This is a genomic window from Novosphingobium sp. 550D, from assembly GCF_057401885.1.
The window spans coordinates 1,404,033-1,519,375 of sequence record NZ_CM171613.1; the positions used below are offsets into that span (position 1 = coordinate 1,404,033).

Annotated in this window: 93 protein-coding genes (2 of these 93 cut by a window edge); 37 read left to right on the forward strand and 56 right to left on the reverse strand. The window is 61.9% G+C overall.

What is annotated here, in order from left to right:
* A protein-coding gene (locus tag AC2S2E_RS06660) for a helix-turn-helix domain-containing protein (RefSeq protein WP_486524203.1) crosses the window boundary here: on the forward strand, window positions 1-321 show its final stretch. 1,077 nt of this gene lie to the left of the window's left edge; only the last 321 of its 1,398 coding nucleotides appear in the window; its start codon lies off the left edge, out of view; its stop codon occupies window positions 319-321.
* Window positions 322-553: 232 nt separating this feature from the next.
* Here the strand turns inward: AC2S2E_RS06660 and AC2S2E_RS06665 are convergent, their stop codons facing one another.
* Window positions 554-1,465, reverse strand: a complete 912-nt coding sequence (locus tag AC2S2E_RS06665) for a LysR family transcriptional regulator (protein ID WP_486524564.1) — start codon at window positions 1,463-1,465, stop codon at window positions 554-556.
* A gap of 114 nt (window positions 1,466-1,579) precedes the next feature.
* On the opposite strand from AC2S2E_RS06665, the gene AC2S2E_RS06670 reads away from it, so the two are divergent.
* From AC2S2E_RS06670 to AC2S2E_RS06685, 4 genes are all read left to right on the forward strand, one after another.
* A complete protein-coding gene (locus AC2S2E_RS06670) occupies window positions 1,580-2,278 on the forward strand; it encodes a pirin family protein (RefSeq protein WP_486524204.1) in 699 nt (232 codons plus the stop codon).
* 23 nt (window positions 2,279-2,301) lie between these two features.
* Window positions 2,302-3,234, forward strand: a complete 933-nt coding sequence (locus AC2S2E_RS06675) for a pirin family protein (RefSeq protein ID WP_486524206.1) — start codon at window positions 2,302-2,304, stop codon at window positions 3,232-3,234.
* A 122-nt stretch (window positions 3,235-3,356) separates the two neighbouring features.
* Window positions 3,357-3,809: a c-type cytochrome gene (locus AC2S2E_RS06680; protein WP_476101243.1), complete on the forward strand. Its 453-nt coding sequence runs from the start codon at window positions 3,357-3,359 to the stop codon at window positions 3,807-3,809.
* 70 nt (window positions 3,810-3,879) lie between these two features.
* A complete protein-coding gene (locus AC2S2E_RS06685; RefSeq protein WP_486524207.1) occupies window positions 3,880-4,590 on the forward strand; it encodes a cytochrome b/b6 domain-containing protein in 711 nt (236 codons plus the stop codon).
* A gap of 3 nt (window positions 4,591-4,593) precedes the next feature.
* Here AC2S2E_RS06685 and AC2S2E_RS06690 read toward each other — a convergent pair whose 3' ends face one another.
* Window positions 4,594-5,634: an aldo/keto reductase gene (locus tag AC2S2E_RS06690; protein WP_476101247.1), complete on the reverse strand. Its 1,041-nt coding sequence runs from the start codon at window positions 5,632-5,634 to the stop codon at window positions 4,594-4,596.
* Between the two features lie 236 nt (window positions 5,635-5,870).
* Here AC2S2E_RS06690 and cysK point away from each other — a divergent pair, with 236 nt between their 5' ends.
* The 3 genes from cysK (at window position 5,871) to AC2S2E_RS06705 (ending at window position 8,653) form a co-directional block, all read left to right on the forward strand.
* Window positions 5,871-6,791 carry a cysteine synthase A gene (gene cysK / locus AC2S2E_RS06695; protein WP_486524209.1) on the forward strand — a complete coding sequence of 307 codons (921 nt, stop codon included), beginning with the start codon at window positions 5,871-5,873 and terminating at the stop codon, window positions 6,789-6,791.
* 7 nt (window positions 6,792-6,798) lie between these two features.
* Window positions 6,799-7,491: a glutamine amidotransferase gene (locus AC2S2E_RS06700; protein WP_486524210.1), complete on the forward strand. Its 693-nt coding sequence runs from the start codon at window positions 6,799-6,801 to the stop codon at window positions 7,489-7,491.
* A 325-nt stretch (window positions 7,492-7,816) separates the two neighbouring features.
* A complete protein-coding gene (locus tag AC2S2E_RS06705; RefSeq protein WP_486524211.1) occupies window positions 7,817-8,653 on the forward strand; it encodes a transcriptional regulator in 837 nt (278 codons plus the stop codon).
* Here the strand turns inward: AC2S2E_RS06705 and AC2S2E_RS06710 are convergent.
* From AC2S2E_RS06710 to AC2S2E_RS06725, 4 genes are all read right to left on the reverse strand, one after another.
* Window positions 8,631-10,028 carry a hypothetical protein gene (locus AC2S2E_RS06710; RefSeq protein WP_486524213.1) on the reverse strand — a complete coding sequence of 466 codons (1,398 nt, stop codon included), beginning with the start codon at window positions 10,026-10,028 and terminating at the stop codon, window positions 8,631-8,633. The two genes, AC2S2E_RS06705 and AC2S2E_RS06710, sit on opposite strands and share 23 nt — an antisense overlap.
* An 82-nt stretch (window positions 10,029-10,110) precedes the next feature.
* Window positions 10,111-10,818, reverse strand: coding sequence for an ABC transporter ATP-binding protein (locus AC2S2E_RS06715; protein ID WP_486524214.1), 708 nt, complete (start codon window positions 10,816-10,818; stop codon window positions 10,111-10,113).
* A gap of 16 nt (window positions 10,819-10,834) precedes the next feature.
* Window positions 10,835-12,085: an ABC transporter permease gene (locus AC2S2E_RS06720; RefSeq protein ID WP_486524565.1), complete on the reverse strand. Its 1,251-nt coding sequence runs from the start codon at window positions 12,083-12,085 to the stop codon at window positions 10,835-10,837.
* Entirely contained in the window at window positions 12,085-13,095 is a 1,011-nt protein-coding gene (locus AC2S2E_RS06725; protein ID WP_486524216.1) for an efflux RND transporter periplasmic adaptor subunit, read from the reverse strand. Before AC2S2E_RS06725 ends, AC2S2E_RS06720 begins: the two co-directional genes overlap by 1 nt.
* A gap of 234 nt (window positions 13,096-13,329) precedes the next feature.
* Here AC2S2E_RS06725 and AC2S2E_RS06730 point away from each other — a divergent pair, with 234 nt between their 5' ends.
* Complete coding sequence (locus tag AC2S2E_RS06730) at window positions 13,330-14,466, forward strand: FIST N-terminal domain-containing protein (RefSeq protein WP_476101770.1); 1,137 nt, start codon at window positions 13,330-13,332, stop codon at window positions 14,464-14,466.
* Window positions 14,459-16,696, forward strand: coding sequence for a hybrid sensor histidine kinase/response regulator (locus tag AC2S2E_RS06735; protein ID WP_486524217.1), 2,238 nt, complete (start codon window positions 14,459-14,461; stop codon window positions 16,694-16,696). Before AC2S2E_RS06730 ends, AC2S2E_RS06735 begins: the two co-directional genes overlap by 8 nt.
* Before the next feature lie 36 nt (window positions 16,697-16,732).
* Here the strand turns inward: AC2S2E_RS06735 and AC2S2E_RS06740 are convergent, their stop codons facing one another.
* From AC2S2E_RS06740 to pedF, 4 genes are all read right to left on the reverse strand, one after another.
* A complete protein-coding gene (locus tag AC2S2E_RS06740; RefSeq protein WP_486524219.1) occupies window positions 16,733-17,389 on the reverse strand; it encodes a response regulator in 657 nt (218 codons plus the stop codon).
* A 75-nt stretch (window positions 17,390-17,464) separates the two neighbouring features.
* On the reverse strand, window positions 17,465-19,222 hold the full coding sequence (locus AC2S2E_RS06745) for a methanol/ethanol family PQQ-dependent dehydrogenase (protein WP_476101268.1): 1,758 nt from the start codon (window positions 19,220-19,222) through the stop codon (window positions 17,465-17,467).
* A 172-nt stretch (window positions 19,223-19,394) separates the two neighbouring features.
* A complete protein-coding gene (locus tag AC2S2E_RS06750) occupies window positions 19,395-20,270 on the reverse strand; it encodes a substrate-binding periplasmic protein (protein ID WP_486524221.1) in 876 nt (291 codons plus the stop codon).
* 45 nt (window positions 20,271-20,315) lie between these two features.
* A complete protein-coding gene (gene pedF / locus AC2S2E_RS06755) occupies window positions 20,316-20,726 on the reverse strand; it encodes a cytochrome c-550 PedF (protein WP_476101772.1) in 411 nt (136 codons plus the stop codon).
* A 293-nt stretch (window positions 20,727-21,019) separates the two neighbouring features.
* On the opposite strand from pedF, the gene AC2S2E_RS06760 reads away from it, so the two are divergent.
* Window positions 21,020-21,928 (forward strand): PQQ-dependent catabolism-associated beta-propeller protein, encoded by a 909-nt coding sequence (locus tag AC2S2E_RS06760; RefSeq protein ID WP_486524567.1) that lies wholly within the window; start codon window positions 21,020-21,022, stop codon window positions 21,926-21,928.
* A 140-nt stretch (window positions 21,929-22,068) separates the two neighbouring features.
* Entirely contained in the window at window positions 22,069-23,445 is a 1,377-nt protein-coding gene (locus AC2S2E_RS06765) for a porin family protein (RefSeq protein ID WP_476101272.1), read from the forward strand.
* 144 nt (window positions 23,446-23,589) lie between these two features.
* Here AC2S2E_RS06765 and AC2S2E_RS06770 read toward each other — a convergent pair whose 3' ends face one another.
* The 3 genes from AC2S2E_RS06770 to AC2S2E_RS06780 form a co-directional block, all read right to left on the reverse strand.
* Window positions 23,590-23,958 carry a c-type cytochrome gene (locus AC2S2E_RS06770; protein WP_486524223.1) on the reverse strand — a complete coding sequence of 123 codons (369 nt, stop codon included), beginning with the start codon at window positions 23,956-23,958 and terminating at the stop codon, window positions 23,590-23,592.
* 86 nt (window positions 23,959-24,044) lie between these two features.
* Window positions 24,045-25,175 carry a pyridoxal phosphate-dependent aminotransferase gene (locus AC2S2E_RS06775; protein WP_486524224.1) on the reverse strand — a complete coding sequence of 377 codons (1,131 nt, stop codon included), beginning with the start codon at window positions 25,173-25,175 and terminating at the stop codon, window positions 24,045-24,047.
* A 36-nt stretch (window positions 25,176-25,211) separates the two neighbouring features.
* Window positions 25,212-26,528, reverse strand: coding sequence for an MFS transporter (locus AC2S2E_RS06780; RefSeq protein ID WP_476101777.1), 1,317 nt, complete (start codon window positions 26,526-26,528; stop codon window positions 25,212-25,214).
* 207 nt (window positions 26,529-26,735) lie between these two features.
* Between AC2S2E_RS06780 and AC2S2E_RS06785 the strand changes: the two genes are divergently transcribed.
* Window positions 26,736-27,695, forward strand: a complete 960-nt coding sequence (locus AC2S2E_RS06785; RefSeq protein ID WP_486524225.1) for a bile acid:sodium symporter family protein — start codon at window positions 26,736-26,738, stop codon at window positions 27,693-27,695.
* Window positions 27,696-27,728: 33 nt separating this feature from the next.
* Here the strand turns inward: AC2S2E_RS06785 and AC2S2E_RS06790 are convergent, their stop codons facing one another.
* The gene (locus AC2S2E_RS06790; protein ID WP_476101280.1) at window positions 27,729-28,682 is read right to left on the reverse strand and encodes an SDR family oxidoreductase; all 954 of its coding nucleotides are present in this window, start codon (window positions 28,680-28,682) and stop codon (window positions 27,729-27,731) included.
* 26 nt (window positions 28,683-28,708) lie between these two features.
* Window positions 28,709-29,587, reverse strand: coding sequence for a beta-keto acid cleavage family enzyme (locus AC2S2E_RS06795; RefSeq protein ID WP_476101282.1), 879 nt, complete (start codon window positions 29,585-29,587; stop codon window positions 28,709-28,711).
* A gap of 184 nt (window positions 29,588-29,771) precedes the next feature.
* Between AC2S2E_RS06795 and AC2S2E_RS06800 the strand changes: the two genes are divergently transcribed.
* Window positions 29,772-30,593, forward strand: coding sequence for a helix-turn-helix transcriptional regulator (locus AC2S2E_RS06800; protein ID WP_476101284.1), 822 nt, complete (start codon window positions 29,772-29,774; stop codon window positions 30,591-30,593).
* A 39-nt stretch (window positions 30,594-30,632) separates the two neighbouring features.
* On the opposite strand, the gene AC2S2E_RS06805 is transcribed toward AC2S2E_RS06800, so the two are convergent.
* The 3 genes from AC2S2E_RS06805 to AC2S2E_RS06815 are packed head-to-tail and all read right to left on the reverse strand — an operon-like array spanning window position 30,633 to window position 33,758.
* Entirely contained in the window at window positions 30,633-32,060 is a 1,428-nt protein-coding gene (locus tag AC2S2E_RS06805) for an aldehyde dehydrogenase family protein (RefSeq protein WP_476101287.1), read from the reverse strand.
* 16 nt (window positions 32,061-32,076) lie between these two features.
* Window positions 32,077-32,907 (reverse strand): glutathione S-transferase family protein, encoded by an 831-nt coding sequence (locus AC2S2E_RS06810; RefSeq protein ID WP_486524226.1) that lies wholly within the window; start codon window positions 32,905-32,907, stop codon window positions 32,077-32,079.
* A complete protein-coding gene (locus tag AC2S2E_RS06815; RefSeq protein WP_476101294.1) occupies window positions 32,904-33,758 on the reverse strand; it encodes a beta-etherase in 855 nt (284 codons plus the stop codon). The genes AC2S2E_RS06810 and AC2S2E_RS06815 overlap by 4 nt, the downstream gene beginning before the upstream one ends.
* Window positions 33,759-33,992: 234 nt before the next feature.
* On the opposite strand from AC2S2E_RS06815, the gene AC2S2E_RS06820 reads away from it, so the two are divergent.
* Window positions 33,993-34,652 carry a glutathione S-transferase family protein gene (locus AC2S2E_RS06820; protein WP_486524227.1) on the forward strand — a complete coding sequence of 220 codons (660 nt, stop codon included), beginning with the start codon at window positions 33,993-33,995 and terminating at the stop codon, window positions 34,650-34,652.
* Here the strand turns inward: AC2S2E_RS06820 and AC2S2E_RS06825 are convergent.
* From AC2S2E_RS06825 to AC2S2E_RS06850, 6 genes are all read right to left on the reverse strand, one after another.
* On the reverse strand, window positions 34,649-34,855 hold the full coding sequence (locus AC2S2E_RS06825; RefSeq protein ID WP_476101300.1) for a hypothetical protein: 207 nt from the start codon (window positions 34,853-34,855) through the stop codon (window positions 34,649-34,651). The two genes, AC2S2E_RS06820 and AC2S2E_RS06825, sit on opposite strands and share 4 nt — an antisense overlap.
* A complete protein-coding gene (locus tag AC2S2E_RS06830) occupies window positions 34,855-35,631 on the reverse strand; it encodes an SDR family NAD(P)-dependent oxidoreductase (protein ID WP_486524228.1) in 777 nt (258 codons plus the stop codon). The genes AC2S2E_RS06825 and AC2S2E_RS06830 overlap by 1 nt, the downstream gene beginning before the upstream one ends.
* Window positions 35,632-35,712: 81 nt before the next feature.
* Complete coding sequence (locus tag AC2S2E_RS06835; RefSeq protein WP_476101307.1) at window positions 35,713-36,150, reverse strand: MerR family transcriptional regulator; 438 nt, start codon at window positions 36,148-36,150, stop codon at window positions 35,713-35,715.
* A gap of 66 nt (window positions 36,151-36,216) precedes the next feature.
* Window positions 36,217-37,881: a long-chain-fatty-acid--CoA ligase gene (locus AC2S2E_RS06840; protein WP_486524229.1), complete on the reverse strand. Its 1,665-nt coding sequence runs from the start codon at window positions 37,879-37,881 to the stop codon at window positions 36,217-36,219.
* Window positions 37,882-37,920: 39 nt separating this feature from the next.
* Window positions 37,921-39,177, reverse strand: a complete 1,257-nt coding sequence (locus AC2S2E_RS06845) for an OmpP1/FadL family transporter (protein ID WP_486524232.1) — start codon at window positions 39,175-39,177, stop codon at window positions 37,921-37,923.
* A 92-nt stretch (window positions 39,178-39,269) separates the two neighbouring features.
* Window positions 39,270-39,674 (reverse strand): DUF2147 domain-containing protein, encoded by a 405-nt coding sequence (locus AC2S2E_RS06850; RefSeq protein WP_486524233.1) that lies wholly within the window; start codon window positions 39,672-39,674, stop codon window positions 39,270-39,272.
* Window positions 39,675-39,881: 207 nt separating this feature from the next.
* Between AC2S2E_RS06850 and AC2S2E_RS06855 the strand changes: the two genes are divergently transcribed.
* Genes AC2S2E_RS06855 through AC2S2E_RS06870 form a run of 4 tightly spaced genes read left to right on the forward strand, consistent with a single transcriptional unit; the run spans window position 39,882 to window position 45,425 of the window.
* Window positions 39,882-41,003 (forward strand): thiolase family protein, encoded by a 1,122-nt coding sequence (locus AC2S2E_RS06855; protein WP_486524234.1) that lies wholly within the window; start codon window positions 39,882-39,884, stop codon window positions 41,001-41,003.
* Window positions 41,003-43,309 (forward strand): 3-hydroxyacyl-CoA dehydrogenase/enoyl-CoA hydratase family protein, encoded by a 2,307-nt coding sequence (locus tag AC2S2E_RS06860; protein ID WP_486524235.1) that lies wholly within the window; start codon window positions 41,003-41,005, stop codon window positions 43,307-43,309. Before AC2S2E_RS06855 ends, AC2S2E_RS06860 begins: the two co-directional genes overlap by 1 nt.
* A 24-nt stretch (window positions 43,310-43,333) precedes the next feature.
* Window positions 43,334-45,124 carry an acyl-CoA dehydrogenase C-terminal domain-containing protein gene (locus AC2S2E_RS06865; protein ID WP_476101324.1) on the forward strand — a complete coding sequence of 597 codons (1,791 nt, stop codon included), beginning with the start codon at window positions 43,334-43,336 and terminating at the stop codon, window positions 45,122-45,124.
* A gap of 1 nt (window position 45,125) precedes the next feature.
* Complete coding sequence (locus tag AC2S2E_RS06870) at window positions 45,126-45,425, forward strand: polyhydroxyalkanoic acid system family protein (RefSeq protein WP_486524236.1); 300 nt, start codon at window positions 45,126-45,128, stop codon at window positions 45,423-45,425.
* Between the two features lie 52 nt (window positions 45,426-45,477).
* On the opposite strand, the gene AC2S2E_RS06875 is transcribed toward AC2S2E_RS06870, so the two are convergent.
* Genes AC2S2E_RS06875 through AC2S2E_RS06895 form a run of 5 tightly spaced genes read right to left on the reverse strand, consistent with a single transcriptional unit; the run spans window position 45,478 to window position 55,471 of the window.
* Window positions 45,478-46,464 (reverse strand): polysaccharide deacetylase family protein, encoded by a 987-nt coding sequence (locus AC2S2E_RS06875; protein WP_486524237.1) that lies wholly within the window; start codon window positions 46,462-46,464, stop codon window positions 45,478-45,480.
* 20 nt (window positions 46,465-46,484) lie between these two features.
* Window positions 46,485-47,984: an efflux transporter outer membrane subunit gene (locus AC2S2E_RS06880; protein WP_486524239.1), complete on the reverse strand. Its 1,500-nt coding sequence runs from the start codon at window positions 47,982-47,984 to the stop codon at window positions 46,485-46,487.
* A complete protein-coding gene (locus AC2S2E_RS06885; RefSeq protein ID WP_486524240.1) occupies window positions 47,935-51,138 on the reverse strand; it encodes an efflux RND transporter permease subunit in 3,204 nt (1,067 codons plus the stop codon). The genes AC2S2E_RS06880 and AC2S2E_RS06885 overlap by 50 nt, the downstream gene beginning before the upstream one ends.
* Entirely contained in the window at window positions 51,135-54,269 is a 3,135-nt protein-coding gene (locus AC2S2E_RS06890; RefSeq protein WP_486524241.1) for an efflux RND transporter permease subunit, read from the reverse strand. The genes AC2S2E_RS06885 and AC2S2E_RS06890 overlap by 4 nt, the downstream gene beginning before the upstream one ends.
* Window positions 54,266-55,471: an efflux RND transporter periplasmic adaptor subunit gene (locus AC2S2E_RS06895; protein WP_486524242.1), complete on the reverse strand. Its 1,206-nt coding sequence runs from the start codon at window positions 55,469-55,471 to the stop codon at window positions 54,266-54,268. The genes AC2S2E_RS06890 and AC2S2E_RS06895 overlap by 4 nt, the downstream gene beginning before the upstream one ends.
* 129 nt (window positions 55,472-55,600) lie before the next feature.
* Here AC2S2E_RS06895 and AC2S2E_RS06900 point away from each other — a divergent pair, with 129 nt between their 5' ends.
* Window positions 55,601-56,128, forward strand: a complete 528-nt coding sequence (locus AC2S2E_RS06900) for a DNA-deoxyinosine glycosylase (protein WP_486524243.1) — start codon at window positions 55,601-55,603, stop codon at window positions 56,126-56,128.
* An 86-nt stretch (window positions 56,129-56,214) separates the two neighbouring features.
* Here the strand turns inward: AC2S2E_RS06900 and AC2S2E_RS06905 are convergent, their stop codons facing one another.
* The 5 genes from AC2S2E_RS06905 to AC2S2E_RS06925 form a co-directional block, all read right to left on the reverse strand.
* Window positions 56,215-56,655 (reverse strand): hypothetical protein, encoded by a 441-nt coding sequence (locus AC2S2E_RS06905; protein WP_486524244.1) that lies wholly within the window; start codon window positions 56,653-56,655, stop codon window positions 56,215-56,217.
* 165 nt (window positions 56,656-56,820) lie between these two features.
* A complete protein-coding gene (locus tag AC2S2E_RS06910; protein ID WP_486524245.1) occupies window positions 56,821-58,200 on the reverse strand; it encodes an efflux transporter outer membrane subunit in 1,380 nt (459 codons plus the stop codon).
* Window positions 58,197-59,168 (reverse strand): HlyD family secretion protein, encoded by a 972-nt coding sequence (locus AC2S2E_RS06915; protein WP_476101348.1) that lies wholly within the window; start codon window positions 59,166-59,168, stop codon window positions 58,197-58,199. The genes AC2S2E_RS06910 and AC2S2E_RS06915 overlap by 4 nt, the downstream gene beginning before the upstream one ends.
* Window positions 59,165-59,398, reverse strand: a complete 234-nt coding sequence (locus AC2S2E_RS06920; RefSeq protein WP_486524246.1) for a DUF1656 domain-containing protein — start codon at window positions 59,396-59,398, stop codon at window positions 59,165-59,167. The genes AC2S2E_RS06915 and AC2S2E_RS06920 overlap by 4 nt, the downstream gene beginning before the upstream one ends.
* On the reverse strand, window positions 59,395-61,290 hold the full coding sequence (locus tag AC2S2E_RS06925; protein ID WP_486524247.1) for an FUSC family protein: 1,896 nt from the start codon (window positions 61,288-61,290) through the stop codon (window positions 59,395-59,397). Before AC2S2E_RS06925 ends, AC2S2E_RS06920 begins: the two co-directional genes overlap by 4 nt.
* 145 nt (window positions 61,291-61,435) lie before the next feature.
* On the opposite strand from AC2S2E_RS06925, the gene AC2S2E_RS06930 reads away from it, so the two are divergent.
* Both AC2S2E_RS06930 and AC2S2E_RS06935 read left to right on the forward strand, forming a co-directional pair.
* Window positions 61,436-62,320, forward strand: a complete 885-nt coding sequence (locus AC2S2E_RS06930; protein ID WP_476101355.1) for a LysR family transcriptional regulator — start codon at window positions 61,436-61,438, stop codon at window positions 62,318-62,320.
* A gap of 209 nt (window positions 62,321-62,529) precedes the next feature.
* Window positions 62,530-63,441, forward strand: a complete 912-nt coding sequence (locus tag AC2S2E_RS06935; protein ID WP_476101357.1) for an MlaA family lipoprotein — start codon at window positions 62,530-62,532, stop codon at window positions 63,439-63,441.
* Between the two features lie 52 nt (window positions 63,442-63,493).
* Here AC2S2E_RS06935 and AC2S2E_RS06940 read toward each other — a convergent pair whose 3' ends face one another.
* From AC2S2E_RS06940 to AC2S2E_RS06955, 4 genes are read right to left on the reverse strand one after another with little or no spacing between them, the layout of a single operon-like run.
* The gene (locus AC2S2E_RS06940) at window positions 63,494-63,832 is read right to left on the reverse strand and encodes a P-II family nitrogen regulator (protein WP_486524248.1); all 339 of its coding nucleotides are present in this window, start codon (window positions 63,830-63,832) and stop codon (window positions 63,494-63,496) included.
* A 13-nt stretch (window positions 63,833-63,845) separates the two neighbouring features.
* Window positions 63,846-66,980, reverse strand: coding sequence for an efflux RND transporter permease subunit (locus tag AC2S2E_RS06945; RefSeq protein ID WP_486524249.1), 3,135 nt, complete (start codon window positions 66,978-66,980; stop codon window positions 63,846-63,848).
* Entirely contained in the window at window positions 66,977-68,125 is a 1,149-nt protein-coding gene (locus AC2S2E_RS06950; protein WP_486524250.1) for an efflux RND transporter periplasmic adaptor subunit, read from the reverse strand. The genes AC2S2E_RS06945 and AC2S2E_RS06950 overlap by 4 nt, the downstream gene beginning before the upstream one ends.
* A 4-nt stretch (window positions 68,126-68,129) precedes the next feature.
* The gene (locus tag AC2S2E_RS06955) at window positions 68,130-69,308 is read right to left on the reverse strand and encodes a TolC family protein (RefSeq protein ID WP_476101365.1); all 1,179 of its coding nucleotides are present in this window, start codon (window positions 69,306-69,308) and stop codon (window positions 68,130-68,132) included.
* Window positions 69,309-69,622: 314 nt separating this feature from the next.
* Between AC2S2E_RS06955 and AC2S2E_RS06960 the strand changes: the two genes are divergently transcribed.
* Entirely contained in the window at window positions 69,623-70,966 is a 1,344-nt protein-coding gene (locus AC2S2E_RS06960) for an aminotransferase class V-fold PLP-dependent enzyme (protein ID WP_486524251.1), read from the forward strand.
* Here AC2S2E_RS06960 and AC2S2E_RS06965 read toward each other — a convergent pair.
* The 3 genes from AC2S2E_RS06965 to AC2S2E_RS06975 all read right to left on the reverse strand — a co-directional run bounded on the left by AC2S2E_RS06965 (window position 70,963) and on the right by AC2S2E_RS06975 (window position 75,016).
* The gene (locus AC2S2E_RS06965; protein ID WP_486524252.1) at window positions 70,963-72,345 is read right to left on the reverse strand and encodes an alkaline phosphatase family protein; all 1,383 of its coding nucleotides are present in this window, start codon (window positions 72,343-72,345) and stop codon (window positions 70,963-70,965) included. The two genes, AC2S2E_RS06960 and AC2S2E_RS06965, sit on opposite strands and share 4 nt — an antisense overlap.
* Window positions 72,345-74,612, reverse strand: coding sequence for a TonB-dependent receptor (locus tag AC2S2E_RS06970; RefSeq protein WP_486524253.1), 2,268 nt, complete (start codon window positions 74,610-74,612; stop codon window positions 72,345-72,347). Before AC2S2E_RS06970 ends, AC2S2E_RS06965 begins: the two co-directional genes overlap by 1 nt.
* A gap of 155 nt (window positions 74,613-74,767) precedes the next feature.
* Complete coding sequence (locus AC2S2E_RS06975; RefSeq protein ID WP_476101374.1) at window positions 74,768-75,016, reverse strand: GlsB/YeaQ/YmgE family stress response membrane protein; 249 nt, start codon at window positions 75,014-75,016, stop codon at window positions 74,768-74,770.
* 419 nt (window positions 75,017-75,435) lie between these two features.
* On the opposite strand from AC2S2E_RS06975, the gene AC2S2E_RS06980 reads away from it, so the two are divergent.
* From AC2S2E_RS06980 to AC2S2E_RS06990, 3 genes are all read left to right on the forward strand, one after another.
* Window positions 75,436-77,433 (forward strand): ribonucleoside-diphosphate reductase subunit alpha, encoded by a 1,998-nt coding sequence (locus AC2S2E_RS06980; RefSeq protein ID WP_476101779.1) that lies wholly within the window; start codon window positions 75,436-75,438, stop codon window positions 77,431-77,433.
* A gap of 371 nt (window positions 77,434-77,804) precedes the next feature.
* Window positions 77,805-78,194 (forward strand): PepSY domain-containing protein, encoded by a 390-nt coding sequence (locus tag AC2S2E_RS06985; protein ID WP_476101376.1) that lies wholly within the window; start codon window positions 77,805-77,807, stop codon window positions 78,192-78,194.
* Window positions 78,195-78,655: 461 nt separating this feature from the next.
* Complete coding sequence (locus AC2S2E_RS06990; RefSeq protein WP_476101378.1) at window positions 78,656-79,720, forward strand: ribonucleotide-diphosphate reductase subunit beta; 1,065 nt, start codon at window positions 78,656-78,658, stop codon at window positions 79,718-79,720.
* Between the two features lie 254 nt (window positions 79,721-79,974).
* Here AC2S2E_RS06990 and AC2S2E_RS06995 read toward each other — a convergent pair whose 3' ends face one another.
* Window positions 79,975-81,927, reverse strand: coding sequence for a tetratricopeptide repeat-containing sulfotransferase family protein (locus tag AC2S2E_RS06995; RefSeq protein WP_486524254.1), 1,953 nt, complete (start codon window positions 81,925-81,927; stop codon window positions 79,975-79,977).
* Between the two features lie 115 nt (window positions 81,928-82,042).
* Entirely contained in the window at window positions 82,043-84,583 is a 2,541-nt protein-coding gene (locus AC2S2E_RS07000) for a TonB-dependent receptor plug domain-containing protein (protein WP_486524255.1), read from the reverse strand.
* A gap of 508 nt (window positions 84,584-85,091) precedes the next feature.
* Between AC2S2E_RS07000 and AC2S2E_RS07005 the strand changes: the two genes are divergently transcribed.
* The 3 genes from AC2S2E_RS07005 (at window position 85,092) to AC2S2E_RS07015 (ending at window position 87,857) form a co-directional block, all read left to right on the forward strand.
* The gene (locus AC2S2E_RS07005) at window positions 85,092-86,669 is read left to right on the forward strand and encodes a flavin monoamine oxidase family protein (RefSeq protein WP_476101385.1); all 1,578 of its coding nucleotides are present in this window, start codon (window positions 85,092-85,094) and stop codon (window positions 86,667-86,669) included.
* Window positions 86,670-86,674: 5 nt separating this feature from the next.
* The gene (locus AC2S2E_RS07010; protein WP_476101387.1) at window positions 86,675-87,124 is read left to right on the forward strand and encodes a c-type cytochrome; all 450 of its coding nucleotides are present in this window, start codon (window positions 86,675-86,677) and stop codon (window positions 87,122-87,124) included.
* Between the two features lie 241 nt (window positions 87,125-87,365).
* A complete protein-coding gene (locus AC2S2E_RS07015) occupies window positions 87,366-87,857 on the forward strand; it encodes a hypothetical protein (protein WP_486524256.1) in 492 nt (163 codons plus the stop codon).
* A 181-nt stretch (window positions 87,858-88,038) separates the two neighbouring features.
* Here AC2S2E_RS07015 and AC2S2E_RS07020 read toward each other — a convergent pair whose 3' ends face one another.
* Window positions 88,039-89,907, reverse strand: coding sequence for an ABC-F family ATP-binding cassette domain-containing protein (locus tag AC2S2E_RS07020; protein ID WP_486524257.1), 1,869 nt, complete (start codon window positions 89,905-89,907; stop codon window positions 88,039-88,041).
* 80 nt (window positions 89,908-89,987) lie between these two features.
* Between AC2S2E_RS07020 and trhO the strand changes: the two genes are divergently transcribed.
* On the forward strand, window positions 89,988-90,815 hold the full coding sequence (gene trhO / locus AC2S2E_RS07025; RefSeq protein ID WP_486524258.1) for an oxygen-dependent tRNA uridine(34) hydroxylase TrhO: 828 nt from the start codon (window positions 89,988-89,990) through the stop codon (window positions 90,813-90,815).
* Here trhO and AC2S2E_RS07030 read toward each other — a convergent pair.
* Genes AC2S2E_RS07030 through AC2S2E_RS07040 form a run of 3 tightly spaced genes read right to left on the reverse strand, consistent with a single transcriptional unit; the run spans window position 90,773 to window position 95,872 of the window.
* Window positions 90,773-92,077: an ankyrin repeat domain-containing protein gene (locus tag AC2S2E_RS07030; RefSeq protein ID WP_486524259.1), complete on the reverse strand. Its 1,305-nt coding sequence runs from the start codon at window positions 92,075-92,077 to the stop codon at window positions 90,773-90,775. The two genes, trhO and AC2S2E_RS07030, sit on opposite strands and share 43 nt — an antisense overlap.
* Window positions 92,070-93,383, reverse strand: coding sequence for a DUF1552 domain-containing protein (locus AC2S2E_RS07035; protein WP_486524260.1), 1,314 nt, complete (start codon window positions 93,381-93,383; stop codon window positions 92,070-92,072). The genes AC2S2E_RS07030 and AC2S2E_RS07035 overlap by 8 nt, the downstream gene beginning before the upstream one ends.
* Window positions 93,384-93,400: 17 nt before the next feature.
* Entirely contained in the window at window positions 93,401-95,872 is a 2,472-nt protein-coding gene (locus AC2S2E_RS07040) for a DUF1592 domain-containing protein (protein WP_486524262.1), read from the reverse strand.
* A 160-nt stretch (window positions 95,873-96,032) separates the two neighbouring features.
* On the opposite strand from AC2S2E_RS07040, the gene AC2S2E_RS07045 reads away from it, so the two are divergent.
* A complete protein-coding gene (locus tag AC2S2E_RS07045) occupies window positions 96,033-97,037 on the forward strand; it encodes an LLM class flavin-dependent oxidoreductase (protein ID WP_486524263.1) in 1,005 nt (334 codons plus the stop codon).
* Here the strand turns inward: AC2S2E_RS07045 and AC2S2E_RS07050 are convergent.
* On the reverse strand, window positions 96,991-97,545 hold the full coding sequence (locus AC2S2E_RS07050; RefSeq protein ID WP_486524264.1) for a DUF2478 domain-containing protein: 555 nt from the start codon (window positions 97,543-97,545) through the stop codon (window positions 96,991-96,993). The genes AC2S2E_RS07045 and AC2S2E_RS07050 overlap by 47 nt on opposite strands.
* Before the next feature lie 93 nt (window positions 97,546-97,638).
* On the opposite strand from AC2S2E_RS07050, the gene AC2S2E_RS07055 reads away from it, so the two are divergent.
* A complete protein-coding gene (locus AC2S2E_RS07055) occupies window positions 97,639-98,958 on the forward strand; it encodes an aminopeptidase P N-terminal domain-containing protein (RefSeq protein WP_486524265.1) in 1,320 nt (439 codons plus the stop codon).
* A 243-nt stretch (window positions 98,959-99,201) separates the two neighbouring features.
* Here the strand turns inward: AC2S2E_RS07055 and AC2S2E_RS07060 are convergent, their stop codons facing one another.
* The 3 genes from AC2S2E_RS07060 to AC2S2E_RS07070 form a co-directional block, all read right to left on the reverse strand.
* Entirely contained in the window at window positions 99,202-100,194 is a 993-nt protein-coding gene (locus tag AC2S2E_RS07060; protein ID WP_486524266.1) for a LacI family DNA-binding transcriptional regulator, read from the reverse strand.
* A gap of 165 nt (window positions 100,195-100,359) precedes the next feature.
* Window positions 100,360-101,106 (reverse strand): anti-sigma factor family protein, encoded by a 747-nt coding sequence (locus AC2S2E_RS07065; RefSeq protein ID WP_486524268.1) that lies wholly within the window; start codon window positions 101,104-101,106, stop codon window positions 100,360-100,362.
* The gene (locus AC2S2E_RS07070; protein WP_476101413.1) at window positions 101,103-101,552 is read right to left on the reverse strand and encodes an RNA polymerase sigma factor; all 450 of its coding nucleotides are present in this window, start codon (window positions 101,550-101,552) and stop codon (window positions 101,103-101,105) included. The genes AC2S2E_RS07065 and AC2S2E_RS07070 overlap by 4 nt, the downstream gene beginning before the upstream one ends.
* Window positions 101,553-101,686: 134 nt before the next feature.
* Between AC2S2E_RS07070 and AC2S2E_RS07075 the strand changes: the two genes are divergently transcribed.
* The 3 genes from AC2S2E_RS07075 to AC2S2E_RS07085 all read left to right on the forward strand — a co-directional run bounded on the left by AC2S2E_RS07075 (window position 101,687) and on the right by AC2S2E_RS07085 (window position 105,018).
* On the forward strand, window positions 101,687-102,907 hold the full coding sequence (locus AC2S2E_RS07075) for a S8 family serine peptidase (RefSeq protein ID WP_486524269.1): 1,221 nt from the start codon (window positions 101,687-101,689) through the stop codon (window positions 102,905-102,907).
* A gap of 111 nt (window positions 102,908-103,018) precedes the next feature.
* Entirely contained in the window at window positions 103,019-103,771 is a 753-nt protein-coding gene (locus tag AC2S2E_RS07080) for a YiaD family glycine zipper/OmpA-like lipoprotein (protein WP_486524270.1), read from the forward strand.
* A 182-nt stretch (window positions 103,772-103,953) separates the two neighbouring features.
* A complete protein-coding gene (locus AC2S2E_RS07085) occupies window positions 103,954-105,018 on the forward strand; it encodes a hypothetical protein (protein WP_476101419.1) in 1,065 nt (354 codons plus the stop codon).
* Between the two features lie 230 nt (window positions 105,019-105,248).
* Here the strand turns inward: AC2S2E_RS07085 and AC2S2E_RS07090 are convergent, their stop codons facing one another.
* Window positions 105,249-106,331, reverse strand: a complete 1,083-nt coding sequence (locus AC2S2E_RS07090; protein WP_486523476.1) for an IS5 family transposase — start codon at window positions 106,329-106,331, stop codon at window positions 105,249-105,251.
* 272 nt (window positions 106,332-106,603) lie between these two features.
* Here AC2S2E_RS07090 and AC2S2E_RS07095 point away from each other — a divergent pair, with 272 nt between their 5' ends.
* A complete protein-coding gene (locus AC2S2E_RS07095; RefSeq protein WP_486524271.1) occupies window positions 106,604-108,535 on the forward strand; it encodes a methyl-accepting chemotaxis protein in 1,932 nt (643 codons plus the stop codon).
* A 323-nt stretch (window positions 108,536-108,858) separates the two neighbouring features.
* Window positions 108,859-109,722, forward strand: coding sequence for an OmpA family protein (locus tag AC2S2E_RS07100; RefSeq protein ID WP_476101424.1), 864 nt, complete (start codon window positions 108,859-108,861; stop codon window positions 109,720-109,722).
* A 458-nt stretch (window positions 109,723-110,180) separates the two neighbouring features.
* Here the strand turns inward: AC2S2E_RS07100 and AC2S2E_RS07105 are convergent, their stop codons facing one another.
* From AC2S2E_RS07105 to AC2S2E_RS07120, 4 genes are all read right to left on the reverse strand, one after another.
* Window positions 110,181-111,314, reverse strand: coding sequence for a DNA cytosine methyltransferase (locus tag AC2S2E_RS07105; RefSeq protein WP_486524272.1), 1,134 nt, complete (start codon window positions 111,312-111,314; stop codon window positions 110,181-110,183).
* An 82-nt stretch (window positions 111,315-111,396) separates the two neighbouring features.
* Window positions 111,397-112,419, reverse strand: a complete 1,023-nt coding sequence (locus AC2S2E_RS07110) for a NotI family restriction endonuclease (protein ID WP_486524273.1) — start codon at window positions 112,417-112,419, stop codon at window positions 111,397-111,399.
* Between the two features lie 173 nt (window positions 112,420-112,592).
* Window positions 112,593-114,713 carry a DEAD/DEAH box helicase gene (locus tag AC2S2E_RS07115; RefSeq protein ID WP_486524274.1) on the reverse strand — a complete coding sequence of 707 codons (2,121 nt, stop codon included), beginning with the start codon at window positions 114,711-114,713 and terminating at the stop codon, window positions 112,593-112,595.
* Window positions 114,710-115,343: the 3' portion of a HamA C-terminal domain-containing protein gene (locus AC2S2E_RS07120; RefSeq protein WP_486524275.1), read on the reverse strand. It continues 218 nt past the right edge of the window; 634 of the gene's 852 nt are visible here — the last part of the coding sequence; its start codon lies off the right edge, out of view — the gene reads right to left on this strand; the stop codon is at window positions 114,710-114,712. The genes AC2S2E_RS07115 and AC2S2E_RS07120 overlap by 4 nt, the downstream gene beginning before the upstream one ends.

Below are 115,343 nucleotides of genomic sequence, written 5' to 3' on the forward strand. Positions count from 1 at the left end.
GTCCACACCCAATGGCTTGAACTCCCCGATGGCCAGCGGTTTTTCTCGATCGCGCGCACGGTCGAATCAGGCGGCGGTTCCTATCGTCAGCCCCGCATCCTGCGCGCCGTCGCCCTTGCCTGCGCCGCCGAACACGCCCCGCGCCTGATCTATGCGGAGGGGGCCGACCCGCGCCGCGCCGAGGCCGCGCCCATCGGGGTGTCCTGCCGCCTGTGTCATCGCCCCGATTGTGCCGCGCGGGCCTTGCCCCCCATCGGGCGCGAGGTGATGGCGGAGGATTATCGGCGGGGGGCGGCGCCGTTTGGGTTGGCGGAGAGTTAGAGATTTATGCCTCCGGCGGGCAAAGGGACTCGTCCCTTTGCAATCCCATTTTTGGGGTGGTGGCAAGATCGCCGGGGTGGCCCAAATTATTAAAGCCTGCGGCGCGGAGAGGGCGGCCCTAAAGGCGCCGCAGGCTTTAAAGACCCAGCGCCCAACATCCAACGCCGAACCCTTTGCGCAACGAAGACAGTAACGGGAGCGCGAGGGTCTAGACCCTCGCATCTAAACCCCTTCAATCCCTAGCCCACTCCGCCCCCGCCAATCGCTTGGCCAGAAAATCAATCAACGCGACCACCCGCGCCGGCCGCAACGTCCCCGGCGGCGTCACCAGATGCAGCGCGATATCGGGGATACGCCATTCGGGCAGAACCTCGACCAGCGCCCCGGTGGAAAGATGTTCCCAGACCATGAAGTCGGGCTGGAGCGCCATGCCCTTGCCCGCCAGCAGCGCGGGGGTGAGCGCATCGGCATTGTTGGCGCAGAGGCACCCTTCGACGGTGACGATATAGTCACCCTGACTGGCATGCGAAAACCGCCAGACCCCCGGCGTGGCAAGGTTGGAGTAGAGCAGCGCGGGCAGGGCGGCCAGATCGCGCGGATGTTGCGGCGCGCCATGGGCCTGCAAAAAACCGGGACTGGCCACCAGCGGTCGGCGGACCTTGCACAGGCGGCGGGCGCGCAGCGAGGAATCCTCCAACCCCGCGATGCGCAGCACCGCGTCATGTCCGCCCCCCACCACATCGACCAGCGCATCGGACAGGTCGAGATCGACATGAACCTGCGGGAATGCCGCCATGAATTCCGGCAGGATGGGCGCGACATGGCGCAGGCCAAAGCTCATCGGCACCGCAAGGCGCACAGTGCCGCGCGGGGTGAGCCCTTGCGCGCTGGCCTCGGCCTCGGCGGCCTCGCCATCGGACAGGATGCGGCGGGCGCGGTCCAGCACGCCCTTGCCGCTCTCGGTCAGCGCAAGGCGGCGCGAGGTGCGATGCAGCAGCGGCACGCCCAATCGCATTTCCAGCCGGGTCATCGCCTTGGACACGGTGGGCTTGGACAGGCCCAGGGCCTGCGCCGCCCCGGCAAACGATCCATGCTCGACCACCTTGGCAAAGATTGCCCATGCTTCAAGATCTGGCAGGCTGATGGGTAAAATCCTTTCATCGATGCTTTTCCATCATTGCCATTTCTTTGCATGGCGCAATCCCTATCTTGGCCCCAACAGCCGCGTATCCATACAGCGGCGCACTGGAGAAAGCCGATGATCGAACTTCGCCCCTTTGCTGGTCTGGGTCATGCCAATCATGGCTGGCTGGACGCCAATCACCACTTTTCCTTTGCCGATTATTACAACCCGGCGCGGATGGACTGGGGGGCCTTGCGCGTGTGGAACGATGACACGATCGCGCCCAAGTCGGGCTTTCCGCCGCACCCGCATCGCGACATGGAAATCATCACCTATGTCCGCACCGGGGCGATCACGCATAAGGACAGTTTGGGCAACACCGGCCGCACGGCGGCGGGCGACGTTCAGGTGATGAGCGCGGGATCGGGTATTACGCACGCCGAATATAACCTTGAGGATGAAGTCACCACCCTGTTCCAGATCTGGATCCAGCCCACCACCCGCGGCGGCCAGCCCAGCTGGGGCGCCAAGCAATTCCCGCGCGGCGAACGCGCCGGGCAAATGGTCGTGCTGGCCAGCGGTTACAAGGATGATGACGATGCCTTGCCGATCCGCACCGAAGGGCGCGTTCTGGGCGCGACGATCCGGGCGGGTGAAACGCTCGATTATCCGTTGGGCGCACAGCGAAAGGGCTATCTGGTTTCGGCCAGCGGGCGTATCGAGGTGAACGGCATTGCCGCCCAGCCCCGCGACGGCATCGCCATCGCCGACGAGGAATCCTTGCGCATCACCGCCTTGGACGATGCCGAAATCGTTCTGGTCGAAACCGCCTGACACCGCCCAAAAGGAGAGGCCCCATGACGACTTATCCCGAAGCCAGCCCCGTCGATATGCTGCCCGTTGAGATGGTGATCGTGCCCCCCCTGCGCGATCTGGGCGATGGGTTCAATGTCCGCCGCGCCTTGCCCAATGCGGGGCGGCGGATGGTGGGGCCTTTCATCTTCCTCGATCAGATGGGGCCGGCGGTGTTTACCCCGGATCAGGCGCTGGACGTGCGGCCCCACCCGCATATCGGCCTGGCGACGCTCACCTATCTTCTCGACGGGGCGATCATGCACAAGGACTCGCTGGGCAGCGAGCAGGTGATCGAACCGGGCGCGGTCAATTGGATGACGGCGGGGCAGGGCATCGTCCATTCCGAGCGGACCCCCGACGGCCTGCGCGGAAAGGAGGGCGGGCTTTTCGGGCTTCAGACGTGGCTGGCCTTGCCCACGGAGCATGAAGAAACCGCGCCCGAATTTCTGCATTACGAGGCGGGCAAATTGCCAGGCGATGGCGATACAGGCTTTGTCCTGTCGGTGATCGCGGGACAGATCGACGGGCTGACATCGCCGGTAAAGACGTTTTCCGATGTGCTGTGCGGCGATCTGGTGCTTTCGCCCGGAGGCCGATACCGTCTGGCGGCCGACCATATCGAACGCGCCGCCTATGTGGTGAACGGCGATGTCGTGGTCGAGGGGCAGGAAGGCAGCTTTGCCACCAGCCAGCTGATCATCTTCAAACCCGGCGCCGAAGTGGTGATCACCAGCGCGAACGGCGCCCGCATCTTCCTGATCGGCGGCGAACCTTTTGCCGAAAAGCGCTATGTTTACTGGAACTTCGTGTCCAGCCGCGCCGAGCGTATCGAACAGGCCAAACAGGATTGGCGCGAGGGCCGCTTTGGTCCGGTGCCGGGCGATGATGAATTCATCCCCCTGCCCGAGGACGTGCCCGGCGTGAAGCTGAAGTAGGAAGCATTTTTCAATACATTTGACGACATTCCGACACTTGACTTTGTGGTGGGCAAAAGCGACCCCTAAGGCTGGTCGGGGGCGGCTGGTTGCGCTGTGCCCGAATGAGATCGGGAGAATTTATGCGCAAGATTTCGATGATGATTGGCGCGCTGGCGCTGGGTGTGGCTGTTGCGGCGCAGGCGGCAACGCCTGCCCAGACGGTTGAAGCTCGTCAGAAGTCGCTCAAGGAAATTGGCAAGGCGATGAAGGGCGCGGGCGATTCGTTCAAGTCCGGCAATCCCGACGCCGCCGTCATCAAGGCCAGCGCCACCACCATTGCCGGTTATGCCGACAAGCTGGGCACCTGGTTTCCCAAGGGCACGGGCGCCGAAGCCGGTGTAAAGACCAGCGCCAAGGCTGAAATCTGGGGCGACCCGGCCGGCTTCAAGAAGGCCGCGATGGACTTCTCGGCTGCTGCCAAGGGTTTCAAGGCTGCTGCTGACACCGGCGATCTGGCCGCAGCGGGCAAGGCGATGGGCGCGCTGGGCGGCACCTGCAAGGGTTGCCATGAAAAGTTCAAGGCCAAGGACTGATCCTGAACCTTTGATGTGACATTCTGGGGCGCCCGGCCAAGGTCGGGCGCCTTTTTGATGGGGGTCCGACATGGATCAGAACAAGTCGCTGACTATCCGGCTGTGGGACTTGCCGGTGCGTCTGTTTCACTGGAGCGTGGTGCTGTTGGTGCCGGCGATGTGGGTCACGTATAAAGCGGGCAAGATGGACCTGCATATCAAGTTGGGGCTTGCGCTGGTGTTCATCGTGGGCTTTCGCATCTTGTGGGGCTTTCTGGGCGGCCAGACGGCGCGTTTCACCAGCTTCGTAAAGGGACCCGGCGCCATCCTTGCCTATCTGCGTAGCGGGCGCGGGTCTGATGGCGCTCCGGTGGTGGGCCATAATCCGCTGGGCGCGCTTTCGGTGCTGGGGCTGATCGGGCTGATGGCGGCACAGGTCACGCTGGGTCTGTTCGCCAGCGATACGGACGCTACCTATTCCGGCCCGCTCAATTATTGGGTGGATTCCGATCTGGCCGAAAAGCTGACCGATCTGCACGAGGTCGGGTTTAACCTGATCGTGCTGATGGTCATCATCCATCTGGGCGCGATCATCTTTTACTCCGTCGTCAAAAAGGAGCGGCTGGTGCCCCCGATGGTGACGGGCAAGAAGACCTATGACGAACCCGTGGCCCAACCGCGTCAGGCGCCCTTGTGGCGTTTGCTGATTGCTCTGGTCTTGGCCGGGGGCTTGGCGTGGTGGGTGTATAATGGCGGCCATTTTGTGCCACCCCCGCCCCCGGCTTACGACATTTCCTATTGATCCTTACGGACAGGGATCGGGATAGAGGTTATAGACCTCGTTGATCGCCGTCAGCGCTTCCTCCGGTAGGGGGGTGAGGCTGGCGGCGATGTCGGTTTTGAGCTGCTCGACGCTGGTCGCGCCGATGATCGAACTGGTGACGAAGGGGCGGCTGTAGACGAAGGCCAGCGCCAGTTGTTCGGGGCTAAGCCCAAAGGATTGCGCCACGGCGACATAGCGTGCGGCGGCCTGCTGCTGGTTAACGGTGAAATAGCGGGTGAACTGTTTGGCCACATCGACCCGCGATCCGGCCGGCACCACGCCGCCCAGATATTTGCCCGACAGATGCCCCGCGGCCAGCGGCGAATAGGCCAGCAAGCCCACGCCTTCACGCAGGGCAAATTCGGACAGGCCGACCTCGAACACGCGGTTCAAAAGGTTATAGGCATTCTGGATCGAGGCAACACGCGGCAGGCCCTTTTCACGGTGCAGGCGCAAGGCTTCGGACACGCCCCATGGCGTTTCGTTCGACACGCCAAAAGCGCGGATCTTGCCCGCCTTGACCAGATCCTCCAGCACGCTGATGCTTTCCTCCAGCGGCACGGCTTCGGGCGCGTCGGTGATCGCCTGCATCCCGCGTCCGCCGAACATCGGCACGCCCCGGTCGGGCCAGTGGAGTTGATAGAGGTCGAGGTAATCGGTCTGCAGCCGCTTCAGGCTGTCGTTGATCGCTTCCTCGATATTGCGCCGGTCGAGCCGGTTGCCCCCGCGCAAGGGGAAGAAACGCGAGGGGCCGGACACTTTGCTGGCCAGAATGATCTTGTCGCGATTGCCGGATTGGCCGATCCACGTGCCCAGATATTCTTCCGTGCGGCCAAAGGTTTCCGCGCGCGTCGGGGTGACGGGGTACATTTCGGCGGTGTCGATGAAATTGATGCCGTGGTCGAGCGCGACCGCGATCTGTTCATGGGCCTGCGCCTCGGTATTTTGTGAACCAAAGGTCATGGTGCCAAGGCAAACGGCGCTGACCGAGAGGCCAGTGGTGCCAAGCGGGCGATAATCCATGCAAAATTTTCCTGATCGGGGGGGATGGAGAGGAAAGCGCAGCCAGAGCGGCCACGCGACCCATAGGTAGGGTGTGTAAAGCGGTTCATCCAGAGGGACAAAGCACGAATTGTGCGCCCAGAAGAAAACTCTACTGGATTACTTGTCATTGAGGATTAATCTGAACGGGTTCATGGCTGAGAGGCCAGATGATCAGGCGCGCACGACTGCGCCGGAATAGAGGAAAGGCAAGACCGATGAAGGCCGATTCGATTCTCGCAACCATTGGCGGCACGCCGCATGTGCGCCTGTCGCGCCTGTTCCCCGACCACGAGGTTTGGGTCAAGAGCGAGCGCGGCAATCCCGGCGGTTCGATCAAGGACCGCATCGCTCTGGCCATGATCGAGGCGGCAGAGGCCGATGGCACGTTGCAGCCCGGCGGCACGATCATCGAGCCGACCAGCGGCAACACCGGCATCGGCCTTGCGCTGGTCGCGGCGGTCAAAGGCTACAAGCTGATCCTAGTTATGCCCGAAAGCATGAGCATCGAGCGCCGCCGCCTGATGCTGGCCTATGGCGCGTCGTTTGACCTGACCCCGCGTGAAAAGGGCATGAAGGGCGCGATCGAGCGCGCCAAGGAACTGGCCGCCGAAACGCCGGGCGCGTGGATCCCGCAGCAGTTTGAAAATGGCGCCAACCCCGCCGTCCACGCCCGCACCACCGCGCAGGAAATCCTGAGCGATTTTGCCGATACGCCGATTGACGTAGTGATCACCGGCGTTGGCACCGGCGGCCACCTGACGGGCGTTGCCGAGGCGCTCAAGCCTGTGTGGCCGGGGCTGAAGGCCTATGCGGTCGAACCCACGCTCTCGCCCGTCATCAGCGGCGGCCAGCCCGCGCCCCACCCGATTCAGGGCATTGGCGCAGGTTTCATCCCGGCCAACCTGCACACCGCATCCATCGACGGCGTGATCCAGGTCGATCCGGCCGACGCCAAGGAATGGGCGCGCCGCTCGGCCCGCGAGGAAGGCCTGCTGGTCGGCATTTCCAGCGGGGCAACGCTGGCCGCCATCGCGCAAAAGCTCAAGGAACTGCCCGCGGGCAGCCGCGTCCTTGGCTTCAACTATGACACCGGAGAGCGCTATCTCTCGGTGCCGGACTTCCTGCCCGAACCGTAAGAGTGCGATGAAGAAAGCCCTGATCATCCGCCACGTCCCTTATGAGGGCGTGGCGGGATACCGAGCCCCGATCGAGGCGGCGGGATATGAAGTGGACCGCATCGATGTGGCCGATCCCGCCTTCGCCTCGCTGGACCTGCGCGAACCCGATCTGTTGATCATGATGGGCGGCCCGATGGGCGTCTATGAACAGGATCAGCACCCATGGATCCGGTGCCAGATGCGCCGCCTTGCCATGCGGCTGGAGGCGGATCGGCCCACATTGGGCGTCTGTTTCGGGGCGCAGATGATGGCGGCGGCCCTTGGCGCAGAGGTCTATCCCGGCCCGCGCAAGGAGGTGGGCTTTCACCCCGTCCACGTCCACGCCAAGGACAGCCCGCTGCGCCATATCGAGGGCGTCCCCGTCCTCCACTGGCACGGTGACACGTTCACTCGCCCCGAAGGCGTCGAAATGTTGGCCGCCAGCCATGTCTATGATCATCAGGCGTTCCGGCGCGGGCGCAACATCCTGGCGCTGCAATTCCACGCCGAAATGGGCATGGACCCGCGTTTTGACGCATGGATCGAACAATGGCCCGAAAGCGTCATCGAGGCGGGCGGGACCGAGGCCGATCTGCGCGCCGCCCATGCCCAGCTGGGGCCCAAGGCGGTCGCGGCGGGGCAGGCGATGATTGCGGAATGGCTGGAGGGGGTTAGTTAGCGCTGGGTTTCAGGTTGCCTCCGGCGGGCAAAGGGCGGGGGCCCTTTGCAATCCCGTTATGGGGTGGTGCTTCGTCGGCGGAGGGGCGTTTTGAACTATGGTTTGGAAAGCCTGCGGCGCGGATACCGTGCGTAAAAAGCGCCGCAGGCTTTAAAACCTCAACCTCGCGTCCGATATAAAACGCTGAACTCCTTGCGCAACGCAGACAGTAACGGGAGCGCGAGGGTCTAGACCCTCGCATCCCAACCCCTTCATCCCCCCTTGTTAGCCATTCCTTGGCATTCTGCGCCTACATAGGCGGGAAATCCCAAGGGAATCATGGCTGATGTCTTATTTGCCGCCGCGTGCGTTCGAAACTTTTGCCGCCAATTATCCCGAAGTGCCCCATGTGATGGAGCACAATCTGTGCGGTCATCCATTGATGGAGCTGGAATCGCTGGCGCAATTGATCGAGCGTTTGCCGGTCAAGAATGTCGAATATGCCTATGGCAAGCAGCCGATAGGCATTACGGGCAAGCCGCCGGTTCCCACCATCAGCGCGGCCGATGCGGTGCGCCAGATCGACAGCGCGGGCTGCTGGGTCGCGATCAAGCATCTGGAGGAGGACGAGACCTATCGGGCCTTGCTGCTGGACGTGATTGCCGAATTGGAAGGGGCGATTACCAGCAAGACCGGCAAGGTCTATCATCCGCAGGGTTTTGTGTTTGTGTCATCGCCCGATGCGGTGACGCCCTATCACTTTGACCCGGAACACAATATCCTGATGCAGATCCGGGGCAACAAGGTGATGACCCAGTTCCCCGCCGCCGAGGAAGCCTATTCACCCGCCCGCGTGCATGAAATCTATCACACCGGCGGCGGGCGTGAATTGAAATGGAGCGATGACCTGCTGGCGGGCGGTCTTGAATTTCCGCTTTCGCCCGGACAGGGTTTGATGGTGCCGGTGATGGCGCCGCATTTCGTGAAAAACGGGCCGGAGGTGTCGGTCTCGCTCTCGATCACATGGCGCTCGGAATGGTCCTATGACGAGGCCGCCGCCCATGCCTTTAACGGCGTGCTGCGCGGCATGGGCCTCAATCCCAGGCGCCCCGGCCGCTGGCCCGAACAGAACAAGGCCAAGGCGCTGGGGTGGCGGGCGATCAAGCGGCTTGGGCTGAAGTAAGCCCGCGCCCGCCCAGCACCTCGCGGGCCAGCGGAGCCAGCACATAGAGCGCGCCAGCCAGCATCAGCACGCTGTCGAGCAGGCCATTGGAATAGGTTCCCGCCAAGGGCGACATCACCAGCACGGTGACAATCAGCAGCGGCATGCGTGTATCGCCCTGCTGCGGCGCCTCGCGTTCCATATCAACGACCAAAAGCGCCACTACCGCGACAAAGGCCACAATGTGGTAATAGGAATAGACCGGCACAAACATCGCGGGCAGAGCGGTCAGCAGAAACACCAGCGCCGGAACGCCGATCCTGCGGCTCCACGCCCCCCAAACCGCCAGTGACAGCGCCGCCGCCCCGCACAGTTCCAGCGCCTGTGCCACGCCATCGCTATAGCGTGGACGCACGTCCAACAGCATCAAAGCTGCCTTGGCCCACATGAAGATCGAGGCATTCCATTCATCGCCCATGTCCGAAACGATATAGCGATAATGATAGATCCGCAGGCCGCGCTGAACATTGTCCAGCGTATAGAGCGGATAGAGCGCATGGACGATGGGAAAGGCAATGGCGGCGATGGCCACGCTGATGGCGCCGGGAATGGCCATGCGCGAAAAGCGTGTCCAGAACGATCCGGCCCCCAGCAATTCGATCATCACCAGCAGCGCCGGTTCGGGCCGCAGATTGACCGAGAGCGCCAGCATCACCCAACCCGCCCAGCGATTGCGCCCCGAAATGGCCGTGGCCAGCCAGCCCAGCGTCAGCAGCCCCGAATAACCCCCCGCCAGATTACCGCGAGAGAGCATCCAGAGCACCGGATAGCAACCCAGCGCGGCAAAGGTGATAAACCATCCACATGCGCGTGACGCCCCGAAATGCGCCCGTGCCATGCGGGCCACACCCCAGCCGCCCAGCCCATAGGCGCCCCAGAACACGGCCATCGCCACCAGCGGATTGGTCGCCGCGATCAGATGGGCACAGGACAGGTAGAGCAGGCTGGCAAAGGGCGGCAGATGGAGGTTGGTGACCTCTGCCTCGGTTTCGGGCATCGCCATGTTATGGGCCGAAAGGTCATAGGGATTGTCCAGCAGATAGAGCCGGAAAATATGAGGCCAGTGGTCGAGATAGGCCTTGCTGGCCAGAGTTTCGGTGAAAACATGGCTATAGCTGAGCGCGACCTTGATGAAATCGGCATAGCGATCATTGGCCGGAAAGAACATTGAGGTCGTATCGCCGCTGAAGGCCGCCCACATATCGTCGAACAATCCGCGCAGGGCCAGAATCCCGACCATCACCATCAGCAATCGCCATGGGCGATAGAGCTTGTGGGCAAGGACCAGATTTTCGATCCGCTCGTAAATGGAGGATCGGGCGGGGCCATGCGGCATGATGTTTCTCCAAAGGAAAACCACTTTCGCGGTTTCACTATGGCGTAATACCTGCCCATTTCTGAAGAATTTCAGAAAAATTTCACACGCTGGGCGTGATTTTCTGCTCGCGCACCTCAATAACCCGTCCATCCAGCATGGACACGCGAATATCGGCCAGATCGGCAATACCCATGTCATGCGTCACGCAAACCACCGCGCGCCCCTGTTCATGAGCCAAGCGGCGGAACAGGTCGACCACGCGTGCGGAATTGACGCTGTCCAGATTGCCGGTGGGTTCATCGCCCAGAACAAGGCGCGGATTGTTGGCCAGAGCGCGGGCGATGGCCACGCGCTGTCTTTCCCCGCCCGACAGTTTCTCGGGCAATTTCCACCCCTTTTCCTCCAGCCCGACATCGGCCAGCAGGCTGCGCGCCCGCGCCTCTATTTCGCGCCCCGACAGGCGGCCCAACCGGCGCAGCGGCAGCATGACATTTTCCAGAGCCGTGAATTCGGGCAGCAGAAAGTGGAATTGAAAGACAAAGCCGAAATGTTCGAGCCGGATCGCGGCGCGTTCATCCCCCGACATTTTCGCCAGATCGCGCCCATCGAACAGCAATTGCCCGTCACTGGGCCGGTCGATCAGGCCCAGGAGATAGAGCAGCGAGGATTTGCCGCAGCCCGACGGCCCGACAATCGCGGTAAACCGCCCCGGCATCACCGCCAGATCCGCATCCGCCACCAGCACCGCGGGAGGATCGCCGGGCAATTCGCGCCGCAAATGCCGCGCCACCAGAACGGGTTCGCCCATCACACCGCCCCCCTCATCACACCGCACCGCGCAGAATATCGACCGGATCAACCCGCGACGCTTTGCGCGCCGGCAACCACGCCGCCAACACCCCCGCCGCCAAAGACGCCGCCGCCGCAATCGCATATTGCCGCGCCGAGCGGTCGAGCGGGATATGCTGGACCTCGCCGCCGATGGAGAAATCCAGACTGCCCAATATGTTCATCAATCCCCAGCCCAGCGCCCAGCCCAGCACAATGCCGATCACCGCCAGCGCCATGCCCTCAATCACAAAGACCATTTGCAGATCGCCCTGCGAAAAACCCATCGAGCGCAGGATGGCAATGTCGCGGCGTTTGTCGGCCACGCTGTTCGAGACGGCCGTGTAAATGCCGAAAGAGGCCACCAGCAGGATCGCCGAGACCACCGTATACATGATCATATTGCGCGTCAGCAGCAGCGAGAGAAAGTCCGCGCTGCGCTCCTGCCAGCTTTGCGCCTTGTAGCGATAGCGCGCCTCCAGATCCGCCGCGACCGCTTCGGCGGCATAGGGATCGGCCAGTTTCACCCCGATACGGTTGATGATGAAAGGCCGCCCCAACAGGCTCTGCGCCTCGCGCAGCAGCATATAGCCGTTTGACCCGCCCAACTGGCTGTTGCCCTTTTTGATCAGGCCGACGATGCGCAAGGACCGCGTTGTGCCATTGGCGGCGGTGGCGGGCACGATGTCGCCCAACCCGCGCCCCAGCCTTTGCGCCAGTTCCTCGCCAATGATCACGCCGCCCTGTATGCGTTCCAGATCCTCCAGATGGCCGCTGCGCAACTTGTCGGCGATGGAACTGACCTTGGATTCCACCCCCGGTTCGACGCCCACCACGGCCAGCGGTTCATCCCGCCCGCCCAGCCGCAACGTTACCGCGCCCGACAGGCTGGGCGATCCCACTGCGCCGGGGATGGCATTGACGCTGGAAAGGATCTTTTGCCAGTCCTTCAGGCCGCGCACCTCATTGCGGATACGATAACCGTGCAATTCGACCGCCCCGCCCGGATAGGCCGCGATGCCGGGTTGGGGCGGGGGGCTGCGCAATTCGTCAGAGATGATGATATGAGGCGCGACATCGATCAATTGGCGTACAAAGTCATTCTGGCTGCCCACCATCAGCGCGGATACGGCCAGGAAAAAGCCCACGCCCACCGCCACCCCGCTGGTGGCCACCAGCGTTTGCCGCCGCCGCACCAGCAAATGGCGCGAGGCAATGTGGATAAGCAGACCCGCCCGCGCAAACATCACGGATTGGCCGGGCGCAGGCGCTGGCCCGCTTTCAGATCAGCGGGCGGGTTGAGGATGACCGTTTCCCCCACGCGCAGCCCTTGGGCGATTTCGACCGTGTCGGTGCCGCTGGCGCCCTTGGCGATGGGGCGCATGACGGCGCGGCCCTGCGCCACGGCCCACACATGCTTGCCGTCGCCCGACAGGGCGTTGGCTGGAATCAGCACCGCCCCTTTGCGCTCACGGGTGATGATATTGACCTCCAGCGTCAGCCCCATGGGCAAAGGCGTCGGATCATCGGGCAACAATCGCACGCGAAAGGCGCGGGTGGTCGGGTCGCCGCCGGGCGTCACCTCGGCCACATGGGCGCGCACCGCCCGCCCCGGCAAAGCGTCAGAGGACATCAGCGCCTTTTGCCCCACCAGAACCCGCGTGATGTCGCGTTCATCGACCGTCGCGGTGATGCGGATGCGCGCCGGATCGCCCAATTGCATCAATACTTTGGTCGGCGTGGCCAGATCGCCGGGATAGACATCGCGCTTGGTCACGATGCCGTCCGAATTGGCCCGCACGACCAATTGGTCCAACCGCGCGCGGGCGGTCGCGCTGGCCGCGCGGGCGGCGTCGGCGGCGGTGGTGGCGTTGTCGCGGGCCGCCGCCGTCACCCAACCGTCGCGGAACAGGGCAAGGTTGCGTTTCTCCACCACCTCGGCGCTGCGCTGTTGGGCACGGGCCTGTTCCAGCAGCCCTTGCTGTTCATCGGAGGAGAGCAGGATCAGCGCTTGGCCGCGTTTTACCGCATCGCCTTCCTCGACCAGAATGCGGGCGACCGGCGCGGTGATGCGCGATGACACCGAAACCGGTTGCTGCGCCTCGACATAGCCGGTGGCATAGACCTGTTCAGAGGCCGGGCCAGAGCGCGCCTGCGCCACCTGCACCGCCATGGGCCGATCGTGCCAATAGACATAACCGCCGGCCCCACCGGCCAGCACCAGAACCAAGCCTGCGACGTAACGCGCCTTTGCCACCCGTCTCGCCTCCTGTCAGGTCCGTTGCGGGGCCTTTGCCGCAACAGGGGTGCCTGCGTCTTTGCCAAGTGTCAATTTGCGCCGAAAGAAACGCGAAATCCCTTCGCCTCTTATCCTTAAGTCTTATAGCAACTGTGCCTACGGCGCTTGGCCATAACGCCAAGTGGGGTTAAGGTAACATATCCGAGACGTCGGCTACAGGCGCCCGGTGGGTTGGAGAGGATAATGGCGCAAATGGCGCGTTCGGCTTTGGCTGTGGTCTCATCTCATGCAAGCGATCCGGTGGCCGCCGTGGACGAAGTCGTGCGCGAAATCGGCGCACAGGCATTGGCGGGAGGGCTGCTCTTTTGCTCGCACCGTTATGACCGCGATGACCTGGCCAAAGAGTTAACCCGCAGGTTGGGGAAATTCCCCTTAATCGGCTGCACCAGCGCGGGCGAATTGACCCAGCGCGGCTATGACGAGGACAGTCTGGTCTTTATCGGTTTCCCTGCCGATGGCTTTGCGATGAGCGTGTTGCATTTCGACGATCTGGATGATTTCGATGTGGCCGAAGGGCGGCGCGCGGTGCGTGAATTGGCGGCGCAGGCGGCGGCTTCGGCGCGGCGACTGGGCGAACAATTGCACCATGCCGCGATCTTCCTTGTCGATGGCCTGTCCCACCGCGAGGAATTGGTGACCATGACCGTTCAGGACGCGCTGGGCGATACGGTGATGGTGGGCGGATCATCGGGCGATGGCATGGTCTTTCGCGAAACGGGCGTTCTGGTCGATGGGCGTTTCGTCAAGGATGCCGCCGTGGTGGCCATGTTGTCCAGCACGCGCCCGCTCCACGCCTTTTGTTCGCACCACTATCGCCCGCGTGAGGAACGGATGGTCGTCACATCCGCCGATGCGCAGGCGCGAATCGTCTATGAAATCAACGCAAGGCCCGCAGCGCAGGAATATGCGCGTATCGCAGGGCTGGTCGGGGGCGATATTGACGCCGCCTTTTTTGCCGCCAACCCGCCGATGGTGCGCGCGGGCGGAGAATATCACATCCGGGCGGTCCAAAGTGCTAATGCAGACGGCAGCCTGACGTTCTATTGCGCGATCGACAATGGCATCGTGTTGCGCGTGGGCGAAAGGGTGGATCGGTTGGCACATCTGGAACGTTTGTTTACCGAGGTGGAAACCCGTGTGGGCGCCATCGACCATGTGATCGGTTTCGATTGCGTTCTTAACCGCGTGGACGCCGACAATCGCCAGATCACGCGCGAAGTGTCCCAGCTTTATGCCGCGCGCCATGTCGTCGGTTTCAACACCTATGGCGAACAATTCCGCGCCGCGCATAACAATCAGACGCTGAGCGGTCTGGCGATCGGTGCGTAACTTGGCAGAGGCGGATCGACCCACACAGGCCGACATTGAGGCGCTATCCGAGCGCGTGAAGCAATTGGAAAAGATCAACGAGGCGTTGATCGACCGGGTGGAACGGTCCAGCGATGTTCAGGGCGGCGCGTTCTCGATGTTCGAGGCGGCCATTGCGCTGGAATCCATGGTGCGCGACCGGACGGCGGCGCTGGAAAATGCGCTCTCCAGTTTGAACGAGGCCAATGCCGATATGGCCGCCGCCCATCGCGATGCCGATGCGGCGCGGGTGCGTTTGCGCGATGCGATTGAATCCCTGCCCGATGGATTTGCATTGTTTGACGCCGATGACCGGCTGCTGCTGCATAATGAAGCCTATCTGGAATTCTGGCCGGCGTTGCGGGGGCGGGATCTTTCCTCGCGCACGTTTGGCGAAATTGCGGAAATGGCGGCGCAGAGCGGGTTGCCGATCGGTTCACTGGGGTCACAGGAGCGATGGCTGGCCGACCGCCTGTCGCAACATGCCAAGGCCGACCGCGTGCATATTCAGGCGCTGGCCGATGGGCGCTGGGTCCAGATCAATGAATTGAAAACGTCCGAGGGCGGTCGCCTTGGCATCTATACCGATGTGACCGAGGTGAAGGCCGAGGATGCGCGCGAACGCGCCCGCGAACTGGCCGAACGCAACCTTGCGCTGCAAACCACGCTGGATACCCTGTCCGAGGGGGTTTGCCACTATGGCCTCGACCGGCGCTTGCTGGTGCGTAATCAGGGCATGGTCCGCCTGCTGGGTTTGGACGCGCGGGGCAGCAAGCGGTTGGAAAGCCATGATGGTCTGTTGTCCTATTGCCGCGATCGGTTGGGGATGGATCAGACATCCGTGCTGGAATGGCGCGAAACGGGCGAGCAGATGGAGGGGCCATGCATTTTGGGCGGGCGGCATTTCATCATCCGTTCGACCCCGTTGGCGCCCGGCGGCATGGCGTTCAGCTTCGACGACATTACCGAGCGGGTTCAGGACCGCGACGCGTTACGCGAGGCGGCCGAAATGCTGGAGCGGCGCGTGGCGGAACGCACCACTGCGCTTCAGGCCGAGATTGCCGAAAGGCGCGAGGTCGAGGCTTTGCTGCGCGCGGCCAAGACCGCGGCCGAACATGCCAATCGTGACAAGACGCGCTTTTTGGCCGCGGCCAGCCACGACCTGCTGCAACCGTTGAACGCGGCGCGCCTGTTTGTTTCGGCGCTGGCCGAGCGCCGCCTTGCCGCGCCCAGTCGGGCGTTGGTGCGGCAAACCGGCGTGGCGCTCGATTCGGTCGAGGATCTGCTCGAAGCCTTGTTCGAGATTTCGCGGCTGGACGCCGGGGCGATTACGCCGGTGTGGAGCGCGATTGAACTGGAACAGATGCTGGCCGCGCTGCGCATCGAATTTGCCGCCGTGGCGCGGGCCGAAGGGCTCTCGCTCGATATTCCGGTCACCGATGTCTGGGTGCGTTCGGACATTCGCCTGCTGCGTCGGATCCTGCAAAATTTCCTGTCCAACGCGATCCGTTATACCGCGCAGGGTCAGGTGAGCATCATCGTCACCATCGAAAATGGCGCCGCGCGGATCACTGTGCGCGACACCGGGCCGGGCATTGCCCATGAAGATCAGGAAGCGATCTTCGAGGAATTCCGCCGTCTGGAATCGACCCAGCGCATTCCCGGCAAGGGGTTGGGCCTGGCCATTGTCCGCCGCGCCAGCACGATGCTGGGCCACCGGCTGGATGTCGAATCGACGCCGGGTCAGGGCAGCGCCTTTTCCGTGCTTGTGCCGCTGGCCGAAGCGCGCAGCGAAAAGGGCGGCGATACTTCACGCCCCGCCATGCGTGGCACCACGGGTACGCAAAGCTTGTTGGTCATCGACAATGATCCGGCCATTCTGGCGGGCATGGCGGCTTTGCTGCGCAATTGGGGGCACAAGGTCGCCACCGCCATCGGCCCCGATGATAAAGAGGCCGGCGAGGCGATTGCCGCGGGCATCGACATGATCATTGCCGATTATCATCTGGACGGTGATCTGCGCGGTGATGATGCGATTGCCATGATCCGCAAGGCCGCAGGCCAGGATATTCCCGCGCTGGTCATCACCGCCGACCGCAGCGACGAGGTCAAGGCATCGCTGGCGCAGGCGCGGGTGCCGATGTTGAACAAGCCGGTAAAGCCTGCGCAGTTGCGCGCCCTGATGCGCAATATGTTGGGGAATGGCGCGTAAAGGGCTGGGCCATTGCGGCCCAGCAGCGTCGCCCAATCAGCCGGGGAAATTGACCCGATTGGCCATGATCACCGCCTGCGTGCGGCTGAACACGTTCAGCTTTTGCAGGATGGCCGAGACATGCGCCTTTACCGTCGTCATCGATACGTCAAGTTCATAGGCGATCTGTTTGTTCAAACGGCCCGATACCAAGAGGCCCAGCACGACCTTTTGCTGCGGCGTCAGGGTTGCGATCCGCTGGCGAATGGCGGCTTCCTCGCCGCTGCTGGCTTCTTCGACAAAATCGAAATCGGGGACATAGATTTCACCGGCCAGAACCTGACGCAGCGCTTCGACAATCTGGTCACGCTTCAGGCTCTTGGGTATGAATCCGGCGGCCCCCGCCGAGAGCGCTTCGCGCACGGCCGAACCGTCCAGCGTGCCCGACACCATCACCACCGGCACGGCGGGATGTTCTTCCCGCAACCCCTGCAGCGCGGAAAACCGTTTCGCGTCGGGAATGTTGAGATCCAGCAGCACCAGATCAACCTCGGCATTCTGGGCCAAAGCCTCGCGCGCCTCGGCGTAATTGCCCGCCTCCAGAATGTTGCACTGGGCAAAGCATCCTTGCAGGAGGGTCCGCATGCCATCGCGCACCAGCGCGTGGTCATCAACGATCAGGATGCTGTCGGGTGTTGCCATGGCAATCAGCATATCTCTCTGGTGGTACATGGGCGTCAATTCCAAAGATGAGCGGCGCGGAAAATTATCCCCGCGCCGCACGTCTCCTCAGTCCTTGGGGAGCTTGAACACCCAGAGCGAACCGCCCTGGCTGATTTCCTTGAAGGTCTTGGCGACCTCGCCGCCCCACAGCGGCACCGCGCCGCCCCAGCCCGACATCACGGCCACATATTGTTCGCCATCCTGTTCCCAGGTGATGGGCGAACCGACCACGCCCGAACCGGTGTTGAACTTCCACAGTTCCTCACCCGTCTTGGCGTTGAAGGCCTTAAGATAGCCTTCGGGCGTGCCGGTGAACACCAGATTGCCCGCCGTGGTCAGAACGCCGCCCCACAGCGGGGCCTTGTTCTTGTATTCCCACACGATCTTGCCGGTGGCCGGGTCCATCGCGCGCAACGCGCCGATGTGGTCTTCGGCAATCGGCTTGATGGTGAAACCGGCGCCCAGATAGGCCGAGCCCTTCTTATAGGCGATGGGTTCGTTCCAGATGTCCATGCCCCAGTCGTTGGAGGGCACATAGAACAGGCCGGTGTCCTTCGAATAGGCCATCGGCATCCAGTTCTTGCCGCCAAGGAAGGACGGCGAGGAGAACACGACCTTGCCCTTTTCGGTGCCGCTGGGGGCGCCGGGGCGGCCATCGGCGGTGTAGTTCGGGCGGCCGGTCTTCAGGTTGATGCCATCGGCCCAGGTGGTCTGCATCACGAACTTGTGCGCGCCCAGCAATTTGCCATTGGTGCGGTCAAGGACGTAGAAATAGCCGTTGCGGTCGGCTTTGGCGCCCAGCTTCATCGGCTTGCCGTTGATGGTGGCGTCAAACGGGATGAATTCGTTCACACCGTCAAAGTCCCAACCGTCATGCGGCGTGGTCTGATAATGCCACTTGATCACGCCCGTATCGGGATCGATCGCCAGCGTCGAGGACGTGTAGAGGTTGTCGCCGGGGCGCAGGTGGCTGTTCCACGGGCCGGGGTTGCCGGTGCCAAAGAACAACAGGTTGGTTTCCGGGTCATATGTGCCGCCCAGCCAGGTCGCGCCGCCGCCGGTCTTGTACATGTCACCCTGCCACGTGGCGTTCAGCTTGCCGGTCATGCCATTGGGCTGACCCTTGAGCGTACCGATGTGGCCTTCGATGGTCGGACGGCTCCAGATCAGCTCGCCGGTGTCGACATTGCGGGCCTGCACTTCGCCGATGATGCCGAATTCACCGCCCGAATTGCCGGTGATCACCATGTCCTTGACGATCAGCGGCGCGGCGGTTGCCGAATAGCCGGCCTGATAATCCGAGGTGGTCTTGTTCCACAGCACCTTGCCGGTGTGGCGGTTCAGCGCGATGAGGTGAGCATCGAGCGTGGCGAAGATGATCTTGTCGCCATGGATCGCCGCGCCGCGGTTGACCACGTCACAGCAAGGCATGATGCCGTCGGGCAGGCGGGCGGTATATTCCCACTTCTTTTCACCCGTGCGCGCGTCAAAGGCGAAAACGCGCGAATAGGAACCCGTCACATAGATCGTGCCGTCATAGACCAGCGGCTGCGATTCCTGACCGCGCTGCTTTTCACCGCCCAGCGAGGCAGCGAAGGCAGGCACCAGCTTTTTCACATTGCTGGCGTTGAGTTGAGCGAGCGAGCTGAAGCGCTGGCCCTGCGGCCCAAGGCCATTGGTCAGAACGTCGCCGGGCGTGGCCGCGTCATTCAACAGATCCTGGCTGGTGGGGCCTGCGGCCATCAGCGGCCCGCTGGCAATAAGGCCGGCGGCCATCCCCAATGCCGCAAAGGATGCGACATAGCGCGAAATTCTGCCCTTCATCTCGACTCTCCTGTTGTCGTTCGCAATTGTTTTTGAACTGGTCGGTTGCGGGTCTTTGTGCGGCGCGCCCTCGCGCGCTTCTCCCCCGTGATGTTCAGCCTATCTGGCCTATGGCGTGCAGCAATTGGACCTTAGGCCAAGCTCAGAAAACGGTGAAAATCCATCTTATGTATCAGGCCGAAATGGCCGGACGCCATTCGACACCATAGGCGGCAAAAATCGCCTTCAACTGGCCGTCATTGCTCATTTTCCCGATCATGCCTTCAAGGACATCGCCCAAAGAGCGGCTGTTTTCCTTGACCGCCATGCCAATGTCCCATCCGGGCGACTGGATGCCTTCCAACGCGCGTTTGCGGGCCTTGATGGCGGGGTTCTTCATGTCAAAGATCCCGGCCTCGACCTCGGCCTTGGTGGCGACGGCGACATCGGATTGCCCGGTGCCCAGCGCGAGCACGGCATCATGGCCGGTGTTGAAATGGGTGACGCTGGATCGCAACGTCCCGCCAAAGCTGGAAAGCAGATATATGTCGGGAATGGTGGCAACGGCGGCCGACAGGCGGCGTCCGCGATATTCCGGGGCGGGCACGTCGCAATCATGCTGTTCCGGCCCACAGGCGGCGGCAAAGCTTTCGCGGTAATAGGGGGCCAGAATCGCGCATTGGTCATTTTCGACCATCAATTGTCGGTCAAAGGGCACATGCATCATCACATCGGCCGGTTTGAAACCCAAAAGCCCCCCGCGCCACACCGCATTGCGCAGGTCGGTGGCCATATCATCGCCCGCGGTAAATTCCTGAATGTCCAGCTTTACCCCAAGCTTTTGCGCCAGCGCGCCCGCCAGATCGACGTCGATCCCGCGCAGATTGCTGCTGTTGTCGGGTTCGGACCACGACCACGGGCGGTTGTGACGATAGACCGCCACGCGCAGCACACCCAATTCGCGCACCTTGGCCAAAGGCGCGGCGGACAGCGGAAGGGGCGCCATCAGCGAAGCCATCCCCCCGGCCAGAAACGCCCTGCGTCCGATGGTGGTGGATGGATTGCCCATATGTCGCCCCTCGTAATGTTATCGTTTTATTTTGTAATAGAAAAATCAGTCGTCCGTGTGGCGCGTTTCCAGCCAGCTGCGGATCGCCCAACCGGCCTTCTGGCCCAGAGCGTCGCCGAAGGGCGGCATGTACACCTTGCCGTCGCGGCTCGAACCGTGCTGGAAACGCTGAACGAACCATTCGTCGCCGCTGTCGCCCAGTTCAAGATAGCGCAGATCCGGCGCGATGCCCCCCGAAATCGCATCCAGACCATGGCAACGGGCGCAATTTTGACCAAAGGCCGACTTGCCGATTTCGGCGGCCTTGGCATTGCCGCGATAGGGGTTATGCGTCAGCCACTTGTCACCGATATCGGGCAGCGCGCTGGTGTCCACGGGCTGGGGCGTGACGTCGCCATGCGCGGCAAGGCGCGTACCGACGCTGGTAACGGCCAGCAACGTGGCGGCAGCAAGCATCGTCTGGGCGCGCGATATTTTGGCGCGTGACAGGCGCGTGAAAATTCCCGGCATGGTAGAGCTTCCTCTCATCTTTCTCACCACGAGGCGGCGCCGCTTTATCGGGCCCGCGTCTTTTGTCTCGATGGCGGACAGCTTATGATCCCCTTGCTCAGGTCTGTATTGGACCTTGGTGCTATTCATGGGCTGATCAGGGGGGATATGCTGCCATCATGACAAAGCGAACTGCGCAGAAATACGCGATTCCCGCCCTGCTTATTGCCATTTTGGGTAATACGCTGATCCCCTCCGCGATGGCCGAAACGGCTTACGTCTCGAACGAGCGTGGCAATTCGGTCAGCGTGATCGATCTGTCCGCGGGCAAGGTGGTGGCGACATGGAAAGTGGGTCAGCGCCCGCGTGGCATTGCGCTGACCCGTGATGGCGCCCATTTGCTGGTGGCGACGGGGCTGGATAATTCGGTTGAGCTGCATGACCGGATCAGCGGGGCGCTCATCACCCATCTGCCTTCGGGTCAGGATCCGGAGCAATTCTATCCTTCGCGCGATGGAAAATTGTTGTTTGTCAGCAATGAAGACGATGCCGCCATGACCGCCATCGATCTGTCCACGCGCCGCGTGGCATGGCAGGTGCCGGTGGGCAAAGAGCCCGAAGGCATCACCCAAAGCCCCGACGGCAAGGTGATCGTGGTGACCAGCGAGGATGGCCAATTGATCTCGTGGATCGATGCGGCCAGCCATCAATCCCTGGGCGATACAGAGACCGAGGCGCGTCCGCGCCATGTCGAATTTACTGCCGATGGGCGCGAATTGTGGATCGCGGCGGAAATGGGCGGCGTGGTTCAGGTGGCCGATCCCGCCACGCGACAGATCACGGACAAGATCGCCTTTGCCCCGCCTGGCGTGCAACCGATTCGCGTCATGCCCTGCGGCATCCGCTTTACGCCCGATGGCAAAAAGGCGGTGGTGGCATTGGGGCGGGCCAATCATATTGCCATCGTCGATGTGGCCACGCGCCGGGTCGAATCCTATGTCAAAGTGGGTCAGCGTCCGTGGCATCTGGCCATTACGCCCGATGGCGCGCGGGCGATTGTGGCCAATGGCCTGTCCGATGATGTCAGCATCGTCGATCTGTCGACCAAGGCGGTTGTTGCCACGATTCCGTCGGGCGCCGGTGCATGGGGCGTGGCCATCGCGCCCTGAATCGATGCTTGTCTGATACCTTGGGATAAGTACGTTCTCCCAAGGTATCACGGTCCAAAGTCCAATTTAAAACGGGGGCTTTCGCACCTCATTCTCCCGTCACCACAGCAGATAAAAGTGGATCGACAAGGGAGAGTATCATGCTCTGGAAAGTTTTGCTCGGCACCGCGAGTGCCGTGGCCATGATGGGCGTTTCGACCACGGCCTATGCCGGTAATTCGCAGGCGCTGCTCAAGCGTTTGCATGACAAGGGCATCCTCTCGGACGCGGAATATGCCGAATTGATGAAGGATGAGGCCGAAGCGCCTGCGCCCGTGGCGGCGCCCGTGGTGGCAGGGGACACCACCAAATTCGTGCGCGCCACCGACAGCGGCATCGGCCTTCAGGTCGGCCCGGCCACGATCAAGTTTTCCGGCTCGATCAACGGTTTCTATGTCTATGACAATGCGGCCAAGCCCGGCGCCAACACCGCCGTCACCGGCGGCATCGCCAGCGTGGGCGGCAACACCAGCGCGGTGCGCAACGGCCTGCTTCCCGGCTTTCTGAAGGTGGACGCCACCACGACCCAGAACGGATGGGATGTGGGCGCGCACTTCGGCATGTATCCGGGCATCAACAGCGCAGCATGGGGCGCGCTGGGCGCCAACAATGGTGGTCAGCCGACCGCTCTGGCCACGGCGGGCATCGACTTTCGCGAAACCTATCTGACCATCGGCCGCAAGGGTTTTGGTGAATTGAAGATCGGCCGCGCCATCGGCCTGTTCGGTTCCGAGGCGATTCTCAATGACATCACCCTGCTGGCTTCCGGCCCGACGGGCGGCAATGCGGCCCCGGCCAACACCACGCTGGGTCGCATCGGCACCGGCTATATCTATACCGATTTCCAGCCGCAGATGACCTATACCACCCCCAATGTCAGCGGGTTCCAGGCATCGGTGGGCGTGTTCCAGCCGCTCAACTCGCTGACCAGCGCGGCGCAGAACAATTCCAGCCCGCAATTCCAGGGCAAGGTGACCTATGACGCCACGTTTGATGCGGTGAAACTGCATCTGTGGGCTTCGGGCATCACGCAGGAGCATAAGTTCGTCGCAGGCGGCAGCTATACCGGCCAAGGTCTGGATGTCGGCACCCGCGCCACGGTGGGTCCGGTCACGCTGGTTGGCACCTATTACACGGCCAAGGGGCTGGGTACGACGGTGCTGAACCTGTTTGACACCGACGCCAGCGGCAAGGCACGCAGCAGCGAGGGCTATTATGTGCAGGCCGCCGTCACGCAGGGCAAGTGGACTTTGGCGGGCAGCTATGGCGCCAGCTATCTCAACCATACCGGCGCGGCGGACCGCGGCGCCAACCCGACGCTGGTACGCGTGAACAGCAGCGCGGTGGGGCAACTGCGCTATGGTCTGAACAGCTGGGTGACGTTGATCGGCGAATATATCAACTCGAACGCCAAGGCGCATAATGGCAATTCGGCCACCAGCGACGCGGTGGCGTTGGGCGGCATTCTGTTCTTCTGAAGAGGGCTCCACTCCACAGAAGAAGGGCGCGCGGGGGAAGGCTCGCGCGCCCTTTTTTGTGCGCAGCATAAGTGTGGCGCGCATAGAAAAGGGGGCGAGAAGCCTTATGCTTTCCGCCCCCTTCTTGCGACCCTTGCGGGATGCTTATTTCAGCGTCTTGATCCAGGCGATCAACTCGGCGCGCTTGGCCGCATCCTTGATGCCGGGAAAGGCCATGGCGGTGCCGGGCACCATCTGCATGGGGCCGGCGATCCACTTGTCCAGATTGGCGTCATCCCACTTCAGGTTCGCCTTCTTCAGCGCCTCGGTATAATTGTGCTTACCCGTGGCGGCCTTCTTGCCATAGACGCCCCAAAGGCTGGGGCCGACCTTGTCCGCGCCGCCCTTTTCGGCATTGTGGCACACCGCGCAGCGCGAAGTGAAAGTGGCGGGCACAGGCGCGGGTGCGGCCGAAACGGCGGTCGAAAACAGGGCAATGCCGCCCAACACGGCGGTCATCGAAATTGACTTCATGATGGCATCCTCGTTCTTCGGGGGTTTGCCATTTTATGCCAGAAGCCGGGGCCCAAGGTGTATTGCACTTTGGGCCGGATCGCGGGTTACCGCTGGGCGGCGAACCATGGGATCATGCGCTCAATTGCTTCCTTGACCAAGGGCGTGGACACGGCAAAGCTGAAGCGCATGAAGCGGTGCCCATCGACCGGATCGAAATCGACGCCGGGTGCGCAGGCCACCCCGGTTTCCTGCAAAAGACGGGTGCAGAATTCCATCGAGTCATTGGTCAGATGGCCAATATCCGCCCAGATGTAAAAGGCCCCATCGGGCGGCGCAATTCGCGCCAGACCCAACGCGGGCAGCGCCGCCAGCATCGCCTCGCGATTGGCGGCATAGGTGGCGATATGGGCTTCCAGCTCCTCGCCGCAATCAAAGGCGATCAGGCCCGCATGCTGCGCCAAAACCGGGGGCGTGAGCATCAGATTGCTCATTCGCGCATAGGCGGCGTCCACCAGATCATCAGGCGCCACCAGCCAGCCCAGACGCCAGCCCGGCATCGAGAAATATTTGGAGAAGCTGTTGACGATCAGCGCGTCCGGCGCATGAACCAGCGCCGAGACGCAAGGCCCGGTAAAGGACAGGCCGTGATAAATCTCGTCCGAGATGATGCGTATGCCGCGCCGCGCACAGACCGCCGCGATGGCGGCCAGTTCTTGCGGATCGATGATCGTGCCGGTGGGGTTGGCGGGGCTGGCGACGATGACGCCGTCGGGGGCGGGGTGGATGGCCTCAAGCGCGGCCGCCGTGATTTGATAGCGCTCCGCCGCGCCGCAGGGGATTTCGACCGGTTCCATATGCAGCGCGCGCAATGTGTTGCGATAGGCAACATAGCCGGGCCGGGCGCAGACGATCCGCGCGCCCGGCGCAAAGGCGCTAGACAATGCCAGCAGCAGCGCAGGCGACGCGCCGCAGGTCAGGATGACCTGTTCGGACCGGATGGTGACGCCCTGTGTTTCGGCGTAATGCTGCGCAATGCGTTCTTTCAGCGGCGCGCTTTCCCAGTAACCCTGCGCCTCGGTGTCCAGCACATGATGCGCCTTGGCCAGCGCGGCGGCGGGCGCGCTGGTTGATGGCTGGCCATATTCCATATGGATCACGCTGCGGCCCTCTGCCGCAAGCTTGTGGGCGAGTTGGCCGATGGCCATGGCGCGGAACGGTTCGATAGGGGCGGTCATACACCGCCCCTAGCAGGGTAACGCAGGCTTGATAATTCAGATTTTGGTATCCTGTTGGCGCGGCATGACAAACAGCGCCAAGGCCGCGACCAGCGAACCCACCGACATCACAATCGCCACCATCGGCAGCCCAAGTTTCGCATCGAACAGATAGCCCGCAATGATCGGCCCCGCCGCCGCGCCCAAACGGCCCACGCCGATGACAAAGCCGGTGCCCGTGCCGCGCAGGCTGGTGGGGAAACTTTGCGCGATCAGGGCGTAAAAGCCGACGATCACGCTGTTGGTGCAAAAGGCCGCCATGGCCGCGGCCAGCGACAGGCGGTTGAGATCGGCCGGCGATTGGCCAAACAGCGCCACCAGCACCACCGAAGCCAGCATCATAACGATCAGCGCCGGACGCAGCGGCAATTTCAGCGCCGAGAAGGAAAACAGGATCGCCCCGATCAACCCGCCCACATTTGCCCACACCAGCACGCCGCCCGCCGCCGATGCCGGGAAACCCATGTCGCCGACAATCTTGGGCACCCATTTCACGATGAAATAGAAGGTCAGGATATGCGCGAAATAGGCCATCAGCAGCAACAGGCTGACGGCGCGCAATTTGGGGCCGAACAGGTCCAGGATGCGGGCCTGCGGCTTGTCGTGGTCCTCAACCGGCAGGGCATCGACCGTGCCATGGCCAAAGGCGCGCAATGAACGGTTGACCTTGTCCAGCGCGTCGGCGCGGCCACGGTGCATGATGGCCGACACCGGCTCGGGCATCAGCAAAGGCACCAGAGGCAGCAGGATCAGCGCCAGACCCGCGCCCAGATAGAACACATCGCGCCAGCCTCCGGTTTTCAGCATCATGCTGGCAATCGTGCCGCCCACGACCGCGCCCAAGGGATAGCCCGCCGCCATCAGCGCGACCGCCGCGCTGCGCCAGCGGTCATTGGCATATTCGGCCGCCACCGCATTGGTGGCCGCCAACATCCCGCCAATGCCCAGACCCGTAAACAGGCGGATCGCGGCCAGCGAGGGCACGTCCCACGACATGGGCGCGGCGATCATGCCCGCGGCCATGATGACAAGGCAGATGACCATGGTGGGAATGCGCCCCAGCCGGTCGGTCAACCGGCCCAGCAGGATCGAGCCGGCCGCCATGCCGAAGATTTCCATCGACAGGACATAGCCCAGCACCTTGCGTTCAACATGCCATTCCGCCGCAATGCCGGGCGAGGCAAAGCTGATCGAAAGCACGTCAAAACCGTCGAGCGCATTAAGCAGGGCGCACAGAACAATACCCACGATCTGACGCCAGCCCATTGGGCTGTCGGCCAGCAGGCGCCGGGGATCGATGGGGTTTACGGGCACAGAAGCCAAAATCTTTCTCCATCCTCTCGATGCCGCCGATTGTTGACGCGGCTTGGGTTTGTTGATGCCCGTTGTTGCGTGCGCCTGCAAGGGAATCGTGGCGCTTATTGGTTATGCTTCATAGCAATATGACAGGCTCATCCCGCGCGCAAGTCGCAATCAGGCACCATCTTGCCCTTGGGCGCTGTAATCTTTAGGCAGTTAGGCATGCTAGACCGTCTCAAATCCGCCTTCGACCCCTATATTCTTGCGCTGCTCTCGACGGTGGCCCTGGCCTCGGTGCTGCCTGCGCGCGGGATGGGGGCCACGGTGCTGGACCACGCGGCGGATGCGGCGATCGTGTTGCTGTTCTTTCTGCACGGCGCGAAATTGTCGAGAGAGGCGATTGTTGCAGGCGCGGGCCATTGGCGGCTGCATCTGGCCACGATGGGCACGACCTTTGCGTTGTTTCCGGTGTTGGGGCTGGGGCTGGCGGCGATTCCGGGGCTGCCCGCGCTGGTGGCTTCGGGGATGCTGTTCCTGACGCTGCTGCCTTCGACGGTGCAAAGTTCGATCGCCTTTACCTCGATTGCACGGGGCAATGTGGCCGCGGCGGTCTGTTCGGCGTCCTTCTCCAATCTGGCGGGCATCTTCATCACGCCGCTGTTGGCCAGCCTGTTGATGGGCGGCAGCGGGGCCAGCATGTCGCTCGAATCGATTGAAAAGATCGTGCTGCAACTGCTGCTGCCCTTTGCGCTGGGCCATGGGTTGCGTCCTGTGATCGGAAAATTTGTGAGCAAGCACAAGGCGATGATCGGCTATGTCGATCGCGGCTCGATCCTGCTGGTGGTCTACACCGCCTTTTCCGCCGCCGTGGTCGAGGGGTTGTGGAGCCATCTGCCGCTGTGGGAACTGGGGTTGATTGCGGGCCTCAGCATTGTGTTGCTGGCGGTGGTGCTGGCCGCGACGTGGGGTCTTGGCGCGGCGTTGGGTTTTGAGCGGGCCGACCGGATCGTGCTGCTCTTTTGCGGATCAAAGAAGTCACTGGCCAGCGGGGTGCCGATTGCGGGCGTGCTGTTCCCGGCGGCGCAGGTGGGCGTGGTCATCCTGCCGCTGATGCTGTTTCACCAGATCCAGTTGATGGCCTGCGCGGTGATTGCGCGGGGGCTGGCGCAAAGCGAGGAATAAGCCCCCCAAGTTGCCGCAGGGGGCCTTGCGTCCTTACGCCTCGGCAGGCTGCTTGGCGCAGCGGGCGCTTTGTTCGGCGAAAACCGGATTGTCCAGAAGGAAGAAGATCTCCTTGGCGCGGGCCTCGTTGATTTCTTCGTCCGGCACGCTGGCCATGATCGCGTCAAAGCGGCGCTGCATGCCCGGCCCGAATTCCGGGTGGGTCAGGATATAGAGATCGTTGCGACGAATGCCCGCCAACACGCGCTCGCCCACTTCATCCTGGCTCATCCAAAGCGGCGAGACCGGGCGGGCTTCCAGCTCTTCCTCGCGCTTCAAATATCCGGTGTCCTGCTTCTTGTCCTCGGGGCGGAGTTCGCCCGAATGGGCGATGTTCGATTGCACCGGGCCGGGACAGAAGGCCGAAATGCCGATGTTGATGGCTGCCAACTCGCCGCGTGCCGCCTCGGTGATGCCGATGATCGCCGCCTTGGCCGCCGAGTAGATCGCCGAATAGGAGATCGGGATCAGCCCGCTTTGCGATGACGTGGTGACGACCTGACCGCCCTCGCCATGCGCCTTGATACGCGGCAGGATGGTGACGAGACCATTGATGACCCCGCCAAGGTTTACCCCCATGCCCCAGTCCCAATCGTCATAGCGCGCATCCATGATCGGCCCCATCACGCCAATCCCGGCATTGCCGACAAGGATGTGGATCTTGCCAAAACGGCCTTCCGCCTTGTCGGCGGCGGCGGCATAGGCGGCGCGGTCGGTGACGTCCAACTGGACCGTTTCCACCTGATCGTCGGCACCCAGCGAAGCCTTGGCCTCGGCCAATGCACTTTCACGGATATCGGCGATCACCACATTGGCGCCTGCGTTCACCAGCGCGCGTGCAATGCCAAGGCCGATGCCATTGGCGCCGCCGGTGATGAACGCCGTTTTGCCGCGCACATCGGCCATCGGCGTCGCATTCGGTGCGGACGCGGGGGGAGTGTAAGCCATGATCCTCTCCTTCAATTTCGTGTGATTTAGTTCTTCAGACCCAGCATCTTGCGCGCCTCGCCCGGCGTGGCCAGATCCGCGCCCAGATGGTCGATCAGTTCGACCGCCCAGTTGACCATATCGGCATTGCCTGCCGCCTGCTTGCCACGGCGCAGATAGGTGCTGTCTTCGAACCCGGTGCGCACATGGCCGCCCAGCAGCACCGATTGCGCCGCCATGGGGAAGGAATGGCGCTGGATGCCGAAACCGGTGAAGGTGGCGCCGCGCGGCAATTGGTTCTTGGAATATTGCATTGCCTCGGGCGTGGCGGGCAGGCCATATTTGGTGCCCAGCACAAAGGTGTAGGGCGCATTCGCGGGCAGGGCGCCCTCGGCAATCAGATCCTCGGCATAGACGAAATCGCCCGCTTCAAAGCACTCGATTTCCGGCAACACGCCCGCGTCCTGAATCATATGGCCCAAGCGCGTCACCATGGGTTTCAGGTTGATCGCCGCCCCGCCCCACAGGTTCATCGTGCAAATGTCGAGCGTGCACATGTCGGGCTTCAGGTCGAGGATATGCTCAAGCCGCTTTTCCGCCGTGAACATCAACGTGCCGGGGCCGGGCAGGCTGGGGTCTTCCTCGCTCTGCATCCATGTGCAGCCCGGACCCGTGGTGACGTTCAGGATCACCTCGGTGTTCTTCGCCCGGATCAGGCCAACCACCTCGCGGTAATCCTCCAGCTCGGTGCTGGGATGGCCAGTTTCACGGTCGCGCACGTGCAGGTGGATGATCGAGGCCCCCGCAGCGGCCGCATCCAATGCCTCCTGCGCCACATGTTCGGGGCGGAACGGGAAATTGGGATGCTTGGGCAACGGCCATGGCGACCCGGTAACGGCGCAAGTGATAAAGACCTTGTCGGCCATTCTATGTCCTCTCCATTGGGGAATTCACGCAAAATGTTCTGATTCATGACGTATGCCCGTCTGACAGGTGTTGAACAGGCCTGTGTCTGTGCCATTATTAGGAGTAACAGGCAGACAGCACTTTCCCGCCTCGCCATATGGTGTAAGGGGCGGATGAAAATAGTTTGGGCAAGAGGCAGGAATCATGGCGCAAAGAGAGGAACTTACCCGCTTTCTAAAGGCCGCGCGGGCGCGATTGGCGCCAACGGACGTGGGCCTGCCTGCGGGTGAGCGCCGCCGCACACGGGGGCTGCGCCGCGAGGAAGTCGCCACGTTGGCGGGGATGAGCGTCACGTGGTACACATGGTTTGAACAGGGGCGCGAGGTTCAGCTATCCGCCGCCATGATCGAGCGTCTGGGCAAGGCGCTGCGTCTTGAGCCGCAGGAGCGCGAATTCCTCTTTGCGCTGGCCCAGCATCGCCCGCCGCCGCTGACGGGCCGCGCCGACGAGGCCGTGCGCCCATCGACCCAGCAATTAATGGACAGCCTCTCGATCCCCGCGCTGGTGATTGTCGAGGATTGGACCGTGGTAGGCTGGAACGCGCTGGTGACCCAGCTTTTCCGCGACTATGCGCCCTTGCCGCGTGAAGAGCGCAACCTGTTCCGCATCCTGATGCTGAACGAACGCTATCGCGCCGACCCGGAGCGCTATCGCGAAATGGCGCGCCGTCTGGTTGCTCGTTTCAAGTGGGATTACAGCCGCACCGCCCAGCCGCAGGTGTTTGAGACGCTGATCGAGGAGATGCAGGCATCCTCCGACCTGTTCCGCGAATATTGGGAAGCCGCCGAAATCCGCAGCCATTTCGAGGATGTCAACAGCGCCACCCTGCCCGATGTGGGCGAGATCGCGTTCCACCATACATCCTATGCGATCGAGGAAGTGCCGGGCCAGCGCCTGATCCTGTTCGCCCCCGCCGATCCGGCCAGCGCGGCGAAATTGCGTCGTTTGAGCGCCGAAATGGTATGAAAAAAAAAGGGCGCGGTTTGTGCCGCGCCCCTCGCCTGATTACGCCGGAAGCGCGCCGATCACCGATTTGACCTCCAGATATTCCTCAAGGCCGAATTTGCCGAATTCGCGGCCATTGCCCGATTGCTTATACCCGCCAAAGGGCATGTCCATCGCCAATCCGCCCGCGTTGACATAGACCGAGCCTGCGCGGATCTTGCCCACGATGGTTTTGGCCACGGCCGGATCGCCCGCGATATAGGCGCCAAGGCCATAGGGCGTGTCATTGGCAATGGCGACCGCCTCGTTCAGATCCTGATACGGCAGGATGACCAGCACGGGGCCGAAGATTTCCTCGCGCGCAATGGCCATATCATTGGTGACATTGGCAAAGACGGTGGGCTTGACGAAATAGCCCTTTTCCACGCCTTCGGGGCGGCCCAGCCCGCCGGTGACCAGCGTGGCGCCTTCCTCAATGCCTTTGGTGATCAGGGCCTGGATCTTGTCGAACTGCGCCTTGTTGACCACCGGGCCGATATGGCCGCCCTCGGTCAGCGGATCGCCGACTTCCTTGCTGCCAAAGATTTCGCCCGCCAGTTTTGCCGCCTCGTCATGCTGCGACACATGGACCAGCATGCGCGTGGGCGCGACACAGCTCTGCCCCGAATTGAGCAGCACGCCGCCGCAACCGCCGGGCAGCGCCTTGTCCAGCGGCGTGCCGGGCAGGATGATGTTGGGCGATTTGCCGCCCAATTCCTGCGTCACGCGCTTGACCGTGTCGGCGGCGGCCTTGGCCACCATGATCCCGGCGCGGGTCGATCCGGTAAAGCTGACCATGTCGATGTCGGGGTGGGCCGCGATGGCCGCGCCCACGCCCGGCCCGTCGCCCTGCACCAGATTGAACACGCCCGCCGGAACGCCCGCCGCGGCCAAAACCTCGGCAAAGACGGCGGCGCAGGTGGGGGCTTCTTCCGAAGGCTTCAGGACAATCGTGCAGCCCGCCGCCAGCGCCGGGGCGACCTTGGCGACGATCTGGTTCATCGGCCAGTTCCACGGGGTGATGAGGCCCACAACGCCAATCGGCTCGCGCACGACCTTGTTGTCGCCGATCTTTTCCTCGAACTCATAGCCCTGCAACGCGGCCAGCGCATTGGCCAGATGGCCCAGACCCGATCCGGCCTGTGCGGTCGAGGAGGTACTGATCGGGCAGCCCATTTCGGTGCTGATCGCCTCGGCAATGTCGCCGATGCGCGCCTTGTACGCTTCGATGATCGCGCCCAGCAGCGCAATGCGTTCTTCCTTGGTGGTCTGGCTGAAGGTTTCAAAGGCGCGGCGTGCGGCGGCAACGGCGGCGTCCACGTCGGCGGCCGTGCCCAGCGTGATCTGGCTGGCCGCGCCTTCGGTGGCCGGGTTGATGACGGTGTGGGCGGTGCCGCCGATGCTGTCGACCCATTGGCCGTCGATGAAATTCTGCGGATAGTTCTTCATGGGGAGGGTCCTTTTATCAGGCAGGAATCAGGCCAAGCTCGGCATCGCCGGCGGCGTGGCCCCATTTGTCGCGGGGGGGCATGGGGCGGGTGTCCCATGGCGGATCGAGGGTGAAGCTGGAGATTTTGCGGCCTTGCGGGATGCGGCCATTGCCGCCGCCTTGGGCATAATCGTAATAGAGCGTCATCAGTTCGCGGTGGGTGTGGATCGCGGCCACCGCCGGATGGGCAAGGCAAGCCTCGCGCCAACGCAAGACACGGGTGAGGTTCTGCGGCACCGCATAATCCTCGTAATATTCAAGGAACCACAGGCGCTTGAACATGGGCGCAAAGGCAACCTCGGCCCAACCGAAACGGTCGAAAAGGAAATCCCCATCGGGCGCATAATCGCGCAGGAAAGCATCCAGCCGGGCATATTGCGCATCGACCTCGGCCTTCAACGCATCGCGCTGCGCCGGATCACGGTTCAGGATCATCCGGTATCCCGCTCCTGTAAACGCCCCATCCGTGGCGCAGAGCATCTGTTCCACCGCATGTTCGTACGGGTCGGCGCGGGCGATGCGGATGTTCGGAAAGCGATCATCGAAATAGCGCATGATGACCATGCTCTCTTTCAACGTCTCGCCATTTTCCAGCTCCAGCGCGGGCAGGGCGGTGGTCCCGCGCGTCTTGCGCAGCAACCATTCCGGGCGCGGCTTTGAAATGTCGATGTCGTGATGGGCCAGCCTGTCGGCCAGCCCTTTCAACGACAGCAAAATTTCCACCCTTTCAGAAAAGGGGCAGCCCGGAATGTGATACATGCGCAAGACCCCGCCGGGCGGTTCCTGTTCGCCAGAGGTGTGCGTCATGCGTCGGCCTTTTCGCCCTTACCCGTGATGTGGTTGGTTTCGGCACGGGTGCTGGCCGGACCCGTATTGCGCTTGACCAGACCGGCCACCAGCGACGGCCCCTTGGCAAAGGGTTCAGGATCGCCCTCGCGCAGTTTCAGGCCGAACAGCGGGCTCATGCCCGGAATACGGCCCAGACCGCCGTAAAGATCGAAACCACGGTCGATCCAATCGCGCAGCGGGTCATCCTCGGTCATCGGCGGAATGTCGGCCACGCTGGCGCACCACAGGAACACGGCCAAGGCGCGATAGTCGGCATAATTGGGCGTTTCCCCGCCCAGCCACTTGTGCTGGCCCAAAATGCCGCGCAGCAATTCGAGTTCGGGCAGCACCTTGGGCAAGCGGTCTTCGCGGCCGGCGGCAATGTCTTCCAGCTTGCGGTTGCCAAACATGCGTTCACGCGATTCGGTGATATAGGCGTGGTCGCATTCCATCGCGCGGCTGCGATATTGCAGGATATAGCAGGTCATCCACGGCCCGATCGCGGTCTTCCACAGCCATGTTTCGAGGAATTGCGCCAGCACCTTGACCGAGGGATCGCCGATCAGCGTGGGGCGGTCGGGATATTTGGCATCCAGATATTCGGCGATCAGCCAGCTATCGAGCACATATTCGCCATCATCACAAATGACCGGCAGCCGTTCCGACCGCCCGCCCGTGCGTTCCAGAATGCCGGTGAACCCGCCGGGCACCACATCCAGATCAAAGCCCTTGTGCCGAACCGCATATTTCGTCGCCCAGACGAAGGGGCTGGTGGTGCAGCCGCTCTCGTGATTGAGGTCGAAGAAGGTGATCTTATTATCCTTGGCCATGAACCGCTCCCGCTGGTTTGCTTGTATTATGGGTTCGTTTGTATGTCTTACTGTCAATTTGAGGCAAGGTTTGCGCGCTGCCAAGGGGGAAATGAATACTATCAGTGCAAGTAACAGGATGGGGCGCCCGTCCTGATCGACGTTCCTGTCACTGCCAATGATAGCGGGGGTGATGGCCTTGTTGCGAGGCGCGGGGCGTGTTTGCTGGGCCGATCACATCACAAGGATGCCGCGATGCTCGAACTCTTCACCTCCGAAACGCCCAATGGGTGGAAGATCACCATTCTGCTCGAAGAACTGGGCGTGCCCTATAAGGTTACCCCGATTTCCCTGACCAATCAGGAGCAGAAGACGCCGGAGTTTTTGCGCCTAAACCCCAATGGCAAGATCCCGGCATTGGTCGATGATGGGTTTGCGGTGTTTGAATCGGGGGCGATCCTGCTTTACCTTGCGGAAAAATTCGGGCGCTTCATCCCCGCCGATGTTCAGGGCCGCAGCCGCGCGATCCAATGGGTGATGTGGCAGGTGGCCGGTCTTGGCCCGATGATGGGACAGGCGACCGTGTTCAACCGCTATTTCCCGGAAAAATTGCCCTCGGTGATCGACCGCTATACGCGTGAAAGCCGTCGCCTGCTGGGCGTTCTGGATGCGGCGCTGGAGGGGAAGGATTATCTGGCGGGCGACTATTCGATTGCCGACATCGCCTGTTTTCCGTGGGTGCGGGGGCATGAATGGGCGGGGGTGACGCTGGACGGCCTGCCCAATGTTGCGCGCTGGATGGCCGATATTGGCGTACGGCCTGCGGTTCAGCGCGGCTTGCTGATCCCCACGCCCCCGACGGCAGAGGAGATGGCGGCCAAGACCACCACGCAGGGCAAATCCATTCTGGCCTAATAGCCTTCGAACAGGTCCAGGAAGGCCACCACGTCATTGTCGGTGGCGATGAACAGGCCTTCCTGCACCTCGGCGGGTTGCTGTTCTGCAATGCGCATGGCTTCGCTCAGCGGGCCATAGAACAGGGTGGTGGCCGCCCCGCCTTCCGGTCCGCCATCCAGATGATAGAGGCGGACCGAGGCATCCTGAAACGTGGTGCGCATTATTTGCGCGCCATGGCAAAGGGGCTGAAGGCCTGCGCCACGGGCATGATCTCGATCGTGTTGACGTTCAGATGTTCGGGCAGGCGCAGCACCGCCTCGACCGTTTGCGCGACATCATCGGCCGACAGAGGCTTCATGCCGGCATAGACCGCGGCGGCCTTGTCCTTGTCGCCGGAGAAGCGGACCTCGGAGAATTCCGTTTCGCACGCGCCCGGTTCCAGCGAGGTCACCTTGACCGGCGTGCCCAGCAGATCCGCGCGCAGGCCCAGCGAGAATTGGCGCACAAAGGCCTTTGTGCCGCCGTAAACATTGCCGCCCGGATAGGGATAGGTGGCCGCGACGCTGGACACGTTGATGATATGACCGCGCCCGCGTTCGACCATACCGGGCAGGACCGCGCGGGCGATGCGCACCACGCCCGACACATTGGTTTCGATCATGGTTTCCCAATCCGACAATTCCGCCTGATGCGCCGGACCAAGGCCCAGCGCCAGGCCTGCATTGTTGAACAGGATGTCGATCCCGGCAAAATCAGCGGGCAGGGCGGTGAGCAGCTTTTTCCCGCAGTCCTTTTCCGTCACATCCAGCGCCAGCGTGAACAGGTGATCCGTCCCGGCCTTTTCGGCCAGTTCATTCAGACGTTCCTGACGGCGGCCCGTGGCAATGACCCTGGCCCCGCCCGACAGCAGCCGCAGTGCCACCGCCGCGCCAAAGCCCGATGTGGCGCCCGTCACCAGTGCAATCCGTCCCTGCGCCCAATTGGCATTATCACTCATGACCGGCTCCTGCTGCGTTGCAATATGGGCGCAGGAGATAGGGAGCCTTGGCGACGCAGGCAAGCCTTTAGGCCAAAGCCGTCAACCGCCCGCCGCGCTGATTTCGGCCAGCGTTTCGGCCTCCAGCTTTTTCAATTCGGCCACGGTTTCCTCAATTGCCGCGCGCTGTTTTGACAGCAGTTTCAGCCTTTCACGGATGCGGCGCAGCAAAAGGCGCGATTGTTCGACATGTTCGGGGTCGGCATCATAAAGATCAAGGAATTCCTTGATCTCGCGGATGGTGAAACCCAGCCTTTTGCCGCGCAGGATCAATTGCATCCGGGCCACCTCGCGCCGGGCATAGATGCGGGTGTTGCCCACGCGCTGCGGCTCGATCAGCCCTTTGTCCTCATAAAAGCGCAAGGTGCGATGGGTGACGCCCAACATGGCCGCTACATCCTGAATCCCCATCAGGTCGCGATCCGCATTCGGCGGTACAGTCATTTCCACTGCATTGGCGTCCATCACACGATCCCCCATCACCCTATTCGACCAAAATGCAGGCTCTTTCGCAAGTGCCCACATTTCGGCCATTGGCCTCTTGCCCTATGCTTCGCGCTTGCGGCGTTCTTCCTCGACCAATTCCTTTTTCGACAATTTGCCCACCAATGTCCGGGGCAGAGAGGCGCGGATCTCGATCTCCTTGGGGATCTCGATCTTGTTGAGATAATCGGCCAGAAAGGCCTTCAATTCCTCTGGCGTCGTGCTGGTGCCATCGTGCAGCTTGACGAAAAGCTTGGGCGCCTGTCCGCGATAGGTGTCGGGAATGCCGATGGCGATGGCTTCCTCGACGGCGGGGTGGTGATAGGCGGCATCCTCGATCACGCGGGGATAGACGTTGAAGCCCCCGCACAGGATCACATCCTTCATCCGGTCGACAAGGAAGAGATAGCCTTCATCATCCAGATAGCCGATGTCGCCGGTGCGCAGCGCGCCATCGACAAAGGTTTTGGCGGTGTCTTCGGGGCGGTGCCAATATCCTTGCATCACCTGCGGCCCGCGGGCGCAAACCTCGCCCCGTTCACCCGTGGGCAGAAGTTCGCCGGTTTCCGGGTTGCGGATTTCGATCACCGTGGCCGGAAAAGCCGGGCCGCAGCTGTTGTCCTTGATCCGCCCGTTAATCGGGTTGCAGGTGATGATGGGGCTGGCCTCGGACAGGCCGTATCCTTCGGTGATGATCGCCCCGGTCAGCTTTTCAAAAGCCTGTCGCACGTCCAATGGCAAGGGCGCGCCGCCCGATACACAGGCCGACAGATGCGACAGGTCGGGCGCTTCGGCCGCCGACACCTGATTGTTCATCGCGACCCAGATGGTGGGCACGCCAAAGATGATCGTGGGCCGCGTGCGTTTGATCGTCGCCAACATCTGTTTAAGGTCAAAGCGGGCCAGCAGCACGATTTGCGCGGCAACCTCGATTGAAAAATTCAGCACCGTGGTCAGCGCAAAGACATGGAACATGGGTAAGACGCCCAGCACCCGTTCCTGCTCATCCATATTATGCCCAAGATGGGCCAGCATCTGGGCCGAATTGGCGGTCAAATTGGCATGGCTGAGCATCGCGCCCTTGGGCGTGCCGGTGGTGCCGCCGGTATATTGCAACACGGCCAGATCATGGGGGTGGCGCTCTATGGGCGGCAATTCTGGCTTGCGCTCAATCAGGCGGAAGAAGCCGATATGCAGGTCATCCTCATGATAACGCGCATGTTCGCGCCGTTTCAGCACGCGCCAGCCCAGCGATTGCAACGTCGGCAGGATCGGGGCCAGCGGGCACATCACGATCTTTTCGATCCCGGCATCCGGCCCGACTTCGCGCACCTTGTTATAAATGCTGGCTACATCGGGCACGGCAATCATGCGCGCCCCGGAATCGCGGATCAGATGGTCCATTTCCCGCGGGGTATAAAGCGGGTTGAGATTGACGATGACCGCGCCAATCTTCAACGCCGCAAAATACATCACCACGAAATAGGGCGTGTTGGGCAGGCACAGCGCAAAGCGATCCCCTTTGCGCAGGCCCATCGCATATAGACCCCGCGCGGCGCGGTCGGCCAATGCGCCCACCTCGCCATAGGTCCATGTCCGGCCCAGAAAGTCGAGCGCGACCCTGTCGGCATGATGCTCGACCGCCTTGTCCAGCAGGTCGGTCAGGAGCCGTTCCTTGGGGCACCATCCCTTCTGCTGCATGGCTTTGACATCATCCATGGTAATCATCGCTCGCCCTTTCTTTTGTTTTTATCGTCGGGTTGCGCCTCAGAGCGTGAAGCGGCCACCCAGTGCAAAAATGAACACATGGCCCGAATTGACCGAACCATTCATCAGGATCGGCGTTTGCGCCGCCGTGCCGACATAAGCGGCGGTGTTGCGGTTGATCGGGCCGCTGTCCACGGTCAGGTAATTGACGCCGACATCGACCGAGAAGCGCTTTGACATCTGATGCGTGGCGCCCATGGCAAAGACCCAGCGGTTGGTGTCGGGCACGCGCGCGTCGCGTTCGTTATTACGCACCGGCGTCAAATCGCGCGCCACGCCCGCCCGCAGCGTCCAGCGCGGCGAAACCACCACATCGACGCCCGTGGCATAGGTCCAGCTGTCGCGATAGTTTTCGGGGATTGCGCTGTTATAGGGCGCGGCCAGACGGATCGCGTCAAATTTGGACCATCCCGCCGCGGTCACCTGTGCGTTCCATGTGATGGCGGGGGTGATGGCGTAACGCACGCCAAAAATCGCCTGCCAAGGCGTGCTGAAGCTGGCCGACGTGTTGGTCACACCATTGCTGGGTGCCAGAGGGCCGAGCAGGCCCGCCACCGTCACCGTGCCTTTGAGCGTGTGCTTGATCGAGGACTTATAGCTGGCGGCGATGCTGACCGGGCCGCGCTGGAACTGGAAACCGGCGGACCAGCCGATGTCCCATCCATTGCCCTTCAGATTTTGCGAACCATCGGCCAGAAGCGGCGACAGGTTGGGCAGGGCATTGCTCAATTCCGCCTTGGAATATTCGATATTGGCCGCAACACCCAGACGCAGGCCGGGGATCGCCTCGATGGCAATGCCGGGTTGAATATCGATGGTCATCAGCGTCGAACGCAGCGCCGAATAGCGCGCCCAGCTGTTGGTCGAATATTCGGTGGTGAAATTATAGGGCGCCGTCACGGCAAGACCCAGCGCCACCTTGTCATTCAACCCATAAGAGATCGCGCCGGTGGGCACGACGCCATTGTGAATGGGGTTGCTGCTGACCTGATCACCGCCGACGGGGGCCGGGCTTTGGCCGGGGCGCACGATGATCGTGTTGATATTGTTCATCTTGGCCGTGGGCAGGATGGCGCTGGCCCCGACGTGGATGGCCAGACCCTTTTGCCCCGCAATCGCGGCGGGGTTCCACCAAAGCGATTCAGGGCCGGTGTCGGCCACTTCGCCCGAATAGGCGCGCCCGGTGGCCTTGGGGCTTTGTTCAACGATGTAAAAACCGCTGGCCATGGCATGGGCCGGGATCAAGCCCAGCAGCACGGCAGAAAATTTGGCAACTCGTGAATATGTGCGAACCGAAGTCATTTTTTTGCCTCCCCTCAAACGGGATTGCCCTTATCGGGCCGGTTGTGTCAGCGCAGACGCTTCCAAGTCTGGCTCTTGCATAAAGGCCAAACGATGCAACCTTTTACCTTCAACGTATCGCGATCGATTGGGGTCACGGTGGCCTGATAGGTGCCGCCGTCATCGGCGTTATAGATCGTGCCGCCCGCCCAATCCGAACCCTTCTGGTGAAAACCTTGAAGGATGGTCAGGCCCTTGAGCAACCTCTCGCGCTGAGAGGCATCCTTGTTCTTCACATCGCGCAATTGCGGGTTGGTGCGCAGCGCGTCGGATTCCACCAACCGTCCACAGATAGAGGTGCCGCATGTGGTGATTTCCACCACACCGTGGCGCGTTTCGGTCTGCCAGCGGCCCATCGCATCCGATGCCGCAGGCGCGGCAGCCGCCGCCAATATCCCCAAGAGGGCAATCATCCTTTCAGCTCCTTCTCCATACCCGACATCGGTGTAATTCCCGGTGCTTGGGACCGATGGCATTAGGCGCCTTATGGCACTCTGCTCGTGTCGGCGAATCAGTGTATGCATCAAAAATTGGTTGACGTATAGGGAAAGTTGGGCACCATTAGAGAAGAAGGTTGCAGGGCATGATTCCTTGCGCCACAAATCGGAAGAGGAATTGCGATGCGTAACGTGGTCATTGCGGGCTATGCCCGTTCTCCTTTCCATCTGGCGGGCAAGGGCGCTCTGGCCCGTGTGCGACCTGACGATCTGGCCGCCGCGGTGGTTCAGGGTTTGATCGCGCGCACTGGTGTCGATGCCGCCGCGATCGAGGATCTGATCGTTGGCTGCGCCTTTCCCGAAGGCGAACAGGGCTTTAACGTCGCCCGCCTGATTGGTCTGATTGCCGATCTGCCGTTGTCGGTGGGAGGCATGACGGTCAACCGTTTTTGCGGTTCGTCGATGAGCGCGATCCATTATGCGGCGGGCCAGATCCAACTGGGCGCGGGCGAAGTGTTCATTTCGGCCGGCGTTGAATCGATGAGCCGCGTGCCCATGATGGGCTTTAACCCGATGCCCAATCCGGCGCTGGCCAAAAAGAGCGCGGCCTATCTGGGCATGGGCGATACGGCCGAAAACGTCGCCGCCAAATTCGGCATCACCCGCGAGGCGCAGGAAGGTTTTGCCGTGGAAAGCCAGCGCAAGGCGGGCGCGGCGATTACGGCGGGCCTGCTGAACGATGAAATCGTGCCGGTGGGCGGTGTTGACGCCGATGGCACCCCGCGTCCGGGCACAACGGCTGAAACCCTGGCGGGCCTCAAGCCTGCCTTTTCCGCTACCGGCACGGTGACCGCCGGTACGGCCAGCCCCCTGACCGATGGCGCCGCCGCCGTTCTGGTGTGCAGCGAGGATTATGCTGTGGCCAACGGCCTGCCTATTCTGGCGCGGATCAAATCGGTGGCGATCAGCGGGTGTCAGCCCGAAATCATGGGCATGGGTCCGGTCGAATCGAGCCGCAAGGCGTTGGCCCGCGCGGGGATTTCGGTTGCCGATCTCGACGTTGTCGAACTCAACGAAGCCTTTGCCAGCCAGAGCCTGGCCTGCATTGGCGAACTGGGTCTGGACGTGGCCAAGGTCAACATCGACGGCGGCGCGATTGCCATCGGCCACCCGCTGGGCGCGACCGGCGCGCGCATCGTGGGCAAGGCCGCCAGCCTGTTGAAGCGGACGGGCGGCAAATACGCTCTGGCCACGCAATGTATCGGCGGCGGGCAAGGTATCGCCACGGTTCTGGAGGCCATCTGATGAAAAAGCTCTGTGTGATCGGCGCCGGAACCATGGGCGCAGGCATCGCGGCGCAGGCGGCCAATGCGGGCGTGCCGGTGCTGCTTTTGGACATTGTGCGCGATCCGGCGGACCGCAATGCCGTGGCCGCAGGCGCGGTGGAACGGTTGAAGAAGGCCGAACCGGCCGCCTTTATGAGCAAGGCTGCGGCCAAGCTGGTTGAGGTCGGCAATATCGATGACGATCTGGGTCGGGTTGCGGAATGCGACTGGGTGATCGAGGCGATTGTCGAAAAGATTGAACTCAAGCACGCTCTCTATGAAAAGCTGGAAGGTGTGCGTCGGCCCGGAACGGCGGTGTCGTCGAACACGTCCACCATCCCGCTCGACCGCCTGATCGAGGGGCGCAGCGAGGCTTTTGCCCGTGATTTCCTCATCACCCATTTCTTCAACCCGCCGCGCTATATGCGCCTGCTGGAGGTGGTGTCCGGGCCAAAGAGCGATCCTGAACTGGTCGCGCGCGTGTCCGATTTTGCCGATCGCGCCATGGGCAAGACCGTGGTGCGCGCCAAGGATACGCCCGGCTTCCTCGCCAATCGCGTCGGGACGTACTGGTTGCAGGCGGCGATCAATGCGGCCTTTGAACTGGGCGTCAGTGTTGAGGATGCCGATGCCATCGGCGGCAAACCGATGGGCGTGCCCAAGACCGGGATCTTCGGTCTGGTCGATCTGGTCGGCATTGACCTGATGCCTTATTTGAAGGCCAGCCTGACCAGCACTTTGCCCGCCAATGACCCGTATCAGGCGATTGCGTATGACCATCCGCTGATCCTGAAAATGATCGCTGACGGCTATACCGGGCGCAAGGGCAAGGGCGGCTTTTACCGGATCAACCGCGAGGCGGGCAAGGTCAAGGAAGCGATCGATCTGACCACCGGGGAATACGCCAAGGCGAAGAAGCCCGTTTCCATCCCACAGGCCGCGCAAAAGGATCTGCGCGCGCTGATTTCCGCGCCGGGCATGGTGGGGGCCTATGCATGGGCCGTGCTGGGGCCGACGCTGGCCTATGCGGCGGGGCTGATCGGCGAGGCATCGGATGATATCCTTGCCATCGATACGGCGATGAAGCTGGGCTATAATTGGAAATATGGCCCGTTTGAATTGATCGACCGGATTGGCGTGGCCGATTTCGTCGCGCGTTTGCAGGCCGAGGGGCGCGATGTTCCGGCGATCTTGGGCGTGGCGGCGGGCCGTCCGTTCTATCGCGTCGAGGAAGGCGTGCGCCAATATCTGGGCGCGGATGGCGAGTATCACGCGATTGCCCGGCCCGAGGGCGTGTTGCTACTGGAGGACATCAAGGCGGCATCCAAGCCCTTGCTCAAGACCGCCTCGGCGGCGCTGTGGGATATTGGCGACGGCGTGGTCGCGCTGGAATTCACTGGCAAGATGAACGCGCTTGACGGGGAGGTGATGAAGCTGATCGAGAAGGCGATTCCGCTGGTTGCCGAGCAGTACAAGGCGCTGGTGGTTTATAATGAAGGCTCGAACTTCTCGGCGGGCGCCAATCTTGGTCTTGCCATCTTTGCTATCAACATCGCCGCATGGGGCGAGGTGGAAAAGCTGGTCGCGGGCGGGCAGAAGGCGTATAAGGCGCTGAAATATGCGCCCTTCCCGGTGGTGGCCGCGCCCTTTGGCATGGCGCTGGGCGGTGGCTGCGAAATCTGTCTTAATGCCGACGCGGTGCAGGCGCATGCTGAAACCTATATCGGCCTTGTCGAATGCGGCGTGGGGCTGATCCCCGGTTGGGGCGGATGCGGTGAATTGATGGTCCGCGCGGCCGAAAGCCCCAAGGCGCCCAAGGGGCCGATGCCGCCGGTGGCCAAGGCCTTTGAAACGATCTCGACCGCAACGGTCGCCAAATCGGCGGCCAATGCCAAGGAGATCGGCTATCTGCGCCCCGGCGACGGCATCACCATGAACCGCGACCGTTTGCTGGCCGATGCGAAGGCACGTGCTTTGGCCATGGCCGAAGGCTATACGCCGCCCGCGCCGCCGGTCTTCCGCCTGCCCGGCGCCAGCGGCAAGACCGCGCTGGAACTGGCGGTGAAAGGTTTCCGTGCGCGCGGCATCGCCACGCCTTATGACGAGGTGGTGGCCGACAAATTGGCCACAGTTCTGACCGGAGGCGAGGCTGATGTGGTGGACATCGTGACCGAGGAGCAGTTACTCGCGCTGGAATTGCGCGAATTCATGTCGCTGGTGCGCGATAGCCGTACGCAGGCGCGGGTGGAGCATATGCTGACCACCGGCAAACCGCTGCGCAATTGACGCCGGGATAACAGGAGAGGTTTTATGCAGGTCTATACCGCCCCCTTGCGCGATATGCGCTTTGTGCTCAACGAATTGCATCAGGATGACGGCTTTGGCGGCCTGCCGGTGCATGAGGAATTTACCCAAGACTTGACCGACGCCGTGCTGGAGGAAGCCGCCAAGCTTTGTCAGGATGTGTTGTTGCCTATCAACCTTTCGGGCGATGCCGAGGGGTGCCGCTATGAAAATGGCGTGGTCACCACCCCCAAGGGCTTCAAGGAAGCCTATGACCAGTTCGTGCAAAGCGGCTGGGGCGGCCTCGTCATGCCGGTCGAATATGGCGGGCAGGGCCTGCCCGAGGCGGTGGGCAAGCTGGTCGAGGAAATGATCTGTGCGACCAATGTATCTTTCAGCCTCTATCCCGGTTTGACGGCGGGGGCGGTGACTGCATTGAACGCCTATGCCAGCGAGGAATTGAAGGCGGCCTATCTGCCCAAGATGATCAGCGGCGAATGGTCGGGCACGATGAACCTGACCGAGCCGCATTGCGGGACCGATCTGGGCCTGTTGCGCACCAAGGCCGAACCTGTGGGCGATGGCAGCTACAAGGTGACGGGCTCCAAGATCTTCATCTCGGCGGGCGAGCAGGATCTGACCAGCAATATCATCCATCTGGTGCTGGCGCGCCTGCCCGATGCGCCCAAGGGGGTGAAGGGGATCAGCCTGTTCCTGGTGCCCAAATTCATCCCCGATGCCGATGGCAATCCGGGCGCGCGCAATGGCGTGCGCGCCAGCGGGATCGAGCACAAGATGGGCATCAAGGCGTCGGCCACGTGCCAGATGCAGTTCGATGATGCCATCGGCTGGCTGGTGGGGCAGCCGCATCGCGGCCTTGAGGCGATGTTCACGATGATGAATGCCGAACGCGTGGGCGTGGGTATCCAAGGTCTGGGCATTGGCGAGGCGGCCTATCAGTCGGCGGTGTGGTATGCCAAGGACCGCTTACAGGGGCGTTCGCTCTCGGGTGCGAAATATCCCGATAAGGCCGCCGATCCGATCATCGTCCATCCCGATGTGCGCAAGAACCTGCTGACCATGCGGGCCTATAACGAAGGTTGCCGGGCGCTGGGCGCTTGGGTGGCGCGCGGGCTGGACGCGGAACGCCACGCGACCGATCCGGAAGTGCGCCAGCGGGCCGAGGATTTTGTCGCGCTGATGACGCCGGTGGTGAAAGCCTTGTTCACCGATCTGGGCCATGACAGCGCCAGTTTGGCGGTGCAGGTCTATGGCGGCCACGGCTATATCCACGAAAGCGGGGTCGAACAGTATCAGCGCGATGCGCGTATCGCCATGATCTATGAAGGCACCAATGGCATTCAGGCGCTCGATCTGGTCGGGCGTAAACTGGGCGCGCATATGGGCCGCTATCTGCGCAGCTTCTTCCACCCTGTTTCGGCCTTTATAGAGGAGAACAAGGGCGAAGGGCCGATGCAGAAGATGATCGAAGGCTTGGAAAAGGCCTTTGGGGCGCTTCAGCTTTCCACCGCGACCATTGCCGAAAAGGGCATGAAGGACGCCGAGGAAGCAGGTGCGGCGGCCACGGATTACCTGCGCCTGATGGGCCTTGTCGCCATGGCCTATTGCTTTGCCAAATCGACCAAGATCGCAGGGTTGCAGCTTTTCTTTGGCACCGAAGACAAGGCGTTCTACGAAACCAAGATCAAGACCGCGACTTTCTTCTTTGAAAAGATCCTGCCGCAGGCGACCACCCATTTCCTGGCCATCAAGGCGGGCAAGGGTTCGCTGATGGCCTTTGCCGAGGACGAGTTCTGATATGGATATCAATATCCCCCACAGCCTTGGCCGGGACGAGGCCAAGCGCCGCATCGAGGTGGGCCTGCCAAAGCTTGCCGCGCATATTCCGGGCGGGGGCAACCTCGCCTCGGAATGGAGCGGGGATTATGTGCTGGACATGACCATCACGGCGCTGGGCTCGCGTATTCCGGTGTCGCTGACCATCGAGGAGGATCGTCTGATCGGCAGCCTTGAAGTGCCGATGTTGATGAAGATGATGCAGGGGCAGGTGGCCGAATTCGTGAAAACGAGCGCGGCCAAAATGCTGGGCAAGGGTTAAGCCCTTTGAGAGGCGGCGGCCATCCCCCGCCGCCTCTCAATTTTTACGCCTCTCAATTCTTGTGCATATCCTTGTTGTTGCGCTCATATTCTTCTTCGATCTGCTTGGGCGGATCCTGCCAGCTGTCCCACGGCAGACCCTTCTTGAGCTGATAGGACCAGCGCTCCATCCATTCGATCCCGTCCTTGCCGACATAGGGATCGTGGGTTTGATAGGCCGGGTCGCGCATCGCATTTTCCAGAGTGACAGGTTTCAGCCGCCGCCGTTTCAAAATCGCGGACAATTCATCCAGACTGTCGGCGTTGAGCCGCGTATCGTGCAGCAGCATGACAAAGGCGATCTGGCGCCCGAACATGGCTTCGGACGCCTTTTGATACCAACTGATCGCGCGTTCGGTGTAATCGAGATATTGTTTGCGGATACGCAGCCGCCGCGCTTCCTCGTGACGTGACAGCGCATCCTCATAGGGTTCGGCAAACATCCAGTCGTCGGCATCGATCGTCACCGGCGCGATGCGATAGCCATGCTGGCCCAGCCAATGGGTGATCGCCTGTTTGGTGGCCAAAGGCGTGCCGGTTTCCAGATAGGGATGGCGGAACCAGCCCAGCTTCTTGCCCCGCGCGGCCAGCAATTCACGCGTCACCGGCTCGCCCTTGGCAATATCGTCAATATAGCCTTGCGCGCCCAGATCATTGGGCGATTCATGGCTGAACGTATGGTTGCCCAGATCCATTCCGCCGTTCAGCCACAGTTTCAGATTGGTGATCTGGCGCGCGCGCACCGCCTCGTCCAGTTTGGATTCATTGACAAAACCGATGGCGGGAATGTGATGGCGTTTCAGCCCGCGCAGCAATTCGCGGTTGATGAAATCCAGCCACGCCTGATCGTTGAACAGGCTGAGCCCCGGCAAATCGTCAAAGGTCAGCGCGACCTTGCCCATCTGTGCCGGAGGGGGCGACACCGGCTGCGCCTTTGCCCCGCCCGAAATCCCACCGGCCATTAATGCCAGCGCCAAGGCCGCACCCCAAAATCCGCGCATGCTTTACGTTCCCCGTCCGATCATTTGACAGGAGGATGCAGATCCACGCCGCCCTGCCATTCGCCCCCGATCGCCTGAATTAGCGCCACGGCGGCGGTCTGTTGGTTGACGGTATTCTGGATCAGGTTAACGCGGGCCGAATAGGCGGTGGCCTGCGCCGAGGAAACGCTGGTGAAATCCACGGTGCCGGCCTGATACTGGTTGCGGATGATGGTTTCGGCTTTGGCCGCCGATGCGTTGGCGGCCATGTAATGCGGCGCTTCGGCGCGATAGGCCGAGACCGCCGACAGGTTGGTTTCCACCTCCTGAAACGCATTCAACACGCTCTGGCGATAGGTGGCGACGGCGGCGTCATAGGCGGCGCGGGCTTGTGCCACCTTGGCCGAACGCGCGCCAAAATCGATCAGCGTCTGCGCCGCGCTGGCCCCCAGCGACCAGAGCGAGGTGGCCGCGCTGAACAGATTGCTCATCGTGGTGGAATTGGATCCGATGGATCCCGACAGGGTGATCGTCGGGAAAAAGGCCGAGCGCTGGATGCCGATGGCCGAATTGGCGGCGGCCACCAGCCTTTCGGCGTTGGCGATGTCGGGGCGGCGTTGCAGGATGTCGCCCTGCACCACGCCGGGAACGGCAGGGACCACATCACTCCACGCCGCCGGGGCCAGATGAAATGTCGAGGGATTTTCGCCCACCAGCACCGCAATCGCATTTTCATAGGACGCGCGCAGCCGGTCCAGATCACGCAGCGAGGCTTCGGCATTGGACAGGGTCGATTGCGCGCTTTGCACATCGGCCTCGCTGATCGTGCCGACCTTCAACTTGTTGCGCGTCACCTCCAGCGATTTGCGATAGGCCGCGACCGTGTCGGTCAACATCGCCTTTTGCGCATCAATGCCGCGCAGCTGGAAATAATTGGTCGCCAATGTGCCGCGCGCCGACAATGTTGCATTGGCCAGTGTGGCCGCCGATGCCAGTGCCTGCGCCTTGGACTGGCGCATCGTATCGGCCAATTTGCCCCAGATGTCGGGCGACCAGCTGGCGCTGCCGGTGGTTGAAATGGTGGTTCCGGTGCGGGTCACGCTGCCGCTGGAACTGGTGGTGGTACCGGTGCTGTTGGCGGCAAAGGTGCCGCTGCGTGTGTCGCTGGCGCTGGCGCTGATCGTGGGGAACAGGCTGGCGCGGTTGGCCCGTACCACCGCTTCGGCCTGCGCATAGGCGGCGCGGTAATAGGCGACGTTCTGGTTCGTCACCTCGACCTTTTCTTCCAGAGACGTCAGCACCGGGTCGTCAAACAGGCGCCACCATTGCCCCTTGGCCACATCATCGGCGGGCATGGCGGGGTTCCAACCCGGATCGCCTTTGAATGCGGCGGCGGGCGCGGCGCTTTGCGGCACATGATATTTGGGGGCCATGCTGCAACCCGACAGGGCCAGCGCCGTGGTCAGAATGAGGAGTGAGCGCTTCATCATATCAGGCTTCCAAAGGTTCAGCATCGCCATGGCGAGCCAACAGATGTTCATGGGGCGAACGGCGACGCCATTTGTCCAGCGCCAGATAAACCACCGGCGTGGTCAGCAGCGTCAACATCTGGCTGACGATCAAGCCGCCCACGATGGCAATGCCCAGCGGACGGCGCAATTCCGCCCCGTCACCAAACCCGATGGCCAGAGGCAGCGCGCCCAAAGCCGCGGCCAGTGTGGTCATCAGGATCGGGCGAAAACGCAGCAGGCTGGCCTCGCGAATGGCGTCAAACGAGGACATGCCCCGCGACCGTTCGGATTCGATGGCGAAATCGATGATCAGGATCGCGTTCTTCTTCACAATACCGATCAGCAGCACGACCCCGATCAGCGCGATAATGTCGAACTGCCCCCCCGTCACGATCAGGGCAAAGATCGCTCCCACGCCCGCCGAGGGCAGGGTGGAAAGCACCGTCAGCGGGTGGATCGCGCTTTCATACAGAATGCCCAGCACGATATAGATCGTGACGATCGCGGCCACGATCAGCAGCGGCATCGAGCTGGTTGACTGCTGAAACACCTTGGCGGTGCCGCCGAAATCGCCATGGACGCCGGCGGGCAGGGCAAGGCTGGCCTGCGTGGCGGCAATGGTCTGCGCGGCCTGGCCCAGCGAAAGGCCCGGCGGCAGGTTGAACGAGATAGTGGCCGAGGGTTCGCCATCGGTATGGCTGACGCTGGCCGCGGTCGAGGCGTTGGACCATGCCGCCACGGTGGAGAGCGGGATCTGGGTGGTGGCAGTCGCGCTCACCGCGCTGCCCCTGGCCGCATTGTTGCCCAGCGAGGCATTGGCGTTGGTGGCCGTGGTGGATGAGGACAATTTGCCCCCCACAGGCAGGTACAGGTTGTTCAGCGCCTCTGGCCGCCCGGAATAGATGGGGTCGGCCTCCATCACCACGTGATATTGGTTCAGCCCTTGATAGATCGAGGCGACCTGCCGCTGGCCAAAGGCGTCATAGAGCGTCTGGTCGATGGTGTTCATCGCAATGCCAAGGCTGGCCGCGCGGTTGCGGTCGACGGTGACATAGGTGCTGGCGCCTGCGTCCTGCTGGTCAATATCGACGTCGGTGATCGCTTGGGGTTGCGCCTTGAGGGCCTTGACCAGCTTTCCCCCCGCCTCGCGCAGCATCTGGGCGCTTTCGGCGTGCAGGACATATTGATAGGACGCGCTGGTCTGGCGCCCGCCCGCCTGCAAATCCTGCACCGGGTTCAAAAACACGCTGACCCCGCGTACCCGCGCCAGTTTGGGGCGCAGGCGGGCGATGACATCGGTGATCGGCGGGCGTTCGCCGCGCGGTTTGAGGTTCACGAACATAAAGCCCGAACCCGCGCGCCCGCCGCCCGTGAACGCCACCAGCGTCGCGACCGCCGGATCGGCCCGGATGATATTGGCCGCCTGCGTCAGCTTTTCCGAGGTGGCGGTAAAGGACATGGATTGATCGACGCGCAGGCCGCCGGTCATCGCCCCCGTATCCTGTTGCGGCAACAATCCCTTGGGCGCGACCACGATCAGGAACACGTTCAAAATCACCGCGCCCAGCAAAAGCAGCAGCACCGGTCCGCGATGGTTCAAGGCCCAGTCCAGCCGCCGCGCATAACGGGCATGAAGCCCGTCAAAGAACCGACGAGAGGCACGGAAAACCGCATTGTCCTTTTCCGTCCCCGGCGCGGCCAGAATGCGGCTGGCCAGCATGGGCGTCACGGTCAGGCTGGCGATCAGGCTGATCCCCACCGCCGCCGTCATGGTCAGCGCAAATTCGCGCATCAACCGCCCCATCACCCCGCCCATGAAGATCAGCGGCACAAACACCGCGACCAGCGACAGTGAGATGGACAGCACGGTAAAGCCCACCTCGCGCGCGCCGCGCAGGGCGGCGGGAAAGGGCTTCATCCCTTCTTCGACATGGCGGGCGATGTTTTCGACCACCACGATGGCATCGTCGACCACAAAGCCCGTCGCCACGGTCAGCGCCATGAGCGAGAGATTGTCGAGCAGGAACCCCGACAGATACATCACCCCCAGCGTGCCCAGCAGCGACACGATCACCGCCGCCGCCGGGATCAGCGTCGCGCGCCAGCTTTGCAGAAACACGCTGACCACCACGACCACCAGCAGCGTGGAGACGAGCAGCGCGATTTCCACCTCATGCAGGGATGAGCGGATGGTGATCGTGCGGTCGGTGGCGATAGACAATTTGATATCAGCGGGCAGCAGCGCCTGAAGCGCCGGCACCTGCGCGCGCAAAGCGTCGACCGTTTCGACGATATTGGCGTCGGGTTGGCGCGTGACGATGATCGGCACCGACTTTTTGCCGTTGAACAGGCCCATCGTGTGCAATTCTTCCGGCCCATCGACCACGCGGGCAATGTCGGACAGGCGCACCGGGGCACCGTTGCGCCATGCGATGATCATCGGCGCAAAGTCAGCAGCCTTTAACGCCGCGGCATTGGAATAGATTTGCCAGGCCAGACCGCCCTTGGAAATGTCGATCCCTTCCAGCACGCCCCTTGGCCGATTGGCGCTGGCCGATTGCAGGGCGGTGCGTACATCCTCCAGCCCGATGCCGGCCTGCGCCAATTGCATCGGGTTGATTTCAATCCGCACCCCCGGCAAAGCCGCGCCGCCCAGTTCGACATTGCCCACGCCCTTTACCTGCAACAGCTTTTGCTGAACGATATTGGACACCGCATCGTAAATCTGATCGGGCGTGCGGGTCGGGCTGGTCAGGGCAAGGATCAGGATCGGCGCATCGGCCGGGTTCATCTTGCGATAGGTGGGATTGGTTTTGAGCGTTGAGGGCAAATCGGCGCGCGCGGCGGCAATGGCGGCCTGAACATCGCGGGCGGCCCCGTCGATGTTGCGGTTGAGGTCAAATTGCAGCACGACTTGCGATGAACCCAGCGACGATCGCGAGGTCATTTCCGTCACGCCCGCAATCGTGCCCAATCGCCGTTCCAGCGGGCTGGCCACGGTGCTGGCCATGGTTGACGGACTCGCGCCGGGCATGTTGGCCTGCACCATGACGGTGGGGATGTCCACGCGGGGCAAAGGAGCGACGGGCAGCTGGAAAAACGCCGCAATCCCCGCCAGCGCCAGGCCGATGGTCAGCAGGATCGTGCCGACGGGCCGCCGGATAAAGGGGCCGGAGATGTTCACGCAGGCAACTCCCCATGGCCCTTGCGCGCGGCGCGGCGTTCACGCCAGTTTTCAAAGGCAAGGAAGATCACCGGCGTGGTGAACAGGGTCAGGACTTGCGACAGGATCAGGCCCCCCGCAATGGACAGGCCCAAAGGTTGGCGCAATTCATGACCCATGCCCGACCCGAAAATCATAGGCACCGCTGCGAACAGCGCGGCAAAGGTGGTCATCATGATCGGGCGGAAACGCAGATGCGCGGCGCGCTTGATCGCTTCTTCGGCGCCCATGCCTTCTTCGCGCATGGCCGCGATGGCAAAGTCGATCATCATGATCGCGTTCTTTTTCACAATGCCGATCAGCAGCACGATGCCGATAATGCCGATCACCCCCAACCCATAAGAGGTCAGCGCCAGCGCGATCAGCGCCCCCACGCCCGCCGAGGGCAGGGTGGAGAGGATCGTGACGGGATGGATGAAACTCTCATACAGCACGCCCAGCACGATATAGACCGTGATGATCGCGGCCAGCACCAGCACCAGTTCATTGGCCAGCGCCGAACGGAATGCCGAGGCCGACCCCGAAAAATCCATCGTCAGCGACGAAGGCATACCCAGATCCTTGGCCACCTGTTCGATCCGGTCCACCGCATGGCCCAGCGACACGCCCGGCGTCACGTCAAAGCCGATCGTGGCCGAGGGGAATTGCCCTTCACGCGCCAGAACCAGCGGGCTGGTCCCTTCGCGGATCGTGGCGATTGTGCCCAGCGGCACCTGCGTGCCCGAGGACAGCGGGATATAGAGCTGTTGCAGGCTTTGCGGATCGGACAACATTTGCTGATTGGCCGACAGGATCACGCGGTTCTGGCTGGATTGGGTATAGATGGTCGAGATGATGCGCTGGCCAAAGGCATCGTACAGGGCATTATCGACGCTCAGCACCGAAAGGCCCAGACGCGCGGCGGCGTCGCGGTTGACGTCCACGATCACGCTGCGCCCTTCGCCCAGCGCCGGCGCGTTGACATCGCGCAGCGAGGCTTCCGAATTCAGCGCCTTGGCCAGTTTCAGGCCCCAGGTGTTGACCGTCGCCTGATCCGCGCCATGCAGGGCAAAGCGATAGGGCGTCAGGCCCGTTTCGGTGTCGATGGTCAGATCCTGCACCGGCTGGAAATAGAGTTGAACCCCCGCCACGCCCGATGCGCGATCCCGCAAAGAGGCCATGATCGCCTCCTGACCTTCGCGCTCGCTGATGGGTTTCAGGTTAATGACCATCCGGCCCTGATTGACGGTGGTGTTGGTGCCATCGACGCCCACGCTGGAGGACAAGGATTCCACGCCCGGATCTTCGAGCATCTTGGCCGCCACCTGCTGTTGCAACTGGGCCATGCGGGTAAAGCTGATGTCTTGCGCCGCGACGAGTGTGACGCGGATTTGGCCGGTGTCCTGCGTCGGGAACAGGTTCTTGGGAATGCCCCAGAACAACAGGGCCGTAAACGCCACCGACCCGGCAAAGACCAGCATGGTCAGCCCCGAACGCGCCATCACCCAGCCCAGCGCGCGGGCATAGGCGGCGGCAAGGCGGTCGAATTGATGCATCGCCTTGTCCACGATCGCAAAGCGGCGTTCTTCATGTTCCGGTTTCAACCAGCGCGCCGCCAGCATCGGCACGGCGGTCAAGGCCACAAGAGCGGAAAGCGCGATGGTGACGGCCAGCGAAATAGCAAATTCACGGAACAACCGCCCCACCACATCGCCCATGAACAGCAGTGGGATCAGCACGGCAATCAGGCTGACGGTCAGGCTGATGATGGTAAAGCCGATCTCGCTGGCGCCTTTGAGCGCCGCGTCAAAAGGCTTCATCCCTTCCTCGACATAGCGGGCGATGTTTTCGATCACGACGATGGCGTCATCGACCACAAACCCGCTGGCGATGGTCAGCGCCATCAGCGTCAGATTGTTGATCGAAAAGCCCAGCGCCCACATCGCCGCAAAGGCCCCGACCAGCGACAGAGGCACCGAAATCGCCGCCACCATCGTTGCGCGCATGCTGCCCAGAAACAGGAAGATCACCAGCACGACCAGCAGCACGGCCAGAACCAGTTCAAACTGCACATCCTCGACGCTGGCGCGGATGCCCTCGGTACGGTCGGTCAGAACCTTGACCTTCACATCGGCGGGCAATTGCGCGGTCAGGTCCGGCAGGGCCGCCTTGATCGCGTCAACCGTGGCGATGACATTGGCGCCGGGCTGGCGCTGCACGTCGATGATGACGGCGCTTTGTTTGTTCATCCAACTGGCGGTGCGGGTGTTTTCCACGCCCGATTCCACGCTGGCCACATCGGACAGGCGGATTGGCGCGCCATTGGCATAGGAGACGACCAGATCGGCGTAATCCTTCGCGCTGCCCAATTGATCATTGGCGTCGATGGTCCAGCTTTTGGTGGCCCCGTCAAAGCTGCCCTTCGCCATGTTGACATTGGCGTTGGAAATCGCGCTGCGGATGCTTTCGAGGCTGAGGCCCCGCGTCGCCAGCGCGCCGACATTGGCGATGATCCGCACGGCGGGGCGCTGTCCGCCCGACAGGCTGACCAGACCCACGCCGGAAACCTGCGCGATCTTGTTTGAAAACTGCCGCTCGACAATCCCCTGCACCTCGCCCAGCGGGCGGGTTTTGGATGATACGCCAAGGGTAATGACCGGCGCATCGGCGGGGTTCACCTTGGCATAGACCGGCGGCGCGGGAAGGTCCGATGGCAGCAGGCTGTTGGCCGCATTGATCGCGGCCTGCACCTGTTGCTCGGCCACATCCAGCGCCATGTTAAGATCGAATTGCAGCGTGATGACCGAGGCCCCGCCCGATGAATTCGACGTCATGCGGGTCAGGCCCGGCATCTGGCCGAATTGCCGCTCCAGTGGACTGGTGACGGTTAATGCCATCACATCCGGGCTGGCCCCGGGATAGAGCGTGCGCACCTGTATCGTGGGATAATCAACCTGCGGCAGGGCCGAGAGCGGCAATTGCTTCCACGCGATGAAACCGGCCAGCAAGAGCGCGATCATCATCAACGTGGTGGCCACAGGGCGCAGGATGAAGGGCCGCGAAGGGCCGCCGCTTGCGGGTTCTGCGGTCACAGGTTCGACGGGCGCGCTCATTGGGCTGCCTTGCGCTTGCCCTTTGCCCCTTGCGGTCCTCCGGCGCCGGCCAGACGCACGGTTGAACCGTCATCCAGCCCATCCGCGCCTTCGGCCACCACCATCTGACCCTTGGCCAATCCGCCAAGGATCGCGGTGTTCTTGCCATCGCTGGGCCCGACCTTGACCACGGTCAGTTTGACCTTCTTGTCCGATTGCACCACGAAAACGAAATCGCCCGGCGCGCCGTGACGCAGCGCCGAAACCGGCACCACCGGCACCTGACGCAATGTATCAACCAGCATCTTTACATTGACGAACTGATTGGGGAACAAAGCCTTGGCCGAGGCGGGGTTGCTGAAACGCGCCTTGGCCTTGATCGTGCCGGTGGTCGTGTCGATCTGATTGTCAAAGGTCGAGAAAGTGCCCTGCGCCAACTGCGTCTTGCCATCCTGATCATAGGCGATGACGGGCAATCCGCTGCCCTTGGCGGCAATGGCGTTGAGATCACCCTGCGGCACGGTAAAGGCGACATCGATGGGATCGGTGCGCGTGATCGTGGCAATGCCCGCCGTATCGGACGGGGTGACATAGGCGCCCACCGAAACCTGACGCAGGCCGATGCGGCCCGAAAATGGCGCCTTGACCGCGGTATATTGCAAATTCAGCTTGGCCGTGCCGACGGCGGCGCGGTCGGCGGCAACGGTGCCTTCCAACTGGCCCACCGTGGCGCGCTGGGTGTCGAGTGTCTGGCGCGCGACTGAATCCTGCGAGGCCAGCGTTTCATAGCGCTTGAGGTCAAGTTTCGCCGAATTGAGCTGCGCCATGTCCTTGGCCAGCGTCCCTTCGGCCTGCGCGAGGCTGAGGCGATAGGGGCGCGGGTCGATCTGGGCGATCACCTGTCCTTCGCGCACCATCTGGCCTTCGGTGAACTGGATCGAGAAAACTGTGCCCGACAATTGGCTGCGCACGGCGGCCGAATCGATGGGGGTGACCGTGCCGATGGCGTTGACCTGTACCGGCATGTCGCCCAATCCCACCGGCACCGCCGACACCGCCGCCGCCGGACGGCCCGATCGCGCGTTCTTTTGCGCACCCGCGCCTGCAAACCATTTGCCGATCAGCGCCACGGCCACCAGCCCCAGCACCACCATGACATAGGCCAGCCAACGCTTGCGGGGGGGCTGGTCTTCGGGCGAAGGATAGGTCTGGACATCGGACATGAAGGACACTCCATCGGCGGCGAGGCCGGTGTTTCAAAAAGGTATCAGGGCACGGCAAGCGATCCAGACTTGCCGGGCCATGACATTGGGCAGAATGCGGCGGGCTGACAACGAAGAAAGTATCGTCAATTGCAACAGAACGTATCAAAACAGACAGGCGCGCCCGATCAGGGCCGCGATACGGCCTTCGGCATGGTGGCTAATGCGCGAACCCGGCTTTTGTTGCTGGGCAGTTTGCCCGGACGGCAATCGCTGGCGGCGGGGCGCTATTACGCCCACCCGCGCAACCAGTTCTGGCGGCTGCTGTCACCCGTTGTCGGGGCGGATCTGGTGGCGATGGATTATGATGCGCGGCTCTCGGCGTTGTTGGGCGCGGGCATCGGATTGTGGGATGTGGTGGAAAGCGCAAGGCGGCGCGGCAGTCTGGATGCCGACCTGCGCGAGGTGGAGGCGCGGGATTTGCGCAGCGCGGTGGCTGGTTTGCCTGCCCTGCGCGCGATGGCGTTCAACGGGGCCAAGGCCTACGCCATCGGACGGGCGCAATTGGGGGGCGATCCGCCCGTGCCGCTGATCGCCCTGCCATCCAGCAGCCCGGCCCATGCGGTGGGGTTGGGTGTGAAGCAACCGGCGTGGGAGGCGTTGGGGGTGTGGTTGTGATGGATATTGGGGGTTGGCGGTTTAGAGTGTTAGTGTGCCTCCGGCGGGCAAAGGGCGGGGGCCCTTTGCAATCCCGATGACCCGCTTCAGAGGGCTGCGGAAGCCATTACATGGATGTCGGTGGGCGCTTGTTCCAGCAGCACGACAATCGGATGCTTGGTATAGGGCGCGCAGCCGAGCCCGAAGGCAAATACATCCAAGTTTTTGCCATCCCAAACGATGTTCAGCTTTGGATTTCTAACGGGATATACGGCTCGAACCAAATAAGGGTGCAAGTTTGGCTGGCCTTTTAAACCGCCGAATCGACCCGTGAAGGCTTCAGCTTCACGAGCTTTCAGGCTGACATATGGGTGAAAGGCCAGCTTTGTGATCGCTTCATCCAATTTCGCAATCACCAGATGAACGCGCTCTGCGCTCAATGGTTCGGTGACAGGGGATCCATTGCTTTGCCTTAGCCACTCATTGGAGGTGGAAGCGTTGCAAACCGGCGCCTCGCTTGCGTGAGCCGTGGAGATGAGGCCAGCCATCAAAAGTGGCATCCATCCAAGGGTGAAATACCGAAGCATCATTCGATATTTAGGCGCAGAGCATCCGGTCGTCCATCATATTGCGCCGCCGTTTTAGCCGACATCGACAGTATCGGGATTGCAAAGGGCCCCCGCCCTTTGCCCGCCAGAGGCATCTTTAAATTCTCACCACCCCCCGCCAAGCGCGAGGAACAGGTTGATCTGATCCAGCACCAGCGTTTCCTTGGCAGCCTGCTCACGTTGCGCGGCCAGAAGCGCGGTGTTGCGCCCGCCGATGTCGACTTGGGCTGCTGCCTTCCCGCCCTCGCGCAATCGGCGGAGTTGGTCGGCGGTTTCATCGGCGGCCACGCGGGCCTCGGTCAATGAAACGAGACGGTTGTGGTTTTCGCCATAGGTGCTGATCGCGGTTTGCACCTCGCGCAGGGCGTTGAGCACCTTGCCATCGAACACGGCCAGAGCGCGGGCGGTATCGGCCTTGGCGGCGCGGACCTTGGCGCGGGGGCCGGCGCTGGGGAAATTCCAGCGGATCAGGCCCGCGATGCTCCAGCGGTTGGCGGCGGCCTGTCCCAGATCGGCCAGAAGGCCGGTCGTGCCGCCGGTCAGGCCGATGCCGATCTGCGGATAGAGTTCGGCGGTGGCCACGCCGATGCGCGCCGTTGCGGCGGCCAATTGGCGCTCGGCGGCGCGGATGTCGGGGCGCCGCGCGATCAGGGCCGCGCCATCGCCGGTGGGCAGCGGCTGCGACAATTTGGGCAGGTGGTGACACGCTTCGGCCTCACGCGGGTATTCGTCGGGCGTGCGGCCCATCAGAAAGGCAAGGCGATAGAGCGCCGCGCGCGACTTGATCTTGTCGAGCGGCAGGGCCGCCCGTGCGTCGGCCAGACGGGCCTTGGCGGCGGAAACCTCGATCGCGCTGCCCCGTCCTTCGGCCTGCAACCGTTCGGCAAATTCGACCAGTTTTTCCTGCACCTCGACCGAATGTTCGACGATGGCTTCCATTTCCTGTGCGCCGCAGACCTCGACATAGGACCGCGCAACCTCGGCGGCCAATGTCACCTTGACCGCATCGGCCAGAGCGCCCACGGCGGCTTCATCGGCGCGGGCGGCTTCGGCCCCGCGTTTCAGGCGGCCGAACAGGTCGAACTGATAGCTGACCCCGCCGCCCACCGCGCCAAGGTTCATCACCGGCAGCGGTTCGGTCAGCAGATAGGATTCGCCCGAAAGGCGCGCGCGCTGGGCGGCGGCATCGACGGAGAATTCCGGCTCATTGGCGCCCTCTGCCGCCTCGGTCATCGCGCGGGCACGGCCCAACGATGCCGCCGCCACGCGCAATTCGGTGTTGGCGGCCAAAGCCTGTTCTTCCAGCCGATCCAGCACCGGATCATCATACAGATGCCACCAGCGCGGGGGCAGGGGGGCAAGCTGTGTCATGCCGTCGGCTTGGGACAGCTTGGCCGAAACGGGTTTGGGCGCCTGATAATTGGGGCCCATCACGCAGCCGGAAAGCGCCAGCGCGGTGCAGGCCGTCAGAAGACCCCGCTTCACTTTGCACCATCCCGCGCCAGCGTGACCGAGGCCGTCCGCCCGGCAATCAGGGCGATATCGGCGGGCGGATTGTCCAGCTTGATCCGCACCGGCACGCGCTGGGCCAGACGGACCCAGCTGAACGAAGGGTTGATCGCGGGCAGCATCTTGGAACTGGCCAGGCGATCGTGATCCTCGATGGCTGCGGCCAGCGAGACGACATGGCCCTTCATCGCCTTGCTCTCGCCCATCATGCGGATCGTGGCGGCTTGGCCCACATGGACATGGGGCAATTTGGTTTCCTCAAAATAGCCCTCAACGCGCAGGGATGCCGTGTCGATCAGCGCCATGACCGGGGCGCCCGCGCTGACATAATTGCCCACGCGCAGGTTGAGGTCCGACATATGGCCATCGGTCGGGGCCAGAACCCGCGTGCGCGCCCGGTTGAGCAGCGCCAGATCGCGTGCATCGCGCGCGGCGGTGACGCGGGCCTCGGCTTCGGCCAGCATCGCACTGGCCTCGGCGGCCTTGGCCTGTGCTTCGGCGGCCTTGGACTGGCTCTGTTCGGTGGATTCGGCGGCGACCAATTCGCCCAGCTTCTGGTTGCGGGTCGCGTCGCGGCGGGCCTGTGTCAGAACGACATTGGCGCTCTGGATCGCGGCGCGGGCGCGGGTGACATCGGCTTGCGCGCTCTGCAACTGGCTGTCGGCCTGACGGATGGCCAGATCGAAGCGCGCCGGGTCGATCTGGAACAGGACGTCGCCCTTATGCACGGCCTGATCGTGGGTCACAAACACCTGTGTCACCAATCCGGCCACGTCGGGCGCGACCTGAACCACATCGGCGCGGATGCGGCCATCGCGGGTCCATGGATCGGCCTGATAATAGGTGATCAGCGCCCGCCCCGCCACAAATGCCGCGGCCACCAGCGCGCCAGTGACAGCATAGCGGAGGATCTTTTGGCCGGTGGGTGAAAGCGAGGGAGTCATGACAAAGGTCCGTGCAACAGAGAAGGCACAAGCGGGGGCAGCCACAGCGTGACCAGCGCCCAGACGAGGATGAACATCGCGGTATCAAACAACACCGGATGCCACACAAAACGATAAAAACGGATGGCGATCAGCAAGCGATGCAACAACAGCGCAATCAGCAAAGCGATACAGCCATGCACAGGAGCCGCATCGATATAGATGCCGCCAAGGATATATTCAGCGCTCATGCGGAACCTCCGGCGCGAAAGGCGGGGGCACCCGGAAACAGATTGCGGCGCAGCGCCACCAGCGCGGCGCGCCCCTGTTCCGGTTCTGTGATCAATGTGGCCGAGCTTGCCAGTTGCGGCAAGGGCTGGCTTTGCGTCAAACGCAGCGCGACATCGATGGCGTCCAGCATTTCGGGCGGCGCCTTGACCTCCGCCTTGCTGGACCAGAGTTGCACGCCAAGGCGCAGCAGATTGTCGAGCGCGGCTGACAGGGCCGGCGGCGCGGCGGCGCGCAGGTGCTGGATCTGGACAATGTTCATCGCGATGCGAATGTCGCGCAGGCCCGCTGTCGCCGTGTCGGTTTCCGCGCTCAACCGCTGGGTGATCAACGCCAGTTGGTCCGTGCTGCGACCCAGCGCCGCCAGCGGATCGGGCGGGGTGGTCGCACGCGCCAGCGAGACCAGATTGCGCCGCATCCGCCGCCCCAACCGGGCGATGGCCACATCCTTGCTGATCGTGGTCAGGCCCGCCGTCATCCCGGCGGCCACGATCATTGCCACGAATTGGGCAAGGTTGGTGTTGAGGAAATGCGCGAAATCGGCGGTATAGGTTTCCTGAAGCGCCAGCGTGCTGCAAAAACCCATCATCAGCGCCAGCGAGAACAGACCATAGCGCGGGTTGGGCAACAGGCTGCCAAAAATCAGCAGACAGGGGGAGAGCACCAGCGCAAGTTGAAAGAACCCGTCGATCTGGGGCAGGACATAGAAGAGATAAAAGCCGGCCAGCGGCATGGCCGCCATGGTCGCCGCGCCGAAATTGAGGATCGCGGGCACCGGATTGTCCATGGCCGCAAACAGACAGCAGAACACGCCCGCCATCGCCGCCGCCGACGCGCCATCATTCCAGCCCGACAGGATCCAGATCGCGCAGACCACCACAATGGTCAGCGTCGCCGCCACGCCCGCGATCAGCGCCGAAAGCGGATCGGCATGCAATTCGATCGTGCCCTTCTGCTCGTTTGCCGTCAGGGGCGAGGGGCTTTGCGGATGGGCCAGATGGGCGAGCAGCGAGTCGCATTCGTCGAGCAGCACGCCCGCCTGACGCCGCCGCAATTCATAGCTTTCGCGCAGCAGGCCGTTCCACGCATCATCCCCGTCGCCGATGGCGCGTCGCCGGTCCGCCATGCCCGACAGCACCGGCAGCAACAGCAGGATGCGGCGCAAAAGCGCCTGAACGCTGGACGTTGCCTCGCGCCAATGCGACGTGTCAAAGGGGATATGTGTGGCCAGCAAGGTGCAATCCACCGCATCCACCGCCAATTGCTGACGATCGCGCAGCGATGTGGTCAATTCTGCCCCGGCCAGAATATCGTCATACCACGCCCGCGCATCGGCCAGCCAGCGCTTGAGGCGCGGCTCCAATGCGGTGGCCACCGATTTGGGCCATAACAGGCTGTGCGCCAGTGTGGCGCAGGTGATGCCCAGCACGATTTCGGTGACGCGCGCCACGGCAATGTCAAACACGGCCTCGGGACGGGACACGGCTGGAAAACCAATGATCGCAGCGGTATAGCCCGCCAGCATCAGCATATAGGCCCGCGGCGAACGGTCGAGCAGCGAGATCGCCAGCGTGCCCCCAACCCACAGCGCGAGGGCCAGGCTGAGCAGTTCGGGCCATTCCACCAGCATCGGCACCAGCGCCACCGCCATCGTGGCGCCGCCGCCTGTGCCGATCACGCGATAGATCGCCTTGGACCGGGTTGCGCCCGACAGCGGGCTCGATACGATATAGGCTGTGCTCATCGCCCAGAACGGCATGGGCAGCCCGACGAACAGGCTGATCCACAGCGCCAGAAGCGCGGCAAAAGCAGTCTTTGCGGAATAGGACCAAGCCGACCAGTTGGGAAAGGTCATGGCCGAACGCCGCGAGCAGAAGGGGGCAACAGTTTGATCACTGGGGCGACTCAGAGGGGGGGACACCTGTGCCTTAGGCCCCCTCTCAGTTGCATACCATACAGCAGTCTGGCGTTTAGCCATAAAATTATTTATGGAATGGCTTATGTCGCTCCAACACCTCCGCACTTTTGTCGAAGTCTATCGCCAGCGTTCGATCAGCGGGGCCGCGCGCAGCCTTGGTCTGACGCAACCGGCGGTTTCGCAACATATCGCAGCCCTTGAGGCCGCGATCGAGCGCGACCTGTTCGAGCGGCAACCCAAGGGTGTGATCCCGACCCTGGCCGGTGAGGAATTGGCCGCGAGTCTGGGGGATCGCTTGGATATTGCCGAGGCGGCGCTGGCCGCGGCGCGGGCGCGATCCTCGGATATGACCGGATCGGTGCGGTTGATCGGGCATGGCGATTTCCTTGCCGAGGTGGTGGCGCCGCGCCTGTTGCCGCTGCTCCATTCAGGGCTGCGCATCAGCCTGCATACCGGGGATCGCGAGGCCATTCGTAAAGGTCTGGTCGAGGGCAATTATGATCTGGGTCTTTCGGCCTATAATCTTCAGGATCGCCGTTTGCGCAGCGCGCGCATCCATGAGGAACGCGTTTACGCCGTGGCCGCCCCGCGCGTGGCGGCGCGGATCATGGCCGCGCCCGATCTGCGCCGGGCGTTAATGGCAGAGCCTGTTCTGGCCTATCATCTCGAACGCCCGCTGGTGGAAGATTGGTTGACCGACAACCGCCTGCCCGGTCCCCCGGTCAGCCCCGCCGTGGTGGGACAGGACTTGCGGTGTCTGCGCAGCTTGCTGATGCAGGATTTTGGCTGGTCCGCTTTGCCCGGCTATCTCTGTGCGGATTTGATTGCGCGGGGTGAGTTGGCCGAAATCACCGCGCCTGTGGAACGGCCGGTTCACGCCTATTCGCTGGTGTGGTCGCCTGCTGCTTTGCGGCATCCGCGTGTGGCCTTTGCCAGAAATGCGTTAATGGCCGGCGGATTTCCCTAAACGGCACATTTACCAACCGCTTTGTCGCAAAATGTCGTAATTTCCACTAGGCAGCCCGTCTCCTGTGCTTAAAAGGGGTTGGGCAATGGCGGGGGCCTGAGCTGGGGGTTTTTTGAATGTGGGGAAAGACCGGATTCGGTCGCAGGGCTGGGAATAAGGGGCTGACCGGAGGGCTGGCGCTGGTTTGCGCTTTGGCGGCAACACCGGCTATGGCGCAAAGTGTGGAGCAGGCCTCTTCCTTCTCGCCTGATCAAGCTGTTACGGTGGATCAGGGCGCGTCGATGGTCGGCGCGGCGGTGGCGGATGGGCCGATCATCGACACGACCGGCGTTGCGAGTGCGATGAATGGCGCGATGAATGGCGCGGATGATAGCGCGCTTGCGCCCCAGGACCATGCCGCATCCAATGCACCGTCGCGCAATGGCGCGCACCATGAGGAAGAGCCGGGGATCGTGGTGTCCTCGCGTCCCCTGGCGCCCGACCCGGCCAGGGCGATCAACATGGCCTCCTTTGCCGTGACGCAGGCGCTCGACAGTGCGGTGCTTGAACCTTTTTCCAAAGGGTATGAGGCGGTCGTGCCTTCGCCTGTGCGCGATGGCATTCACAATGTGCTTTATAACCTGCGCGAACCGGTGATTGCCGCCAATTATCTGATGCAGCACAAGATCGGCAAGACGGGCGAAACCATCGCCCGCTTTGTTATCAATTCGACCATTGGTTTGGCCGGTATCTTTGATATGGCCAAGCGCAAGCCGTTCAAGCTTGGCTATCATGAGAATGGCTTTGCCGACACGCTGGGTTTTTATGGCGTGGGTAACGGGCCGTATATCTTTATGCCCTTGTTCGGTTCAACGACCTTGCGCGACCTTGCGGGGCGGATTGTGGACCGCGCGGCATTGCCCACCGCGATTGGCGGCAATGTGATCCCCGCAGCGGCTCTGGTGCCGATGATTGTGCTTGGCATCGTTGACCGCCGGTTGGTCAACAAGGATCGGATCAAGCAGGAACGCGAGGCGGCAGACCCCTATACGACCACGCGTGACAATTATCTGCGCCGCCGGGCCAAGCGTATCGAGGAATTGCGCCACCCCAATGGGACGGAAACGCCGCCGGAAGAATAAAAAAGGGGGCCGCATTTGCGCCCCCTTTTCCTTTTGACCATCCGCTGCGGGATCAGCCTTCGTCCGCCGCGGCGATGAACAGGCATTGTTCAACCCGCGTGGTCCAGATCAACCCGTCGCCCTGACGCGCGGTGCGGGTGGTCTGGCGGATCGTGTCGTAGATCGGCTTGGCGTTGGCTTCATCCACGACGATATAGACCATGGATTTGGGCGAGAAATCGACCAGATCCTGTTTGATCGTCCATGGGTTGTTGCCCAATTTTCCGCTGCCGCTGCACCCTTCGACCTTGGCCACGGTCATGCCGGGAAATTCGGGCAAAAGGCGCAGGGCCGCGCGCAGCATCTCGACCCTGCTGGGGCGCACCACGGCGCGGATTTCAATCATGGCCATCGCGAATTCTCCCTCAGGCTTCCACGCGTTCAACGTCAAAGAAGCGATAGATGGTGGGCAGCACCACCAGCGTCAGCACGGTCGAGGTGATCAGCCCCCCGATTACCACAATGGCCAGCGGCTTTTGCACTTCCGACCCCGGCCCGGTGGCGAACAGGAAGGGGATAAGGCCCAAAAGCGCCACCGTTGCCGTCATCATCACCGGGCGAAAACGCAGGGTTGCCCCCTGAACCACCGCCTCGCGCACTGATTTGCCCTCGTCACGCAGGTTGCGGATATAGGAGACCAGCACCACGCCATTGAGCACCGCAATGCCCCAGAGCGCGATAAAGCCTACCGAGGCTGGCACCGACAGATATTCCCCCGTCACCGCCAGCCCCACGATCCCGCCGATCGATGCAAAGGGCAGCACCAGAATGATGAGCGAGGCCAGACGCAGCGAGTTGAACAGGACAAACAACAGGAAGAAGATCGCCGCCACCGTGATCGGCACGATGATCATCAAATGGCCCAGTGCGCGTTCCATGTTCTGGAACTGGCCGCCCCATTCGAGGTAATAGCCTTCGGGCAGCTTGATCTGCGCATCGACCTTCTGCTGCAACTCGGCCACGAAACCGCCAAGGTCGCGGCCCTTGACGTTCATGCCGATGACGATGCGGCGCTTGCCCATTTCGCGGCTGATCTGGGCCGGGCCGTCCGACACGATGACATTGGCAACGTCGGCAAGCCGCGCCTGCGCCCCGCCCGGCGAGGTAATCAGCAGGTTCGAGATCGCATCAATATTGTTGCGATAGGCTTCGGGCAGGCGGACGATGCCGGGGAAACGGCGCTCGCCTTCGAACACTTCGGTCGCCACCTTGCCGCCCACCGCCGTTTCGAGCAGGTCATTCACATCGGCCACGTTCAGGCCAAAGCGGGCCAGCGCCGCACGGTCGATTTCGATCGAGAGATATTGCTGGCCGCTGACCTTTTCGATGCGAAGATCCTCGGCGCCCTGAAGCGATTGACCCACGCGGGCGATGTCTTCGGCCACGCGCTTCAATTCGTCCATGTCATCGCCGAACACCTTGACCGCGATGTCCGAACGCACGCCGGTCACCATTTCGTCCACACGGTCGGAAATGGGCTGGGCCATGACGATCTGTACACCGGGAAGCTGTTTCAGCTTTTCACGCATCGCATCGGCAATGTCGTCCTGATTCCATCCCTTGGGCCATTCATCGCGCGGTTTCAGGCTGACGATGGGGGTGGATTCGTTCGGCCCCTGCGGGTCGGCCGGGCTTTCGCCGCGACCCACGCCCGAAACGGCCGATTTGACGCCGGGCACCTGCATGACAAGGCGCATGCCCTCCATTTCAATCTTGATCGATTCATCGAGCGAGATGTTGGGCACGCGGTTGATGCCGGGCACGACCGACCCTTCCTTCATTTCGGGAATGAAGGCCGTGCCAAGGAAGGGCAGGATTGCCAGCGTCGCCAGAAACCCTCCCACGGCCAGCGTGATCGTGCGCTTTTCATGACCCAGCGCCCAATGCAGCATCCGCAGGTAATATTTCTTCATCACCTTGATGACGCGGGTGTCGTGGTCCTCTTCGTCGCCACCATGGCCATCGCCATGGGCCTTGGGCGCCTTGAGCAGATAGGAAGACAGCACCGGCGTCACGGTCAGCGACAGCACCAGCGAAATTGCCAGCGCAATCGCGATCGTATAGGCCAGAGGCGCAAACATCTTGCCCTCCATCCCCTGCAACGTCATCAGCGGCAGGAAGACGAGGATGATGATCCCCACGCCAAAGATCACGGGCGTTGCCACCTCGACCACGGCGCGCAGGATGATGCGGACCTTGCTCTCGCCTGTATTGCGCGCACGGCCCAACAGGAGGAAGGCGTTTTCCACCACCACCACCGAACCGTCGACCATCAGACCGATGGCAATGGCCAGCCCCCCCAGCGACATGAGATTGGCCGATATGCCCAGATAGTTCATGCAGATGAACGTCAACAGCGGCGTCAGCACCAGCGTAGAGACCACGATCACCGAAGATCGCACGTCGCCAAGGAAGACGAAGAGCACGATCACCACCAGCACGATGCCTTCCATCAACACCTTGACCACGGTGTGGATGGCCGCATCGACCAGTTCGGAACGGTCGTAATAGGGCACGATCCGCAGATCATCGGGCAACATGCCCTTGCTGTTGATCTGTTCGACGCGTTCCTTGATCTTGGTAACGATGGCCTTGGCATTGCCGCCCGCCATCATCAGCGCGATGCCGCCGACGCTTTCGGTGACGCCATTCTTGATGAGCGCCCCGTCACGCACGCCCGGACCGATCTTCACCTCGGCCACATCGCGCAGGTAAACGGGCGTTGCCGCGCTTTCGCGGATGACGATGGAGCCAAGGTCGTCGACGCTTTTGACCAGACCCACGCCGCGGATCAGATATTGTTCGGCATATTGCGGCAAGACGCCGCCGCCCGCATTGGCATTGTTGCGCGCCACGGCCTGATAGACCTCGGCCACGCTGACATTATAGTGGCGCAGTTGGTCGGGGTTCACCAAAACCTGATATTGCTTGGCAAAGCCGCCCTGCGAATTGATTTCCGCAACGCCCGGAATCGAGCGCAGCAGCGGACGCACCCCCCAGTCCTGAATGGTTCGGCGCTTGGTCAACTCCTCCTGGCTCAACACCGCGTTGCCGTCGCCCGGCTTGTCCAGCGTATATTGATAGACCTCGCCCAGACCCGTTGAGACCGGGCCAAGCACCGGGGCAATGCCCGGCTGCATCTTGGAACTGACCTCGATCAGGCGTTCCATCACCAATTGGCGCGCGAAATAAACGTTGGTCTTGTCGGTGAACACCAAAGTGATGAGCGAAAGGTTCGGCTTATTGAGCGAACGCATTTCCTCAAGTCCGGGCAGGCCCGTCATCGCCACCTCGATGGGGACGGTGGCCATGCGTTCGACCTCTTCCGGGCTGCGACCCTGCGCTTCGGTGGCGATCTGCACCTGAACGTTGGTCACATCGGGAAAGGCGTCAATCGACAGATTGTTGGCCGCGTTCAGGCCAAAGCCCAAAAGCACCGCGGCCACCACAATCACGATCAGGCGCTGTTGCAGCGCCGCGCGTATCAGAGACTGGATCATTGGCCTTCCAGCGCCTGTCGGTTGCGTTCATTGTTGAGGTGGAATGCGCCGTCAATGACGATGCGTTCACCCGGCTTTACGCCGGAAATCACCACCCGCTTGCCCCCCATGTCATCGCCCAGCGAGACCGGGCGGATGCGGAATTTGTTGGGTGCGGTTTCGACAAAGATGTGGTCCTTGTTGTTTTCACGCACGATGGCGGCATTGGGCACCACGGGGCGGCTTTCCGGCGCGGCGGTCACCAGCATGGTGGCCAGCATTTGCGGCTTGAGCTGTCCGTCGCGATTGTCCAGTTCGGTGCGCAGGACGACCGTGCGGGTCTTGGGGTCGACCACCTGGCCGACATAGACCAGCTTGCTCTCACGCTTGGCCCCGCCCAGCGCCGGGATTTCCAGCGCCACGGTCTGGCCTTGCTTGACAAAACGCACCTGCTGTTCGGGCACCAGCGCGGTGGCCCACAGCTTGCCCAGATCGGCCACGACAAACAAAGCGTCGGCGGGCTGCACCACTTGGCCCAGCGCCAGATTGCGTTCGACCACCACGCCGTTCATCGTCGAGAGGATCGGGGTGGAGGAAGAAATCACCCCCTGACCGCCCAATTGCCCCAAGGCCGATGCCGATACGCCCAGAAGGCGGAGTTGGTCGGCGGCGGCGCGCATTTCCGCGTGCGAAATATTGGCCTCGCTCTGGCGGCGCTGAAGTTCGGCGGCGGCGATGACATCGGCGGCGTAAAGCTGCTGCGCACGCTCGGCCGCGCGGCGGTTCAGCTCATATTGCGACCGCGCCCGCAGATAGGCGAGCTGCTGCGTTGAAAGGTCCGAACTGTTGATCCGGCCCAGAACCGTGCCGCGCCCGACATTCTGGCCGATATTGGCGGCAATGTCGGTGACGCGGCCCGTAACGGTCGCGCCGATGCGCGCCACGCGGTTTTCGTCAAAGGTAATCTGGCCCGCGACGCGCAACGTGTCGGACACTGGCTCCACGCCGACGGGGGCGATTTTGATGCGGCCCTGCATATTGGCGCCGGCGACAACGGTTTCGGGGTCGATCTTGGGCTTGGCGGCTTTTTCATCATCGCCGCATGCCGAAAGAGCCAAAGGAAGCGCCAGAGAGAGAACCAGCGCCGAAAGGGGGATTTTTTTCATGGGTTTATCTCTGCGCAAGATTGGAGCTGAGCCGCTGGATCTCGACCAGCGCGACGGCCAGGTCGTAACGGCTGTTAATAAGATCGGCGCGGGCCGCGCGGAAAACGCGCTGGGCGTCCAGAACGTCGATCAACCCGCGCTCGCCAAAGCGATAGGCGGCCTCGGCGATCTTGAGCGCGGATTGCGCCTGTGACACCACGCCGCCTTCCAGCGCGGCCACGGTGTTCTGGGCAATTTCGTACTGCTTATAGGCGATCACCAATTCCTGACGCACCGCATATTCGCGTGCCTCAAGACCATAGGTTGATTTCGACAATTGCGCCTCGGCCGCCGCGACCGGCCCCTTGCGGCGGTCCCAGATCGGCACGGTGACGCTGACGCCAAAGCGGGTCTGGTCCTGTTCGGCATCCCCGCTGCGTTCGGCGCGCAGCGAGACCTGCGGCAAACGCTGGGCCTCCTCGGTGCGCAGGCGATAGCGGGCCTGTTCCTTTTGCGCGCGGGCCTGAACCAGTTCCGGGTTGGTCAACGCGACCTGCTCGACCAGCTCGTCAAAGGCGGGCAATTTGGGCAGGGCCTGCAAACGCCCCGACACCTTGAAATTTTCCGGCAGGGCGGGGCCGACCAACATGCGCAATTGCGACCGCGCCTGCTGCACCCGCAAGGCCGCCGCCGCCGCCGTCTTTTGCACGTTCAGCAATTCGGCCTCGGTACGGATCGCTTCGAACTTGGCGGTTTCGCCCTGCTTGACGCTAAACGCCACCTTTTGCTGAACCGAACGGACAATGCCGACATCTTCTTCGGCCACCACCTGTTCGGCGGTGCGGCGCAGCACATCGTAATAGGCCATGCGCAGATTGGCGAGCCAGTTGGTCACCTGGCCTGCAAAGCCCGCCTCGCTGGCGGCAAGGCCAGCGCGTGCGGCCTCGATACGCGGCGTGCGCGAAAAGGGCAGGTCGAGCGGCTGGGTCAAACTATAGCTGGTCGCATTGCCGGAAATCCCGCTGGCCACAGGCTTATACCGCATGGGGCCGGTCATGAATTCAACCGTGGGGTTGGGCAGGGCGCGCGCTGTACTCACCTCGCTGCGGGCAATGGCAACATCACGCTGCGCTGCTTGCAATGCAGGATTGGTGTCCTGAGCCAGTCGCTCAAGACTTTCCAGAGTATAGCTTTCCTGTGCCATAACATTGCTGCTGCTCAGCAAAAAAGGCACCAGAATATGGTGTAATCGCATCAGTAATGGAACTCCGCGAGGGCTTATTCCCGTATCGTTTGAACCCTCCCGACGAACGACGGACTATTCTTATGTTATATCGTAGCCGTGCCGGGGCGTATGGGAAAGCGTGGGGGGCGGCAAATAAAAATCCAATAAATGCGCCTGATTCTGCCCTTTGTGACGGGTTTGTGTCGGGCAATCGTCATATTGCTGCGTCAATTGGCGTATGGATCGCACGGGCCGGTCGGGGTTCAAGCGCCTATCTTGGGAGACAATGTATCGTGGACCTGCCTGCTGATCGCCGCCAATTCCTGATGGGGGCCGCAATGGGGGCGCCTGGTCTTCTGGCCGCACAGGCGCATGGGGCACCGCTGGCCTCAACGGGCCTGCCGATGATCGGGGCTGCGGCGGCGCTTGGCGACAAGCCATTGGCGCCCGGATCGATCGCGATTGCCGATTTGCCGCGCCACTATGATGTCGAACCGGGCGTGCATAATCTGGAAAACGGATATTGGGGCATCATGCCCCGCGTCGTGGCGCAGGAATATGTCAACCAGACGCTATATGTGAACAGGATGAATGCGATCTGGGCGCGCAATGTTCTGCCCGGCGGGGCCTGTCTTGCCGCCGGCGGGCGTGAGGCACGTGAGGCCATCGCGCGTCAGGTCGGTTGTCTGCCCGAGGAAATTGCCATCACCGCGTCGGGGGCCCATGCGCTCGAAACGCTGATCGTCAATTACAAGCCGTTGAAGGCGGGCGATGCGGTTATCTGTTGCGATCTGGATTATGACGCGATGATTGCCTCGATGGAATGGCTGGGCAAAAACCGGGGTGTCGAGGTGGTCAAATTCGCCATGCCCGAACCGGCGACAACGGCCAATATTCTGGCCGCCTATGACGATGTGCTCAAACGCACGCCCCATGCGAAACTCATGCTGGTGACGCAGATTTCCAATCGTACCGGATTGGTCACACCGGCACGCGAAATCGTCGCGATGGCGCGGGCGCGGGGCGTGGATACGGTGGTGGATGCGGCCCATGCCATCGCCTGCCTTAATTCGTTTCTGCCGGATCTGGGCGCTGATTTCGTGGGGTGGAGCGTGCATAAATGGACCAGCGCGCCGCTGGGCCTTGGCGCGATGTATATTCGTAAGGAACGCCTTGGCGACATTGCCATGGCCGACGACGTGCGCGACCCCGACCCGTCCCAGATCAGCACCCGCGTTCCCGCCGGCACGGTCAATTTCGCCGCCGTCCTGTCGATCCCAAAGGCGGTGGAGTTCCATTTTGCCGTCGGTGCGGCCGCCAAGGAGGCGCATTTACGCAGCCTTCGCAACCGCTGGGTTCACGCGGTGGCGGATTTGCCCAATGTCGAAATCTGCGTTCCCGACGATCCGGCGCGATACTGCACCATCACCAGTTTCCGCCTGAAAGGCATGGACACCGCCGCCAAAGCCCAAGCGGTGCAGGCGCGCCTTTTCGAAAAATACCGCGTCCACACCGTTTGGCGCAGCGGCGTGGCCAAGGCGCCGGTGATCCGCGTAACGCCCGGCCTTTACACCACCGCGCAGGATGTCGACGCGCTGGCCAAGGCCCTGCGCGCCGAACATGCCATGTTGGTTTAGAACGTGATTGCTGGGGCCTGCGCCTTGTCCAGCCTTGCCCCCATCACTTTGGCCAAAGTGGGTGCAATCGCGCGCATGTCGATCTCGCCCAGATCGCGGCCCTTCGGAATTCCGGGGCCGGTGATGATGAAGGTCGAACGCATGCGCGGATCGGCGGGGAAGAACCCGTGCATCCCCTTGGTGGGCGGGACAAAGCGCAAGGGCGCCGCCGCCGCGATATAGCCCGTCGCCAACATCGGCGGGGCAAGGTTGAGATAGAAGCTGGCCTGCGTATTGCCGCCCGCCTTGGCAATGGCGTCGCCTTCGAGCAGGTCGGTGATACGATTGGCCGGATCGGCTTTCAACGCGGTCAGAATGTCGCGAACCTTGGCTTTGAGCGCGGCATCGTCGGGCCGCGCCAGAATGACCGCCACCGATCCGCCCGAGGCCCATGCCACCGCGTCCCAGCTTTCAATCTTTTGCCGTCCCAGCGGATCGGGCGCGGACAGGCGGATCAGGCCCGCATCGATCAATGCGCGGCTGAGGTTGAAGGCATTGTCCACCTCGGCAAAGCCATGGTCGGACACCAGCGCGATCACGGCATCGGGATGCGCCCTGTGCTCGGCCGCCACCAGATTGGCGACAATGGCGTCAATGCTTTCCAGAACGGCATGGCTGGCCGCGCTGCCCGGCGCGGTTTCGTGCTGGGTATGGTCCAGAGCGGTCAGATAGACCGTCATGAAATCGGGGTGATGGGCCGCGATCATCCGCGCGGCAAAACGCCCACGGATCTGATCGGCGGGCAGGTCTTCGGCCTTGCCCGCGGCATAGGGGCCTTCCTTGGCCTCAAGTTCCGGCAACAGGCCCGGCGTGGAGAGCGCCGCCAGCAGTTTGGCATCATCGGCATGACCTGTGCGCCAGATCTGGGGCAGGTTCCAGCGGATATCCGCGCCCACGCTGACCGGCCAATGGACATTGCCGGTGGAAAGGCCGCGCGCCTTGGCCGCATCCCAAAGGGTGGGCACCTTGATGTCGCGGGCATACCAGTACCAGCCGTCCTGGTTGATGGCGGTGGGGTCAAAGGTGACATTGTTGAACACGCCGTGGCGCGCCGGATCAACGCCGGTAATCAACGTCGTATGGCTGGGAAAGGTCAGCGTGGGCAACACGCCCACCACCCCGCTGGCATGGGCGCCATCGGCCACCAGAGCGCGCAGGGCGGGCACTTTAAGCCCCCGCTTCTCTGCCTCCAGCACGTCGCCGGGGCGCAATCCGTCGATCGAGATCAGCAGCACCGGATGATGCGGCGGGGCCTTGGCGACGGGTTTTGCCGCCACCGTGGCGGCGGGGATCGACCCCGCCGCCAGCAACAGACCCAATATGAGTGATTTCATGCCCATCAGAACCCCGCCTTGATCGTGCCGAACACCGCGCGCGGCGCGCCAACCATCAGCGTCTGGGCATCGCCAGAGAAGCCGAAGCCATTGGTGCCCATGGTCGAAACATATTTCACATCGAACAGGTTGGTCGCATTGACCTGCAATTCGATCGGACGATCCGAGAAGGGCGTCTTGACGCGATAACCAAGGCTGGCATCGACCAGAGTGCGCCCGCCGATATATTGATCGTTGGTATAGGTGAAATAACGTTTCGACATGTAATTGACCGCCACACGCCCGAAGATCACCTTGTTATCATAGGCCAGTTCGGCGCGGGCTAGGTGCTTTGGCGCATCGACAGTCGTCTTGCCCGCGATGCGATAGGTGCCGATGTCGTTGCGATAGGTGCTGTCATTATAGGCATAGGACAGGGTGCTTGAAAAACCATGGCCAAGGCGCGCATTGATTAGCGCCTCGATGCCCGCCGAACGCACGCCGCCCACGTTGGAGAGCAGGTTGGCCGAACCCACGATCCCGGCGGCGGTGGGGATCACCAGCAGGCGGTTGTGGAAATTGGTCAGATACGCGCCCAACGTGGCGTTGATGCGCGCGTCGGCGTAACGATAGCCAACCTCATACGTGTCCGAGCTTTCGGGCTTCAGGCTGCCCTTGACCGCATCGAACCCGGCCTGCGAGGCGGAGAAAGGCCCGCTGGTGGTGGCGGATTGATAGGCGCGGGTGGATTGGGCGAAACCGGCATAGAGTTCGCCATTGCCGCCCAGCTTATAGGACGCGCCGACCGTGGGCTGGAACCAGTCGATGGCCGAGATGCGGCCCGATGCGCGGCCACCGGCCACCACGGGGCTGGCCTTGTTGATGGTGGCAAAACCCTTCCAGCCAAGGTTGATCGTCAGATCGCCATATTTCACCGTGTCGGCCACATGATATTGCAGCGTGTCGGTGGCGAAATTCAATTCCCATTGCGTGGCAAACGGGTTGGTCGGCCAATCGAGCAGGCCCTGACCAGGATTGGTGCGGCTGGCGACCGCATAATAGCGGCGGGCCTGATTAAAGGCATTGTGTTCCCACCAACCGCCGAGCGTCAGCTTATGCGCGCCCACTTCGCCATCGATATGGCCGAAAATACCGCCGCGCTTGATCGCATATTCGGTGGTGCGCAGCGAAAGCGGGATGCCGTTGGGGCTGTTGACATAGGGCGTCCACCAAAGGCCGCGGCCCTTGTTGTCGTGATAATAGGCCTTGATCTCGCCGCTGAACTTTTCGCTGAACTGTGTCTTGGCGCCGATCCAGCCGAGGAAGTCCTTGCGCAGGCCGCCACCCGAATAATAGGCGTCGTCAGCGTTGGCGAAGGGCGCAGGCCATGCCGTGCCCGCCGAGGGGTTGGTGGCCACCGCGCCCGAATAGCCATTGTTGGCCGCCACATCGGCGACCTTGACCGCCAGCGCGTAATTGTTCGAGATATTGTCCCAGTTATAGCCAAGGCGGCCCAGCATTTCGAGGCTGAGATCCTGATAATCGACCTCGGCGCGGTCGGAGTAGGAGCCATAGGCCGACAGCTGCGTCGCGCCCACCTTGCCCACGATCTTGGCGTTGACCAGCGTCTGGCGCTGCTGGCCATAGCCTTTCCACTTGGACGTTTCGTGGTGGTCAACCGCGATATAGCCGCGCAGATCGCCATTGGCGCTGGCCGCATTCACCCGGCCATAGGTGCGCCACATGTTGAAGCTGCCATAGGAGGCGGCGGCGTCGAGGGCAAAATGGTCGAGCGGATCAAGGCTGGCAAATTCGATCGTGCCGCCAAGATTGTTGGTCGCCTGTGTGCCCAGAGCGCCTGCGCCCTGCGTCACGCGGGTGGCGCCGATATTGTCGGTGATGATGGCGCGGCTGATGTGCAACCCGTTGAGATTGCCATAGGACGCATCGCCCAGCGGCACGCCGTCGAGGGTGAAGCCCAACTGGTTCTGGTTAAACCCGCGGATCGAGACGCGCGTGGCCCATTCATAGGCGCCAAACGGATCGGCGCTCTGGAAATTGACGCTGGGCAGGTTTTCGATGGCTTTCAAGGGGCTGGTGCCGGGGGCCAGTACGGCCAGATCCTTGATGGTCAGGGTCTGGGCCTGACGGACGGCGCCCTGGCCGACAACGACGATGGCATCGGCTTCACCGGCATCGGTGGCGGGCGCTTCGGCGGCCACTTCGGCGGCATGGGCAAAACCGGCCGGGCAAAGCGCGCTGGCGGCAAGCAGGATAGGCAGGAATTTGGACATTTTGACCCCCGATGCATGAGCTTGAACGGGGGCGGCCTAGGGGCGGCCTGTTACTGTGTGGTGGCGGAATGGAGGCAGTTGCGTGACGTTTAGGTTAAGGTTTCAAGACGTTGCTTATTTGCATCAGTGTCAGTTTCGCGCGTGGACCGGGCTGTTCAATGCCAGCCAAGGTGGCGGCCGATGAAGATCAAAGCCATCGCGCCGACCACCGATGCGATAAATCCGGCAGGGCGGGCAGGGCGCCCCACATCACCGCGATTGACCACCAGATCGGCCAGCAGCGAACCCCCGATTCCCAGCAGAATCGTCATCCACCACCCCATCGGCACCGAACCCAGGTAGAAGAACCGGGCCACCAGACCCACAAAGAGCCCGGAAAATAGCGCGCCAATCATGCGGAACATCGGTTTTCTCCCATAGATGCCGGGTGTGGTGCGAGATTAGTACACCCGGGCGAATCCTGAAAGCAGATGTGGAGAACTTTTTTCCAAAAATGGTAATTTGACGCTTGCATGACAGCGCAGTGCCCGGTTTCCGGCGCGTCGCTGGCCATGACCGGGGCAATCGCCAATCGCGGCAAATTGCACCTTTCCTCTTGCGTATGTTTCCGCCTTTGAGGCACAACCTGTGGTGGCCGGACAAGGGCGCCGACCTCTATCCCTAGTTATTGGCCACCTGAGGCGGAAAAGCCTTGGTGTGGGCTGATTCTGTGGAAAAGAGCAGCGCCCCATGCGCCGCCATGACCAGTTTCAACACCATGAAGGGGCAGAACGTGGATTTCAGAAGCGGGGATGAGCGAGCCGATCTTTCGCAATCGCCACTGATGGGCGCAGATGACGCCGCCGTTCTGACCGATAACAAGGAGGCGGGCAAAAGCCCGGCTATGCCCATGAATGACAAGACCGATATGGCAACCGCTGATTTGCTGACGGCCGAGCGTGCGATGGGCGATCTGCTCAGCGTGGCGGCGGCGGCGGCTTCTTCGCCCAAGCAGCCCGAAGACACCAAGCGCGTCGATGTGCGCCGCTTTGAAATCAAGACCGATCCTTCGCGCGATGCGCTGCTGACCGATTTCGGCAAGGAAACGCTCGACGACCGTTACCTGCTGCCCAACGAAACCTATCAGGATCTGTTCGCGCGCGTGGCGGCGGCCTATGCCGATGATGCCGAACATGCCCAGCGGATCTATGACTATATTTCCAAGCTGTGGTTCATGCCCGCAACGCCGGTGCTGTCGAACGGCGGCACGGGGCGCGGTCTGCCGATCTCGTGCTATCTGAACACGGTTGAGGACAGCCTTGACGGCATCGTTTCGACCTGGACCGAAAACGTCTGGCTCGCCTCGCGCGGGGGCGGCATCGGCACCTATTGGGGCAAGGTGCGCGGGATTGGCGAACAGGTCGGCCTGAACGGCAAGACCAGCGGGATCATCCCCTTCGTTCGCGTGATGGATTCGCTGACTCTGGCGATTTCGCAAGGGTCGCTGCGCCGTGGTTCGGCGGCGGCCTATCTCGATGTCAGCCACCCGGAAATCGAGGAATTCCTTGAAATCCGCAAGACGTCGGGCGACTTCAACCGCAAGGCCTTGAACCTGCACCACGGCGTGCTGCTGACCGATGATTTCATGCAGGCAGTGCGTGACGGGCGCGAATTCGAACTGAAATCGCCCAAGGACGGCAGTGTTCGCGGCAAGGTCGATGCGCGCAGCCTGTTCCAGAAGCTGGTCGAAGTGCGTCTGGCCACGGGTGAACCCTATCTGGTGTTCTCCGACACGGTGAACCGCATGATGCCCAAGCATCACCGCGATCTGGGGCTCAAGGTTTACACCTCGAACCTGTGCAGCGAAATCACCCTGCCCACGGGTAAGGACCACCTTGGCAATGACCGCACGGCGGTGTGCTGCCTGTCCTCGCTCAACCTGGAAACCTGGGACGAGTGGAACGGCGACAAGCGTTTCATCGAGGACGTGCTGCGTTTCCTCGACAATGTGCTTCAGGACTATATCGACCGCGCGCCTTCCGAAATGGCCCGCGCCAAGTACTCGGCAAGCCGCGAGCGCAGCGTCGGCATGGGCGTGATGGGCTACCACTCCTTCCTGCAAAAGAAGGGCATCGCCTTTGAAAGCGCGATGGCCAAGGCGTGGAACCTGAAGATGTTCAAGCACATCTCGGCCAAGGCGGACGAGGCGAGCATCCTGTTGGCGCAGGAACGCGGCGCATGCCCCGATGCCGCCGACATGGGCGTGATGCAGCGTTTCTCGTGCAAGATGGCGATCGCGCCGACCGCTTCGATCTCGATCATCTGCGGCGGCACCAGCGCTTGTATCGAACCGATCCCGGCGAACATCTATACCCACAAGACGCTGTCGGGTTCGTTCGTGGTCAAGAACCCCTATCTGCAAAAGCTGCTGGCCGAAAAGAGTAAGGATTCCACCAATGTGTGGAACTCGATCCTTGAACATGGCGGCTCGGTTCAGCATCTCGACTTCCTCTCGGCGGACGAGAAGGCGACCTACAAGACGTCGTTCGAAATCGATCAGCGCTGGTTGCTCGAATTTGCCGCCGATCGCACGCCCTATATCGATCAGGCCCAGTCGCTGAACCTCTATATCCCGGCCGACGTGGACAAGTGGGACCTGATGATGCTGCACTATCAGGCGTGGGAAAAGGGCATCAAGTCGCTCTATTATCTGCGCTCCAAGTCGGTGCAGCGCGCTGGTTTCGCCGGCGGGGTTGAGGCGGATAACACCTCGGCGGCCCCCCGGATCGAATTGGAGGCCAAGGGCGAGACCGACTATGAGGAATGTCTGGCCTGTCAGTGATTTTCGTAGGTTTTGATGCCTCCGGCGGGCAAAGGGCGGGGGCCCTTTGCAATCCCGATTTGGGGGTGGCGTGCGGTCCGTAGCGATGTGGATTGCATGATGGATTGAAAGCCTGCGGCGCTTTGGATGGGCGTCGCAGGCTTTGTTCATTCATCCGATACCCATCGGTCGGACCCATGACGCCACGCGGACAGTAAAGGGAGCGCGAGGGGCTAGACCCTCGCATCAACTGCTTTCTGACACGGTTTGCGAAACTTTCTCACCCTTCGCGACTTGCCAATTTGTCGCATTGCCTGCTTTTCATCTGCGCGTAACTTTACCGGGCAATGGGACCGCGCCCGGTAAAGACAGCATTCTAGGAAGGGAATTTCATGCGTAAGTGGCATCGCTGGCTCAGTCTGTTTTTCGGCGTTTTCATGTTGTGGATGGCCGTAACCGGCGTGCTCAGCCAGATCGTTCCGCTGACGCAAGGCAAGCCGCAGCAGGCACAGGGCGCCCCGGCCTCGATTTCCAAGGTGCAGCCCGATTTCGTTTGCCCGCCCGATGTCATGTGCCGCCCCAAGCAAAAGGGCGGGCAGAGCATCGTCGGCCTGCTCCACCACCTGCATTCGGGTGAGGAATTTGGCCCGGTCGGCGTGGTGATCTCGACGCTCACTGGCTTTGCGCTGATCTTTTTCTCGATCTCGGGCATCTGGCTTTATGTCCAGATGTGGAGCTTCCGCAAGGGGCGTGGCCTGTCGCCGCGTTGGCTGTGGAAATAAGGGTTTGCCTCCGGTGGGCAAAGGGACTTGTCCCTTTGCAATCCCGGTAATGGGCGCCTTGTCGGCAGCGATGTGGATGGGGCGATGGATTGAAAGCCTGCGGCGCTTTGGATGGGCGCCGCAGGCTTTTTCATTTGGACGATGCGGTCGATACTCATTCGTCGAACCGATCGCGCCACGCCGACAGTAACGGGAGCGCGAGGGACGAGTCCCTCGCACCATTTCCTCCCTTCTTCCCCATCAAAAAAATTTCGCCTCGAATCTGTGGGAAAGCATCCAAGGGCGATGCATCCGGGCGATGAAACTGTTATCAAGCGGTCGTCATTGACGCGGCGGCGGCATACAAGACCTTGTGGTTGGTTGCGTCACATACCATCTATCTGTTGATGATCGGACCTGTGCAGCTTCGCGCGCTTCTGGTCGTCTCAGGCCCTGAAAACAGCCGATTCTGGAGTAGTCGCATGTCCCTTCTCGAAGCCAGTAAGACCTACAAACCCTTCGAATATCCGTGGGCTTACGACTTCTGGAAGCGTCAGCAGCAGGTCCACTGGCTGCCCGAAGAAGTGCCGCTGGGCGAGGATTGCCGCGATTGGGCGCAGAAGATTTCCGAGCATGAGCGCAACCTGCTGACGCAAATCTTCCGCTTCTTCACCCAGGCCGACGTCGAGGTGCAGGACTGCTATCACGAAAAATACGGCCGCGTGTTCAAGCCGACCGAGATCAAGATGATGCTGGCCGCGTTTTCGAACATGGAAACGATCCATATCGCGGCCTATTCGCATCTGCTCGATACGATCGGCATGCCCGAAACCGAATATGGCATGTTCCTCGAATATGAGGAAATGAAGGCCAAGCACGATTACATGGCCACCTTTGGCGTCGATTCGGACGAGGATATCGCCCGCACGCTGGCCATGTTCGGCGGCTTTACCGAAGGGCTCCAGCTCTTCGCTTCCTTCGCCATGCTGATGAACTTCCCCCGCTTTAACAAGATGAAGGGGATGGGCCAGATCGTGACCTGGTCGATTCGCGATGAATCGCTCCACTGCGAAGGCATCATCAAGCTGTTCCACACCTTTGTGAAGGAACGCGGATGCCTGACCAAGGCGGTCAAGGAAGACATCATCGACTGCTGCCAAAAGACGGTGCGCCTCGAAGATGCCTTCATCGATCTGGCTTTCGAACAAGGCCCTGTGCCCGGCATGAGCGCCAAGGATATCAAGCGCTACATCCGCTACATCGCCGACTGGCGTCTGGGCCAGCTGGGCTTCCAGCCGATCTATATGATCGAGGATCACCCGCTGCCCTGGCTCCAGCCGCTGCTGAACGGCGTCGAACACGCCAATTTCTTTGAAACCCGCGCCACTGAATATTCCAAGGGCGCCACGCGCGGCGACTGGAACACCGTCTGGACCAGCTTTGACGCCCGCCGCAAGGCCAAGGGCGTCGATGCCGCCTCGACCGTGTTCGATGAAGGCGAAGGCACCGAGGATATGTTCAAGGCTGCGGGTATCGCGGCGGAGTAAGCGTTTGGGCGCTTATTCGCTTCGCGATTTTTAAAATGCGAGGGGCTAGCCCCTCGCGCTCCCGTGACTGTTTTTGTGGCGTGTCGTTTCGGCCTTGGCTGAGGGGCGCGACGTTAGAAATTTAAAGCCTGCGGCGCCATTTAACAGCGCCGCAGGCTTTAATTTATGCATTTACCATTAGGGCTGCGCACCACCCGTCACCCCATTATCGGGATTGTCAAGGGCCGCCGCCCTTGGCCCGCCGGAGGCATTCCTTAAACCAAACGCCATCCCTCCAACGCATCTCCCAAGGCTTCCTTCAACGGCCCCAGATGCGGTTCAAACGCGCGCCAGTGGTCGAGGCCGGAGCGATAGATCGGCTGCCGGACCTGCTCGCTCGATACGGTGCGCACGGCGCGGTTGTTTTCGAAAAAGCGCAGGCAGGCCGGATCGAATTCCACCTTTATGGCGTCCAGCAGGCGGCGCACCTGACCCTCGGTATCCTCGACCAGATCTTCATAGATCAGCGTATGGACCGCCCCCGGTGCCGCGACCGCGAAATGACGGATCAGCGCGAGATAGTGGCGATAATACCGCCCCAATTCGTTTAAATCATAGGAAAACTCCTGCCCCTCGGCAAAGAGCTGTTTGAAGCCGGAGAAGCAGGAGGCCATCGGCGCGCGGCGCACATCGACAATCCGCGCATGGGGCAGGATCAGGCGGATGAGGCCGATATGCCGGAAATTGTTGGGCATCTTGTCGATGAAATGCGCGCGGCCCAGCCGGCGGTGGACGGCGGCGCGCTCAAGATATTCCTCGCCCCACGCGCGCACCTGCGCTGCGTCGGCCTTGGCGATGACATCGTCGCCCTGCGTCGCGATCCGTGCGGCCAGCGCCCCGATATAGGGCAATTCCATGGTGCCTTCGATTTCGGGATGGCTGGCCAAAATCTGTTCGACCAGTGTGGAGCCCGAGCGCGGCAGGCCGAGGATGAAAATCGGCGCGTCGCTGTCGGCGCCCCAATCGGCGCGCTGGCTCAGAAATTCCTGCGTGAACAGGCTTTCCACCTGCGCCAATTCCGTTGGATAATCGCGCATGCCATAGATGAAGCGTTGCCGGGCCAAAGCGGCCCCCTTGGCGTAATGTTCGAAAGATTCGTCGAAATTGCCCGAATCCTCCAACCGCCGCGCCAAGGCATATTCAATGCGCATCCGCCCGTCATCGGGCAGGCCCGTGGCCAGCAGGCGCCGCATTTCGGCCTCGTCCGCCTCGGTTAAGACGCCAACCTTGAGATTGGCCAGACCCCACCATGCCTCGCCCGATTGGGGGCTTAATGCGATGGCGCGGCGATAGGCGGCAATGGCGCGATCGCGTCCGCCCGCCGTGCGCGCGGCATGGCCATGGTTGACCGCCACGCGCGGATTGTCGGGAAAGGCGGCGGCCAGTTCGGCATTGATCGCCTCTGCGCCCTGGTCATCGCCCAACAGGCCAAGGCAGGCCGCCTGAAGATTGCGATAGGCCGGATTAGCCGGATCTTTTTCCAGCAGGGGCGAGAGTTCGGCCATGGCCGGTTCCGCCTCGCGGCCCGCGAACAGGGCATGGGCCAGATCAAAGCGCAGGCGAGGCGATGCCGGGTCAATCCCGACCGCATGGCGCAGCAGCGTGACCGCCTCGGCAAAGGCGCGCGCGGCAACCTTGCAACTGGCCATCAGGCGCAGGCCTTCGACATGATTGGGATGGGCCAGACAGAAGGGACGGAGGATCTTTTCCGCCTCGGCAAATCGTTCCAGCACGATCAGTTCGGCGGCGCGCCCAAGGTCGGGGTGCCCAGCCTCGATCCGGGCCAGTGCGGCTTTCGCACGGCGTTCGCGCAGATCATCGCCCGCGGTAAAGGCGCGGTCCTCGATGGCGCGCCATGCCTCGGCAAGGGCTGGATCAAGGCGCACCGCTTCGTCCAATTGCTGATCGCCATCGCGGCCGCGTCCCGTCGCGCAAAGGCTCATGCCCAATTCAAAGCGGGTACGGGCGGCCTTGGGAAAATTTTGTGCCAGAGCTTTCAGGATCGGCAAAGCCTGATCGGCGCGCCCCAACCGGCGCAGGGCAGAGGCCAGAATAAGCCGGGGGCGGGGGTCGCCGGGGGCTCGCGCCATCAGGCCGCGCGCCAATCTCTCTGCAAGTGCCGGATTATCGGCCAGCGCAGCGGCGGCCTGAGCAAAAGGGTCGTTCATGGTATGCAGCATAGGACGCCTGCTCAACTTTTCAAAGGAAGGGCGGTCCAAAAAAGCAGAACCCGACCTGCGCTCGATGAGAGCGGCAGGCCGGGTTGCCAGGTATCAAATCAAATTAGAAGTTGATGGTGGCGCGGGCGTAGTAATAGCCGCCATTGATGCCCCACGGGGTGAAGGACACCGGCGAGTAGTACACGTTGCCCGAAAGCGGACGCTCGCTGGTCGTGCCGCGGTTGATCGTCGGCATGGTCGGAGCCTGTTTGTCGAACAGGTTGTTCGCACCCACGTCAAAGCGGATCTTGGGCGTAACCTTATAACCAACGTTCAGGTCGGTGATGAAGGTGGTGCCGATCTTGATCAACTGGCACGATTCGCCGGTGGTCGCGGTGCACAGGCCCGAACCGCCGGTGCTGATGTGCTGGCTGGTGGTGCCATACATCGTTTCACGCAGGTTGATCGAGAACTTGCCGATGTTCCACAAGGCGCCAGCGATCAGCTTGACGCGCGGCGTGGCCGTCGTCAACGCATCCACGGCGTTGGGGGTCAGCAGGGTGGTCTGGCCCTGGGCGGCATTGTAAACCGAGGCGGGCAGGCTGCTGATGCGGGTGACGTCGGTCTTGTTATAGTTGACGCCAAGCGACCAGTCGACCTTGCCCATTTCACCGAAATCGCTGGCATAGCTGGCGGTGGCTTCGACGCCGCGGGTGCGGGTGTCAACGCCGTTGGTGAAGATGTTCATGCCCGAATAGGAGGTCGCTTCGGCCAGCGACACGCCGCGCGAGATAAGCGCATCGACAACCGCCTGCGAGACAGTGGTGCTGCCCAGCGTACCATAGATCGAGCCCGAGGGAACGATGCGGTCCTTGATCTTGATCTGATAGGCGTCAACCGTGATCTGCAACTTGGGCAGCGGGTGAGCAACAAAGCCGAGCGAGAAGTTGGTCGACTTTTCAGCCTTCAGCTTCGAGAAGCCAAGGGTCTGAGCCGCAGCCGAGTTCGGCGGAAGCTGACCAAAGGTCGAGCCGGGGCCAACGTTGACCGACGAATAATAGGCTTCGGCCAGCGTCGGAGCGCGGAAACCGTTCGAAACCGTGCCGCGGATACCGATCTTGTCGTTGAAGTCATAGCGGGCGTTGAACTTGCCCGACCATGCCGAACCAAAGTCGGAATAGTGTTCGTAACGACCGGCAACATCGACATGCAGGCGCTCGATCGGATCGAAGGCAACGTCAACATAACCGGCATAGGACTGACGGCCCCACGAACCGGCGTCGGTCGGTGCAAAGCCCGGATAGGACTGGCCGCCGCCATAGATGTACGAGGCATATTCGCCCTGCGCGATCGAATAGTTGCCCTGGCGATATTCACCACCAAAGGCCAGCGTCAGCGGCTTGGACATGCCCAGATCGAAATCGCGGCTGATGTCGATGTTGCCGACCCATTCGCTGTTCGACAGCTGGCCGTCATAGAAGTTGCGCTGAAGGCCGGTGAGCGGCGTGGCGCTGGCCGACTGCTGCATCGCAAACAGGGTCGGGTTGGCCGAATTGATGGTGTAGAGCGCAACCGCGTCCTTGCCATAGGTCAGCGAGAGGTCATAATTCCACTCGGCCGCCTTGCCCTTGATCCCGGCGGTCAGCGAGAAGTCTTCCTCGCGGATATTTTCCTGCGGCTGGAAGCCGTTAGGCAGCGGATAGACGGTCGTGCCGGTGCTGGTCACGCCCGAAACGCGGCTGGGCGAACGATAGTTCTGATAGGCCTTGGCGTTACGATTGCCGTACGAACCAAAGGCATAGACCTGGGCGCCCGAACCCACGTCATAACCGGCGTTGAACGAAAGGTTATAGATCGTGTAGCGCGCATCGCCATTGATCGTGTTGACGTTGGGCGTGTTGGGCGCACCGGCAAGACCGTTGGTGACAACGCTGCTCTGGCCGGGTTTGAGCTGGCCATTGGCATAGTAGAAGCGGCGATCATACTTGCCATGCGACGTATAGTCGTGGAACCTGTATTCGCCGGTGACGTTGATGAAGCCCTTTTCACCCAGCTTGAAGCCGAGGTTGAGCGCCGTTGCAGCCGTCGAACCACCGTTTGCATAGTTGCTGCCACCGGTTGCGGTGAAGCTGCCGCCATGATCGTTGTTCTTGAGCATGATGTTGACCACGCCCGCGATCGCGTCCGAACCGTATTGAGCAGCGGCGCCGTCCTGAAGGACTTCGATGCGGCCGATGGCGTTGGTGGGGATGAAGGAAAGGTCGGTGGTGGCGCTGCCCGAATAGGGGCTGCCGCCCAGAACGGCGAGGTTAGCCGTGGTGTGACGACGCTTGCCGTTGATCAGCACCAGCGTGTCATTGGGGTTGATCCCGCGCAGGGCCGCCGACAGCGTCAGGTTGGCCGTGTCACCGCCAAAGCCCTGAAAGTTGAGCGAGGGAAGCGTCTGGGCCAGAACCTGCGTCAGGTCCTGCTGGCCAACGCTCTGGAATGCCTGTGTGCCGATCAACTGGATGGGGGCGGCGCTGTCGGCGGCGCGCATGCCGGTCTGGCGCGTGCCGGTAACGATAATTTCGCTCGAAGGTTCGGCCTGATCGGCCTCAGCAGCTTGCACAGCCATCGGCGCAAAGAGGGCAAGCGCCGTAGTGGTGAACAGCAGTTTCTTCATGGAAAGATCCCTCATGGTTTAACCTGTACCCTGCCCCTGAACAATTGTTGTTCTGGGGTTCACGGGGGCCTTTGATTGACGTGGGGGCGGCGTCCCGTTGAGCTTTGGCTACGACCGAGGGCGGCGCAGGGCATATACTACATCCGACGTATAGACCGGGAATGTGCGGCTGTTTTGCTGCAATGTGGCATTTTTGTAACAAAGCGTGGCATATTGTGCCGAATAGGGGTGGGGATTCGGCATGGAATTTGCCGATCTGGAAATTTGGCGGGAGGAGGGGCGATTTTGCCTTTTTCCAATTGCGCGCCCGAATAAGCACATTGGCGTATCAACAAACCGGTCAATAGCGCCGATTTCCCAATCCAGCCCCCGAGCTTTGTTAGGAATCCTCAATTGCCCTGAGGCCCTGACAATCATTATGGAGTGGCAGGGAGTATGTTGCGGCAGAGGGTGTGCGGATTGCACCTTGGTCGCACCCTTGTTGCTCATGCGAACAGGAACCGGAAGAATGACCAATATGACCAAGCGTGACTTGCTGGCCATGATCGGCAAGACCGCTGGCGCCTCGGCCATGTATATGGCCATGGCCAGCCTTAATCAGGTGCATGCGACAACCTTTAAAGGCAAGCCCAAGCTTGACGGCGACGTCAAGGGCGCCTCGGTGCTCATTCTGGGCGCCGGTGTGGCCGGTCTGGTGGCCGCGCTGGAACTCAGCCGCGCTGGTTACAAGGTTCAGGTGCTGGAATATAACAATCGCGTGGGCGGTCGCAGCTGGACGCTGCGCGGCGGCGACAGCTTTACCGAGCTGGGCGGCGCGACGCAGAATGTCGGCTTTGCGCCGGGCAACTATATCAATCCGGGTCCGTGGCGTCTGCCCTATGACCACAAGGGCATGATCTCTTATTGTAACGAATTGGGCGTTGCGCTCGAACCGTTCATGCAGGTCAACACCAACGCCCTGCTGCACAACACCAAGGCGTTTGGTGGCAAGCCGCAGCGTTATCGCGAAATTCAGGCCGACTTTATGGGCCACACCAGCGAACTGCTGGCCAAGGCCGTGAACAAGCAGGCGCTTTCGGATGAAGTGACCAAGGAAGACGCCGAAATCCTGCTCGAAGCTTTGCGCGACTGGGGCTCGCTGGACAAGAATCTGCGCTATGTGAAGGGGCCGGAAAGCTCGGATCGTCGCGGCTGGGCCAAGAATCCGGGCGGCGGCCTTTCGGCCTATCCCGAAGCGTCAGAACCGATGACGCTTTCGACCGTGCTGCAATCGCACCTGTGGACCGGCCTGTCGGCAGGTTTTGGCATCGAACGCCAAAGCGCGATCTTCCAGCCCGTGGGCGGCATGGACAATGTGGCCAAGGGCTTTGAAAAGCATGTGGGCCAGTTCGTGCGCTATAACAGCAAGGTCGTGGCCATCAAGCAGGACGCCAAGGGCGTCACCGCCACGTTCGAGGACACCAAGACCGGCCAGCGCGGCACCGCCAGCGCCGACTATTGCCTTTGCACCATTCCGCTCTCGATCCTGTCGCAGATCGACATGAATGTGGGCGATGCCATGGCCAATGCCATCCGCGCCGTGCCCTATGAGGCCGGTTTCAAGGTGGGTCTGGAATTCAAGCGTCGTTTCTGGGAGCAGGACGATCATATCTTTGGCGGCATTTCCTATACCGACCTGCCGATCACACAGATTTCGTATCCCTCCTCGCGCTATGGCTCGACGGGGCCCGCGACCCTGCTGGGCGGTTACACGTTTGGCGCCTATGCCTATGAATTCACCTCGTTGCCGCCCGCCGAGCGCGTGGCCCGTGCGGTGGAATGGGGTTCGAAAATCCACCCGCAGTACAAGGACGAGTTCCTCAACGGCGTGGCCGTGGGCTGGCACCGGGTGCCATGGACGCAAGGGTGCTTTGGCAACTGGAGCCCCGAAGCGCGCAAGGAACACTACGACAACCTGTGCCAGATCGATGGCCGCATCCTGCTGGCGGGCGAGCATGCCTCGTTCATCCCCGCATGGCAGGAAGGCGCGCTGACCTCCTCGCTCGACGCTATCGGGCGTCTGCATCAACGTGTTGTGGCAGGGTGAAATCCATGAAGAAGATCCTCTTTCCGCTCATCGCTCTCGGCCTTGGCCTGAGCGCACCCGCCTATGCCCAGCGCGGCGACGCATCGCCCACCACGCTGATCGCCAAGCCCGGCGAAAAGGGCTCGGGCGATGCCGATGGTGCCTTCACCAGCCTGTTCAAATTCAATGAACCGACCGGCGAAGCCATGTACAAGCGCGTCTGTGCCGGATGCCACATGCCCGACGCCAAGGGCGCCAAGGCAGCGGGCATGTACCCCGCGCTGGCCGCCAACAAGAACCTCGCCTCGGCCGGCTACCCGCTCTACATCGTCCTGCACGGCAAGAACGGCATGCCCGCCGTCGGCAAGATGATGAGCGACCAGCAGGTTGCCGATGTGGTCAACTATGTCCGCACCAATTTCGGCAACAAGTACAAGGACAAGGTGACCGCCGCCGACGCCAAGGCGACGCGGTGAGTTAAGGGGTGGGGTTTATGCTCCGCCCGGTATGAAGTGCGAGGTGGGGCGAGGGAAGTTTCGGCTTTCCTCGCCCTGTTTTTGTTTTGGGGTTTTATGCCTCCGGCGGGCAAAGGGCGGGGGCCCTTTGCAATCCCGATAATGTTCGCGTTGCGGGTTGACGAAGGTGGAGGGTTTAAGGGCCGCGTTGTGAAGAACAGTTAAGCCGCTTCGCGGGAGGAAACTTGCTGTTCCGGATGCCATGTTGTTGCAGGCTTTCCGCGCATGTGGCACGGACGATGATATGACAAGCCACGTAGATGATCGCGCAGACCGATTGTATATCAAGGCGCTGAGAATTCGTGAGGAGCACAAACCGGGCCTTTGGGTGCACATAATGTGGCACTTGGCACTGCAAGGCTACACTGAAGCAATGATTGATCTTGCCAATTGGTTTTGTGAAACTGACAAATGGCCGGGAAAATTGGGTTCGCAGGCCGACAGCTTTTCGTCAGCCGGACTTTATTATCGAGCCTTCAAGCTGGGAAATGCTCGAGCCGCTCAACACCTTGCTGTGCATTGTTTCAACAGTAGGGACATGCGTGGCTATCGTCATTGGCTGAGGCAAGGTGCGAATATGGGTAATGCTTATGCCGCCAATGAACTCCGGCATTTTGAGACTAGGCTGCCCCATAGTACAGCCCGGCGCATCGGGCGACTGAGGCCATATCACAAACGCGACGAAACTTACTGAGCGTCGCCAGCCAACATGCCCTCGCCGCGCAGCGGCTTTCAATTGCTGCTACGCCGAGATCACCCGCCACGCCGAACTGATAGCTCCACGCCGACAGTAACGGGATTGCAAAGGGCCCCGCCCTTTGCCCGCCGGAGGCATTTCTCAAAACCCGCCGGAGGCAAAACGCCCCCGGCCAAACTCACCCCTCCAGCTTCTCCACCAACGTCATCCAATGCGCCTCCGCGTCGGCCAATTCGGCCTCCAGCTTTTCGCGCATCTGGCCCAACTTGCCGACATTCATGCCTTTGAGTGCAACCGCCGCCTTGGCCGGATCGGACAGGGCCACGTCGACTTCGGCGATGCGGTCCTGAACCTTGGCCATGTCCTTTTCGGCCTTGGCGACCTTTTTCTGTAATTCCTTGACCTCGGCCCAGGCCAGGTTGTTGGCCTTGACCGCGGCGGAGGGGGCGGGTTTGGTGGTGCCCTCGGCGGGCGCCGCCTTGGGCTGGTTCCGGCCGAGGATGAAGTCGATGTAATCCTCGATGCTGCCGTCATAGGGCTCGGCGGCCCCGCCATCGACAAGGACGAGGCGGTCGGCGGTCATCTCGACCATATGGCGGTCGTGGCTGATGAGGATCACCGCGCCTTGGTAGTCATTCAAAGCCTGCACCAAGGCTTCGCGCGCATCGACGTCAAGGTGGTTGGTCGGTTCGTCGAGGATCAGCAGATGCGGCGCATCGCGCGTCACCAGCGCCAGCGCCAGACGCGCACGCTCACCGCCCGAAAGCTGGCTGACCGAAGTGGTCGCCTTGGGGCCGGAAAAGCCGAAGCGGCCAAGCTGGGCGCGCACGGCGCTTTCGGGCTTGCCCTGCATGGCGCGGGCCATATGCACCAGCGGCGTGTCGCCCCCGGCCAGTTCTTCGACCTGATACTGGGTGAAATAGCCGATGTTGAGCTTGCCCGCCGTGACCATCTCGCCCTCCATCGCGGGCAATTGCCCGGCCAAAAGGCGCGCCAGCGTGGTCTTGCCGTTGCCGTTGCGGCCCAGCAGAGCGATGCGGTCATCCGGGTCGATGCGCAGGTTGAGGCGGCGCAGGATCGGCGTGTCGCCATAGCCCACCGCCGCGCGGTCCAGCGTGATGAGCGGCGGGCGCAGTTCGGCCGGATCGGGGAAGTTGAACGAGAGCGAGGGATCCTCGATCATGCCCAGCACGGGCTGCATCCGGGCCAGCATCTTGGCGCGCGACTGGGCCTGCTTGGCGGTGCTGGCGCGGGCGGAATTGCGGCGGACGTAATCTTCCAGCTTGGCGCGCTGGGCGTCCTGCGCGGCCTTGGCGGCGGCGGCTTGCGCTGCGCGTTCGGCGCGCTGGCGCTCGAACGAATCGTATCCGCCCGCGTAGAGCGTCAGCTTGCCGCCCTGAAGGTGCAGGATCGTATCGACCACATTGTTAAGCAAATCGCGTTCATGGCTGATGATCAGCAGCGTGCCCGGATAGGCGCGCAGGAAATTCTCCAGCCACAGCGTCGCTTCAAGATCGAGGTGGTTCGAGGGTTCGTCAAGCAGCAGCACGTCAGGCTGCGAGAACAGCAGCGAGGCCAGCGCCACGCGCATCTTCCACCCGCCCGAATAGGAATCGAGAGGCCGCGCCTGCATTTCCTCGGTAAAGCCAAGGCCCAGCAGGATCCGCGCCGCACGCGCAGGACCCGTATAGGCGTCAATCGCGATCAACCGGTCATGCACATCGCCCAAACGGTCGGGATCGGTCGAAGTCTCGGCCTCCTCCAACAGCGCGGCGCGTTCGGTATCGGCGGCCAGCACGGTTTCAAACGGCGTCGCGGTGCCCGCGGGGGCCTCCTGCGCGATATAGCCAAGGCGGGCGCGGCGGGGCATGTCGATGCTGCCGTCGTCGGGCTCGATTTCGCCGATGATGGCCTTGACCAGCGTCGATTTGCCCGCGCCATTGCGGCCCACAAGACCAACCCGCGCGCCCGTGGGCAGGGCGGCGCTGGCGCGGTCAATAATGGTGCGGCCACCAAGGCGCACGGTGACATCGGAAATGTTCAGCATCCGCGCCGCCTAGCAGGCAAGGCGCAAGAGGGCCAGCCCAGCTTTACGTGATGCGTCAAAACGCGCTATGGGCCGCCCCCATGATCCAAGTTGCCGCACTTTATCACTTTACGCCCTTTGCCGATCCTGTTGCCCTGCGCGAGCCTTTGCTGGCGCTTTGCGAGGAGAAGGGGATCAAGGGCACGCTCTTGCTGGCGGGCGAGGGGATCAATGGCACGATTGCGGGCAGCGAGGAAGGCATCGCCGCCGTCATCGCCCATATCTGCGCCATTCCGGGCTGCGAAGGGCTGGAGGTCAAATATTCCCATGCCGTCGCCATGCCCTTTGGCCGGATGAAGGTGCGCATGAAGCGCGAGATTGTCACCATGGGCGTGCCGGGCGTCGATCCGCTGTCCATCGTGGGCACCTATGTCGAGCCGCAGGACTGGAACGCGTTGATCGCGGACCCGGAAACCATCGTAATCGACACGCGCAACAATTACGAGGTGGTGGCGGGCACATTCCAGCGCGCTATCGACCCCGACACGCGTTCTTTCCGCGAATTTCCCGAATGGTTCCGCAATCACCGCGACGAATTGCTCGGACAGGGCAAGCAGCCCAAGGTCGCCATGTTCTGCACCGGGGGCATCCGCTGCGAAAAATCCACCGCTTTCCTGAAAAGCGAAGGGGTGGAGCAGGTCTATCACCTCAAGGGCGGCATTCTCAATTACCTTGAAAAAGTGCCCGCCGAAGAAAGCCTGTGGCAGGGCGAATGTTTCGTTTTCGACGAACGCGTGACACTGGCCCATGGCCTTGCCTTGGGCAGCCATGTGTCCTGCGCGGCCTGCGGCGCGCCGGTGGGCGAGGCCGAGCGCGCCTCGCCGCTTTATGTTGAGGGCGAAGCCTGCCCCGCCTGCGCCGAGGGCTGAGGGAAGGCCGCCTCGAACGCGGTGCGGACCGGGGTGGGGCTGTGCTCGGCAATTTTCGCAGGCGTCGCGCCGCGCCCATTGGCCAGATCGGCCCGTGCGCCCGCCTTGGCCATGGCCGCAAACATCATCGCCAGATCCGCCGCGGGCCTGCTGCCCGCCAGAACGTGGAGCGCGCTATTGCCCTTGGCATCAGCCAGGTCGGGCTTGTTGAGCGCGGATAAAGCGACCTCCAACGCGGCCAGCTTTTGACTGCGCGCCGCCGCGATCATCAGGTTTTCACCATCGGCGGCGGCAAAATCGATCCTTGCCCCTGCCGCGACCAAGGCCTTCATCGCCTCGGCCTGTCCGGCTTCGGCGGCCATCAGGATCGGCGTTTTGGGGGGCACCGGGGGCGGGGCGACTCCGAAATTGGCCTCGGTCACCCATGTGATGCGCGATTGGCCAGACAGACCCTCGACCGGCGCGCCCTTGGCCACCAACAGGCGGATCAGACCGACATCGCCCCCGGCGGCGGCCCGGTGCAGCAATTGCCAGCCTTCACGGTCGCGCTCGATCAGATCCACGCCGCCCCGTTCGACCAGAAAGCGCAGAACATCCCAGCGCCCCTGATAGGCGGCCAGTTGCGCCGCGCTGGTGTTTTCCGGCCCGCGTATCGCCCCATCCGCCCCGGCGGACATCAGCGCCGAAACCGCCGCCACCGACCCGGATTTGACCGCAAAGAGCAAAGGCGTGAACCCGCCCTGTGACGCCGCCTGCACTGATGCCCCGGCCTTTAACAGCGCCATCACCGTTTCGACCCGCCCGGATGATGCCGCCCACATCAGCGGCGTCTGCCCCCGGTTGTCGCGCAGATCGACGGGACCATGCGCCATGCGTTCGACCACCGATGGTGGCGCAAAACGGGCGCAGACATGCAAAGGCGTTGCCCCATCGCTACGCGCCAGACGCGGATCGGCCCCGGCGTCCAGCAGCGCGCCAATGATCGCCGCATCCCCTAATTCGCAGGCCAGCCATAGCGCGCCCACCCCATCCTGATCGACGGCATTGACCTTGGCCTTGGCCCGGATCAGCGCGCGTACTGCGACGGCATCCTGATGCGATACGGCCATCATCAACGGCGTTTCGCCATAGGCCAGCGGTCGATTGGCCTGGGCCAGAGCGGCCGAAACCCCGCGCTCGTCGCCCAGCCTGATGGCTTCGGCAATGTCCTGCGCCTGCGCCGGTTGGGCCAGAAGCAGCGCGGCAAAGGCCAACTTACGCAAGGGACAATTCCTTCAACGCCCCGGTGCTGTCACCGAATTTATCGATGGGCATCCCCACCGCCTGTAGCCCGGTCAGCAGCAGGTTTGACATGGTCGTGCCCTTTTCCACCCGCGCATGGCCGACATGGCGCACAAGCCCGCCCGCCACGACAATCGGCAGATCGAGAAAATCGTGGTCATTGGGATCGCCAAAGGCCGACCCGCGCAGCACGAAAGAAGTGTCCAGCAGGCTGGCGTCACCATCCTTCACCCCGTCGAGCTTTTCCAGAAGATGGGCGAAATAGGTCATGTGGAACTGGTTGATCTGGGCCAGCTTCGCCTTCTTTTCCGCCATTTGTCCATGATGGCTGAGCATATGGTGGGAATCGGCCACGCCAATTTCGGGATAGGTGCGGTTGCTGATCTCGCGCCCCGCCATGAATGTGGCGACGCGGGTGATGTCGGCTTGCAGCGCCAACACCTGAAGGTCGAGCATCAGGCGGACATGTTCGTCGAAACTGTCGGGAATACCGGCGGGGCGTTCGATCCCGGCCTCGGTCATGGGGGTTTTGGCGGCGCGCTGAATACGGCGCTCGATGTCGCGCGTGGCGGTCAGATATTCGTCCAGCTTGCGCCGGTCCTCCATCCCCAGTTGCCGGTTCAAACGCGCTGCATCCTCCCGCACGAAATCGAGCAGGCTGGCCTGACGGCGCAGGCGCGCAGCTTGGGCGGCGGCATCCATCGCGTCGCCATCGCCAAACATGCGCTCGAAAATTTCCGCCGGATTGGCCGCCACGGGCAAAGGCACCGTCGGGCTCATCCATGACAGGCCGTTGGTATAGGCGCAGCTATAGCCAATGTCGCAACTGCCCAGCAGGCTCGGTTGATCGATCCCCGCCTCGATCGAGGGCAGCGCGGTCGCATCGCCCAGATGGCGCGCATAGGCCTGATCCATCGACATGGCGCAGCGGATGTCGGTGCCCTCGGTCTGGCGCACATGGGTGCCGGTCAGGAACGCGGGGCACGACCGCCCGTGGCCCGCCGACAGATCGCCCATCGCGGCGGCCTGGGGATGGCCAAGGCCGGTGATGACGCTCATCCGGCTCTTGAACTTTTCCAGCGGGGCGAGGGTTGGCGACAGCGCATAATCCATCCCCGTGGTGGCGGGGCGGAATTGATCCATCATCATGCCATTGGGGGTGTAAAATACGATCAACCGGCGCGGGCGGGCCATCTTGTCGGCGGCGCGCGCCGATGGGGCCATCGCCTCCATAAAGGGCAGGGCCATGGCGGCGCCCGCCCCACGCAGCAGGGTCCGGCGGGACATGGCAGGGCGCGGGATCATCATGGCTGGAGGTTCCCTTTGGTCTTGTTCATGGTCATCTGCGCCGCGCTGGCCGGTGTTTTGCGCAGACGGAAGGCATCAGACAGGACGATACCGCGAATGACGGTGCGGATGCGGAAATTGTCGGCCTCGGCCATGCGGGCGATGGCGCGGATCTGGGGCCGGTCGCCCGCAATCACCCCGCGACCCAGCGCATAGGTCATCAGCTTTTCGGTAAAGGCCTGTGTGAACTGTCCCTTGCGCGCCAACAGAATGTTGCGCAGCCCCGGCAGGCCCGCAAAGCGCGTGCCATCGGGCAGGACGGCGCTGGCGTCGATCATTTGCCCCGCGTCGATGGTTCGATGGGCGCCAACGGCGTCGAAATTCTCCATCGAGAAACCGATCGGGTCCATCCGTACATGGCATGCCGCACAGGCCGGATCGGCGCGGTGCAGTTCCAATTGTTCACGCGCGGACAGCAATTTGCCGTCATGCGTGGCCTTGAGCGCGGGCACGTCGGGCGGCGGCGGGGGCGGCGGCGAGGCCAGCAGGTTTTCCAGCACCCATTTGCCGCGTTTCACCACGCTGGTATGATTGCCATAGGAGGTGACGGTCAGGATGCTGGCCTGTCCCAGCAATCCGCCCCGGCCCCATCGCGGATCCAGCGCCACCTTGCGCATGGCCGTGCCGCGCACATTGGGAATGCCGTAATGTTCGGCAAGGCGTTGGTTGAGGAACGTGTAATCGGAAGACAGGAAATCGAGCAGGCTGCCGTTGGTTTTGACCAGATGGGCAAAGAACATCTCGGTTTCGGCGGCCATGGCGCTGCGCAGGCGGGTGTCGAATTGCGGGAACAGGTCGGTGTCGGGCCGCTGTTGATCCAGATTGCGCAGATAGAGCCATTGGCCCGCGAAATGCCGGGTCAAGGCCATGGCGCGCGGATCGTTGAGCATGCGGGTGGTTTGTGCGGTCAGGATTTCCGGGCGATGCAACTGGTGCGTTTCGGCAAGGCGCAATAAGGTCTCGTCGGGCAGGCTGCTCCACAGAAACAGCGAGAGGCGCGTGGCCAGATCGCGGTCGGTGACGGGGTGGACACTGCCCGGCGCGGCGCCTGCCGGATCGCTCTCGGCCTGAAACAGGAAGTGGGGGGAGACGAGCAGGGCGGCGACCCCCGCCTCGATCCCGCGTTCGAACTGGCCGCTTGCGGCGCGCTCGCTGGCATAGGCGTGGAGGAGGGGCGTCATATCCTCCGGCCCGACCGGGCGGCGATAGGCGCGGCGGGCAAGGCTGCCCAGAATCTGGCGGGCGCAGGCTTCTTCCTGCGTGGTGGCGGTGGGGTGACAGGTGAAGATGCGGCGGCGGCTGGGCGTGTCCTGCGTGCCGGTGATGCTGGCGGGACCGGCAACGTCGATTTCCATCACATCGCGGGGGAAATTCTGCTGGGCATAGCGGTCGGACAGGCGATAGGACGGCACCATCAACGTTGCCGCCCGCCGCCCATCGACCAACACGTCCAGAGGCAGCATCACCGGCTTGTTCACCGGCATAGGCACTTCGTCCAAATTGTTGCGCAGGAACTGCACGCTTTCATCGGGCGCTACGTCGCGGCGGAACGCCATGCCGATGCGATGGGCGCCTGCGCTCAATTTCACCCGCGCGCTGACCCGGTCCTGCGTCAGGCGATCGCTTTCATTGTTGGTGTTGGCGTTGAGCCAGCCCACCACATCATAATCGCCCCCCGCGCGGGCATAGAAATTCATGATCCCGCCGCCGCGTGATGCCGGGGGCAGATCCTCGCTCATCCGTTCATTATAGGCCGGGCGGCCCGAATTCATGATCGAGCCGTCCTTGGGCACGATATAGCTGGCCACCGAGGCGCGCGGGCGGTCGAGGCCCGTGGCCAGACGCGCCACCTTGCCCCCCACCGCGACATAACGTTCGACCAATGTGGGCGAAACGGAAAGCACGTCGGCAATATTGTCAAAGCCGTAGCCCGAATTATCCTGCGGCAATTCGCGCGACACATCGACGTTCAGAGCCAGCAGATCGCGCACGGCGGCGGCATATTCCACCCGGTTCAACCGGCGCAATGTGGCGCGGCCCGGATCGGGATGCGCGGCGGCGAAGGCATCGCGCCCGCCCGCCATCCATCGCACGAAACCGGCGCGCATCTCTGGCGTCGGCTGGCGTTTGGTGTGGGGCGGCATTTCATCCTGCACCACCTTGCGCAGGATCGCTTCCCACACTTCGGCATTCTTGCCCTGGGCAATGTCGGTGCCTTTCAGATCGTCGAAGGAGAGCGATCCGGCCTCGTCAATGTCATTGTGGCATGACGCGCAGAAATCCTCGACCATGGCCTCGGCGGCCTTGCCGTCAAAGGGGCGCGGGGCGGGTTTGGTCGGTTGCGAATGCAGCGCGCCGGTCGCGATGATCGCCAAAAGGCTGGCGGCCAGCCCCACGCGTCCCAGATGGTTTGCCCCGATGCGGCGCATGTTTTGCGAATTCCCGATGTTTGGTTGTGCCTGCCCCTGTGCAGTGCAGCATGGGGCTAGTCCTTTGGGGCGTTGACGTCTATTGCCGTTATTGCCACGAAGCGTACGCAAAATTAGAGCGCTTCTTGCGACGCAGCATGGTCATGCCCACATGCGCCCTATGAGCCATTCCATCCCCCTGTCCGTCCTCGATCTTGTCCCTGTTCTGGAGGGCGGCACTCTGACGCAGGCCTATGCCCATGCGGCGGCTCTGGCCACCCATGCCGAGAGCGAAGGGTTTGCTCGCTATTGGGTGGCCGAACACCATGGCATGCCCGGCATCGGCGGGGCGGCGACCTCGGTCGTTCTGGCCCATGTGGGCAAGGATACGTCGCGCATCCGGTTGGGATCGGGCGGGATCATGTTGCCCAACCATGCCCCGCTTCAGATTGCCGAACAATTTGGCACGCTGGATGCACTCTATCCGGGGCGGATTGATCTGGCGCTGGGCCGGGCGCCGGGGGCGGACGGGCGGGTGGCGATGGCCTTGCGCCACGGAGATCCGGAAGCTTTCCCGCAGCAGGTGATGGAATTGCAGGCCTATTTCGCCGGGGATTCGCGGCTGGGCTTTCCCGCCGTGCCGGGCGCGGGGGCAAAGCCCGAAATGTGGGTGCTGGGCTCCAGCACCTATGGCGCGCAACTGGCCGCGGCGCTGGGCCTGCCCTATGGCTTTGCCTCGCATTTCGCGCCTGCGATGCTGGATGAAGCGGTGGCGACCTATCGCCGCCTGTTCCGCCCCTCGGCCGTGCTGGACCGGCCGCATGTGATGGTGGCCTGCAACGTGTTCGCCGCCGACACGGTGGAGGAAGCGCGCTTTCTGGCCACGACGATGCAGCAGGGCTTTGTCGCGCTGCGCACGGGACAGGGCGGCGGGTTGGTCAAGCCGCCGGTGGAGGGCTATTATGAAAACCTGCCCGCCCCCCATCGCGCGATGCTGGACAATGTCATGGCCTGCACCGCCATCGGCACACAGGGCGATGTGGAGGCGATGCTCTCCCGCCTGATCGCGCGCACCGGGGCCGACGAGATCATCGTGGCCGGACAGATGTTCGATCAGGCGGCGCGGCGGCGCAGCTTTTCTATTGCGGCGGCGGCGATGCAGGCTCTGTCGCAACAGGTGGTGTAATCGCCGCCAGCCATTGCTCCACCGCCGCCATGTCGGGCGGCAGGGTTTGCGCGTAGGGACCGGCAAATTCGGCCCAAGCCTCGACAAACCGGGGCGAGATGGTGAGCAGCACCGGCACGCCGCGATCAAGCGCCGCCAGCAGACAGGATAGCAGCCCGCTGCCCGCCTCGGCCTCCATCTTGCCGAATTTGCTCAGGATCAGCAGGTCGCAGGGTTGGGACAGGCGTTGTTCCATCCATGCCGCCGCCGACACCAGCGCGCCGGAATCGAGCGTGCAGCCCTCGGCCTCACACCCCAGATCCTGACCCAGCGGGAAACGCGCGCCATCGCCAATGCTGACCAATGTGCCGGGGGAGCAATCCTGGCCATTGGCAGGTGGTTCCTCGATCACGCCCGCGATGCGCAGACGCCCGCCCCATTGCGCAACCACCTGCGCCAGCAAGGGTTGCGATGTCGCGGACCGATCCGCCATGATGGCGCCAAGGGCAAGGGGCGTGGGGTTCGTCATCAAAGCCTTGTCTTTCCGCGATCAAGCCGGGTGTTGCCATATCGAAGGATCGCGGGTTACGAATGAGGCCCCCCGCATCGAAAGGCAAGACCCATGCACCGCCGCCGCCTGTTGACCTCTGCGCTGGCCACGATGGCCGCCGTGCCCTTGGCCAAAGCGCAGGCGTTTCCGCCCGCAGGCCATGCGACGCCGATCGCCACCTATCCTTTCACGCCCGATGTCTATGCCGCCCGCCGTGCCGCTTTGATGGCGCAATTGAAGGAAGGCATCGCCGTCATCTGGGGCGCGCAGGGCGAAGGGGGCGAGGCCAATGTCGCGGCTCCGTTTCAACAGGATGGCGATTTTGCGTGGTTGACGGGAATTGTCGATGAACCCGGCGCGGTGCTGGTGCTGGCCCCGGCGGAACCGCATTTTCGCGAATTCCTGCTGCTGCCTTCACGCAATCCGGAGGTCGAGCGTTGGGATGTCGAACGCCTGCCGCTGGGCGCGGAGATCGAGCGACGCACCGGCTTTGCCCGCGTGTTGCGCACCGGGTCGTTGGGCGCGTTGGTGACGGGGCTGGCGGAAAGGTCGAAGGTTTTGCACTTCCTTGGCCCGGTGGTGTCGGCCGAGGCGCCGGTCCCGCCTGCGCTCGAACTCTATGGCAAAATATCCGCCCGCGTGCCGGGGTGCAGCATTCGCGACAATTCGGCGCTGCTGCCTGCTTTGCGCACGGTGAAGGAACCGCGTGAACTGGCCCTCATCCGCAAGGCGACGCAGGCGACGCGGGCGGGTCATCTGGCCGCGATGCGTGGATTGAAACCGGGGATGAGCGAGCGGGCGCTGCGTGATCTGGTGGAGGCTGCGTTTCGCAGCGCCGGGGGCGATGGCATTTCGTATAATTCCATCGTCGGGGCGGGGCGCAATGCGGCCTCGCTGCATTACACGCGCGCCTTGGGGGCGATTGGCGAGGGCGATCTGGTGCTGATCGATGCGGCGGCCAGTGTGGGCACCTATACGTCGGACATCACGCGCACCTTGCCCGCATCGGGGCGCTTTACCCGCGAACAGCGCGCCACCTATGACCTTGTGCTGGAGGCGCAGGGCGTGGCGGCGTCAAGGCTGAAGGCGGGCGTGACTCTGCATGAATTGACCGAGGCGGCCAGGGATGTGTTCCGCAAGGCGGGGCGGATCGATGATTTCTATCACGGGCTGGGCCATTATGTCGGGCTGGATGTGCATGACGCGGGCGATTATTCACGCCCCATTCCCGCCGGCGCGGTCATCACGATTGAGCCGGGCCTTTATGTCCAATCGGCCAATTACGGCATCCGGATCGAGGATCTCTATCTGGTCACGCCGACCGGCGCGGAACGCCTGTCGGCCGACATTCCGCGTAGCGCGACGGAGATTGAATCCGCGATGAAGGGCTAAGGTGCCTCCGGCGGGTAAAGGGCGGGGGCCCTTTGCAATCCCGTTATGGGGTGGCGCATTTATGGCTACGCTGCGTTTATCGCCATGTTTTGAAAGCCTGCGGCGCGGCGAACTTACGCTGATCAGCGCCGCAGGCTTAATATTTCAATCATCGCGTCCGACACCCAAGGCCGAACCTATCGCGCAACATCGACAGTAACGGGATTGCAAAGGGGCCAGTCCCTTTGCCCGCCGGAGGCAAACTTACCCCTTGGGCGGCGCACAGGAATTGCGCAGGATCACCTCGAAATCCAGATAATCGATTGGCGCCTGATCGGGCGAGACAATGGCCTCGACCCCGGCGGCGCCGATGGCTTCCAACGGTTGGCGCACGGTGGTCAGCGCGGGCGAGATCAGGCGGCTGATCGGCGTATCGTCAAAGCCGACGATGGAAATGTCGCCCGGCACATCCAGCCCGAATTCGCGCGCCGCCATCAATGCGCCCACCGCCATTTCATCGTTCGAGGCAAAGATCGCCGTCGGACGTTGGGGCAGGGAGAGCAGAGCCCGCGTCGCCTCCAGCCCCGATTGCAGGTCGAAATAGCCCTGCGCCACCAGCTCAGGCTCCAACGCCAAACCCGCTTCGGCCAGAGATTGGCAATAGCCGTCATAACGCAATGTTGCGCCAAAATGTTGCGGGTGGCCGCGCACAAAGCCGATGCGGCGATGGCCCAGACCCAGCAGATGCGCCATGATCGCCTTGCTGGCCCCGCGTTCGTCGGTGGAAATATGGGTGAATTCATCGCCATGCGTGGCCGAAATCAGCGCGATCCGCCCGCCCAGTTTCCGCACGCTTTCCACAAATTCGGTGTTTTCCGACAGAGGCGGGCTGAGCAAAATGCCATCGGGGGCAATCGTGGCAAACAGCCGCCGGACCAGACCCAGCAGATCCTTGTCCTGGCTGTTTACCGGTTCGACCACCAGATGATAGCCCAGTTCCCGGCACCGCCGCGCCGCGCCAATATGCAGCGCGGAAATATAGCTGGGGTTGGGATTGTCATACAGATGGGCGATCAGGAAAGAGCGCCCTCCGGCAAGGCGGCTGGCCGCGCGATTGGGTTTGTAATCCAGTTCCGCCGCCGCCGCACGCACACGCTCCTTCACCTCGGCGCGCACATGGGGCTCTTCGTTCAGCACGCGCGAAACGGTCTTGATCGAAACGCCTGCGCGTTCGGCCACATGCTTGATGGTGGTCACGACTGTCCTCTGCCTTTGCCACAGAGACGATTGTTGCCCCCGCCTGTGACGTCTTTTCTGTTACTGTTGTCATGGCAAGGGTAGTGCCGGATGCGGCGTGATAGCAACCTCAATTTTCACCGGTTGCCATCATCCATGCAGCAACGCCGGTTACCCCGGACCGGTTCAGCGCCAGCCCTTGGCCTTGGCCTGTGCTTCCTGTGCCGGGTCCAAAGGATCACCCTTGGCCATGCCCTGCGCCAGAGCCATCAGTTCGCCATCGCCCGACCCCGCCTGTCGATAGGCGCTGGTCTGGGCCGAGGTGCCGGGCATGACATGCTGTAAACGCCAGCCATCCTCGCCATGACAGGCGATGCCCGATGTCGATGCGCCCGAAAAGGCGCGGCACAGGTTGCCATCGCCATTGCGGAACGTGGCGATCATGCGCGTTGCCGCGCCATCCTGCGCCGATGCCAATTGCGTGTCGAGCGCATGGGCCAGATCGCCCGAGGCCATCAACGTGCCATTGCGATCGGTAATCGGCCCTTCAGCGCGCATCAATCGACCGCCACCCACCAGACCCAGCACCAGCGCGGCGGCAATCGCCCCGCCAAACCACTTTTGCTGCATCAAAGGCACTTTGGGCTTGGCGGCGGCTTTGGCTTCCTCGGCCTTTTGGCGGCGCACGGCGGCAAGGTCGATGACCGGCGCGGGCGGGGTTGCGGCGCGGATCTGGGCCTCCCACGCGGCGGGCACGGGTTCCTTGATCACAGGCGCAAAATGGCCCTGAAGCTTTTCACGCAGCGCCCGCTCCCTGGCGATCTGGTCGGCCAGATCGAGGTCGGCCAGCGCGGCCATGGTGATGCGGGCGCGAGTGGATTCATCCAGCTCGCCATCGACATAGGCCATGATCTCTTCGCGGCTCACGCTCATGATACCTCTCCCAGCGCGCGCATCAGCGCTTCTCTTCCCCGCGCCAATCGCGAAGTCAGCGTGCCCATCGGGCATCCAATGATCTCGGCCGCCTCTTTATACGCAAACCCTTCGACCAGAACGAGCATCACCGCCTCGCGCTGTTCATCGGGCAGGGCGGCCATGGCGCGATCGACATTGCCCAATTCGACATGGGCCTCGATCCCCGCATCGCCGGGCATGCCGACATGTTCGCCGTCCTCTTCGGGGGCAAAGGTCTGGCTGGCGCGGTTTCGGGCGCGGGCCTCGTCGATCCATATGTTGCGCATGATCCGATACACCCATGAATCCAGACGCGTGCCCTCGGCCCACAGATGCGAGGATTTGAGCGCGCGTTCGATTGTCATCTGGCACAGATCATCGCCATCGGCGCCGTCACGCGTCAAACCGCGGGCAAACCGCCGCATCTGCGGCAAAAGCCTGACCAGTCCTTCGCTGAATTGAGCCGTTGGCAATGATTTGTACCTTGTCATGGATGAAACGGATGACCACGCTCGTTTCTTCCGCGTAGGTGCGTTTTTTTTTGGCAAAGGGCAAGAGAGTGCGACAGCGGCTGTTCAGGAATGGGATCATCGCGCTGCTGCTGATCGGGGCGGCGGGGCCGGTGCTGGCGCAACTGGGCGTACCCAATGTTGGGGGCGGGCTGGGCGGCGCGGTGGAGCGGCTGCGCGGCACATTGGACGATGCGGCCGGCGCTGTGCAGCGCCCGCTTCAGGATCTGGGCGCACTGGCTGATCTGCGGCTGGACCGGTTGACGCAATTTGTGCGGCGTAATCGCGATGTGGTGGCGATGGACGCCAATGGAGCGCCCGCCCGTGCGCATGAATTGCTGTTGCTCGATCCCGATCCGGCGGCGCTGACATTGGCGCTGGGCGCGGGTTATCGCTTGATGGAGCAGGGCGATCTGGGCGGATTGGGCGTGGGGTTTGCGCGGTTGGAAACACCGGCGGGTCAAAGCCTGCCCGATGCGACGCGCGCGCTGCAAAAGCTGTTGCCGCAAAAGACGGTGACGGCGGACCAGATCCATTTCCCCAGCGGCAGGGCATCGACCGGGGCCGCAGCGCCTGCGCCCAATGCATTGCCCGTTGGCGGGGCGGTGGGGGTGATCGACGGCGGCGTCAAACCCGGTCCGCGATTGTCGGCGCAGGCGGGATTTGCCACCGGCGCGCCGCGTCCCAATGATCACGCCCAATCGATCGCTTCCTTGCTGGCCGGGGCGGGGGTGGCCAAACTTTATGCCGCCGATGTCTATGGCGCGGACCCGGCGGGCGGCAATGCTCTGGCCATTGCCAAGGCGCTGGGCTGGATGGCGTCGCAGCGTGTGGGCGTGGTGTCGATCAGCCTTGTCGGCCCCAGCAACCCCTTGCTGGCCCGCGCCGTTGCCGCGGCGCAGGCGAAGGGCATGTTTGTCGTGGCGGCCGTTGGCAATGATGGCGCGGCATCGCCCTTGTCCTATCCGGCATCGTATAAAGACGTGGTGGCCGTTACTGGCGTCGACGGCAAAGGGCGCGTGCTGTTCGAGGCCGGGCGGGCCAGCCATCTAGATTATGCCGCCCCCGGCGCGGATATGAGCGCGATTGGCCTTGATGGTCGCGCCCACACTTTGCGCGGCACCAGCTTTGCCGCGCCGCTCGTCGCCGCGCGTCTGGCCGCTTATCAGGGCAAGGGGGCGCCTCTGGCCGCGCTGGACCGAGAGGCGGTGGCGCGGGGCGGACGGACCGGGCGCGGGATTGTCTGCAACCTTTGCCGCAAGGGCATTTGAAAAATCCCGAAGGCGTCAGGGAAGAAAACCGCAGCCCCCATCGTTTCCTCATCATAAGCCAGTCGCCACGCTCTCTTTCGCAAAGGCTGGCGCAGATGAAGGAGACAGACGATGATCAAGACTTTCAACATGGCCGCCACCATCGCTATGACGCTGGCTCTGACCGCGCCTGCCAACGCCCAATTGTTGGGCGGGGCGATTGGCGGCGGGCTGGGCGTCAATGGCGCGGTGGACGGCGTGACCCGCTCGGTCGGCGCCACCGCTTCGGTGGGCCAGACGCTGGAGGCCCCCTCGGTCGCCGTTCCCACGGTCAGTCGGGTCAGCACCGTGGTGGCCGTGCCCAACGTGGTCCCGGCCATCCCCAATGTTGCGGTGCGCCGCGTGGCCATCGTCAATGCCGGCATCGCCCCCATCACCTATGCCGCTGTTCCGGCCTATATCGACCGCCAATATGTCGTGCTGCAAAATGACCTGCGCGGCACTGGGGTCGAGGTGATCAAGCGCAACAATCAGATCATCCTGGAAATGCCCAGCGATGTGACCTTCTCGTTCAACAAATTTAATATCCAGCCGCGCTTCTATGGCGTGTTGAATACGGTGTCGCGCACGCTGGCCAAATATCCGGCAACCTATGTGGATGTAAACGGGCACACCGATGCCATCGGTTCGTTTACCTATAACCAGCGCCTGTCGGAACGCCGCGCCGATGCGGTGGCCGATTATCTGGCCGACCGCAGTGTCAATGGCGCGCGGATGCATGTTCAGGGATTCGGCAAGACTGAACCGATCGCCTCCAACGCCACGGTTTCGGGTCGCGCGGCCAATCGCCGGGTTGAAATCATCCTGACCCGTTATGCCGCCTGATTAATGCCGCCAGCTTTTTGGCCGCGTTTCAGGTGGTTGGTTCCCGCAAGAGAGGCTCGCCCCTTTCTTGCGGGAATTTTTTTAAAAAGTGCATTTTTTTATGGATGAAAAACCTCAGCACAGTCGTTTCCCAATCAGAACCCAAAACGTGGTTCCAGATGTTCAAATTTAGGAGACACGACATGACCCGCATTTCCAGCATGACCTTCGTTGCTATCGCTCTTGCTCTGGCTTCGGCCCCGGCCCACGCACAATTGCTGGGTGGTGGTGGTCTTGGCGGCGGGGCCATTGGCGGCGGTTTGGGCGGCGCAATTGGTGGCGCCGGTTCGATGGGCGGCGGCTTTGGATCGATGGGCAGCATCGGTTCGGCCACAGCCGATGTGGAAAGCACCGCCCGCAGCACCGCGCGCGGTTCGGCCAGCACCACCGGCAGCCAGAATGTCAACACCCGCACCGGCAACGTGAATGCAACCCGCAGCGTGACCGGCAGCGGCGCGGCCGACCTTGCCCCGACGGCCACGGCGGCCACTTCGATGACCGGTTCGCGCACCGTTGACGGCGCGCTCTCGGCCAGCGGTTCGGCCACGGGTTCGGGCAGCGCCAATGCGCAATTGATCGGCACCAACCAGGTCGGCAGCGCCGCCCGTTCGGTCGCTTCGCAGGGCGCGACAACGGTGAATAATGCCCGTTCTACCGCGTCGGATGCGGCCACCCGCGCCAATGGTTTCGCCAACAGCACCAAGAACCGCGTCGAAGGCGTTGCCACCAGCGCAACGAACCGCGCGAACACGGTGGCCACCAACACCGCAGACCGTGCCAAGGGCGTGGCGACCAGCACCGCCAATCGCGCCAACGGTTTGGCCAACAGCGCGGCCAACCGCGTCAATGGCGCGGCCAGCGGCGTGAGCGGCACCGCCAATGGCTCGTTGGCCACGGCAGGTTCGCTGGGCAACAGCAATCTGGCGCTGGCCGGTAGCGCGGCCAGCAGCGTTGCGGGCATGGCCAGCGTCAAGCCCGGCATGACCATCACCGCCCCCGACGGATCGCGTTTGGGCAAGGTGCGTCAGGTGGTTGCCGACAGCCGCGGCCGCGTTCAGAGCGTGGTGATGCGGGCGCGCAATACCGACGTCAATCTGCCCGCCAGCAACTTTGCCGCCAGCGGCAATGGCAAGAGCCTGATTTCGACCATGAATGGCCAGCAGATCGAAAATGCGGCCCAGGGTCAGACCAGCGCCGCAACACGATAAATCAGTCTTTTATGATAGGGGGGGGCGGTCCGATGGGCCGCCCATTTCGTATGCGGGCGCTATGCATTTTTGCGCAGAGAATTTCCGAAATAATCTGGACACCTCGAAGAACCATGAGATTTGGCCTGCTTGCGGGATTGAGGATCACGCGGGGGCGTTGATGCCTGATTTTCGGCCATTCTTGCCTGCGTGATGTTTGCTCGTGCCCTTTTCTTTGGGGGTATTGCCCTTCAAGCGGGCACAATACGCCCCTCAAGCCAGGCGAGGCGCTGGAAATTATAGACGAGGTTGGCCATGCCGATCTTGATGGTGGCGCGGGCGATACCGATGGTGCGCACGACCAGCCCCATGCGATGTTTTTGGCCAGCGAACACATGCTCGACGTGAGCGCGGATTTTGGATCGCCGGGTGTTGGCCTTGGCGGTCCGCTCGGGAAGTGAGCGTCGCGGTTTTCGCCGCTGATGGATATGGCTTTTGAACATGCGGGCGGCGAGGAACGCTTCGTTCTTCTTTGACCGGTAGGCGGTATCCGCCCAGACGCCCGAGCCGGTGTTGCCCTTGCTGATCAGGTCTGGCAGCCGCGCCCCATCATGGGCGTTGGCGGCGCTGGCACCCCAAGTGCGGATCAGGCCGTGGGCCTTGTCGATGCCGATATGATTCTTGTAGCCGAACATCGGGATGGCGAGATCAACAGGCTTCGCGGCCTTCGGGTCGGCACCCTCGCGGACTTTGGCTTTGCTGTACTTGATCGACCAGCGCGCATCGCGATCCTTTTGCCGCGCCTTGGCCGGCTTCCAGTCCTCGGGCACTCGGCCTTCCTTGATTGCTGCCTTCTCCGCCTCGGTATTACGCTGCTTGGGCGCCGGAACCACGGTGGCATCGACGATCTGCCCACCCATGGCGAGATAGCCCCGGTCCTTCAGCGCACCGTCAAAGCGTGCAAAGAGTTTGTCGATCGCCTTGGCCTGCACCAGGCGTTCGCGGAAAAGCCAAACGGTGGTCGCATCCGGCACGGTGCCCTCAAGGCCGAGCCCCAGAAACCGCTGGAATGAAAGGCGGTCCTTGATCTGGAACTCGGTGGCTTCGTCGGACAGCGAGTACAGCGCCTGAAGAACCAAAATCTTGAACATCAGCACCGGATCGAAGGGCGGGCGCCCGCCCTTGCCGCGAACACTGCGCCGGAGCGCTGCAATCAGCGGCCCACGGAAAACCTCGAAATCTACAACGCCCGACAAACGCTCCAGCGGATCTCCCGCCGCGCTCAGCGCATCGTACCGGTCCGAAAGATCAAAGAAACCAGGCTGTCCTACCATCGCCGCCTCCGCCCATCGCGAAAGCCATTGAATCAGTTCAGGCCGCTACGCACCAGAGGTTTTTCGAGGCGTCCATCTTTGTGAAAGAGAATCTTGGAATAAGGGGGGTATCGGAAATATGCCTAGATAAGCGTGCTGGGCAATTTACCGTTATTCGACAAGATCGACATATCCTTTGGCCAACCTTTGTAATTGGGCGCAGGCCGGAAGTTCCATGACGGAATTGTGCCGGACTTTGTCAACTAAAAGAGCTGGTAAAGAGGAACTTGTCCATGGCGCTTAGCATTTTCTCCAGCGTATCGCCTGAAACTATTGTGGCTGAGATCGAGCGCGTCGAATCGGCGATGGCCGGGGGCGATACGTCGGCCCGGGTGGATCTGTCGATGGCCAAGGGGCAATCGCAGGTCATTCTTGGCGCCATCAACCGGCTTTTGGACAGCGCGACCAATCCGGCCCGCGCCCTTTCAACCAGCATCCAGACCATGAGCAGCGAGCATGAGCGCGGCGATATTGACGTCATTATCCCGGTCGACAAATTCCGCGGCGAATATGCGGTCATGGCCAAAGACATCAACGAATTGGTGGGCGCGCATATCGCGGTCAAGAAAATGGCCATGGCCTGTGTCAAGGAATTCAGCGTCGGCAATTTCGACGCGCCGATGCAACAATTGCCGGGCAAGAAGGCCTTTATCAACGATACGATTGAAACGCTGCGCGCCAATCTGCGCGGGTTGATTACTGAATTGAATTACATGTCCGCCGAGCATGAACGCGGCGACATTGACGTCAAGGTGCGCGCCGAAAAGTTCAAGGGTGACTTTTCCACCGTGGCGCATGGCATCAACAACATGGTGGCCGGGCATATCGCGGTGAAGAAGAAGGCGATGGCCTGCGTCAAAGCCTTTGGTGAGGGTGATTTCGACGCGCCGCTGGAACAATTCCCCGGCAAGAAGGCCTTTATCAACGACACGATCGAAACGCTGCGCGGCAACCTTCGCGCCATCACCGCCGAAATCAACGATCTGATCGCGGCGTCCACCGCCGGTCGGTTGAGCGAGCGCGGGGATGATCGCCGCTTTGTCGGAGACTTTGGCCGTCTGATCATGGGCATCAATGGGATGCTTGACGCGATCCTGCTGCCCATTGCCGAGGGCAACCGCGTGCTGGATCTGGCCAGCAAGGGCGATTTGACCGAGCGGGTCGATATTGATTGCCAAGGCGACCATCAGCGGATGAAGAATTCGGTGAACCGCCTGATCGACAATCTGCGCAATTTTGCCACCAATGTGGGTAATGCCGCCGATCACGTTGCATCGGGCAGCAACCAGATGGCCGCCAGTTCCGAACAATTGTCCGAAGGCGCCAATGAACAGGCCGCCTCGACCGAGGAAGCGTCCGCCTCGATGGAGGAAATGGCCGGCAACATCCGCCAGAACGCGGACAATGCCGCCCAGACCGAAAAGATCGCTCGCCAGTCGTCCAAGGATGCCGAATTGTCCGGCGCGGCGGTGGAAAAGGCGGTTTCGGCCATGCGCACCATCGCGGCCAAGATCAGCATCGTGCAGGAAATTGCGCGCCAGACCGACCTGTTGGCGTTGAACGCCGCCGTCGAGGCCGCACGTGCGGGCGAACATGGCAAGGGTTTTGCCGTGGTCGCCTCCGAAGTGCGCAAACTGGCCGAACGCAGTCAGGTGGCGGCATCGGAAATCGTGGCCGTGTCCTCCGACACGGTGAAGGCTGCGGCAGAGGCGGGCGAGATGCTGGTCAAGCTGGTGCCCGACATTCGCCGTACCGCCGAACTGGTTTCGGAAATCAGCGCGGCCTGCCGTGAACAGGATATTGGTGCCTCACAAATCAATGAAGCGATCCAGCAACTTGACCGCGTGACGCAGAAGAATGCCAGTGCCTCGGTCGAAATTTCGACCACCTCGGAAGAACTGGCATCGCAGGCTGATGAATTGCAGCATATTGTTTCTTTCTTCCGTGTCGGCGGCGAAGGAACGGGGGGCATGGCCTCTGCGCCCCGCAGCGCTGCTCCGCGACCGGCGCGAGCCCCGGCGGCGGCCGCCGCGCCCCGCGCCAAAGCCAAGAAGGCCAAGCCCAATTCCGTCATGCATCAGCAAGATCGCGTGAAGGGTTTCGCGCTGGATATGATGAGCGGCGGCGAGGATGAAGATGACGCCGATTTTGGTCGCGCGGCCTGATAAAAGCGTCTTTTTACGTCTAAAATCGACAAAAACCCTCGCTTCCAGACCGAAGCGGGGGTTTTTTAATGGTTCAGGCCCACGGCTTTGGCGGGGTGAATCGTGCCCTATGGGCCGTGCGCCGAGGGGGGAAAGGATGGGTTGAGCCTTTCCGGACGGCGAATCGTCATCACCAATATGGCAACAAAATGGGCACAATGTCGCAATTTGTCGCAACCTGCGCTCGCTTCATCGGTGGAATCGGCCTCTCTGACACCTCCTTAATCTGGGAGACATGAACGGATCAGCACACCGTTCGAGTGGACTTTAAAAGGAGTTGAGAGATGCGTTTTACTTCCAAAAAGGCAGCTTTTCTTGTTGTGGCCGCCTGTGGAGCCATGACGATGGGTGGCACGCTTTCAGCCCAACAGCCGGGCGAGGCGCCCATTACCGTGGCCGGGGCGGCCGTTCCCGATGCCTCGCAATTGACACCTGGGCCGGAGATCAAAGGCTTTATTTCCGCGCGCAAGGGCGACCGGTTTCAGGTGACCGCCGCCGATGGTAGCAAGTCGGTCATCACGATGGACAATGCCACCGTGATCAAGGCCAGCAAGGGACTGTTCGGCAATAACAAGCTGGATTCGGGCTCCTTGCTCAACGGTTTGCCGGTCACGGTCAAGACGATGCAATGGTCCGACGGCCTGTTGGCCAAGCAGATCAACCTGCGCAATGGCGACCTGAAAATGGCCAGCATGATCCGTCACGGCACCGACCAGCGCTTTGACGAACAGACCGCCGCCACCGAGGCCCTGCGCGGGCGGATGGCCGACATCGACAATTACAACGTCAAGAGCACCACCAACGTTCACTTTGACGTGGGCAAGACGAACCTGTCACCCAATGACAAAGCCACCTTGTGCAACGCGGCATCGCAGGCCGAAGGCGTCAGCAATGCGCTCATTCTGGTTGTCGGTTATACGGACTCGACCGGCAGCGACGATTTCAACCAGACGTTGAGCGAAAAGCGCGCCAGCAGCGTGATCAACTATCTCCAGCAGGCCTGCCACTGGAAGCCCTATCGCATGCTGACCCCGACCGGCATGGCCAAGGCCGACCCTCTGGCCAGCAATGACACGCCTGAAGGCAAGGCCCAGAACCGCCGCGTCTCGGTCAATGTTCTAGTCAGCAAGGCCGTCGACGGGGTCTGATACGTCCACCGCCCGATGCCTTGGGGAAAGGCGCGGGCGAGAGATTTCGGGAGTGGGATTGCAGGAAAACCTTGCATCGAGGCGCTGCGCAATCCGCTCCCGAAATTCTGTTTGGCTGGGCCGACGCCGACATGACGCGCACCATGATTACAAATAGGCAATCACCGCAATTTGACGCGGCGGCGTCTCTGGCATCAATGTCGGAGAAAGTGGTGCCGCTTAGGTGACTCGAACACCTGACCCCATCATTACGAAGCGGTTTGTTATTTTCTCTATTTCTGTTTTAAATCAATTTGATGGATTGAATTTGTAGGCCTGTTTTCGCTACGGCCCACGCTATGCCCAAATTCAGCCGACTTCCGTGTTTGGGCGGCTTCCTACCAAAGGCACTTTAATAGGAAGCCACGCCGGAATCCGACCCGGTCTATGCCCGGTTTGACGTGTCGAAACGTCACCGGTCACTCAGCGGCGACGCTGGTGAAAGCTGGCTCATTTTCCTCAATCAGCTGCGCAATTGTCATCCCGATGGCGCGACCGAGCAGCGGCGGCACGGCATTGCCAACTTGGATATATTGATCGGTCTTGGAACCCGAAAATTCAAACCAATCGGGGAAAGCCTGCAAACGTGCTGCTTCACGAACCGAGATTGCCCGGTCTTGCTCAGGGTGGATGTACGCCCCCCAATGAATGTCGCATTTGGTCAGGACAGTGCAGGACAGCCCATCCCAAGTCATGCGCCCGTAACGCTTGGTGTGGTCGGAGCGCTTTGCCCGCTTCATCCCGGCTGGCAAAAGGTCGAACGGAATATCGCGCCAGCTTCCACCCGGAGGAATATGTGCCAAACGCGCCTCGTTCACCTTACCAAGGCGCGGTGCAGCATGGTTGCCGACACGCGTGCGATTGCCCCTTACAAATCGCTGAAACTCGCAATCAGGCGCAGACGCATAGGGCACAACACCGAGATCTTCGCCATTGCTAAGCGGTACTAGGTCGCCGATCGCGTTCTTGATGCTGGTATACGGCAAAAGGCCTTCGCCATGAGTAGGGCTTGGGTGTTTGATAGGCGCTCCGACGCGATTACCGATGAAAACCACCCTGCGCCGCTCTTGCGGTACACCAAAATGCTCGGCTTTCAGCACCTGCTCTTTGACATCATAGCCTAACGCGCCGAGCTCATCTTTGATCGCACGGACGGCAGCGCCGCCAGCAATCGAGTAAATGCCCATCACGTTTTCCATCACGATCCATTCGGGCTGCAAACCGTCAACGATCCGGAGGTACTCGCGAAACAGGGTGGCGCGGGCGTCGTGCATACCGCGCTGGTGGTTGTAAACCGAGTATGCTTGGCAAGGCGGCCCGCCAGCCAAAATGGTCAACTCACCACGCTTTAACCCAGTGACCTGCATCAGTTCATCAATGGTAACGTCTTGGATTGGCTTCCCGATAAATGTGGCGTTGGGATGCGTTGCCTCGAAAGTTTGCCCCGCAGCCTCGAACAGATCGACACCAGCAAGTACCCTGAACCCAGCCATTTCCAGACCGGCAGACAAGCCTCCTGCTCCGCAGAAAAGGTCAATTGCTGTCATGTTCATCGTGGCACACCTGATTTGTTCTCATTTTGTTCAAACGAGCGCTAGCAGTTGACAATGAATCAAGCAAGCTTCTGAAGCAAGGTCATGGGAAAATTTTCCCGTTGATGCGTTCCTCGAACTCCTCCAGCGAGACCGCTTGTCCGCCGGTCAAGCCTTCAATGGCGCTCTCAAGTGTGGTGCCAAACTCTTTCACGACCTTGGTAGTGTAAACGCCCCCAGCAGGCGATGGCACAAAGTCCACTAACACCCACACCACATCGCAATTTGAGATGGCTTCGACCTGTTTCATCTCGCCCATCGACAAGAAGAAGGCATAGTCCACGAGTATGGCCATCTTTTTGCCCCAGCGCCTGAGCGTGGGCACTTTAATTTGAAGTTGGGGCATAAGCCGCTTTGGGCCGCTGCTGCGATAATCAGGCCTGCGACCCTCGACCGGCATGGCAGGTTCGCCTTTGCGCTCGATGATGTCCCGGAACTCAATGGCCATTTCCCGCCCGGAAAAATACACCGCCTGCACCTCGACGGCGCACCACTTCATTTCAGCATCGGCAGGCCTGTTTCCGGCCACCAAAATCATGTCGATGCGTCCAACATCCTCGCCGGGGGCACTATCCAGATTTCCAGTGGATTCGAGAAAGCCGACTTCACCCGCTTGGATCGGGCTTGGGTCTTGAAGTAGGCTGTTGCCAATATGCCTGAAAGCGATGTTCCCTTGGTGGAAGCGATACGGGCACAGAGCGCGTACCATTCCGCGCTCACCAGCCACCGCCTCAAACTCACCGTTGGCATCGGTATACAGCCGCAGCGAGCAAACACCTCCGGGCTTTGTGCAGGTGGGGTGTGATATGTCAGTCCTGAATGGGCATGTCTTTTCATGCTTCTCTTGTTTGTCCAATAGTTCGCCCAAAGCGGCGAGGCGTTCAGTCTCTTTCCCACTGAGCGGCTGCGAATTTTGCTTGGCGGTCAATTGATTGAGACGGTTGATGTCGGCTTTCTTCATCACATGCTTGCCGACTTTGTGCTGAGCAAAATCCACGCGCTGGTCTGGGGTCAAATCCAAAAACGGCTGACCATACCATTCTGCAATGTGGAATCGTTCAGTCACCGAGTTACTCCGCGAATCTATGCGATCGGACAGCAGCAAAAAGGAATGGCCGTCAAGTCATGCGCGGAACTGATGTCCCCCACTTCCCTATCATTGTGGGCAGTGCTTCCGTGATTGTCATCTTCCAGATCTGGCTGATGGGTAAAAATCAGCCTCCGGCTTGCCGAAGCCTATCAAGTGATCGCACTTGAAATAGGGGGGGCATCTAGATCAATATCTAGGGCGGCCAACAGCCATGAGCGCTCAAAGGCTGTGAGTTGGGGGTGGCCTTTGATTGCGGTTTGCGCCAATCGCTGCGCGAGGGAGCTCCGGTCATCGCCGGACCTGAGAAAACGTTCCGAGATCTGGATTGGGATGCCTTCTTCATCCAAGTTGCGCAAAGCCTCGTTTCGAAACCATCTACTCATTTCGCGTATATAAAAGCTGTAGTCTGCCTGGGGGTATTGCTTCTGAACAAAAATTTCCACGAGAGCGAAAATTTGCGGAAGACCATACTCGCAGGCTCGCAAGAATTTAAAAACATTGTCGTAGCTTGTTGCGTCGCCTTTAAACCTAGCGTCGTAGTCTAGGAGGAAGGCTCGAAACGACGACGGCTGCCGTAGCCTGCTAATCAAATAGGTTAGTTGCTTGGTGGTGAATGCTCCAAAATTGCGGCTGCTTTTGACGCTGCAAATTACATCAATGGTTGCGAGCGTTGTATTGTAGTCAGGCATCCCAGCCCACACGAGAACCCGGCTCTTTCGGAGAGATACCTCCACCTGTTGCTTGATGGCATGAGCCGTATCGAGCCCCACTGCGGAAGCAATCCGAAGTTCAGCGGTGGACAGGTTGAGCGATTGGCGCAATGCTGCGACGCGATCGTCAATCATCTCGCTCGTATCGTCCTCATCGAGGTGCACCACATAATCGTCGGATGCATCCTCGTCGTCGCCGAACAAAGTTGGCGAAACTTCCATCTTCTCAACGACCGGCGGCTCGTTGAATAGATAGACCTGCCCCACATGGTGTTGGCCGAGACGCCCTGCACGGCCTCTAATGTTAGCGAAGGTAAAGAAATCATAGTCGCTATTACTGATCTTTTTGTCGAAAATCAGTACAGTCCTCGCCGCCGTGTTAACCCCCTCGATCAAGGTTGAGGTGCAGAAAAGGACAGGCAATTCAGAACGATTGAACATCCTCACCATATGCGATGCAATAGCGCGTGGAACGCGCGCGTGGTGAACGCCGAAGCCATATTCAACTGCCCTAACCAGTGGCCACCGACTCCCAACATTCTCTCCCATCCATTGGGCAAAATCAGCCGTGTCATCGGATGTAGCAATCTGCTTGGCAGCCTCCTCTGCCAGTCGGTTTGCCCGATCAGGGGATGAAACAAATACAAGCGCTGGCCAGTTCCGATCTTCGGCGATCTCCTCCATCAGCCTAGCTTCTCTGTTCGCGACATGTCGAAGATCGAAAGTGTCAACGGCAACAGTCGAGAACCGGGTTTTCAGGAACTGAAAATTCCATCGCCCGTCGACATCCATGCGGACGTTATCGATGTTTGGGCCGAGGAAAAAGAACTGCCGCGATCGCCGCAGTAGGCGGTAAACAGCCGCGTTTAACGTGACGTGACGCTCGTCCTTGCGCTTGGGGTCCAACTTATAAAACTCATCAACCACAGTGAGATCAAGTGTTCCCAAATCGTCACGCCCGATAAGGCGCTCCTGCGTACCGAGAAAGATTACATGCTGCCCCGAAGCTCGGTCGGTTGGATGCATCAATATCTCGAAGCGTCCATCGAACCGCCGTTTCAGACGCCGCCTAAACTCGTCCAGCAGGGCAATGGTGGGAAGCACGATGGCGACTCTTTCGTATTTACCTGACGCCAGCAGTGCATCGATGAGCAAGCTCTTTCCAAAGCTGGTCGGAGCGCTCAGAATGAGGTTTTCCCCGGCCAGCAACTTGGTAAGCGCAGTGATTTGCTCTCGATGGAAGGTTATACCACCCAGTTCTGGCGCAGTAACTGTCTCTGCTACGATACGATCAGACCAGTCAGCTGAGGATCTGTCAATGTAATTCCAAAGACCTGTTGCGCGAGCTAAAGAACTAAATGGTTCTATCAGAATTGAAAGTTCAGGACGGTTATTAATTATATCTGCAAGTCTTGGTATAACTTGAAGAACTTTAGGATCATCAGGATCTGTGCTATTGATGGCTAGCGCAGTATCTTGCATGATCTTGAATATGGTTGGGATGAGGGCTGATGCTGCCATTTGGTTCAAGGCCTTCCAATCGATATCGGCAAGGCTCATGGAAGCAATCCCTTCAAGCGAGCGTCAAATGCAGCGGCGAGTTTCTGCTTCGAGCCCAACGGCAGATGGAGCAACATCAGCCGAACCCGCTGTGGTAATCCCGAGTTTGCTATGATGCGAGACATTTCGGCGACCTCACCCCGTAAGGCTTCCAAATACGTCTCGCAAACGGTTGCAGAACTCACCGTGGCGGCGCTATCGCTAACAATACAAATTGGGAATATTGCGGTCCTGAATAATTCATCGAGCGAGGTTCTCTCAGAAAGGAGGTCGCGGATTTCTTGGTAACGTGGAACGCTTTTCGAAACTTGAGGTCCGAGTATTAATTTCTCATTTCGTAAAAAACCGGCTTCGAGATGGTCATTCAGTGATCTGATTGCTGCGCGGGCACCCTCGACCCCGTTCTCAAAGAACTTTGCCTCGCCCAACCATAGTTCAGGTCCGGCTTTGGGATATCGGACGTGTACCAAATCAAACGACTTCACCACATCGTTCGAAGATGTCAGGTAAAATACACGCGGAGCAAACGGTATGGTTTCAAAGAATTCTCGGCAGATCGCATGCATTGCGATCTCTCCGATTTCACCCCGCCTTTCGAAATGTGGACTGGAGTATATACGGGCTGCTGCC

What these genes read in the sequence shown, in the direction of transcription:
- AC2S2E_RS06785 (WP_486524225.1), top strand. Translation starts at nt 26,736, where the DNA reads ATGCTAGACCGTCTCAAATCCGCCTTCGACCCCTATATTCTTGCGCTG.
- AC2S2E_RS06935 (WP_476101357.1), top strand. Translation starts at nt 62,530, where the DNA reads ATGGCGCAAAGTGTGGAGCAGGCCTCTTCCTTCTCGCCTGATCAAGCT.
- AC2S2E_RS06775 (WP_486524224.1), bottom strand. Translation starts at nt 25,175, where the DNA reads ATGACCGCCCCTATCGAACCGTTCCGCGCCATGGCCATCGGCCAACTC.
- AC2S2E_RS07010 (WP_476101387.1), top strand. Translation starts at nt 86,675, where the DNA reads ATGAAGAAGATCCTCTTTCCGCTCATCGCTCTCGGCCTTGGCCTGAGC.
- AC2S2E_RS06955 (WP_476101365.1), bottom strand. Translation starts at nt 69,308, where the DNA reads ATGGCACAGGAAAGCTATACTCTGGAAAGTCTTGAGCGACTGGCTCAG.
- AC2S2E_RS06820 (WP_486524227.1), top strand. Translation starts at nt 33,993, where the DNA reads ATGCTCGAACTCTTCACCTCCGAAACGCCCAATGGGTGGAAGATCACC.
- AC2S2E_RS06685 (WP_486524207.1), top strand. Translation starts at nt 3,880, where the DNA reads ATGGATCAGAACAAGTCGCTGACTATCCGGCTGTGGGACTTGCCGGTG.
- AC2S2E_RS06705 (WP_486524211.1), top strand. Translation starts at nt 7,817, where the DNA reads ATGTCTTATTTGCCGCCGCGTGCGTTCGAAACTTTTGCCGCCAATTAT.
- AC2S2E_RS06810 (WP_486524226.1), bottom strand. Translation starts at nt 32,907, where the DNA reads ATGACGCACACCTCTGGCGAACAGGAACCGCCCGGCGGGGTCTTGCGC.
- AC2S2E_RS07105 (WP_486524272.1), bottom strand. Translation starts at nt 111,314, where the DNA reads ATGAACATGACAGCAATTGACCTTTTCTGCGGAGCAGGAGGCTTGTCT.
- AC2S2E_RS06815 (WP_476101294.1), bottom strand. Translation starts at nt 33,758, where the DNA reads ATGGCCAAGGATAATAAGATCACCTTCTTCGACCTCAATCACGAGAGC.
- AC2S2E_RS06985 (WP_476101376.1), top strand. Translation starts at nt 77,805, where the DNA reads ATGCGTAAGTGGCATCGCTGGCTCAGTCTGTTTTTCGGCGTTTTCATG.
- AC2S2E_RS06715 (WP_486524214.1), bottom strand. Translation starts at nt 10,818, where the DNA reads ATGGGCGAACCCGTTCTGGTGGCGCGGCATTTGCGGCGCGAATTGCCC.
- AC2S2E_RS06700 (WP_486524210.1), top strand. Translation starts at nt 6,799, where the DNA reads ATGAAGAAAGCCCTGATCATCCGCCACGTCCCTTATGAGGGCGTGGCG.
- AC2S2E_RS07050 (WP_486524264.1), bottom strand. Translation starts at nt 97,545, where the DNA reads ATGACGAACCCCACGCCCCTTGCCCTTGGCGCCATCATGGCGGATCGG.
- AC2S2E_RS06720 (WP_486524565.1), bottom strand. Translation starts at nt 12,085, where the DNA reads ATGTTTGCGCGGGCGGGTCTGCTTATCCACATTGCCTCGCGCCATTTG.
- AC2S2E_RS06840 (WP_486524229.1), bottom strand. Translation starts at nt 37,881, where the DNA reads ATGATTACCATGGATGATGTCAAAGCCATGCAGCAGAAGGGATGGTGC.
- AC2S2E_RS07035 (WP_486524260.1), bottom strand. Translation starts at nt 93,383, where the DNA reads ATGTCCCGCCGGACCCTGCTGCGTGGGGCGGGCGCCGCCATGGCCCTG.
- AC2S2E_RS06950 (WP_486524250.1), bottom strand. Translation starts at nt 68,125, where the DNA reads ATGAAAAAAATCCCCCTTTCGGCGCTGGTTCTCTCTCTGGCGCTTCCT.
- AC2S2E_RS07070 (WP_476101413.1), bottom strand. Translation starts at nt 101,552, where the DNA reads ATGCGGCGGTTTGCCCGCGGTTTGACGCGTGACGGCGCCGATGGCGAT.
- AC2S2E_RS06750 (WP_486524221.1), bottom strand. Translation starts at nt 20,270, where the DNA reads ATGGGCAATCCATCCACCACCATCGGACGCAGGGCGTTTCTGGCCGGG.
- AC2S2E_RS06895 (WP_486524242.1), bottom strand. Translation starts at nt 55,471, where the DNA reads ATGTCCGATGTCCAGACCTATCCTTCGCCCGAAGACCAGCCCCCCCGC.
- AC2S2E_RS06795 (WP_476101282.1), bottom strand. Translation starts at nt 29,587, where the DNA reads ATGGCCGACAAGGTCTTTATCACTTGCGCCGTTACCGGGTCGCCATGG.
- AC2S2E_RS06690 (WP_476101247.1), bottom strand. Translation starts at nt 5,634, where the DNA reads ATGGATTATCGCCCGCTTGGCACCACTGGCCTCTCGGTCAGCGCCGTT.
- AC2S2E_RS07065 (WP_486524268.1), bottom strand. Translation starts at nt 101,106, where the DNA reads ATGAGCGTGAGCCGCGAAGAGATCATGGCCTATGTCGATGGCGAGCTG.
- AC2S2E_RS06680 (WP_476101243.1), top strand. Translation starts at nt 3,357, where the DNA reads ATGCGCAAGATTTCGATGATGATTGGCGCGCTGGCGCTGGGTGTGGCT.
- AC2S2E_RS06995 (WP_486524254.1), bottom strand. Translation starts at nt 81,927, where the DNA reads ATGAACGACCCTTTTGCTCAGGCCGCCGCTGCGCTGGCCGATAATCCG.
- AC2S2E_RS06980 (WP_476101779.1), top strand. Translation starts at nt 75,436, where the DNA reads ATGGGCGCAGATGACGCCGCCGTTCTGACCGATAACAAGGAGGCGGGC.
- AC2S2E_RS06870 (WP_486524236.1), top strand. Translation starts at nt 45,126, where the DNA reads ATGGATATCAATATCCCCCACAGCCTTGGCCGGGACGAGGCCAAGCGC.
- AC2S2E_RS06800 (WP_476101284.1), top strand. Translation starts at nt 29,772, where the DNA reads ATGGCGCAAAGAGAGGAACTTACCCGCTTTCTAAAGGCCGCGCGGGCG.
- AC2S2E_RS06930 (WP_476101355.1), top strand. Translation starts at nt 61,436, where the DNA reads ATGTCGCTCCAACACCTCCGCACTTTTGTCGAAGTCTATCGCCAGCGT.
- pedF (WP_476101772.1), bottom strand. Translation starts at nt 20,726, where the DNA reads ATGCTTGCTGCCGCCACGTTGCTGGCCGTTACCAGCGTCGGTACGCGC.
- AC2S2E_RS07090 (WP_486523476.1), bottom strand. Translation starts at nt 106,331, where the DNA reads ATGGTAGGACAGCCTGGTTTCTTTGATCTTTCGGACCGGTACGATGCG.
- AC2S2E_RS06730 (WP_476101770.1), top strand. Translation starts at nt 13,330, where the DNA reads ATGGCGCGTTCGGCTTTGGCTGTGGTCTCATCTCATGCAAGCGATCCG.
- AC2S2E_RS07080 (WP_486524270.1), top strand. Translation starts at nt 103,019, where the DNA reads ATGATCAAGACTTTCAACATGGCCGCCACCATCGCTATGACGCTGGCT.
- AC2S2E_RS06865 (WP_476101324.1), top strand. Translation starts at nt 43,334, where the DNA reads ATGCAGGTCTATACCGCCCCCTTGCGCGATATGCGCTTTGTGCTCAAC.
- AC2S2E_RS06760 (WP_486524567.1), top strand. Translation starts at nt 21,020, where the DNA reads ATGGCCGAAACGGCTTACGTCTCGAACGAGCGTGGCAATTCGGTCAGC.
- AC2S2E_RS06765 (WP_476101272.1), top strand. Translation starts at nt 22,069, where the DNA reads ATGCTCTGGAAAGTTTTGCTCGGCACCGCGAGTGCCGTGGCCATGATG.
- AC2S2E_RS07015 (WP_486524256.1), top strand. Translation starts at nt 87,366, where the DNA reads ATGTTGTTGCAGGCTTTCCGCGCATGTGGCACGGACGATGATATGACA.
- AC2S2E_RS06835 (WP_476101307.1), bottom strand. Translation starts at nt 36,150, where the DNA reads ATGGGGGATCGTGTGATGGACGCCAATGCAGTGGAAATGACTGTACCG.
- AC2S2E_RS06830 (WP_486524228.1), bottom strand. Translation starts at nt 35,631, where the DNA reads ATGAGTGATAATGCCAATTGGGCGCAGGGACGGATTGCACTGGTGACG.
- AC2S2E_RS07100 (WP_476101424.1), top strand. Translation starts at nt 108,859, where the DNA reads ATGCGTTTTACTTCCAAAAAGGCAGCTTTTCTTGTTGTGGCCGCCTGT.
- AC2S2E_RS06850 (WP_486524233.1), bottom strand. Translation starts at nt 39,674, where the DNA reads ATGATTGCCCTCTTGGGGATATTGGCGGCGGCTGCCGCGCCTGCGGCA.
- AC2S2E_RS06915 (WP_476101348.1), bottom strand. Translation starts at nt 59,168, where the DNA reads ATGACTCCCTCGCTTTCACCCACCGGCCAAAAGATCCTCCGCTATGCT.
- AC2S2E_RS07115 (WP_486524274.1), bottom strand. Translation starts at nt 114,713, where the DNA reads ATGAGCCTTGCCGATATCGATTGGAAGGCCTTGAACCAAATGGCAGCA.
- AC2S2E_RS06670 (WP_486524204.1), top strand. Translation starts at nt 1,580, where the DNA reads ATGATCGAACTTCGCCCCTTTGCTGGTCTGGGTCATGCCAATCATGGC.
- AC2S2E_RS06945 (WP_486524249.1), bottom strand. Translation starts at nt 66,980, where the DNA reads ATGATCCAGTCTCTGATACGCGCGGCGCTGCAACAGCGCCTGATCGTG.
- AC2S2E_RS06965 (WP_486524252.1), bottom strand. Translation starts at nt 72,345, where the DNA reads ATGGGCATGAAATCACTCATATTGGGTCTGTTGCTGGCGGCGGGGTCG.
- AC2S2E_RS06940 (WP_486524248.1), bottom strand. Translation starts at nt 63,832, where the DNA reads ATGGCCATGATTGAAATCCGCGCCGTGGTGCGCCCCAGCAGGGTCGAG.
- AC2S2E_RS07040 (WP_486524262.1), bottom strand. Translation starts at nt 95,872, where the DNA reads ATGCGCCGCATCGGGGCAAACCATCTGGGACGCGTGGGGCTGGCCGCC.
- AC2S2E_RS07045 (WP_486524263.1), top strand. Translation starts at nt 96,033, where the DNA reads ATGAGCCATTCCATCCCCCTGTCCGTCCTCGATCTTGTCCCTGTTCTG.
- AC2S2E_RS06970 (WP_486524253.1), bottom strand. Translation starts at nt 74,612, where the DNA reads ATGTCCAAATTCCTGCCTATCCTGCTTGCCGCCAGCGCGCTTTGCCCG.
- AC2S2E_RS06790 (WP_476101280.1), bottom strand. Translation starts at nt 28,682, where the DNA reads ATGGCTTACACTCCCCCCGCGTCCGCACCGAATGCGACGCCGATGGCC.
- AC2S2E_RS06905 (WP_486524244.1), bottom strand. Translation starts at nt 56,655, where the DNA reads ATGGCTGGCCTCATCTCCACGGCTCACGCAAGCGAGGCGCCGGTTTGC.
- AC2S2E_RS07085 (WP_476101419.1), top strand. Translation starts at nt 103,954, where the DNA reads ATGACCCGCATTTCCAGCATGACCTTCGTTGCTATCGCTCTTGCTCTG.
- AC2S2E_RS06975 (WP_476101374.1), bottom strand. Translation starts at nt 75,016, where the DNA reads ATGTTCCGCATGATTGGCGCGCTATTTTCCGGGCTCTTTGTGGGTCTG.
- AC2S2E_RS07095 (WP_486524271.1), top strand. Translation starts at nt 106,604, where the DNA reads ATGGCGCTTAGCATTTTCTCCAGCGTATCGCCTGAAACTATTGTGGCT.
- AC2S2E_RS06860 (WP_486524235.1), top strand. Translation starts at nt 41,003, where the DNA reads ATGAAAAAGCTCTGTGTGATCGGCGCCGGAACCATGGGCGCAGGCATC.
- AC2S2E_RS06740 (WP_486524219.1), bottom strand. Translation starts at nt 17,389, where the DNA reads ATGCTGATTGCCATGGCAACACCCGACAGCATCCTGATCGTTGATGAC.
- AC2S2E_RS06710 (WP_486524213.1), bottom strand. Translation starts at nt 10,028, where the DNA reads ATGCCGCATGGCCCCGCCCGATCCTCCATTTACGAGCGGATCGAAAAT.
- AC2S2E_RS06675 (WP_486524206.1), top strand. Translation starts at nt 2,302, where the DNA reads ATGACGACTTATCCCGAAGCCAGCCCCGTCGATATGCTGCCCGTTGAG.
- AC2S2E_RS07000 (WP_486524255.1), bottom strand. Translation starts at nt 84,583, where the DNA reads ATGAAGAAACTGCTGTTCACCACTACGGCGCTTGCCCTCTTTGCGCCG.
- trhO (WP_486524258.1), top strand. Translation starts at nt 89,988, where the DNA reads ATGATCCAAGTTGCCGCACTTTATCACTTTACGCCCTTTGCCGATCCT.
- AC2S2E_RS06745 (WP_476101268.1), bottom strand. Translation starts at nt 19,222, where the DNA reads ATGAAGGGCAGAATTTCGCGCTATGTCGCATCCTTTGCGGCATTGGGG.
- AC2S2E_RS07055 (WP_486524265.1), top strand. Translation starts at nt 97,639, where the DNA reads ATGCACCGCCGCCGCCTGTTGACCTCTGCGCTGGCCACGATGGCCGCC.
- AC2S2E_RS06990 (WP_476101378.1), top strand. Translation starts at nt 78,656, where the DNA reads ATGTCCCTTCTCGAAGCCAGTAAGACCTACAAACCCTTCGAATATCCG.
- AC2S2E_RS06770 (WP_486524223.1), bottom strand. Translation starts at nt 23,958, where the DNA reads ATGAAGTCAATTTCGATGACCGCCGTGTTGGGCGGCATTGCCCTGTTT.
- AC2S2E_RS06805 (WP_476101287.1), bottom strand. Translation starts at nt 32,060, where the DNA reads ATGAAGAACTATCCGCAGAATTTCATCGACGGCCAATGGGTCGACAGC.
- AC2S2E_RS06890 (WP_486524241.1), bottom strand. Translation starts at nt 54,269, where the DNA reads ATGAGCGCGCCCGTCGAACCTGTGACCGCAGAACCCGCAAGCGGCGGC.
- AC2S2E_RS06825 (WP_476101300.1), bottom strand. Translation starts at nt 34,855, where the DNA reads ATGCGCACCACGTTTCAGGATGCCTCGGTCCGCCTCTATCATCTGGAT.
- AC2S2E_RS06925 (WP_486524247.1), bottom strand. Translation starts at nt 61,290, where the DNA reads ATGACCTTTCCCAACTGGTCGGCTTGGTCCTATTCCGCAAAGACTGCT.
- cysK (WP_486524209.1), top strand. Translation starts at nt 5,871, where the DNA reads ATGAAGGCCGATTCGATTCTCGCAACCATTGGCGGCACGCCGCATGTG.
- AC2S2E_RS07020 (WP_486524257.1), bottom strand. Translation starts at nt 89,907, where the DNA reads ATGCTGAACATTTCCGATGTCACCGTGCGCCTTGGTGGCCGCACCATT.
- AC2S2E_RS06920 (WP_486524246.1), bottom strand. Translation starts at nt 59,398, where the DNA reads ATGAGCGCTGAATATATCCTTGGCGGCATCTATATCGATGCGGCTCCT.
- AC2S2E_RS06855 (WP_486524234.1), top strand. Translation starts at nt 39,882, where the DNA reads ATGCGTAACGTGGTCATTGCGGGCTATGCCCGTTCTCCTTTCCATCTG.
- AC2S2E_RS06875 (WP_486524237.1), bottom strand. Translation starts at nt 46,464, where the DNA reads ATGCGCGGATTTTGGGGTGCGGCCTTGGCGCTGGCATTAATGGCCGGT.
- AC2S2E_RS07005 (WP_476101385.1), top strand. Translation starts at nt 85,092, where the DNA reads ATGACCAATATGACCAAGCGTGACTTGCTGGCCATGATCGGCAAGACC.
- AC2S2E_RS06880 (WP_486524239.1), bottom strand. Translation starts at nt 47,984, where the DNA reads ATGAACATCTGTTGGCTCGCCATGGCGATGCTGAACCTTTGGAAGCCT.